Origin of the sequence: Sphingomonas sp. (assembly GCF_003248515.1) — a bacterium.
GTDB lineage: Bacteria > Pseudomonadota > Alphaproteobacteria > Sphingomonadales > Sphingomonadaceae > Sphingomonas_I.
In genome coordinates this window covers 57,672-172,606 of sequence record NZ_QFOB01000004.1, presented here as the reverse complement: position 1 = coordinate 172,606, position 114,935 = coordinate 57,672, and the positions used below count along the sequence as shown (strand labels likewise).

Sequence of the window (114,935 nt, the reverse complement as noted above, 5' to 3'; positions counted from 1 at the left end):
CGTCTCCCGTCGCGCCCCTCGGCGCGGTGGAATAGAGATAGGCGCGCCCGGCGCCGCCGGTGGCGAGGATCGTGGCGCGCGCGGTGAACAATTCCACGCGCCCCGTCTCGCGATCCAGCGCGTAGACACCCCACACATGGCCCTCGGCCGAATATTTCTCGCCATGGCGGCCTGTCACCAGATCCAGCGCGGCATGATTGGCGACAAGCGTGATGTTGGGATGGGCGGTGGCGGCCGCCTCCAGCGCATGCTGCACGGCGGCGCCCGTCGCATCGTCGACATGCACGATGCGACGATGACTGTGCCCGCCCTCGCGCGTGAGATGCAGCGCGCCATGATCCAGCGTGAAGGGCACGCCGATCTTCGCGAGCCGCTCGATCGCGAGCGGGGCATTCTCCACGACGAATTCCACGGTGCGGCGATCATTCAGGCCGGCGCCCGCGATCATCGTATCCTCGATATGGCTTTCGAACGTGTCGCCTTCCTCCAGCACGGCGGCGATGCCGCCCTGCGCCCAGGCGGTGGAGCCTTCGGAAAGCCCGCCCTTGGCAAGCACGCCCACCTTGAGCCTGTCCGCGAGATTGAGGGCGGCGGTGAGGCCGGCGGCGCCGGAACCGATGATGAGCACATCGAAGTCGTGGGGGAAATCGTGGGGAACGCTCAACCCTGGACCCTTCTTGTCCTTATCGGGAAGCGTGAGGCGCTAGGCCCGTGCGCGCCGGGAGGCAAGCGCGGAAGGCGGGGAACAACCGTCTCGTCGCGCGTTCCTCCCGTCGAGGCGCGGTTTCGTGGCGGATTAAGCGGACGTTCAAGCGCTTGCCACCCGATTGGCGCCATGAACAGTTCAGTGGGCGTGGCGATGGTGACGAACGGACCGGATCGGAGGCAGCATTACTGGGATGTGACGCGCGCATTCCTGATGCTGCTCGGCCTGCCTTATCATGTCGCGATGCTCTATCATCCCGGGGGCTGGATCGTCGCCGTCGATCAGGAATCGACGTGGCTGGGCTGGATCGCCGCCTTCATCCACCTGTTCCGCATGCCGGCCTTCTTCGTCGTCGCGGGTTATTTCGCGGCCCTGCTGCTTGCGCGGCGCCCAGCCGGGGCGTGGATCGGCTCGCGCATCTTCCGGCTGGGCATCCCGCTGCTCACAAGCCTCGTCTTTCTCGTGCCCGTGCTGAACATGCTGGGCGAGCTTTCCGGGCGGGGCGTGCACGCGGCCTTCCAGGAGTGGCGCTACCAGACGGCGACGTCGGGCGGCTATTGGGTGCGCCACCTGTGGTTCCTGATCGTGCTTCTCTATCTCAGCATGCTTTCGGCGGGCGTCGTGGCGCTGTTTCCCGCAGTGGCGCGCTGGCGGCTTGCCGGCGGATGGGATGCGCGCCTCGCACGCTGGTTGCCCGTGGCCCTGCTGGGCATCGGCGCGGCGATCGGGCTGTTCGAGGGCATTGCCATCGAGCTGTTCTACAAGGCGGGTCTCAACACGAACCTGATCCAGGAGATATTGCGGCTCGACGATCTGATCGGTTTTGCGCCCTATTTCCTGTTCGGCGCCTTTCTCCAGCGCAGCCCGCGTCTGACTGAGGCATTCGGGCGGCCATCGCCCACCATGATCGCGGCGACGCTGGGGCTGGTGGCGGCGGGCATCTTCTATGCGGATCGGGCCTGGCCGCCGGTTGGCCGGTTCATCGTCGCGCTGGCGGCGATCGCGCTGACGCAGGTCGTGATCTCGATCGCGCGCGCTCTTTTCGATCGGCCAAGCCGGATCGTGGAACGGCTGGTGGCGGGATCCTTCGTGATCTACCTGTTTCACTTGCCGATCCTGATCGCCATCTATGACGTGGTGAAGCGTGCCGGGCTGGCTCCGGGGATCGGCTTTACCGTCAATCTCGCGCTGACCTTCGCGTTCTCCTGGGGGGTCTGGCGGCTGGTGGAGCGCACGCCGGCGCTGAATCTGCTGTTTAACGGTATCGCCCCCGCGGCGCCGGCGCCGAGGCGGCGTGCGGCCGAACCGGAGAGCCGGGCCTGCTGAAAGCGCCTATCAAGTGGGAAGGCGGTCATGGTCATGCCGAAACTGGTTCGGCATGACGGCGCGCGGAAGGATCAGGCGGCCGGCGCGCGGGTGAGATTCAGGAAGATATCCTCCAGATCCGCCTCGTGGGTGGAAACATCGACCACGCCGAGACCCGCATCCTGCAGCGCTGTCAGCACCTCGCCGGCATTCACCTTATCCTTCGAATAGGTGATCTTGAGCGTGCGCTCGCCCGTAATCTGCGTGCGCTCGAAGCAGGCAGCCTGGGGCAGCTCGGTCAGATCGCGATCCACGATCACGGTGACGGCCTTTTCCTGCGCGAGCTGGAGGAGCTGGCGGGTCGGCTGGTTGGTGACGACGCGGCCGTGATTGATGATCGCGATGCGATCGCACAGCTCCTCCGCCTCCTCCAGATAATGGGTGGTCAGGACGACGGTGGTGCCCTGCTCGTTGAGCTGCTTCACATAGGCCCAGAGCTGCTGGCGAAGCTCGATGTCCACGCCGGCGGTGGGCTCGTCGAGTACGAGCACGGGCGGCGTGTGCACCAGCGCCTTGGCGACGAGCAGACGGCGCTTCATCCCGCCGGAAAGCGTGCGGGCATAGGCATTGGCCTTGTCTTCCAGATGGACCGCGCGGAGCAGCTCCATCGTCCGCCGCTTCTCCTTCGGCACGCCATAGAGGCCGGCATAGATTTCCAGCATCTCGAAGGGCGTGAAGAAGGGATCGAACACCACTTCCTGCGGCACGATGCCGATCGATGCCTTGGCGTTGCGCGGATGGGCATCGATGTCGAAGCCCCAGATGGCGGCGCTGCCCGCCGTCTTGGTGACGAGGCCGGCGAGGATGTTGATCGTCGTCGATTTGCCCGCGCCATTGGGGCCGAGCAGGCCGAAGATGCTGCCGCGCGGCACATCCAGCGTCACATCGGTCAGCGCCTCCTTGCCGCCCTTGTAGGTCTTGCTGAGGCCCTTGATGGAGATCGCCGCGTCGCTCATGATCGCGCACATAAGGGGGCGGCGAAGCGTGGGCAATTGCCCTCGGTTCAAGCCTTCGCTATCGAGCGCTTCCATGCTGCCCGCTCCCGAAACCACCAAGGTCAAAAGCCACCGCGTCGCCTGTGACGGCGCACGCGAGATTCCGGGCGGTGCCGCGCTCGGCCATCCGCGCGTCTTTCTCGAGATTGACGAGAAGGGCTATGTCGACTGTGGCTATTGCGACAGGCGCTTCATTCTCGAGCACGGCCCGGCCGACCATTGATCGGCGGCGGCCGCTGCGGCCGCCAGTCAGCCAGCATCTGACGAGGGTCGTTGCGGCGGCTTCTCCGAATTCATGCCGTACGTTCACCGTGAGTTGCCGGATCGTTTCTGGTGGCGGGCGTGGCTGTGCGCGGGTGGAGCCGAGCCGGCGACCCAGGCGATGATGCTGATGCGCATCAGCGCGATCGGCATCGGCATGAAAAGGGGGCGAAAGGGAGCATTGACCAGACCGTAATCGGGCATTGGGATGTAATTGGAAGGATTTTGGACTCCTTCAACATATGTTAACCATGTGTTTCCGGTGCTTTCGTGCCGGTTTCGTAGGTTGCTTTGGGGGTGTTCATGATGGTGTGGAAGGCATTGCCGCTGTTGGCGGCTTTCGTTGCGCTGTATCCGGCGGAAGCGACCGTCACTCTGGTTTCGATCGGGGCCAGATCGTTGACGGACGAGAAGATCGGTTCGACCGATACGGTGAAGCCCGGGCCGACACAGGTCTCCACGACCTTCGCGGATCCCTATCTGGTGTCCACTTCGGACCAGCGCGACGAATATCATTTCGCGCAAATCCGGTCGTCGGCGGCAGGAGCGGTGCGCCTCAATTCGCTCACCGACGTCGATTTCCTTGTTCGCGGATCCGTGAACGCCGATTCGTTACCTTTTCAGGTAGGCACGCACGCAATCGCCACGGCGACGGCCTATTACAGCTTTTCGATCGACACGGTCTCGACGCTGTCTCTGTCGATCTTCACCACCCCCGTCAGCGCGACGACCGCTTCCTATGTGACGGCGAACCTGTTCAGCGTGGATGCGTTCGGCGTTCCGGAAACCTATTATCGCCTGGGTGTGGCCGCCGGCCATATCAGCCCCGCATATGTGCTCGATCCGGGGCTCTACACCTTCGAGGTGAATGCGTTCGCCGAGGGGAGCACCCCCGATAATAGCCGTTTCAACGGATATGCCGCGATCAGCACGATCGCCACGGTCGATATGCTGATCGATTCGCCGGCGGCGCCCGTAACCGGTGTGCCCGAACCGGCGACGTGGGCGATGATGGTGATCGGTTTCGGGGCGATCGGGTTCGCCGGCCGACGGCGCAATATTCTCGCGCGGGCCGCTTAACCGGCGCGATAGTCCGGCCTATATCGGCGGGATGACCCATCCCGCCGATCCCCGCCGCTTCCTCTATCGCGATCTCGATCCCGAAACGGCGATCCGGCTGACGGGGGATGCGCTGCGCAATTGCGACGATGGCGAACTCTATCTCCAATATATCGCGAGCGAGAGCTTCGGCTTCGACGATGGCCGGCTGAAGACCGCGGACTTCAACACGCAGGGCGGCTTCGGCCTGCGCGGGCTTTCCGGTGAGACGACCGGCTTCGCCCACGCCAATGAGGTGAGCGAGGCGGCGATCCGCCGCGCGGCCGAGACGATGACCCTGCTCGATCCCGCGCAGGGAGGCCGCGCCGCACCACCGCGCCGGACCAACGCCGCGCTCTACACGGGCGAGGATCCGCTCTCGGCCATTCCCTTCGCGCGCAAGGTGGCCCTCTGTCAGCAGATCGATGCGGCTGCCCGCGCGCGCGATCCTCGCGTCGTGCAGGCTACGGTCGGCCTGTCGGGTTCGTGGAGCGTGGTGGAAATCGTGCGTCCGGATGGCTTCGTCGCAACGGACGTGCGCCCACTGGTGCGCCTCAACGTGAGTCTCGTTGTCGAGCAGAATGGGCGACGCGAGACGGGCTTCTTCGGGCTGGGCGGGCGCTATCTCTATGATCGGCTGTTCGAGCCGGCAACCTGGAATCGCGCGATCGACGAGGCGCTGCGCCAGGCGATCGTCAATCTCGACAGCGTGCCCGCGCCGGCCGGGGAGATGACGGTGGTGTGCGGGCCAGGCTGGCCGGGCGTGCTGCTGCACGAGGCCGTGGGCCATGGGCTGGAAGGCGATTTCAACCGCAAGGGATCCTCCGCCTTTGCCGGCCGCATCGGCGAGCGCGTGGCGGCGCCGGGCGTGACGGTGGTGGACGACGGATCGATCGCGGATCGGCGCGGCAGCCTCACGATCGACGACGAGGGGACGCCGACGCAGGCCAATGTCCTGATCGAGGACGGCATCCTGAAGGGGTATATCCAGGATCGGCTCAATGCCCGTCTGATGGGCGTCGCGCCCACCGGCAACGGCCGCCGCGAAAGCTTCGCGCATGCGCCGATGCCGCGCATGACCAACACCTTCATGCATGGTGGCAAGGACGATCCGGCCGAGATATTGTCGCGCGTGAAGAACGGCATCTACGCGCGCAGCTTTGGCGGCGGACAGGTGGATATCACCAGCGGCAAGTTCGTCTTCTCCTGCACCGAGGCCTATCGCATCGAGAATGGCAGGCTGGGTGCCCCCATCAAGGGTGCCACCCTGATCGGTGACGGGCCGACCGTGCTGACCAAGGTTTCGGCGATCGGCAACGATATGGCGCTGGACGAAGGGGTCGGCATCTGCGGCAAGGGCGGCCAGTCGGTGCCCGCCGGCGTCGGCCAGCCGACCCTGCTGATCGAGGGGCTGACCGTGGGCGGCACCGCCGCCTGACAGGTAGGCGGCGGCCATATGTGCCGCCGCGATGTTGCTGCGGCAGACGTGTCGGGGCGGGGAGTCGTCCGGGCTGGGCAGATCCGTCCGGCAGTATCTGCTCCGATCTCCTCCTCGCTCGTTCTTCCGGGGTGCGGACAGCCCAATTTCGCGCCGTCGCCGGATCGAAATTGGCCGGCGACGCGTTGAGCCCCGACATTGCGCGACGCGGTCAGTTGCGTGACATCCCCGTGATGCGTTGCACATTTTTTGTGCATTCCTTCAAACCTGCCTAAGGTTCGAGCGGGTTCGGCGCGGATTCCTGCGTAGAAACCCGGCCGATGCGGTCGTAGCCCCTCTGGATTGTGGCTGGCACGCTTTTTGCGTCGCAGCATTCCACAATAGGCAGGGAGGCCCAATGAAACTCGTCATTGCCATCATAAAGCCGTTCAAGCTCGACGAGGTGCGCGAGGCTCTGTCCGCGCTCGGCGTTCAGGGCATGACGGTCACGGAGGTCAAGGGGTTTGGCCGTCAGAAGGGCCAGACCGAGATCTATCGTGGTGCCGAGTACAGCACCAACATGGTGCCGAAGATCAAGGTGGAGGTGGCCTGCGCGGCCGATCTCGCGCCCCGGGTCGTGGAATCGATCCAGCAGGCGGCCAACACCGGCGCCATCGGCGACGGCAAGATCTTCGTGCTCGATCTCGGCCAGGTGGTGCGCATCCGCACCGGCGAGACCGACGAGACGGCTCTCTGAGATAGAAGGGGGACACATGAAGCTTCTCAACAAGATCGGCGGCATGGCCGCGGCAGGCGGGATCGCCGCCCTCGCCGCGATGCCCGCCTGGGCGCAGGACGCCGCCGCGGCCGCACCCACCGTCAACAAGGGCGACACCGCCTGGATGATGGTTTCCACCCTGCTCGTTCTCATGATGATCGTGCCGGGCCTGGCCCTGTTCTATGGCGGCCTCACCCGTTCCAAGAACATGCTTTCCACGATGACGCAGGTGGGCGCGGTCGCCTGCTTCGCGATGCTCATCTGGGTGATGTGGGGTTATACGGAAGCCTTCGGTGACGGCGGCAACGGCTTCATCGCCGGCTTCGGCAAGCTCTTCCTGAAGGGCATCACCCCGGATTCCACCGCCGCTACCTTCACGGCCGGCGTCGCCATTCCCGAATATGTGTTCATCTGCTTCCAGATGACCTTCGCCGCGATCACCGTGGCGCTGGTGCTGGGTTCGGTGGTCGAGCGCATGAAGTTCTCGGCGGTGATGGTGTTCGCGCTCGTGTGGCTCACGATCGTCTATTTCCCGATCGCGCACATGGTGTGGGCGTCGAACGGCATCTTCTTCGGCCTCGGCGCGCTGGATTTTGCCGGCGGCACCGTGGTGCACATCAATGCCGGCGTTTCGGCGCTGGTGGCATCGATCATCCTCGGCAAGCGCATGGGCTACCCCACCACGCCGATGCCGCCGCACAGCCTGACGCTCACGGGTGTCGGCACCGGCCTGCTGTGGGTGGGCTGGTTCGGCTTCAACGCGGGTTCCGCGCTGGAAGCAAACGGCTCGGCCGGCCTCGCCATGATCAACACCTTCGTCGCCACGGCCTCGGCCGGCCTGTTCTGGATGCTCGCCGAGCGTCTGGTCGGCCACAAGCCTTCGGCCCTGGGCTTCTGCTCGGGCATCGTCGCCGGCCTCGTCGCCGTGACGCCGGCCGCCGGCAACAGCGGCCCGTTCGGCGCGATCGTGCTGGGCGCCGTCGCCTCGGTGATCTGCTTCTTCGCGGTCTCCAAGCTGAAGCCAGCCCTCGGCTATGACGATGCGCTGGATGCCTTCGGTGTCCATGGCATCGGCGGCATGATCGGCGCGATCGGCACCGGCATCGTCTATGCGCCGTCGCTCGGCGGCCCCGGCAAGCCGGATTTCGACATGGCGCACCAGCTGATCGTGCAGGTCGAAGCCGTCGCGACCACGATCGTGTGGGCGTCGATCGGCACGGTCATCGCGATCTTCATCGCCAAGGCCCTGACCGGCCTGCGCGTCTCCCCCGAAGTCGAGCAGGAAGGCCTCGACCTCGGCGAGCATGGCGAGCGCGCCTACAACTGATGACGGAGACGGGGCGGCCCGGAGAAGGCCGCCCCGGTCCAGAGGTTTCGGGATGGTCTTGCCATCCCAGGCTAAAGTTTCGGGATGGCGTTGCCATCCCTCCAGGGGTTCCTCCTGCGAACGACTGGCCGGCGAGGCAACTCGCCGGCCATTTTTTTGCGCAGGGCGGGCGGAGTGGGGGCCTGTGCGGGGCCGGGCCTTCCGAACAGGCAAGTCGCCCATCCCGGATGTGCGCCTTTCGCGCTTTTCCGCCTGCCTCTTCCTTCGAGGGGGAGGGCCGCGAGGGGATGCGGGTTGGCCTGATGTGCCGGCCGCTTCGCGGGCGCGGCGCGGGGCAGGGCTTCGCGGATCAAGCCTTCGGTTGCCACGTGGCTTCCCGCCCGCTAGAGGCGCGCCACTTTCCCAACCGCAAGCACGGAGACCGCTCGGCCATGGCGACCGAACGCACCTTTTCGATCATCAAGCCCGATGCCACCCGCCGCAACCTGACCGGCGCCGTCACCAAGATGCTGGAGGAAGCCGGCCTGCGCGTCGTCGCATCCAAGCGCATCCACATGACGAAGGAGCAGGCAGAGGGCTTCTACGGCGTCCACAAGGAGCGCCCCTTCTTCAACGATCTCGTCAGCTTCATGATCTCCGGCCCGGTGGTCGTGCAGGTTCTGGAAGGCGAGGATGCCGTGGCCGCCAACCGCAAGGTGATGGGCGCGACCAACCCGGCCAATGCCGATGCCGGCACGATCCGCAAGGAACTGGCCGAGTCGATCGAAGCCAATTCGGTCCATGGTTCGGACAGCCTTGAGAATGCGGGCGTGGAGATCGCCTTCTTCTTCAAGCCGGAAGAAATCGTCGGCTGATCACCGATAAGGTGATGCGTTCGCGCTGAGCCTGTCGCGGCATGCATCCGGCGCCTGTCCTGATGGCAGGCTGCCGCTTTCTCTTCCCGGTGAACGAGGAAGGTGCCGCGACAGGCTCGGAACGAACGTCAGGCGATATTCCGGATCGCATCCGGATCGCCCGACGACCGTCTCTCCCGCGCCGATGCGGGGAGCTCCCGGCACAAACGGCCGGGCGAATATTCGTTTAGCCGAATATCTTCTTCGCCGCCGCTTCCAGCGTGGCGTCGCCCGGAGCGCCAGGGGCGGCCGGGCCATTGCGCGAAAGGCCGCGCAACTTGATCGTCGTGCCGGACAGGAAGGCATGGCCCAGCGTATAGCCCACCGAATAGATGGCGCTGTCCTCATGCTCGACCCCGCCGACCAGAAAGCGCGTGGTGATGTGCACGGGCAGGCGCGCGTCGCCAGGCGTGCGCCTGGCGGACCTGGCCTTTTCCAGCGCGTCCGTGAGTTCGCGTTCGAACCATGTCCGCTCGATCCGGGCATCGCCGTTCGTCTCGACGGGCGCCAGATCCAGCGCGGCCGGGAAACGGATCGTCTGCGACTGGATCGTCTGCGCATCGTCGCGCGGGGCCAAGGTCAGGACATTGCCGTCCTTTTCCACCGTCGCCTTGAGCACGAGCAATTCGGCCTCGCGCTGGCTGCGCGCCTCGCTGGTCGCATGTTCGACCTCCGCATTGGTGCGCTCGCGATAGCTGTTCCACAGCGCCGCGCCGGAAATGACGACGCCCGCAATCGCCAGCAATTCGCCAAGATTGAGCCAGCGACGGCGGACGCGCGCGGCTTCCTTCTTTTCTTCCGTGACGTCGTTCATTCCGGACCCATCCCCACCAGCCGCGCCGGCGCGGCCAGATGCCAACTCATACGCACGCGATCGGCGATATGATCCCAATCGGCGTGCGACCGGTCGGTCCTTATCGCGATCCAGCCTGAATGGCCGATGTAGGCGGGCCGATAATAGAGATCGGGATCGGCTTCGACGAGCATGGCCTGTTCCTCCGGCCCGCTCGTCTTCACCATCACGGCGCTGCGGCCATCGCGATGATGATCGTGCCAATATTGGGCGAAGACCTTGCCCTTCTCGATGTAGAAATTCGGCTGGCCGTGGCTCAGCTTTTCGGCCGCGCGGGGCAGCGCCATCGCGATCGCCCGGAGCCTCGCGAGATCGGCGGCCGGATCCGGGCTCATGAGGGGAGGGGCTGGCCCCTGACGAGCGCCGCCAGCGCGGCGGGATAAAGCCTGTGTTCCTCGATCAGCACGCGGGTGGCGAGTGCTGCGGCATCGTCGCCGGGCAGGATCGGCACTTCCGCCTGGGCGAGGATCGGGCCGTCATCGAGCGCTTCCGTCACGATATGGACCGAGCAGCCGTGGCGCGCATCGCCCGCGTCCAGCGCGCGCTGATGCGTATCGAGGCCCTTGTAGAGCGGGAGCAGCGACGGGTGGATATTCACCATCCGGCCTGCCCAGCCCGCCACGAATTCCGGAGAGAGCAGGCGCATATAGCCCGCCAGCGCCACATATTCGACGTCCGCATCGCGCAGCGCCCCATCGACCAGCCGATCAAATTCGGCGCGCTTCATGCCCCGGTGGCTGGCGGCGAATGTGGGGATACCGTTCGCGGCGGCGAAGGCGAGGCCGGGCGCATCGGGCACGTTTGAGACGACCAGCACCACTTCATAGGGCGAATCGGGCGCGCGAGAGGCCTCGACCAGCGAGGCCATGTTCGATCCACGCCCGGAGATGAGAATGCCGACGCGGGCCTTCATCCCATGTTCCTCGTATCAGCCCGCCCGGCGCCGTGAACGTTTGTCAGCGCCCGTGGACGGAGATCCCAGTCCGCGTGGCAGCGGCGACGTCGGGCCACCGATGCTGAAACGGGTCCTGCATCACGGGTGAGGAGGACAAAGAGGCCCGCCCCCGGCCCCTCCCGCAGGCGGGAGGGGAGACTTTCGTCATGCCTCATGTGTCACCCGCCACGGTGCCCGCGCGCTCCAGGCATCGGCCGAGCCGAACACGGTGCAGCCGCGCGTGCCTTCCACCACGCGGCCGACGGTGAAGACCGTCTCGCCCGCCGATTCCAGATTGTGCAGCACGTCCGCAGCGACATCGGGGCGCACGGCGGCGATCATGCCGATGCCGCAATTGAAGGTGCGGGCCATCTCTTCGGGCTCGATCGCGCCCTGCGCCTGCAGGAAGGCCATCAGGCGGGGCTGGGGCCAGCTGTCCGCGTCGATCTCGGCATGGAGGCCTTCGGGCAGCACGCGGGGCACATTTTCCAGCAGTCCGCCGCCGGTGATGTGCGCCAGCGCGCCGATCTGGCACGCGCGCACCATCGGCAGCACACTCTTCACATAGATGCGCGTCGGCTCCATCAGCCAGTCGATCAGCAGGCGATCGGGATCGAACAGGGCCGGGCGATCGAGCTTCCAGCCCTTGTCGGCGGCGAGGCGGCGGACGAGCGAATAGCCGTTGGAATGGATGCCGGAGGAGGCGAGACCGATCAGAACATCGCCCGCCTGCACACGATCGCCCACCAGCACGTTGGCGCGCTCGACCGCGCCGACGGAAAAGCCGGCGAGATCATAATCGCCCTCCACATACATTCCCGGCATCTCGGCCGTCTCGCCGCCGATCAGCGCGCAGCCGGCGATGCGACAACCCTCTGCAATGCCGGCGATCACCCGTTCGGCAACACCGTTGTCGAGCTTTCCCGTCGCGAAATAATCGAGGAAGAACAGAGGCTCGGCGCCCTGCACGATCAGATCGTTCACGCACATGGCGACCAGATCGATGCCCACCGTATCATGGCGCCCGCTGTCGATCGCGAGCTTCAGCTTGGTGCCCACGCCATCATTGGCGGCGACGAGCAGGGGATCGTCATAGCCGGCGGCCTTCAGATCGAAGAAGCCGCCGAACCCTCCCAGCTCGGCATCGGCACCGGGGCGGCGCGTGGCGCGGGCGAGCGGGGCAATGGCCTTTACCAGCGCATTGCCGCCGGCGATCGAAACCCCGGCCTGGGCGTAGGTATAACTGTCTTCGGGCATCTGAATTCCGTTCGTTCCGGGCGAAATCGAGAAACCCGTGGCGCCGAGCCCTTTGGCTGCCCGTGGGGCAGACGCGCCGGGCCTGCGAGCCGGGGCGCGTGCCTCGGAACGCGGCGTTTCAGGGTTCGCATCTCGGCTTCGCTCGATGCTGTCCGCCCCTCAGCTTCGCTCGGGACGGACGGGTTGGTGCGGCCTTAGCCATCCACAGCGATTAACGCCATCGCCTCTTGGCAGGCGCACGGCAACTCGCCAGAAGGCGAAACGTGACGATCGTCCGCCGAAACCCTTTGCTCGCCGGTATGATCGCGGCCCTGCTTGTCGTCTCCCTCGGCATGGCAACGCTGTTGCGCGCCCAGATCGAGGGCAGCGACCGTGGCGTGCCGCCGATCGACAGTTCTGCCAATTACGAGGTTGGCGGCGTGCAGGTGGACGTGACGGCCAAGACATCCGAACAGGCGCGCAGCTATGGCTGGCGGCTGGCGCAGCGCAAGGCGTGGAAACTGCTGTGGGCGCGCGCCAACGGGCAATCCGCCGATGCCGCGCCCGGATTGCCGGATGGCACGCTCGATTCCATCACCGCCGGCATCGCCGTGGAAGATGAGGAGATCGGCGCCCACCGCTATATCGCGCGGCTGGGCGTGCTCTTCGATCGCGGGCGTGCGGGCGAATTGCTGGGCACGCGCGGGGGAGGCCCGCGTTCGGCGCCCATGCTGGTGATTCCCGTCATGTGGTCCGGCGGAGTGGCGCAGAGCTTCGAGAAGCGCACCGAATGGCAGAAGGCCTGGGCGCGTTTCCGCTCCGGCGGCAGCCCGATCGATTATGTGCGCCCTGTGGGCAACGGCATCGATCCGCTGGTGCTGAATGTCGCGCAGGCCGGACGGCCCGGCCGCGGCCAATGGCGGGCATTGCTGGAACAATATGGCGCGGCCGATGTGGTGGTGCCGGTCGTGCAGATCGTGCGCAGCTGGCCGGGTGGGCCGGTGCGCGCCAGGTTCAAGGCGATTCACGGCCCCGATGGCAGGGTGATCGCGCGTTTCGATCTGGCTGCGGCGGACAGCCGCGGGCTGCCGGTGATGCTGGACGAAGGCGTCCGCCGCATCGACGAAGCCTTGTCGGCGGCGTTGCGTTCCGGCGGCCTCATCAGCGATCCCAGCCTTGTCGCCGAGCCCGCCGAGATAGAGAGCCTGCCGGAGGATCAGGACGTGATGGAGGGCGACGCGCCGGCCGCTCCGCCGCCGACCGCGCTTGCCCCCGTGCAGAATCTGACATTGCAGGTGGATACGCCCGACGATGCGGCGCGCGCCGCTGTCGAGGCGCAATTGCGCGGCGTGCTCGGCGTGCGATCCGTGAGCATCACCAGCCTCGCGCTGGGAGGGGTATCGGTGATGCGGGTCGAATATGAAGGCGATGCGGCCGCGTTGCGGGCGGCGCTCGCGCCCAGGGGGCTCCTGCTGGACGAGGGCCTCCGGTTGCGACGGGCCGTCCCGTGAGCCAGATCGCGCTCCCGCTCGACTGGCCCGAAGGCAGCGAGGAGCGTGATTTCATCGTTACCCCCGCCAATGAAGGGGTGATCCGTCACTTCCAGCACTGGTCGCTCTGGCCGGTGATGGCGACGATCCTGACGGGGCCGCGCAAATCGGGCCGGTCGCTGCTGGGCCGGATCGTGGCCCAGCGCACCGGCGGCGAACTGATCGATCCGGGCGAGGAGGCGGACGAGGAGGCGATCTTCCACGCCTGGAACCGGGCGCAGGGGCGCAGACGGCCGCTGATCGTGGTGGTCGATGCGCCGCCGCCAACCTGGCGCATCGCGCTGCCGGACCTGCGATCGCGGATGATGGCGACGCCCGTGGTGACCATGCCGGAGCCCGACGAGGATCTGGCGGGGCTGCTGATCGAGAAACTGTGCCACACGCGAGGGCTGGCGGCATCGCCGGAACTGGTGCGTTATCTGGTGCCCCGGATCGAACGCAGCTTCATGGGCATTCACCGGACGATCGAGGCGCTGGACGAGCTTGCCCTTCAGCGTCGGCAGGCCCTGACCGTCCCACTTGCACGAATGGCGCTGATTTCCCTCGGTGTCATCGACGAGTCGCGGGCGGCCGGATAGGAAGGCCGGATGGAACAACCTGGAAGCCTCGTCAGTGCCAGCGCCAGCGAAGATCGCGGCGAAATGCCCCATGCCCCGATCGGGCTGAAGGATCGCTATTTCAATCGCGAGCTTTCGTGGATCGCCTTCAACGAGCGCGTTCTGGAGGAAAGCTGCAACCTCGCCCATCCGCTGCTGGAACGGCTGCGCTTCCTATCGATCTCGGGCAACAATCTCGACGAATTCTTCATGGTGCGCGTGGCGGGCCTCAAGGGGCAGCAATTGCAGGCGATCGAGGATCGCTCGCCCGACGGGCTGACGCCGGGCCAGCAGCTCGCCGCGGCGGCGGAGGCCGCCGACAAGCTGACCGACGTGCAGCAGACGGTGTGGATCGCGCTGCGCGAGGCGCTGGGCGAGGCGGGCATCCAGCTGCTGAACGTGGAGGATATCGAGGGCGACGTGGCGGAGGTGTGCGAGAAGCATTTCCGCGAGCAGGTCTTCCCGATCCTGACGCCGCAGGCGCTGGATCCCTCGCATCCCTTTCCGTTCGTGCCGAACAAGGGCTTCGTGCTGCTGTTCGATCTCAGGCGGCTTTCGGATGGCGAGCCGACGCGCGAACTGCTGATGCTGCCCTCCACGGTGAAGCGCTTCTTCCGTCTGCCCGGCGAGCCGGCGCGCTACGTGGCGGTGGAGACGCTGATCCGCCGCTTCACCGACGTGATCTTCCCGGGCTTCGAGATGCTGGGCGAGACCAGCTTCCGGGTGATCCGCGACAGCGACATCGAGGTGGAGGAAGAGGCCGAGGATCTCGTGCTGTTCTTCAAGACCGCGATCAAGCGGCGCAGGCGCGGCCGTGTGATCCGGCTGGAGCCCAATCCCGACATGCCGGAAGCGCTGGCGGGGCTCGTCCGCGAGGAATTCGGCGGTAGCGAGGACGTGATCGTCGACACGCAGGAATTTCTGGGCATCGCCGATCTGGCGGAGCTGGTGGAGGAAGACCGCCCCGACCTGAAATGGCCGCCCTTCACGCCCCGCTTTCCGGAGCGCGTGCGCGAGCATGGCGGCGATATCTTCGCGGCGATCCGATCCAAGGACCTTATCGTCCATCACCCCTATGAGACGTTCGATGTCGTTCTCGCCTTCCTCAAGCAGGCGGCGGCGGATCCGGACGTGGTGGCCATCAAGCAGACGCTCTATCGCGCGGGCAAGCAATCCGCAGTGATCCGCGCGCTGATCGACGCGGCCGAGGCGGGCAAATCCGTGACGGCGGTGGTGGAACTGAAGGCGCGCTTCGACGAGGAGCAGAATCTCGCCTGGGCCGATCAGCTGGAGCGCGCGGGCGTGCAGGTCGTCTACGGCTTCATTGACTGGAAGACCCACGCGAAGGTCTCGATGGTCGTGCGGCGCGAGGGCGAGGCCTTCCGCACCTACTGCCATTTCGGCACGGGCAATTACCATCCGATCACGGCCCGTATCTATACCGACCTGAGCTTCTTCACCGCCGATCCGCGCGCCGGCAAGGATGCGGCGCAGCTCTTCAATTACGTGACCGGCTATGTCGAGCCCGCCGCGCTCAAGATGCTCACGCTCTCGCCCCACGGCCTGCGCGACAAATTGTCCGCCCTGATCGACGACGAGATCGATCATGCGCGCGAGGGGCGGGATGGCGCCGTGTGGGCGAAGCTCAACAGCCTTGTCGATCCGGCGATCATCGAAAAGCTGTATCGGGCCAGCGCGGCCGGCGTGCAGGTGGATCTGGTGGTGCGGGGCATATGCTGCCTGCGCCCGGGCGTGCCCGGCCTTTCCGAGAATATCCGCGTGAAATCGGTCGTCGGCCGTTTTCTGGAGCACAGCCGGATCATGGCGTTCGGCAATGGCGCGGGCCTGCCCAATCCGAAGGCGAAGGTGTTCATCTCGTCGGCCGACTGGATGCCGCGCAATTTCGATCGGCGCGTGGAATTCCTGCTGCCGATCGAGAATGAGACGGTCCATGCCCAGATCCTGGATCAGGTGATGGTCGCCAATTTCATCGATGACGAGCAGAGCTGGAACCTGCTGCCCGACGGGCGCTACGAACGGGCGAAGAAGGGCGAGCGGCCGTTCAACCTGCATCGTTATTTCATGACCAATCCGTCGCTTTCCGGGCGCGGCGCCGCGCTCAAGCGATCGGGCAAGGTGCCGAAGCTCACGCTGCGCCGCCCCTGACAGGCGCCGTTTCGTGAGGTTCCAGCTTGCCGCACCCGGCAGAGGCGCTAGGGTTGCGCCCGCATGACGTCGATTCCGTTCTTCCGGGCCGCGACGTCGCGGGCGCAGGGGCCGGTCGGTATCATCGATATCGGCTCCAATTCCGTCCGTCTCGTCATCTATGAGGGGGCGAACCGGATCCCCTCCATCCTCTTCAACGAAAAGATCATGGCCGGGCTCGGCAAGGGCCTGGGCAAATCGGGCGCGCTCGATCCGCAGGCGGTGGAGCGCACGCTGGTGGCGCTGGCCCGCTTCAAGCGGCTTGCGGAGGATATGGGCGCGGCCTCGCTGCGCACCGTGGCCACCGCCGCCGTGCGCGATGCGAGCAACGGCCGCGATTTCATGGATCGGCTCGCCGCGATCGGCCTGCCGGTGGAATTGCTGCCCGGCCGCGAGGAGGCGGCATTGGCCGGTCATGGCGTGCTCGCGGCGATGCCGGATGCGAGCGGCATCGTGGGCGATCTCGGCGGCGGCAGCCTGGAACTGATACCGGTGGCGAATGGCGAGGTGGGCGAGGGCGTCTCCATACCCTTCGGCGTACTGCGCATCGCCGCGATGAAGGCGAAGACGGCGCGCGATCTGGAGCGCGCCGTCGCCACCGCGCTCAAGAAAGCGGGCTGGAACGGCCAGAGCGCGGGCCGCCCTTTCTATATGGTGGGTGGATCATGGCGCGCGCTCGCGCGGCTGCACATGTCGCTCTCGGCCTTTCCGCTGCCGATCATCCACCAATACAGGATGGAGCCGGCCGAGGCCGTGCGGCTGGTTCGCGCGCTGGGGCAGCTGGATCCCAAGCGTGTGAAATCCGTCGCCGGCATCTCCTCCTCGCGCGTGCCCGCGCTGCCGCATGGCGCGCAGTTGCTCGCGGTGCTGGTGCGGCTGCTGAAGCCCTCCTGCCTGATCGTCTCGGCCTATGGCCTGCGCGAGGGGCTGCTGCATCGCAGCCTGCCCGATGAGGTGCGCGCGCAGGATCCGCTCGTCTGCGCGGCGCGGGAGGAGGGGGTGCGCCAGGGGCGTTTCCCCGAGCATGGCGATCTGCTGGATCGCTGGATCGCTCCCCTGTTCGAAGGCGAGAAGCCCGGGCTCGCGCGGCTGCGCCATGCCGCCTGCCTGCTGGCGGACGTGGGCTGGCGCGCCCATCCCGAATTCCGCGCCGAACGCGGCCTGGAAACGGCGCTGCACGGCCATTGGGTCGCGATCGATGCGGGTGAGCGCGCCCTGCTGGGCCAGGCGCTGTTCACCCATTTCGGCGGGGAAGGCGTGCCCGAGATCATCAGCCGCCTGATCGGCGGCGACGCGATCGAGACGGCCCGCCGCTGGGGGCTGGCGATGCGGCTGGGGCAGCGCCTGTCCGGCGGCGTGGCCGGCCCGCTGGAGACGAGCCGGCTCGTGCTGGACGGCGCCCTGCTGCGGCTGGAACTGGCGGGCGGCGACGTCGCCCTTTACGGCGAGGCGGTCGAACGGCGCCACCGCCTGCTGGCGGAGGCGATGGGCCGGAAGACCGCGCTGACGACGAATTGAGGCGGGCAGCCTTGTCGGCTTTCGCCCCATCAACGGACGTTCGGTGCCACCGTTGGGGAGAGGCCATACCGTGATCGCGCCGACGTCCGAACCACATACCCTCCCGGGGTACGAACTAAGTCGCGTGCCAGTGGTATCGCTCCGGTCGGCATAATCGGAAGCGAGGTGGTATTTGGCCAACGCATGCGGACTTTCGGCATCAACTCGTTTTGAAAATCGCGAAAAGGTCGTGGCACCTCGCCCTTGTCAAACGTGAGCCAGATACGTCCAAGATGATCTTTGAAATCCATCGCAGATGCGACCACCTCCGCGTCATCGCCGCGCCAAACTGCCGCATGAAGCGTCATCGGAGAAACCTCTGACAGTTGTCGCAAATCGGCCGGTGATGCAGCGTCCAAATGATAGCCGTGCGTCTCAGCAACAGACCGGAGAAGGTTCAGGAAGCCTGTCTTATCCTCCGCTGTAGGCAACGGAACTTCAAACGCTGCGACCGTTTCCGGTTGGCGGGCCGGGCCGCAAGCAGCGAGGAGCAGTGCGAATAGGAGAGTAGCGCGACGCATCGCCCGATTATGCTCGCGGGCAAACGAGGATCAATGTCCGCCTTCCACCATTAGCGACCAGTCCAGCCCGCCATGATCAGAAAGCCGTAGAGCATCGGCAGGCCGAACAGCGTTAGCACCGCAACGACGGCGACAATCAGCAGAACGCTAGCCAGCCGCTTCGATCTTACCATGACCCAATGATAGCGCCGCCTGCCATCGAGACAATGTCCGCTTCCCACCAAATAGCCGCCAACCGCGCGGGCTCCTCCCTTGGATCAAGTTGACAATATATCATCGCGATGAGAGCCTTGCTCCCAGAGGCGCTCGTATCGAGGACGTTCTCGATATCGGATGGCGCCTCGGGAGACAGGCGCCATGGCATATTCGGACGACAGGAAAGGCTTCAGCCCCGCTTCCATCGGCACGGTCGTGGCGGTGCACGTCGCGATCGGCTATGCCTTCATCAGCGGTCTCGCCTATCAGGCGATCCATACCGGGCCGCTCGTCACCACCGCGCGGCTGATCCCCGCCGATCCGGTGCCGCCACCCAAGATGCCGCCGCCCGAAACACGGCCGGCGCCGGCTGCCCCCCGGCCGGTGATGGTGGATCGCATCGTCCATGTGCCGCTGACCCCGCTCGATCCGATGAGGCTGGATCCTCTGCCCCCGATTCCCCAGACCTTCCCGTCGCCGGAGGAAGCGCTGCCGACCCCGCAGCCGAAGCCCGCGCCTTTGCTGACGCGCAGTGCCACGCCGGACGGGGACCGGGCCGGCTGGGTGACGACCGACGATTATCCGCCTTCGGCCCTGCGCGAGGGCGTGGAGGGGATCGTGGGGATCGACGTGGCGATCGATGCGCGCGGGCGCGTGACGGCCTGCACCGTCACGGGCAGCAGCGGCAGCGACCTGCTGGATCAGGCGACCTGCCGGCTCTATGCGCGCCGCGCCCATTTCCGCCCGGCGCTGGACGAGGCGGGCCAGCCCACCGCCAGCCATCGCGCCGATCGGGTGCGCTGGCAGATTCCCGGCTAGGCTTGTTTACGATCAGCGATTTCTGATCCGTCGAACGGAGCCTGTCGAAGCGCGGCCCGCATGGCTGGCGGGCGGAAAGTGGGAGAAGGGCGTTTCGGCAGGCTCCGCGCGAAACGGGGCGACGAGCAGGCGTCTCAGGCGCCGGGCGACCGTGCGAGGTGCCGGATCGGGCTTCGGGATCAGCGTGGGCAGGGGGTGAACAGGCCCCGGCTGTCCGTGCAGAGCCGGAGCTTGCGCATCGGCCCGGTTGTCGCCTGCTTTGTCTTCGCAGACGCAGCCGAGGTGGCTGGCTCCTTTGCGGGGGACGTTGCGATCGCGCGCGCGGGCGCGCTGGCCAGAATGGCGCGGGCGGTGCGATTGGCTTCGTGCGGGCAGGGCGTGAAGAGACCCTTGTTGTCCCGGCACAGCGGCGTCGCGATCGCGCCCTGCGCAACGAGCAGGGCGGCCGCCACCGCCAGGGCGCCGGGCGCGCGTCCGATCAACCGGTAACCTCGCTCATCACCATCTTTCCACTCTTCACGCTGAAGCCCAGCCGCCCTTCCACCAGCGCCAGGGCATCCTTGCCGAACACATCGTTGCGCCAGCCTTCGAGAATCGCAAGCCCATCGCGCTGGCCTGCGGCGAGCGCGTCGATTTCGTCGGTCCGCGCGATCAGGCGCGGGGCAACATCGGCATCGCGCGCACGCACCTTGAGCAGCAGCTTGAGCAGATCCGCGACGAGCGCGCCATCCTTGCCCAGGCCCGGCCGGCGATCCTCGCGCGCGGGCATCTCGCTTTCGGGCATCACCGTCGCCGCCTCGATCGCCCCCATCAGGCGGGCGCCGATATCGTTGCCGGCCCAGCTCGCGGCCAGCCCGCGCACCTTGGCAAGATCGCCCTGCGAGCGCGGCGGATGCACGGCGAGATCGGCGATCGTCTCGTCCTTCACCAGGCGGCCGCGAGGCAGGTTCTTCTTGCGCGCCTCGCGCTCGCGGAAGGCGGCGATCGCCTTGAGGCGGCCCAGCACCTCCGGCTTGCGGCTGGGTACCTTGATCCGCTGCCAGGCGAGATCGGGATCGTTCACATAATTGGCGGGATCGGCGATGCGCTCCATCTCCTGATCCAGCCACGCGCCGCGCCCCGTCTTGCGGAGCTTGTCCAGCATGCGCGGGAAGATCTGGGAAAGGTAGGTCACGTCGCCGATCGCATAATCGATCTGGCGCTTGTCCAGCGGGCGGCGGCTCCAGTCCGTGAAGCGCGCGCCCTTGTCGAGCTTCACGCCCGTCATGCTCTCGACGAGATTCGAATAGCCGACCTGCTCGCCCATCCCCATCGCCATCGCCGCGATCTGCGTGTCGAACAGCGGATGGGGGCATTTGCCCGTCAGATTATGGACGATCTCGATATCCTGCCCGCCGGCATGGACCACCTTCAGCACGTCCTCATTTTCGACGAGCAGGTCCAGCAGGGGCTTCAGATCGATTCCCGGCGCCATCGGATCGATCGCGGCGGCCTCCTTCCGGTCCGCGATCTGCACGAGGCACAGTTCGGGCCAATAGGTATTTTCCCGCATGAATTCCGTGTCGACCGCGACGAAATCGCTTTTGGCGAGACGTTCGCAAAGCGCGGCGAGGGTGGCAGTGTCGGTAATCAGCGGATGAATCTGCATCGGCGGGCCTTATCGCAACCTTCCCGCAACACAAAGGGTAACAGGATTTGGCGATGCGCCTTTGCGGCGCGTTGCGGCCGCGACCCGCTCTCTCGCGCATTTCCGGAGGGGCTCCACAGGGGTGCCGTGGCTTGACAAGCGGGGGGGCGGCCGCAAAGCGCAGCCGCTTGCAATATCGCCAACTCGAAGGCCCGAACCATGCACGCCTACCGTACCCATAGCTGCGCCGAGCTCTTTGCCGAGCATGTCGGCGAAAGCGTCCGCCTCTCCGGCTGGGTCCACCGCAAGCGCGATCATGGCGGCGTGCTGTTCGTCGATCTGCGCGATCATTACGGCATCACCCAGGTGGTGGCCGATGCCGACAGCCCGGCATTGCCGATCCTGGAGAGCGTGCGCGTCGAATCGGTCGTGACGATCGATGGCGTGGTAAAAGCGCGCGCCGAAGGGACCACCAATGCCAATCTCGCGACCGGCGAGATCGAGGTGTTCGCCCGGAACGTGACCGTCCAGTCGATGGCGCAGGAACTGCCGCTGCCGGTGGCGGGCGAGGCCGATTATCCGGAGGAGATCCGCCTCCGCAACCGCTTCCTCGATCTGCGCCGCGAGACGCTGCACGCCAATATCGTGCTGCGTTCGGGCGTGATCGCCAGCCTGCGCCGCCGGATGATCGATCAGGGCTTCACCGAATTCCAGACGCCGATCCTGACGGCCTCCAGCCCCGAGGGCGCACGCGACTATCTGGTGCCGTCGCGTGTTCACCCCGGCAAGTTCTATGCGCTCCCGCAGGCGCCGCAGATGTTCAAGCAACTGCTGATGGTGGCGGGCTTCGATCGCTATTTCCAGATCGCGCCCTGCTTCCGTGACGAGGATGCGCGCGCCGATCGCTCGCCTGGCGAATTCTACCAGCTCGATTTCGAGATGAGCTTCGTCACGCAGGAAGACGTGTTTCACGCGATCGAGCCGGTGCTGCACGGCGTGTTCGAGGAATATGCCGACTGGCAGGGCAAAGGGCGCACGGTGAGCCCGCTGCCCTTCAGGCGCATCCCCTATCGCGAATCGATGCTGAAATACGGCAATGACAAGCCCGATCTGCGCAATCCGATCCTGATTTCGGACGTGTCGGAGGCCTTCAAGGGATCGGGCTTCGGCCGCTTCGCCTCGATCGTCGAGAGCGGTGACGTGGTGCGCGCGATCCCGGCGCCCAACACCGCCGAAAAGAGCCGCAAATTCTTCGACGACATGAATGGCTGGGCACAGGGCGAGGGCTTTGCCGGCCTCGGCTATGCCACGCGCAAGGGCGGCGAATGGGGTGGCCCGATCGCCAAGAATCATGGCGAGGACAAGATGACGGCGCTGGCCGACAGCCTCGGCCTCGGGCCGGACGACGGCCTGTTCTTCGCCGCCGGCAAGGAGGCACAGGCCACCAAGCTCGCCGGCCTCGCCCGTACCCGCGTGGGCGAGCAGCTGGGCCTGATCGACGAGAAGCGCTTCGAATTCTGCTGGATCGTCGATTTCCCGATGTTCGAATATGACGAGGACAACAAGAAGATCGACTTCAGCCACAATCCCTTCTCGATGCCGCAGGGCGAACTGGCGGCGCTGGAGAGCAAGGATCCGCTGGATATCCTCGCCTATCAGTATGATATCGTCTGCAATGGCGTGGAGCTGTCGTCGGGAGCGATCCGGAACCACAAGCCGGAGATCATGTACAAGGCGTTCGAAATCGCCGGCTACAGCCAGCAGGATGTCGATACCAATTTCGCGGGCATGATTAACGCGTTCAAATATGGCGCGCCGCCGCACGGCGGATCCGCGCCGGGCGTGGATCGCATCGTGATGCTGCTGGCCGATCAGCCGAACATTCGCGAGGTGATCGTCTTCCCGATGACGCAGAAGGCGGAGGATCTGATGATGGGCGCGCCGGCTCCGGCCACGCCCAAGCAACTGCGCGAACTGCATATCCGCACGATCGATACGGGCGGCACGAAGCCGGCGGCATAAGCCTTCCCCGTCGCCCGATCGCGGCGACGGGGCGGATTTCCGGGCCATTTCATGGCCTTTGGTTATGGTTAAAAATACGTTAGCTTTGAAGGCGGCGAGTCGTTCTCGCCGCCTTTTCTTGTTCTGGTGTTTTTGCGCAGGGGGTCTGTATGAAGAACTTCCGTAAAATCGGCGCTTTTGTTCTTGTCGGCATCATGGGACTGGGGGCGACCCAGGCATCGGCCGTTTCGCTTTCACTCACCAAACTTTCCGGGCTCACGGGAACCGTGCCCAATAATGGCACGGCCGTTTATCGCGCCGATCTCAGTGTGCTGAGCGGCGATTTCGCGGCGATCGCGATTTCCGATGCGAGCGGCAATTTCGGCGGATCGCCCGGCACTTTTTCGGGTTTCGATCTTGATGCGATCAAGCTTTCGACCACGAATTGTGCGACGGCGTCTTGCGCCGCATCGGCGGTCGGCCTCGACATCTTCGATTTCACCTCCGGCGTCGTCTTCACGCCCGGCACCCAGCGGGCGCCTGTCGATGCCAAATTGTTCGGCACGGACGCGAGCGGCATGAATGTCGACAATGCCGTCGCGACTCTGGGTGCGTTCGATGGCGTTTCCAGCACCGTGATCCCGTTCGGCTTTCTCAGCCTTGGCGATATGGGTTCGGTCGCCTTCAACCTCACGAGCCTGACGTCGGGCGCCGGTCTCTACCTCTATATCGGCGAGGTGGGCGACAATGGCGAGGTTGCCGGATCCAACATCAACGTGCTTTCGACGCCGGTATCGCGCGTGCCGGAGCCGGCGACATGGGCGATGTTCATAGGTGGCTTCGGCCTGGTGGGCGGCGCGATGCGCAGGCAACGGCGGACCGGCGTCCACTTCGCCTGACGAGCGGGGGCAGAAGATTCGCGTGGGGCGCGCTCCGCGCGGATCGCTCTCTCCCGAGGTTCGTTACGCCAGCATGACGATCGATCTTTCCGACTATGAGGCCGGCCACCCCTATAAGGGCCATTATCAGAGCGATCTTGCCGCCCTGCAGCAGCGGCTGGATCGCATCCTTGTCGCTCATATCCTCCACCGCCGTCGCGCGGTGATCATGTTCGAGGGGTGGGACGCGGCGGGCAAGGGCGGCATCATCCAGCGCCTTTCCGCCGAATGGGATCCGCGCCATTATGAGGTGTGGCCGATCGCGGCGCCCACCGCGCAGGAAAAGGCGCATCATTTTCTCTGGCGCTTCCGCGAACGTCTGCCCGATCTCGGCGAGATCGCGGTCTTCGATCGCAGCTGGTATGGCCGCGTGCTCGTGGAGCGGGTCGAAGGTTATGCCACCGAGGCGGAATGGCGCGCCGGCTATGGCGAGATCGAGGCGTTCGAGGATCAACTGGCCGAGGATGGCATCACGCTGGTGAAGCTGTTCGTCCATGTCACGCAGAAGACGCAGGACAAAAGGCTGCGCGATCGGGTGCGTGATCCGTGGAAGCGCTGGAAGACGGGCAAGGAGGATTTCCGCAATCGGGCCCGCCGCCCGGATTATCTGGCCGCCATGGCCGAGATGTTCGCGCGCACCGATCGGCCCGGCGCGCGCTGGCATGCGATCGACGGCAACGACAAGAAGGCGGCCCGCATCGCGGCGCTCCGCATCGTGGCGGACGAACTGGAACGCGCCGTGCCGATGACGCCTCCGGCCCTGGATCCGGATGTTGCGGCTCTGGCCAAGGAAGTTCTTGGAATGAAGGTTGCGAAATTGCTCTGAGATGGTTGAGTTTTCCGCCGATTGAATCCTGACATTGGTGGCCGTGCCCCAGTTGAGGGCGTCCGTTCCGGGAAGAAACGTCTCGACTCCCCCGAAAGCATTAACCATGATGCCGCCGGGGAGAGGGGAAATGACGGATACGGGTGCCGTTGCGTCGTCGACGGAAGATGTAGTGGCCACGCCATCGCCATCAGTACTTCCGATACTGGCTGCCGGAAAACCTTTGCGAGACAAGGTCGTCACCTGGCTCACGCCGCGACTTCGCCGCAGCAACGGCATGCTGGCCGGATTGTGGGGCGTCATTCTGCTGGCATGGATACTCGTCGTCGCGCTGGTGATCGTCGGCGGCTGGCTGGATCTCGTCATCTGGCGCTGGAGCATCAAGGCGCCCTGGCGGTTTCTCTTCTCGTGGGTGGGGCTGGTCCTCGTTTATTATCCGGCGATCGGGATCGCGCTGGGGGCGACGAACCTCACCGGCGTCGCCGTCGACGCGACCTTCGTGGACGACGCGACCGACCTGACGAAAGTGCGTCAGCGCGTGCGCCAGACCGAGCAGGAGGCGATCAACAAGCTTGCGTCCAGCGATCAGGCCGAACTGCTGCCCCTGCTGCGTTATAGCCGGGCGCAACTGGACGAATATTATGCGATCGGCCTCAAGCAGACGCGGCGCAGCTATTTGAGCGCGGTCGTCGCGATGTGGCTCGGCTTCGCGCTGCTGTTCGCCGGCGTCCTGCTCTACATCGCGCCGGTGGAGCAACTCGGCCTGAAGCGCCCGCCTGCCGATTTCCGGGCGGTGATCCTCAGCAGCGCCGCGATCGTGGAATTCATCGCCGCGCTGTTCCTGTGGGTCTATCGCAGCACCACCGGCCAGCTGACCTTCTATTATCGGCTACAGATGCAGAGCCACACCGCGATCCTGGCTTTCCGGATGGCGGGCACGATGAAGGAGCCGGACGATACCAAGCGGCATATCGTCGAGGCGATCCTCCATTCGACGATGACGCCCGAGCGCCCATCATTGATCGGTGGAAAGGGGCTGGCGGCCCTCGTGCCGGGGGCCTGATCCTCGACCGCCCGCGGCACGGGCCGAACCCGCCCGCGTTCAGCGCGGATAGGCGATCGCCATCACCTCATATTCCTTCGCCCCGGCGGGAAGCTGGACGGTGCGCAGATCCCCGATGGCGGCGCCGCGCAGCGCGCGGGCGAGCGGCGAGCGCCAGCTGATGCGGCCGATGGAGGCATCGGCCTCATCCTCCCCCACCAGCGTCAGCACGCGCTCATTATCGTCTTCGTCGGCTATCGTGACGGTGGCACCGAACCAGGCACGGCCGCGATCTTCCTGCTGGGCGGGATCGATCACGCGCACCGCCTTCATGCGCCGCGCGAGATGCGACAGCTCGCGATCAATCTCGCGCAGCTTCTTCCGGCCATAAATATAGTCGCCATTCTCCGATCGGTCGCCATTGCCCGCGGCCCAGGAAATAACCTCCACCAGCTTGGGGCGCTCATCCGAGAAGAGCAGGTGATAGCGCGCCTTGAGCGTCGCCATGCCGGCGGGCGTGATCGGCACTTCGTCGGCCATTCCTAGCCTGCGCTCTTCTTGCCGAGATAATAGCTCAGCCGATCCTTTTCGGGCGTGCGGGCGCGTTCGGGATTGAACAGATCGTAGACGACCGCATTCTCCAGCACCTTCTGCACATAGCCGCGCGTTTCGGTGAGCGGGATCGCCTCGATCCAGTCGATCACGTCGACGCCGGGCAGGCGCGGATCGCCATTGGCGCGGACGAACTTGTTCACGTTGCCGGGGCCGGCATTGTAGCTCGCCACGGCGAGCACATAGCTGCCGTGATAATAGGTCAGCATGCGATCGAAGAAGCTGGATCCCAGCATCACATTATAAGCGGGATCCTCGGTCAGCCGGCCCGGATCCCAGGGCATGCCGAGCTTCCCGGCCTGCTCCTTCGCCGTGGGATTCATCAGCTGCATCAGGCCCTTGGCATTGGCGCCGCTCAGCGCCTCACGGTCGAACTGGCTCTCCTGACGGGAGATGGCGTGGATCATCGTCCAGTGGCTCTCCATCGTCGGCGGCACGGCGATGGTCGGGAAGCCGATGCGGATCGGATCGCGCGAACCGGAGGCGCGCGCGGCCCGGCTGACGATCACGCCCAGATCCGGCCGGCTGATCTCGCGCGCCAATTCGCCCGCCAGCACATGATCCTGATCGGTCTTCGCATTCTGGGCGATGGCACGCACGAACTGGGTCTGATCCTGCCAGCGGCGCTGCTGGCCCAGCAGGCGCGCGGCGCGGACCAGCTCGCTCTGGCGGAAGGCGGTGCGGGCCGTGGCGGCCACCGTCAGCGGCGCCGGATCGGCGGGAACGGCGATGGGCCGACCGAGGCGTTCCGTGGCAAGCTGGCCGTAAAACTGATCCACGTTGCGCGCGGCATTGGCATAATGGGCCTGCGCGCCCGGCTTGTCGCCAGCGGCATCGGCGGCGCGGCCCGCCCAATATTCGCCCTTTGCCTGGCTGCCGGGGGTCTGCGAGGCGGCGGCGTAGCGCATGAACATCGCCTCGGCGTCACGCGGGCGAGAGAGCTTCTTGAGCGCGATCTGCCCGCCCAGCCAGACCAGGCTGGTATAGGGATCGCGTTCCGAAAGCGGCCGATCGCGAATGAGCGTGCCGGTGGCGAAGGCGGCATCGGCGTTGCCCGCTATGTCATAGGCGAGCGTCGACTGATTGTCGGTCGCGGCGCCCTGGGCGGCGGTGAGCAGGGTCTTCAGATAGACTTCCGCATCGAAGGGCGTGCCGTCCCAGTTTGCGCGGCGCGCGAGCCAGGCGCGCATCGTCGGGCTCTGGGCGGTGTTGCGCAGCCAGTTGGCGCGATCGATCGCATAGCCGGGATCGCGATCGGCGCCCGAGACCGCCGTATCCGCATTCGCCGCGCGCGTCTGGAAGGCCAGGCGTGCGCCATAAAGCGGCTGGCGTGCCGGGCTCACCAGCGCGAGCTGGCGCTGCGCGCTGGATGTGGCGCCGCTCCACAGCAGGCGCTCCATCCGTCGGTCCTGATCGGCGGGCGTGAAGCCCGCACCGAATTTCGCGCTCAGCCGCGCCTCGTCATCGGGCGAGAGCGCGCCACTCACCCAGGCAGCGGTGGCGGCGGTCTGCGCCTCGGCCGCGCGGCCGGTTGCGGCGAGCGCCTCGGCGAGACGGGCCTTGCCCGCGCCTGTTTGCGGCGGGAAGGCGGTGAGGAAGGAGACGACCATCGCCGGATCGGTCGCGTCGGGCTGTATCGCCCGTTCCGCCGCGCGGCGCAGGCCCGCTTCACCCGGCCAGCCGCGATGCGCGAGCAGGAAGGCCGCATAATCGCCGAAGGGCAGGCGATCGCTCTGGCGCAGAGTGTTCCAGCTGTTGATCGCCGGCCACAGGGGATCATTCTCGGCCGGCAGCGGCGGGATGACCGAAACGGGCCTGGGCGGGGGCGTGCCGAGCCCTTCGGGCGCCACCACCGGCTGTTGCATCGTCAGCGCCGTCGCGGCGGTCGCGACGGAGGCCAGCAGCGCCCACGGGACGAGATAGCGGCCCGCCACGCTGGACAGGGTGCCCCGGACATCCCTATCTGGCGGCGAGTGATCGTGCTCGGGAGAGCGGTGGTCGCGGTTCGGCTCCATTGCCCCCATATGGGCCAGCCGATCAGCGAGGTGAAGGGAGCCAGATGTTCAGCGGGTCGATTCCTGCGCTTGTCACGCCGATCCGCGAAGGGCGGATCGATGAGGCCGCGTTTCGTTCATTCGTCGATTGGCAGATCGAAAACGGCTCTTCCGCGCTCGTGCCCTGCGGCACGACGGGGGAAAGCGCGACCATGTCGATCGAGGAGCATGATCGAGTCGTGGCGATCTGCGTGGAGCAGGCGGCGGGCCGGGTGCCCGTGATCGCGGGCTGCGGATCGAACCAGACGACGGTCGCGGCTTCGCACATGGATCGGGCCAAGGCGGCCGGTGCCGATGCGGCGCTGGTGGTGCTGCCTTATTATAACCGGCCCAATCAGGACGGGATCGAGGCGCATTTCCGCTATCTGGCCGCGCATAACGATCTGCCGATCATCATCTATAACGTGCCCGGGCGCACCGTGACCGATATTTCAGTCGAGACGATGGCCAGGCTCGCCACGCTTCCGACGATCGTGGGTGTGAAGGATGCGAGCGGGAAGGCCGAACGGGTGACGGCCCAGCGCCTCGCCTGCGGGGCAGATTTCTGCCAGCTTTCCGGTAATGACGACATGGCGCTGGGCTTCATGGCGATGGGCGGCAAGGGCTGCATTTCGGTGACGGCCAATGTTGCGCCGCGCCTGTGCGCCGATTTCCAGTCCGCCTGCGCGGAGGGCCGGTGGGACGATGCGCTGCTGTTGCAGGATCGTCTCTTCCCGCTCCACGCCGCGCTGTTCAGCGATGCTTCGCCCGGACCCACCAAATATGCACTGACGAAGGTGCGTCCGGGCTTTCCCGAGGAGCTGCGCCTGCCGATGACATGGCCGGGCGAGGCAAGCCGCAAGGCGGTGGACGCCGCGCTTGCTCATGCGGGGCTGATCTGAGCCCTCATGGCCCGCCCCCATCCTCCTGAATTCGAAAAGACGAAGGTCGTCGCCGAAAATCGGCGCGCGCGCTTCGAATATTTCCTCGAGGAATTTTTCGAGGCCGGCATCGCGCTGACCGGAACCGAGGTGAAGTCGCTGCGCTTCGGCGAGGGGACGATCGCGGAAGCCTATGCCGAGATCAAGAATGGCGAGGTCAATCTGATCAACGCCAACATCCCCGAATATAATTTCGGCAATCGCTTCAATCATGAGCCCAAGCGGCCGCGCAAATTGCTGCTGCGCGCGCGCCAGATCGAGAAGATGGAGAAATCGATCGGCCGCGAGGGGATGACCCTGATCCCCATGTCGGTCTATTTCAACGGTCGCGGCCGGGCCAAGGTGGAACTGGCCCTCGCCAAGGGCAAGAAATTGCACGACAAGCGCGAGACGGTGAAGGCGCGGGACTGGAAGCGGGACCAGCAGCGCCTGATGCGCGAACGGGGCTGAGAAAGGACGTCGATCGGGTCATGGCATCGCTGAGCCCGATCGCGCCCCGCGCGCCGCGCCTTTCCCGCCCCGGCATCGCGATCGTGGCCGCGCTTGTGATCGGGCTGGCCGTGTCGCTGCTGTTCGGCTGGGAATATCTCGGCGGGATGCAGTTCCTGCTCTATGCCGGAGCGCTGGCAGCGGGCTTCGCCCTGGCCTTCTTGCTCTGGCGGCTGGATGTGGCGGGAGCCGGGCGATCCGCTTCCCACCCTACCGACTGGGGCCTGATGCGGGCCGCCTTCATCGATGCGCTGGATGCCGTGGCGATCACCAACCGCGCCGGCAAGATGGTATGCGCCAGCCCGCTCTACGAAGGCCTTGCCGGTCACCTGATGATGCCGCGCGAACTGCCTTTCGAGGCGCCCGGCCCCGAATTGCTGACCAAGGCGTGCCGTGCGGCCTGGCGCGATGGCGAGGCCCGCGTGGCGGAACTCGTGCTCGGTCAGCGGCGCTTCTCCGCTTTGCTGCGGCGCTGCGGCCAGCAGGAGGATCATATCGTCTGGCGCTTCCGCGTCGTGAAGGCGGAGACGCCGCTGGATCGCACGCGCGCGCTGGCGATGGGCCATGGCGGGCAGAGGCTGGGCGAAGCGGGCGTGATGATGGTCGTCGTCGACGGCAGCGGCATCCTGCTGGCCGCCAACGAGGTATTCCATCGGCGCGCGCTGGGCGACGAAGGAGGCCTGGTGGACGGCATGCCGCTGATCGATCTGCTGCGCACGGACGCGGACGGATCGATCCGGCTGGCGCGCGACGGCGACGAAGCGCCGTCGCTGCGCATCATCCCCATCCCGCTCACGCCGGATCGGGGCGATGAGGAGGGGCCGACCGCTTTCCTGATCCTGGACGAGGATCCCGACGCGATCACCGCGGCCGCCGCGCGGGGCGCCGCGACCCACCATCTCCACGGCCTGCTCGCCATGCTGCCGCTGGGCCTTGCGCTCGTGGAGCGGGACGGGCGCTTCCTCTTCCTGAACGAGGCCTTCGCGCGCGCGGCGGGCATCAGCCAGAGCGATCAGATCGTCTATCCCAGCGATCTTGTCGTCGAGGAAGACAAGGGCACCGTTTCCGATGCCGTGCGCCGCTTCGCGGGCGGGCGCGCCCTACCGGGCGACCTTGCCGTGCGGCTCAAGAGCCGGTCGGAGGAGCCGGTGGCGCTCACCATCGCCAATGCCAAGGGACTGGGCGATGCGGCGGTGCTGTTGAGCCTGAAGGACGATAGCGAGCAATCGACGCTCAAGCGCCAGATCGCGCAGGCCACGAAGATGCAGGCCGTGGGCCAGCTTGCCGGCGGTGTTGCCCACGATTTCAATAATATATTGACCGCCATCATCGGCCATTGCGATCTGATGGCGATGCGCCACACGCCCGGCGACATCGATTATGACGATATCCAGCAGATCAAGCACAACAGCAATCGCGCGGCCGCGCTGACCCGGCAATTGCTCGCTTTCTCGCGCCAGCAGACGCTGCGCCCGCAGGTGCTGCAGCTGCCGGAGGTCATCTCCGAAATCTCACAGCTCATCCGTCGCCTGATCGGCGAGACGATCAAGCTGGAGGTGAAGCATGGCCGCAATCTGGGAATGATTCGCGCCGATCCGGGCCAGCTGGAGCAGGTGATCGTCAATCTCTGCGTGAATGCGCGCGATGCCATGCCCGATGGCGGCAGGCTGACCCTGCAGACCTATGCGGTCTCCGCCTCTGAGGTCCGCAGGATGCGCAGCGATATCATGCCGATCGCCGAATATGTCGCGCTCAAGGTTTCGGATACGGGCGTGGGCATTCCGCAGGAAAATCTCAGCAAGATCTTCGAACCCTTCTTCACCACCAAGGAAGTGGGCAAGGGCACCGGGCTGGGCCTTTCCACAGTCTACGGCATCGTCAAGCAGACGGACGGCTTCATCTTCGCCAATTCGGAAATGGGGCATGGCACCAGCTTCGTCATCTATCTGCCCGTCACCCAGGCGCCCGCGCCGGTCGAGCAGGCGCCGGTGCGCGTGGATACGGGTGGCGAATTGTGGGGCACGGGCACGATCCTGCTGGTGGAGGATGAGGCGATGGTGCGCGCGGTGGCCGAGCGCGCGCTGACGCGGCAGGGCTATAAGGTGCTCGTCGCCGGCAATGGCGAGGAAGCGCTGGAGGTGCTGGAGCGCGACGACGTCTCGATCGATCTGTTGATTTCCGACGTGGTGATGCCGGCGATGGACGGGCCGACACTCGTGCGCCATGCGCGCGAAAGCTATCCCGATCTGAAGGTGCTCTTCATGTCCGGTTATGCCGAGGAGCAGCTGCGCAAATCGATCGCGATCGATCGAGTGAGCTTCCTGTCGAAGCCTTTCTCCGTCCAGCAACTCGGCCAGGCTGCGCGCGATACGCTGGCGGACGGCTGATCCTGTTCCGATGCGGATCGGAAAGCGATTTGCACCGCGCCGCAACAAACCTATAGAAAGTCGTGATGGCTGACAGTCTTTCCGTGTTCGTAATCGAAGACGAGCCGTTGATCTCGATGATGATCGAGGATTTCGTTGATCTGCTGGGGCATGAAATCGCGGGGACGGCCGATAGCATCGCCGGCGCGCTGCCGCAGATTGCGGACGTCGCGTTCGACGTCGCCATCCTCGACGTGCATCTGCGCGATGGCGTCTGCTGGCCCGTGGCGGATGCGCTGGTGGCGGCGGGCAAGCCCTTCCTGATCGCGACCGGGGGCTTCGTCGAGGCGCCACCCGCCCGGCATGCGCAGGCGCGCCTTCTCTCCAAGCCATTCACGCTGGATGGCGTTCGCGTCGCGCTGGAGGAATTCACCAGCGCCTGAAGGCGGCGTCGCGGCGATCTGGCGCCTTTCGTTCGCCCCTTGTTCTCATGGAACATTCTGTGTACATCGTGCTCACGCGCAGAACGAGCGGTGGACACAGGCAGAGCGAAAGGGCATCGACATGGCGGCTTCCCTGAAGGTGATTGACGGCAACATGGCGAGTGCGAACGAACGGCAGAAGGCGCTGGATGCGGCGCTGGCGCAGATAGACCGGGCTTTCGGCAAGGGCTCGGCGATGAAGCTGGGCAGCCGCGAGAAGATCGAGATCGAGGCGATCTCCACGGGTTCGCTCGGGCTGGATATCGCGCTGGGCATCGGTGGTCTGCCGCGCGGGCGCATCGTGGAAATCTACGGCCCTGAATCGTCGGGCAAGACGACGCTTGCGCTCCACGCGATTGCCGAAGCGCAGAAGGCGGGCGGCACGGCGGCCTTCGTGGATGCCGAACATGCGCTGGATCCGGTCTATGCCAAGAAGCTGGGCGTGGATGTGGACGAACTGATCGTGTCGCAGCCCGACACGGGCGAGCAGGCGCTGGAGATCACCGATACGCTGATCCGCTCCAATGCGATCGACGTGCTGGTGGTCGATTCGGTCGCGGCGCTTGTGCCGAGGGCGGAGATCGAGGGCGAGATGGGCGACAGCCATGTCGGCCTGCAGGCCCGCCTGATGAGCCAGGCTTTGCGCAAGATCACGGGCTCCATCTCGCGCAGCCGCACTCTCGTGATCTTCATCAACCAGATCCGCATGAAGATCGGCGTGATGTATGGCAATCCGGAGACGACGACGGGTGGCAACGCCCTGAAATTCTACGCGTCCGTGCGGCTCGACATCCGCCGCACCGGCCAGATCAAGGACCGCGACGATATCGTCGGCAATACGACGCGCGTGAAGGTCGTGAAGAACAAGGTCGCGCCGCCGTTCAAGCAGGTCGAGTTCGACATCATGTATGGCGAGGGCGTCAGCAAGGTGGGCGAGATCCTCGATCTTGGCGTGAAGGCCGGGCTCGTCGAGAAATCGGGCGCCTGGTTCAGCTATGACAGTATCCGCATCGGCCAGGGCCGGGAGAATGCGAAGACCTATCTGCGCGAAAATCCCGAGGTGACCGCCAGGCTGGAGCGGGCGATCCGGGGCAATGCCGCCGATGTCGCCGATACGATGATGAGCGGACCCGAGCCCGACGACGATCAGTAAGGGCCTTGTCGGGCCGCAAGGCCGGATCGGACGGGGCGTTTTTCTCTCGGCCGCGAGGGCGGAAACCATGGGTGGGTCGGCGTAAGGCGGCGCTTGCCGTCCGGCCACGGGATTTGATCGGCCCGGAAATCAGGAGAAAAGGCCTCGTCCGTGCCGGCTCACGGCCCGCGCGAAGGGATGGCGGCGCTTCGTGGCGAGAGCCGTCGTGATGCTCCGTTTCGTGCAGCATATGAGGTGGGTTACAGATCTCATTCGCACTCTATCGGATTTTCGGTTCAACCCGCCGCTTGCTTACCGCCTTGCGCCCGGCCAAGAGCGCGGAGGGAAAATGGCGGGCGAATAACGATGACGACACAGAGCGCGGCCTCCACGCGCCGGATCCTGGCGGCAAGCCTGGTGGGTACGGGGATCGAATTCTACGATTTCTACGTCTATACGACGGCGGCAGCGCTCGTCTTCGGCCAGCTCTTCTTTCCAAGCTCCGATCCAGCCGCATCGCAGCTTCTGTCCTTCGCCACGATCGCCGTGGCCTTCGTAGCGCGGCCGCTGGGATCGATCTTCTTCGGCCATTTCGGCGATCGGATCGGGCGGAAGTCCACGCTGGTCGCCTCGCTGCTTACGATGGGCCTGTCCACCACGCTGGTCGCCTTCCTCCCCACTTATGGCAGCATTGGCTGGCCCGCCGCGCTCATCCTGTGCATCCTGCGTTTCGGCCAGGGCTTCGGCCTTGGCGGGGAATGGGGCGGAGCAGCCCTGCTCGCGGTGGAAAATGCCCCGCCCGGCTATCGCGCGCGTTACGGCATGTTCCCGCAACTGGGAGCGCCGGTCGGTTTCGTCGCGGCGAACGGGCTGTTCCTGATCCTCGGTATCCTGCTCACGCCGGCGCAATTCCTTGCCTGGGGCTGGCGCATCCCGTTCGCGATCAGCGCCGCGCTGGTCGGCGTCGGCATGTGGATCCGCCTGCGGCTGCACGAAACGCCCGCCTTCGCGCGCGTGCTGGAAGAAGGGCCGCCGCCTTCCGTGCCGCTGATGGAATTGTTCGCCAGCCATGGCAGCCGGGTCGTGATCGGCACGCTCGGCGCCGTCGCCTGCTTCGTCGCTTATTATATCGGGACGGCGTTCGCGCTCGGTTATGGCGTGAAGACGCTTGGTTATTCGATGCAGACTTTCCTGAGCATCCAGCTCGGCGCGATCCTGTTCATGGCGATCGGCATCGTGCTTGCCGCCTATGCGGCCGATCGCCACTGGGATGAGCGCCGCGTGCTGGCGGGTGGCTGCGTCGCCGCGATGGGGCTGGGCTTCCTGACCGCGCCGCTGCTGGGCGGGGGCACGCTGCTCGGCGTGTTCGTCTATCTGAGCGCGCTGCTCTTCATCATGGGCTTCGTCTATGGCCCGCTCGGTGGCTGGCTGCCGCACATGTTTCCCACCCGCGTGCGCTATACCGGCGCGAGCATCACCTTCAACGTGGCGGGCGTGCTGGGCGGCGGGCTCACGCCGCTGGCGGCGCAATCGCTCGCCGCGCATGGCGGCCTCACCTATGTCGGCTATTATGTGACGGGGTTGACCGCGATCAGCCTTCTGGCTCTGACGACGCGCGCCGCAAGAGCGTAAGCTGCGCCTTGCCGTGGCGGCGGACGGCATCCACCGTCCAGCCCCCGGCCGATACATCCTCGCCCACTGCTGTCTCGATGCTGGCCCAGGCGGCCTCGCCGGCCCAGCCGAGCCTGGTCAGTCGCTCGATCAGCGCGCCGGCGCCACCGGTGCCGTAAGGCGGATCGAAGAAGAGAATGTCGTGTGCCGTCCGCGCCGGGCCCAGCGCGGCCACGCTGGCCGGCACCACGTCTGCCGTCGCCTCCATCTTGGCGATGTTGGCCCGGAGCGCCGTCAGCGCCTTCTTGTCCATTTCCACGAACGTGGCCTTCGCGGCCCCGCGCGAAAGCGCCTCCAGGCCGAGCGCGCCGGTGCCTGCGAAGATATCGGCCACGGTCAGCCCCTCGAAGCTGCCGATCCGGCTTTGCAGCATCGAGAAGAGCCCCTCGCGCGTACGGTCGGCCGTCGGCCGCGTTGCATCGCCCTGCGGCGCAACCAGCGCCCGCCCGCGCCATTGTCCCGCGATGATCCTCATGGGCGCTTTCCTGGCCGGGGCGCGCGTGGCGGCTGCGGCGAGGGAGGGCCGTCACCCGCCGGCTGACCGCGTCCGCGCCGGCCGGCAGGAGGCGCCGGGCGCGGCGCGCGGGTGGCGGGATCCGCCTGATAATCCTCACGCGCGTCCGTCATCGGCCGGTCGGCGCGCTTCGGGCGACCGGCACCGATGCCGACGCGCTTGATGGACTTCGATGCTTTCGCCCAGCCCTTGCCCTTGACGGTCTTCGCCGGGCGCGGGGCTTCCCCGTGTCCGGCGGGTATGTCCGTCTCGCGCGGGGGAGTGGAGGGAAGAGCCTTTGCCTTGTGCGGATTGGCGCCGCTGCGGCGTGGAACCGTACGCTCGTCCGGTCGCGCCGATGCGGTGCGCGGGGGCCGTGCATCGGCACGGGCAGCGGTTTGGCGTCTGTCCGCCGATGGAGCGCCCGGCGCCACGCGGACCGGGCGTGGCCCGGCGTTTACCCGCGTCGGGCCGGCCGATCGCGCGGGGCGGGGAGCTTCGGCGCGGACTGTCGCCCCATCGCCCACCGGCGCGGTGCGGGGGGCCGGGCCGTCCGTCGTCTGCCGCATCCGCGGATCATTTTTCAGATCCTTGAGAAAGGCGACCAGATCGTGCTGAAGCACCTCCACCACGCCTGCGCTCGGCAGATCCGCCAGCACGAACGGGCCGTAGGAGACGCGGATCAGCCGGTTCACCTCCAGTCCCAGATATTCCAGCACGCGCCGCACCTCGCGATTCTTGCCCTCGCGCAGGCGCAGTTCGATCCATTGGTTGGCGCCGGTGCGGCGCTCCATATTGGCGTCGATCGATCCGTAGCGGATGCCGTCTATCTCGATACCTTCGCTCAGGCTTTCCAGCTGCGCCTGCGTGATCGCGCCATAGCAGCGCGCGCGATAGGTGCGTTCCACGCCGGTGGAGGGCAATTCCAGCTGACGCTTGAGGCCGCCATCGGTGGTGAGCAGCAGCAACCCCTCGGTATTGAGATCGAGCCGCCCGACCGGCACCACGCGCGGCAGCCCTTCCGGCATGCGATCATAGATGGTCTTGCGCCCCATCGGATCGTTCGCGGCGGTCAGCACGCCCACGGGCTTGTGATAGAGGAACAGGCGCGCATGATCCGGCTCGGCCACGGGCCTGCCATCCACCATGACGCCCGCGAGCGAGCGGACGATCGTGGCGGGCGTTTCGATCGCCACGCCATCGATCGCGATGCGGCGCGCCTCGATCATCCGCTCGATCTCCCGGCGGCTGGCGACGCCCGCGCGGGCGAGCAGTTTGGCGATGCGTTGCGGCTCGGCCATCAGTCGATCCGGGCGAAGCGCACATCGAAAGCGCGGGAAATGGACAAGGCGAGCCCCTCGATCTTGCCCGCCGGATTGCGGCGGAAGCGCACCATTGCGCCCCGCGCCTCGAACAGGTCCGCGCCGACGGGCCGCGCGCGAAGCTCGATCTGCGGGCGATTCTCCAGGCGGAGCCGCAGCTCGCCTTCACCCGCGATCACGCGATAGGTAGCGCCCACCTCCTCGCTCGTATAGCGGCCCGCATAATCGGCGATCGCCATGCCCGTGATCGGCGGGATGCGGCGGAAGCGTGTCCTGCCATCCGGCGTGGTGATGCTGAACTCGCCCGGCGCGGAAAGCGTGAGCTCGCTGTCGTCGCCCATGCGGAAGCGATCGGTGGAGAGCGGAAAGAGCGCACCGCCGCCGGCGATGCGCAGCCTGCCCTTGTCGTCCACGATCGTGAGCGGCTGATCGTGCGCGTTCAGATAGAGGCCCGCGACCTGCCCGGCCGTGGTGGGCACGCCCACATCGGCGGGCCTGGGCGGGGCGGGCGTTGGCCCCAGCACGATCGAGGCGACGGCGCGGCCCAGATCGGGCGCGTTGGCATCGCTGGTGCTGCACAGGAGCGCGACGGATATCTTGCGCGTCGGATAGAGGGCCAGCCACGCACGATATCCGGCGGTGGAGCCGGAATGGGAGATTTCGGGCAGGCCGGCGAAGCGCGTGATGAAGACGCCGCGCGCATATTGGATCGGCACGCCATCATTCAATATGCCCCGCACCTGCAGGTCCGCCGCCACGTTGCGACCGATCCGCCCCGACATCAGCGCTTCGGACCAGCGCGAAAGATCGCCTACCGTGGTAATCAGCCCGCCATTCCCATAGGCGCTTTCGAACGGCATATCCTGTTCGTAGAGCACGCCGCGCGCCGAATAGGCGACGGCGCGACCCGGGATCACGCGGCGAAAATCGTCACGCCAGCCGGTGCGCCCCATGCCGAGCGGCTTGAAGATCCTTTCGGCCGTATAACGCGGAAAGCTCATGCCGGAGACGCGCGAGACGATCAGCGCCGCCAGCGTATAGCCGCTGTTGGAATAGCTATATTCGGAGCCGGGCGCGAAATTGAGCTGCTTCTGTCGGGCGATGATCGCCAGCGCATCGTCCATCGTATAGGCGGCGGTGCCGCGCGGCCAGCCGGCCAGTTCCGCCACGGATCCCCAGTCGCGCAGGCCGCTTGTGTGATTCAGCAGATGGCGGATCAGGATCGGCTCGTCCCGCGCGGGAAGCTCCGGCACATATTTGCGGACATCGTCGTCCAGGCTGAGCTTGCCCTCTTCGGCCAGCAGCAGGATCGCGGCGGCCGTGAACTGCTTGGAGACGGATCCAGCCTCGAACTGCGTATCGCCGTGGATCGGCTGGACATGCTCGAGATCGGTGGAGCCATAGCCGCGGATCGTGACCGGCATGCCCGCTTCCATCACCTCCAGCGCGCAGCCGGGCGTGGTCGGGCGGTTCCAGCGCGCGAACAGGCCATCGATCCGGGCGAATTGCTGGGCTACCGGCACGCCCGTCGGCATCGGCACGGGCTTGGGCCGGCTGGTGGTCGGCTGCGGCTTCGCCACCGGCTTTGCGGCCGGCATTTTCGGCGGAGGGGGCGGGGCAGCCGTCGCGCCGATAATCAGCGACGCGAGCGGCGGCAGAAGAAGGCGGCGCATCAGCGGTTGGGATCGAGATCCAGGCCGGCCTTGCCGCCATGGGGCGTGTGGGATGGCGTGGGGAGCGGCTCCATCTCGTCGCTCTCGATCACCTCGAACGCGCCTTCCCATTTCGTGACGAGCACGGTGGCCACCGCATTGCCCAGCACGTTGGTGGCCGTGCGCCCCATGTCGAGGAAATGATCGACGGCGAGGATCAGCAGCAGGCCCGCTTCGGGAATGTCGAAGAAAGACAGGGTGGAGGCAATCACGACGAGGCTGGCGCGCGGAACGCTGGCAATGCCCTTCGACGTGACCATCAGCAGCATCATCATGATGATCTGCTGCCCGACGCCGATATGGATGCCATAGGCCTGCGCGATGAACATCGTTGCGAAGCTGCAATACATCATCGAGCCATCGAGATTGAACGAATAGCCCAGCGGCAGCACGAAGCTGGCGATGCGCTTGGGCACGCCGAACTTGTCCAGCGCTTCCAGCAGGCGGGGGAAGGCCGCTTCCGAGGATGCCGTGGAGAAAGCGATCATGAAGGGTTCGCGCACGTAGCGGATCAGCGTGCCGGTCTGCTTTCCGATCAGCGCATAGCTGACGGCGTAGAGGAAGCTCCACAGCACCAGCAGCGACAGGAAGAAGCCGCCCATGAACCAGCCGTAGGTGACGAGGATCGCGATCCCCTGATGCGCGACGGCATTGGCGACCGCGCCGAATACCGCGAAGGGCGCGGCCTTCATCACATAATCCGTCACCTGCAGCATGACGTGGACGAGCGATTCCAGCCCGCGCACGATCGGCTTGCCCTTGTCTCCGACGGCGGTAAGGCCGATGCCGAAGAAGACCGAGAAGATCACGATCGGCAACACGTCATTCTTGGCCATCGCATCGATGATCGACGTCGGCACGAGATGGACGAAGAAATCGTGGAGCGAGAATTCCGGTTTGGCGATGCCGCTGGCCTCGTTCACCGGCGGCAGGGGCAGGCCGAGGCCCACGCCCGGCTGGAAGAGATTGACGAAGATCAGGCCCAGCGAAAGCGAGACGAGACTGGCCAGGACGAACCAGCCGACCGACCGCGCCCCAATTCTTCCCAGCGCCGATGAATCCCCCATATGCGCGATGCCGGCAACGAGCGTGCCGAAGATCAGCGGCGCGATGATCATCTTGATCAGACGCAGAAAAATATCCGTGAGGATAGAAAATCCGGTCGTTATCGTTGCGAGGTCCGCCGGATCGGATACGGTCTGGTTCAGGACGAATCCGGTCAGGATGCCGAGGAGCATCGCAAGGAGGATGTAGAGGGTCAGGCGCCGGGCCATGCATGTTCCGTTCAAGTGGAACATGTCTGGTCGGGCGAAAGCGGTGGGGCGTCAAGTCCGAGTGCTCGGACAAGGCGGGTGAGCGTCAGGGAGCGATCGGCGTGGCGTTGTTCGGCAAGCGTGAGAAAGTGGTGTCCCGGATCAACCGGATCCTCATCGTGGAGGATGAGCCGCTCGTCGCGTTCGACAACGAATATGTGTTGCAGGATGCGGGTTATCTGGTCGTGGGATCGGTGGATACCGTGGAGGTCGCGATCGAGACGATCCATGCCGGGCAGCCCCATCTCGTCCTCTCCGATATACGCCTTTCGGCGGGCGGCACGGGGCTGGATGTCGCGCAGGCAGCCCGCGAGGCCGGGGTGCCGGTGATCTTCGTCACCGGCCATTGCCCGACGGAGGCCAAGGCGCTGGCCGTCGGCTGCCTCGCCAAGCCCTATACGCAGCGTGATCTGCTCGCCGCGATCGACGCGGTGGATGCCAAGATCGGCGGCCGCAACCCGAAGCGGATGCCGCGCGGCTTCACGCTGTTCTGAGCCGTTTCCGCCGGATGCGAAAGGGCGAGGCGCGCCATCTCGACACCCGCCCCGATCCGGTTACACCAGCGGCATGACCGCCGTGACAGACGAACCCAGCCGCGCCTTTCTTTCCGGGCTCAAGCCCTATTTCGAAAAGGCCCCGCTGGCCTCGCTCTTCCTCGGCATGTCGTCCGGCTTTCCCTATGCGATGATCGCCGCGACGCTCACGACGCGGCTTGCCCAATCGGGGATCGACAAGAAATCGGTCACGGCCTTCACGCTGGCCTTCCTCGTCTACAACCTGAAATTCCTGTGGGCATGGATCATCGATGGGGTGCGCCTGCCCGTGCTGGGCCGGCTGGGCCAGCGCGTTTCCTGGATGATCGTGGCCGGGCTGCTGGTGATCGCGGCGGTCGCCAATCTCGCGATCGTCGATCCCGCCGCCAGCCTGTGGTGGACGGGAGTAGCGGCCGTTCTCGTCGCCGTCGCCGGCTCCACCTACGATATCGTGATCGATGCCTATCGCATCGAATTGCTGGAGCCGCGCCAGCTCGGTCCCGGATCGGGCATGACCCAATATGGCTGGCGCATCGGATCGCAGCTTGCGGCGGCCACCGCGCTGGTGATGGCGGCGCGGATCGGGTGGACGGGCGCCTATCTGCTCTGCACGGTCTTCGCCCTGCCGGCGATGCTCACCGCGATCCTGATCGGGGAGCCGCCGCGCCATCGCGATCCGGTGGGCCGGCGCGGCATCGGTGAGGCGCTGGCCTCGATCACCGGGCCGTTCGTGGAGTTTTTCAGCCGGCAGGGGGCGGCGCTCGTGCTGGCCTTCATCCTGCTCCACAAGATCGGCGATACGCTTGCCAACCTCACCTTCCGCCTGCTGTTCGACAGCCTCGGCTACACGAATGACGAGATCGCCGTTTATGACGTGGGCACCGGTTTCTGGGCCTATCTGATCGGGATCTTCATCGGCGGCTTTCTCTATGCGCGCCTCGGGATGAAGCGATCGGTGCTGCTCAGCCTGTGGCTGATGGCGGTTTCCAACCTGAGCTTCGCGGGGCTTGCCGCCTCGGGCCACTCCAATCTGGCGATGGCCGGGGCGATGACGTTCGAGAATGTCGCGAGCGGCATCGGCGGGGTCACCGTCACCGCTTATTTCTCGGCGCTGTGCGATCTGCGCTTCACGGCTTCGCAATATGCCCTGATCTCGGCGGCGGCCAGCGTCGTCGGGCGCCTGCTGACGGGAACGACGGCGGGCGCGCTGATCGAGACGATGGGCTATGTGAATTTCTATCTGCTGACGACGGTGATCGCGCTGCCCGGCATCCTGCTTTTCTGGCTGATGCTACGCGCCGGGCTGGTGGATCAATCGATCGGCAGCGCCGGGAAGCAGCCCTCCGAAGGGGGCGCCAACACCCCCACGTGATGGTTGTTTACAATTTGTAAGGTGGCGATCCGGGCGGGGAGGGCGCAAGGTGCCGGTCCACCAACCGTATCAGTTGCTTGCGAGTTATTCCGTTCATGCCTTCCGTCGATATCGATCGCTGCCTCCTGCTCTTGCGGGAAGCCGAATTGCTGCTGCTCCGGAATGGCGAAAGCGTGCTCGCCTCCCAGGTTTCCATCGTCACCGGCCGGCTGATGCTGCGCTATCCGCGCGATAATCAGCCGACGCATTAAGGCTGCGTCGCAGCCGGCGGCATCACCGGCCGGCCTGGAAGACACGCCAAGGCACTGGTCTGAAGCGCCGGATCCGGTGCAGCGAAATCGAAAGCCGCCCGGGGAGGCCGCGCCCCGCCTCGTGGCGGGCGCGCGGCGGGGGATCAGCTTCGCCCGAAGACGCGGGCGAAGATCGTGTTGACATGCTTGTAATGATAGCCGAGGTCGAACTCGGCCTCGAGCGCCTCGTCCGACAGCGTGACCTCCGGATCGGCCTTGAGCAGATCAAGTAGCGAAAGCGTGCCGTCGCTCTCCCACACCTTCATCGCGTTGCGCTGGACGAGCGCATAGGCGGCCTCGCGGCTGAAGCCGGCCTGCGTGAGCGCGAGCAGCACGCGCTGCGAATGAACGAGGCCCCCCATCCGATCGAGATTCTTCTGCATCCGCTCCGGATAGACGAGGAGCTTGTCGACCACGCCGGTCAGCCGCGCGAGCGCGAAATCCAGCGTGATGGTCGCATCCGGGCCGATATAGCGCTCCACCGACGAATGGCTGATGTCGCGCTCGTGCCAGAGCGCTACATTCTCCAGCGCGGGCGTCACATAGCCGCGCACCATGCGGGCAAGGCCCGTGAGATTTTCGGTCAGCACCGGATTGCGCTTGTGCGGCATGGCCGACGAGCCCTTCTGGCCCGGCGAGAAATATTCCTCGGCCTCCAGCACTTCGGTGCGCTGGAGATGGCGCACCTCGACCGCGAGCCGCTCGATCGACGAGGCGATCACGCCCAGGGTGGCGAAATACATGGCGTGGCGATCGCGCGGGATCACCTGCGTGGAGACGGGCTCGACCGCGAGGCCCATCTTGGCCGCGACATGCTCCTCCACGCGCGGATCGATGTTGGCGAAGGTGCCGACCGCGCCGGAAATGGCGCAGGTGGCGATGTCCGCGCGGGCCGCCAGCAGCCGCACCTTGCAGCGCTGGAATTCGGCATGGGCCTCGGCCAGCTTGAGGCCGAACGTGACCGGCTCGGCATGGATGCCGTGGCTGCGGCCGATCGTGGGGGTCAGCTTGTGTTCGAAGGCGCGGCGCTCGATCGCGGCCAACAACGCATCGAGATCGGCGAGCAGCAGATCGGTCGCCTCGGCGAGCTGGACGGACAGGCAGGTGTCCAGCACGTCCGACGAGGTCATGCCCTGGTGCATGAAGCGTGCCTGCTCGCCAACCTGTTCGGAGACCCAGGTGAGGAAGGCGATCACGTCATGCTTGGTGACGGCCTCGATCGCATCGATCGCGGCAACGTCGATGACCGGCTTCGTTGCCCACCAGTCCCACAGCGCCTTGGCGGCGGAGGCCGGGACGACGCCCAGTTCGCCCAGCTTCTCGGTGGCGTGCGCCTCGATCTCGAACCAGATGCGGAACTTGTTCTCGGGCGTCCAGATGGCCGTCATCTGCGGCCGCGAATAGCGGGGGATCATGGGTGGCTCGCTCGCGCTGGGGGAATGTCGCGGGGCGGGTAGCAGGGGAGAAAGCGGGGTTCAATCGGCCTTGCCCGATCGAAGCGCGGTGAGGGGGGGCGGCCTGAAAGTCAGGCGAAAGCCAGACCTCATATATGCGAGGGGCCGTACACGCGGAGGCATGGCGTGGTGATGCGTGCTCGCGGCCGGGGGCCTTGCCCGCGACGAGAACCCGCCGCCGATCGCGCTATTTCTTCGTGCGCCGGAAGGTTTCGATATAGGATTTGGAGGTGCCGTCGGCGGCGGCGCGGGCGACGACGCCGTGACGGACCCATTCGTCGCCCTCGGCCGTGTAGCGCCAGAATTCGCCGACCACGAGATCGCCGTTGCGATACTTCTCGATCATGAACTCGTCCGGGCCGGTCTTCATCAGCGCCATGTGATCGAAATAGCCGCCGTCGAAGGCGTAACGCTTGCCATCCAGCTTGCCGGACCAGGTGGCGACATGGGGATGATCCCTGTCCGTGCTGTTCACGCCCCGATAGCTGACCGTGTCGCCATCCACCGTCATCGTGATCGTCAGATGGAAGGTCGCGGGCAGTTGCCCGTTGCTCCAATAGGCATGCGACTCCTCGAAATCGCCGCTGGACTTGCCGGGCGCGGCCAGCGCCGGCGCGGCGGCCAGAAGGGAGAACATGCCGAGCCCGGCCGCGGCGAGATGGCGCATGGGATCGATCACTCCTTATTCGGCCGCATGATGGAACGGCATGGATCGCGGCCTTTTCTTGCGATTGCGGAGCAATCACGCTGATATTTGCCTGTTTCCGAGAGTATCAAGCCGATCCTTGGTGACAAGCGCGCCCGCGCGCGCCACAAGAAAAACCGGATTCCGCCACGGATATCGCCATTGCGCGCCCTTTGTGGCAGTTGGCGGCGTCCTTCGATCAAAAGGCTCTGCGATGCGTATCAGTCCGATCTTCTCCGCTGCGTCTCTCGCGCTCGCGATGCTGGGGGCCGCCCCGGCCATGGCGCAGGATGTGGGGGCCGATGTTCGCTGCCTGCTCGTGAGCAATGCCTTCGCCGCTACCGAAAAGGATCAGGCGAAGAAGCAGTTCGCGATCGAGGCATCCCATTTCTTCTTCGGGCGCGTGGACGTGCGTGTGACGCAGCCGCAGCTGAAGGCGCAGATCGTCGCCGTCAGCAAGACGCTGCGGCCGCAGGACATGGCGCCGACGATGAATGCCTGCGTGAAGCGACTGCAGGATCGGCAGCGCGTGATGCAGGTGATCGGCCGCGAGATCGCCGCCGCCAATCCGCGGCCGCCTGTACCGGTTAAAAAATAAGGGAGGCCATTCCCGGCACGGCGGCCGGGAAGGCCGCCCCTCAACCGGGATCGCGCCGCTACATCAGGCCCAGCGATCGCAGGCTCGCCTGCCCCTTGCTGCCCACGATCACATGATCGTGCACGACGATCCCGAGCGGGCGACAGGCGGCGACGATTTCGCGCGTGATGGCGATATCCTGTTTCGACGGGGCGGGATCGCCGCTCGGATGATTGTGGACGAGGATGATCGCGGAGGAATGCAGCTCCAGCGCGCGGCGGACGACCTCGCGCACATGGATCGCGGCCTGATCGACGCTCCCTTCGGAAACCAGTTCGTCGCGGATCAGCACGTTACGGACGTTCAGATGCAACACGCGGGCGGATTCGGTTGCGCGATGCGCCATCGCCGCATGGAGATAATCGGACAGGGCCTGCCAGCTTCCGAGCACGGGCCGCTCCGCCACAGCGCTTTTCAACAGGCGCAGCGCGGCCGCCTGCGCGATCTGGAGCGCGGCGGCGGCCGCTTCGCTGACGCCGGCATTGGCCAGCGTTTCGGGCGCGGCGCTCAGCAACGGGCCGATGCCGCCAAATTCATCCAGCAGGCGCCGCGCGATCGGCTTGGTATCGATCCGGGGAATCGTGAGCGCCAGCAGATATTCGACGAGTTCGTGATCCAGCAGTGCTTCCCCGCCGCCTTCCGCCAGGCGCCGGCGCAGGCGGGCGCGATGTCCGCGTGTATCGTGGCCGGGATCGGCATCCTTCATGGGGAGGAGGCTAGAGGCGGAACGGGCGGAGGGAAAGCGGCGCGATTTTCCGCGATCGGATGTCTCCGGGGAAGGGCCGATTCGGTTGCAATGGCCGCCGCCGGCAGGGCGCGCGCCGAATAAGTTCGTCCTTTCTTGTCCTTAAGGACAGCGCCCGGACGGCCCGCCTTGGTTGACTCGGGAGAACCCCTTTTCTAGAGGGTGCGCGCCTGACGGGATCGCCCGCCGGTGCGGCGGACCTTCCCGATACAAAGAGGAGAGGGAAAACCGTGGCGGAGGACGGGACCGGGCAGGATCCGATCGGTCAGGATGTCCGGCTGACGTCGCTGGATCAGCGACTGAAGGCGGCGACGGACGCCGAGAAGATCAGGACCGGAACGACGCAGCGCAAGCCAGGCAAGGGCTATAGCCAGGGCAGCCGCGTGTTGACGGAATTGATCGCGGGTCCGGCCGGCGGTGCATTGCTGGGCTGGCTGTTCGATCGCTGGCTGGGCACGTCGCCCTGGCTTCTGTTGGTGCTTCTGGTCCTCGGGATCGTGGTGGCCTTCAGGAATATCATGCGAATTTCGGGCCAGCGGCCGGAGTGATCCGGCGGCGGCCGCATAACGGGGGTTGAGAGAGTGGCCGCTGAGGGCTCCGGCATCGATCCGATGCATCAGTTCAAGGTCGAGCCGCTGTTCGGCGCCGACTGGTCCATTGCGGGCCACAATATCGCTTTCACCAATTCCGCGCTGTTCATGGTCATCACGCTGGCCGGCCTCTGGCTGTTCATGCTCGGCGGGATGAAGCGTCAGCTGGTGCCAGGGCGCTGGCAGGCGGCCGTGGAGGGGATGACGAGCTTCATCTCCAACATGATGGATGCGAATATCGGGCCGAAGGGCCGGGCCTTCACGCCCTACGTCTTCTCGCTCTTCATGTTCATCCTGTTCGCCAACCTGATCGGGCTGATCCCGCTGGGCGTGGTGCCGGGGATGCACCCCTTCACCGTGACGAGCCACATCACGCTGACGGCGGTACTGGCCTTCTTCAGCTTCGCGATCGTGCTGATCGTCGGCTTCCTGAAGCACGGCTTCCACTTCTTCTCGCTGTTCGTTCCGCACGGCACGCCGAAGGTGATGATCCCGCTGATCTTCGTGATCGAGCTGGCGAGCTTCCTCGTGCGTCCGTTCAGCCTGGGGCTGCGACTGTTCGTGGCCATGACGGCCGGGCATATCCTGCTCGACGTGTTCGCCAGCTTCGTGGTGCAGGGGCTCAATGCCGGCGGCATCGGCTACGGCGTCAGCTTCCTCTCCTTCATCATGATCATCGGCGTCTCGGCGCTGGAACTGCTGGTTTCGGCGATCCAGGCCTACGTCTTTGCGCTGCTCACGTCGCTCTATCTGAACGACGCGATCAATCTTCACTGATTTCAACAAGCTACAAATCACAGTTCACAGAAGGGAAGACATTATGGATCTCGCATCTGCCAAGGTGATCGGCGCCGGTCTCGCCGCGATCGGCGTCGGCATGGCCGCGCTGGGCGTGGGCAACGTGTTCGGTTCGTTCCTCGAGGGCGCGCTGCGCAATCCGGGTGCCGCCGATGGCCAGCAGGGCCGCCTGTTCATCGGCTTCGCCGCCGCCGAACTTCTGGGCCTGATCGCGTTCGTCATCGCGATCCTGATCCTGTTCGTCGTCAAGTAAGGTCTTCGCCGGGGCAACCCGGCGAGCCACCTGTCGTCCTCCTTTCGTAAGGCCCTTCCAAGCCGATGCCCCAGATAGACCAGATCGCCGAAATCTACGCGTCCCAGCTTTTCTGGCTCGTGATCGTTTTCGCGCTCCTCTATTTCGGCATCGGCAAGGCGATGCTGCCAAAGATCGAGAAGACGATCGAGGATCGCGACGCGCGCATCCAGGGTGATCTCGCCGCTGCGGAGGCTGCGCGCGCGCAGGCCGATGCGGCCGAGGAAGCCTATCTCGCCAAGCTCAACGAGAGCCGCGCCGCCGCACAGGCGGAAATGGCCGCCGCCAAGCATAAGGCGACGCTGGATGCCGAAGCGAAGGTGAAGGCGGCGGATGCCGAGGTTCAGGCCAGGGCGGCCGAGGCCGAGGCGAGGCTCGCGGCCCAGCTGGCGGAAGCGTCGGCCGGGATCGAAGGCGTAGCCGCCGATGCCGCGCAGGAAATCGTCGCCCGCGTCTCCGGTCTGAACGTGGATCGCGCCGAGGCCGCTCGCGCGGTCAAGTCCGCGCTGGCGGCTTAAGGATAAGAATATGGCCGAGATCGCCGGCACCCAGCTCAACGCCACCACGCTGGCCGATCCCGAGATGATCGAGCATGGCGAGATGACCGCGCTCGGCCTGCCGCCGGGCGGCTGGGTCGCGCTGTCGATGATCGTGGTGATCGCGATCATCCTGTGGAAGAAGGTGCCGGCCGCGATCGCCGCGTCGCTCGACAAGAAGATCGCCGGTATCCGCACTCAGCTGGACGAAGCCTCCAGGCTCCGCGCCGAGGCCGAGGCGCTGAAGGCCGAATATGAGAGCAAGGCATCCGCCGCTGCGGGCGAGGCCGCCTCGATCGTGAGCCACGCCTATGCCGAGGCCGCCGCGATCGTGGATAAGGCCAAGGCCGATGCGGAGACGCTGATCGCGCGTCGCGGCAAGATGGCCGAGGACAAGATCGCCGCCGCCGAGCGCGGGGCCGTGGCCGAACTGCGCGCGAAGGCCGCTTCCGCCGCCGCCGCCGCTGCCGCGCAGATCATCGGCGAGAAGCTGGATGCGGGAAGCGACAAGGCGCTGGTGGATCGTACGATCGCCTCGCTGGGCCAGCGCCCGAACTGATTTCCAAAAGTGCAGCAGCGCATCGCTCCCGTCGATGCCCTGCGCGGAGTGGCATCGATCGGCGTCGCGCTGATCTTCCACCTTCGCTATCTTTCCGGCGACCTTTCGATCGATCATCCCGAGCTTATGCCGCTCGGATGGTTCCTTCCGATCGAGCGGATATACCGCCACGGCGATATGCTGGTGGAACTGTTCTTCGTTCTGTCCGGCTTCATATTCCACCACATCTACCGGCAGGATGACGGCCCCACCCGCGCCAGCGCGGCCGATTTCGCCTCGGCCCGTTTCGCGCGGCTATATCCGCTGATGGCGCTTTCGACGGTGCTGGCCGGGCTCGCCGTCTATCTCGGCATAGGGCTGACCGGGCATGCCTATGAGGATTGGGGGCACGCGCCGGCGGACTGGATCCGCAATCTGCTCGGCCTGCAATTCCTGCGCGTGGAGCCCGCGAGCCTCAACGCGCCGACATGGTCCGTCTCGGTCGAGCTTATCTGCTATGCCGCATTCTATGTCCTCGCCCGCCAACGGTCCCCGCTTTTCTACGCCGGCAGCGCCATGCTTCTGCTGTGCGGCCTCTATTCGCTGGCCTGGGTGCTGGGGCCGAAGCTGCCATGGTTCATCGCGCGCGGCGTGCTGGGCTTCTTTACGGGCGTATTGCTCTATGGGGTGAAGGAGTGGTTCGCACGGTTGCCGCTCGTCGCGCTGGCTGCCCTGCTGATCGCTGCCGGTACGCTCGTCTGGATCGATCCCTGGCCGCTTTCGCGCTTTGCCAGCAATGCGCTCATGACCGTGATGATATGGCCGCTGGTGCTGCTGGTCGCCTTGCGGGCTCCGGTTGCTCGCTGGCTGGATAATCGCGTCATGATGCTTTTGGGCGATCTTTCCTATTCAATCTACCTTCTGCACATGCCGATCATCCTCGCGATTCTCGCGCTGCACGCCAACCAGCCCTTTTCGCCGCAGCAGATTGCATGGTTGTGGCCGCCGCTCGTGATCGCGACGCTTCTGCTGGCGTGGCTGAGCCTTCACTATATCGAAATGCCATTGCGGCGGCGCCTGCGCATCCGTCGGCCCGTGGTGAAAATGACCGAACTGGGATGAGTGTCGGGTTTCGTGGCGCTCGCATCCGGCCCGCCTTCTCCATGCCATCCGGATCGATCGTGGACGCGAGCGCCCGTTTCTCCGGGGCACTCCCGCGTGGAGCGCATTCGTTCGTTTCGTATCCGCAAGAACTTGCGATGCGCCGGGGAGCCGCCTAGCCTCGCGGGACAACGCAGGGGATTGCTTATGAAACGGCCGCTCCTTCTGATGACGGCGATGCTCGTCATCCTTCCCGATATCGCCATGGCGCAGCTCGGCCAGTCACGCGCGCCGCAGCATGGCGGCGGGGCGCACCCTCCGCAACAGGGGGGCGGATCCGGACGCCCGGGCGCGGGCGGTGGCGGCAATCAGGGCATGCGGCCGTCGCCCGGCGGCCCATCCACCGGAAGGCCGGACTCGGGCCGACCCGGAGGCGGCGCCGGCCGCCCCGATCGCCCCGGCGGTCCTTCTGTCCAGCCTTCGCGACCTGGTCGCCCGGGGGTGACGCCGCTTCCGCGGCCGACACCGGGCCGTCCGGGTGCGGGCCGGCCCGTCCATCGCCCCGGCATCGGCCGCCCGCCGGGCTTCCGCCCGATGCCCGGTCGCCCGTTCCGCTATCCGCCGGGCTATCGCTATCGCCGCTGGTCGATCGGGCTGCTGCTGCCGAGCCTGTTTTTCTCCTCGTCTTATTATTTCGACGATTATGCGCCGCTGGGCGTCGGGCCGCCGCCGCCGGGCTATCGCTGGGTGCGCTATGGGCCGGATCTGCTGCTGGTGCAGATCGGCACGCGCCGCATCGTCGACGTGATCTACGGGGCGTTTTACTGAGGCGCGGATCCCCGATCGGGCGGGGAGCCCGGGAGGCAAAGGGGGGCGCTCGCGGATCCGGGCGCCCGGCTCGGAAGACGCCGGGGCCACGGCGATGGCTGGCGCCCGGCGCCGTCGCCCCCTAAATCGCGCGGGTGAGCGAACGTCCCGACAGCCCCGATCGTTTTTCCGAAGAGAAGCAGACCTATGCCGTGCGCGGCGAGGGCGCGGCGCCGGATATCGAGGCGGGCGTGGCCGCGATCCGCAACGTGCTGAAGACGCTGCCGCAGCGGCCCGGCGTGTATCGCATGACGGATGTGCGCGGCGACGTGCTGTATGTCGGCAAGGCGCGATCACTGAAGAATCGCGTGACCAATTACACGCAGGTTCCGCGTCTTCCGAAGCGGCTCAGCCGGATGGTGGCGCAGACGCGCGGCATGACCATCGTCACCACTAATACGGAGGCGGAGGCGCTGCTGCTGGAGGCGCAGCTCATCAAGCGCTTCCGCCCGCCCTACAACGTGCTGCTGCGCGACGACAAAAGCTTCCCCTTCATCCTGCTGCGCGAGGATCATGCCTTTCCGCGCGTGCAGCTTCATCGCGGCGCGCGGCGTGCGAAGGGGCAATATTTCGGCCCGTTCGCGGGGGCGGGGGCGGTGCGCAAGACGCTGACGGCGCTGCAGAAGCTGTTCCTGCTGCGCTCCTGCACGGACAGTTTCTTCGCCAATCGCACGCGGCCCTGCCTGCTCTATCAGATCAAGCGCTGCTCGGGGCCGTGCGTCGACCGGATCAGCGCGGAAGATTATGCCGAACTGGTGGGGGACGCGGCCGATTTCCTGGCGGGCAAATCCACCAGGGTGCAGCAGAAGCTGGGGCAGCAGATGGCCGTGGCCGCCGAGGCGATGGATTATGAGCTGGCCGCCGTCTATCGCGACCGCCTGAAATCGCTGACATTCATCCAGGGCACCCAGGCGATCAATGCCGAGGGCGTGGAGGATGCGGACGTGTTCGCGCTGGCGGCCAAGCAGGGGCATATCGGCATCCAGGCCTTCTTCATTCGCGGCGGGCAGAATTGGGGGCATCGCGCCTTCTTCCCCACGCATGTCGCCGAGGTGCCCGAGGAGGAGGTGCTGACCGCCTTCGTGATGCAATTCTATGAGGAAGTGCCGCCGCCACGGCTTGTGCTGATCGATCGCGCGCTGCCCGAAGTCGAGCTGATCGTGGAGGCGCTGAGCGAAAAGGCCGGGCGCAAGGTGGTGCTGAAGACGCCGCAGCGGGGCGAGCAGAAAAGGCTGCTGGCGCAGGCGACGCGCAATGCGGAAGAAGCGCTCGACCGTCGGCTTGCCGAGGGCGCGACGCAGAACCGGCTGCTGCGCGAAGTGGGCGAATTGTTCGAGCTGGACGGGCCTCCCAACCGGATCGAGATTTACGACAACAGCCACATCATGGGCACGAACATGGTGGGGGCGATGGTGGTGGCGGGCCCCGAGGGCTTCCGCACAGGCCAGTATCGCAAGTTCAACATCAGGCGGCCCGAGACGGCACCCGGCGACGATTTCGCGATGATGCGTGAAGTGCTGGAGCGCCGATTCGCGCGGCTGGAGCAGGAGGATCCCGATCGTAAATCGGGCGAGTGGCCCGATCTGCTGTTGATCGACGGCGGCAAGGGGCAGGTTTCGGCGGTCTTTCGCGTGATGGAGGAGATGGGCGTGCAGGACGTGCCGATCGTGGGCATCTCCAAGGGGCCGGACCGCAATGCCGGGCGCGAGCATTTCCATCTGCCGGACGGGCGCGAATCGATGCTGCCGCCGGGATCCCCCGTGCTCTTCTATCTCCAGCGCCTGCGCGACGAGGCGCACCGCTTCGCGATTGGCGCACACCGGGCCAAGCGCGCCGCCTCCACGATCAAGAGCACGCTGGATGACGTGCCCGGCATCGGCCCCGCGCGGAAGAAGGCGCTGCTGATGCATTTCGGCACGGCCAAATCCGTGCGCGGAGCGGGGCTGGAGGATCTGATGCGTGCCCCCGGAATATCCGAGGCGATGGCGCGGCAGATCTACGACCATTTTCACCCGAGCGGCTGAGCGGGCGGGGCCGGCTGGGAAAAACGTGGCTTTCGCGATTTTAACCTTGGCTCTTTGCCGTCCGGTCATCGACGCGGCCTAGAGAAGGGCCTGCGATCTGATCGCACGTGTGAGTTGCTTGTCGCATCCGCGTATCGACGTCGTCCCGGGCCCGGTCACCCGACCGTCCCCCCGCTTGATGGGAAGGGTTCCGCCCGGGACGACGTATCGTTCGATCACTCCGAAACGGCATGTCGGCGCTGGTGGGCGCCGGGCGCTTCCCCGGCGGCGGATCACCCCCTAGATCATCCCGATGCATATCGAGGCGGAGGCAATCGTCTGCGCGGTGCGCGGCCATGGCGAGCATGGCGCCATCGTCCGCGCGTTGACGCCGGATGACGGGCTGATCGCCGGCTATGTGCGGGGCGGGCGCTCGCGCCGGCTCCGGCCCGTGCTGATCGCGGGCAATCGCATTCGCGGCGACTGGCGCGCGCGCTCCGACGATCAATTGCCCGCGCTGGTGGCCGAACTGGCCGAAAGCCGCGCGGGGCTCCTGGGCGAGCCGCTGGCGGCGGCGGCGATTGATTGGGTGACGGCGCTTACCGCCGCCGTGTTGCCCGAAGGCCAGCCCTATCCGCGCCTGCATGTCGCGCTGGAGGGCGTGCTCGCCGCGATCGCGGCGGCGCCCTCCGCGCGCGGCTGGGCGGCGGCGCTCGCCCGCTATGAACTGCTGCTGCTGGCCGAGCTGGGCTTCGGCCTCGATCTTTCGGAATGCGTGGCGACCGGCGTGCGCGACGATCTGATATTCGTCAGCCCGAAGAGCGGCGGCGCCGTCTCGCGCGCGGCGGGCGAGGCCTATCGTGATCGGCTGCTGCCACTGCCGCTCTTTCTGGTGGAAGGCGGGGCGGGCGCGTGGCCCGATCTGATCGATGCGCTCGCGCTGACCGGCCATTTCCTGATTCGCGATCTGCTGACCGGGCCGGTCGCAGCCATAACCCCCGCGCGCGAACGCCTGATCGAAAGACTGCGCCGGATCGCCTGATTTGGTCCGGATCGGACAAAAAGAAGATCCGGAGCTCCAACGAGCGGGGATGGCAACGGATTGTTTGCGATTCGTCGTTACGCCCCGTCATCAGCAAATCACCGCCTCACGGATGGAGGTCATAAATATGTTGGCGCGCCGCGTAATCAGCTCCCCGAGCACCGCGACCGCTGTGGTGGCAGAGGATGTCGGGCCGAACGTCCTTTCCTTCCTGTCGCGGCAATCTTTGCCCGCGACACCGCAGAATTATACTTTGGGCTACCTTGTCGTCACGAACGGCGATGGCCTGGCCGCGCGTGCCGTGGATGCCGTCATCATGAACGGTGATCGGCTGAGCGCGGCCGATGTTTCCCGCATCCTGGCCGTTCATGGGCCGAAGGAGGAGGAACCGCAGGGCGAGAGCGAGGATGCGGCCAAGGTGCGCCGCCACACGCTGCGCCTGGCCGAATTGACGCAGACGGCCGTGAACGAGACGGGCGAATTCGGTCGGGCTCTGGAGGCCGAGCAGACGCTGCTCGCCGGCACCGTCGCCATCGCGGAACTCGTCGCGACGATGATCGAGCGTTCCACCCGCACGGAATCGCAGCTCGCCAAGGCGGCCAAGCAGATCGAGGATCTGAGGCAGGAAGTGGAGACGGCCAAGGGCGATGCGCATCATGACTCGCTGACCGGCCTGCACAATCGCCGCGGCGTGCTCGCCCGCCTGCAAGGGCTGCAGCCCGTGCAGCGCCCGCTGCTCGCCATGTGCGACATCGACAATTTCAAGTCGGTCAACGATCGCTACGGCCATGTCGTGGGCGATCGCGTGCTGAAGCTGGTCGCTAATTCCCTGCAGGAAAGCTGCGGGCAGAATTTCCTGGCGCGATGGGGCGGCGAGGAATTCGTTATCATCTTCAACGGTGCGATCACACCCGACGAGGCGTTCACCATCCTGAACCGGGCGCGCGAGGACCTGGCCGCGCGCAAGGTGAAGCTGCGCGCCACCGATCAGCCACTGGGCCTGCTCAGCTTTTCGGCGGGCATCGCCGCCTTCGGCGAGAAGTCGCTGGATCAGGCGATCGCGGCTGCCGATGCACTGATGTATCAGGCGAAGGCGAATGGCCGGAATCAGGTGCTGATCGAGGGCTGATCGGCGGAAAAGCCGCGCTTTCGCGGCAACAGTCGAGATATATATTCCTCCCGGTACAAAAATCGTTTGACCCTGCAGAGGGGGCGGCCTATCGGCTGCTCCCGCAGGAGCGGATGCCGCGCGCGGCGCCGCTTTCCAGATCCCGATCGGTGATCCGTGTCAGTCTCCGCCATGTCCGCCGCGCGCGACATGCTGCGTTAACCTGACTCACGCGAAAGGGGGCGGAACGGCAACGTTCTGCGTGAGGGAGACCAGGCGTGGGATATCTCGATCTGAACGCGGCTTATGCGCAATCCGCTCCGCTGGAAGCCTTCACCGGCCACGCCAATGCGCGCGGCGAGGTGGCGGAATTCTCGCCCCTCGAATGGACCACCATCCTCTTCTCGCGTCGCGACAGCCTTTCCAGCTTGGGCGAGCCCGGCCGGATCGCGCGCTTTCTCGGCCGGCTGTTCGGCATCGATCCCAAGCCCCGCCTCGCCGATGCGCGGCTGGAAGCGCTGCGGCGCTTCGCCGTCCTCTCCTGGCATCACGGCTATAACGTGCCCAAGTCCGAACTCGGGGCGTTCAAGCAGGCGGGTTATTCGGTCTCGCAGGCGGAAACGCTTCTCGCCAGCATCGCGATCGCACGGTCGGATCGTCGGGGCTGAGGCTCCGGCGCGTTTTCAGCCCCGGTGGCGGCGGATGCCGTGGGGCATCGCGGCGAATGACGGCCCCGGATCGACCATGACGGACTGATCCCCGGCGCATCCCGGCGGTTTTTTTGGCCGGGCGGGCTACCCGAAGGTCGCATCGCGTCCTAACCGTGCCGGCGGTATGGGACTGGGTCGAAACGAAGACGCGCAACCGGATCGCGGTGAGGGGAAGAGCTTGAGGCAGGCAATCATCGCCCTGGTGGCGACCACGGGACTTTCATGCGGATTCCCGGCCGCCGCGATCGCGGCAGACGCGGCGGGCGCCGACGCGGATGCGGCCGGATCGGAGATCATCGTGCTGGGCTCGGCCCTGTCACGCCCGGATTCCGATCGCGCTTATGATACCACGGTGATCGATCGGGCGCGGTTGACGGGCGATGCCTCCGGCCGGGTGGAAAATGTGCTGTCGGATGTGGCCGGGCTCCAGCAGTTCCGCCGTTCGGACAGCCGCTCGGCCAATCCTTCCGCGCAGGGCATCACGCTGCGCGCGCTGGGCGGCAACGCATCCAGCCGCACCCTCGTCCTGCTCGATGGCGTGCCGATCGCCGATCCCTTCTTCGGCTATATTCCGTTTAACGCCCTCTCGCCGGATCGCCTGTCCGAAGTACGCGTCACGCGCGGCGGTGGCAGCGGAGCCTTTGGTGTGGGCGCTCTTTCGGGCACGATCGAACTGGTCAGCGCCGGACGCGCGGATCTGCCGCCGCTCACCGCCAGCGCCTCCTATGGCAGCTTCGATTCCGTGCAGCTCGCCGCGACCGCCGCGCCGGACGTGGGCGCGGGCTACGTCGCCGTTTCGGGCCGTTACGATCGCAGCGACGGTTTCTACACGACGCCGGTGTCCCAGCGCGTCGCCGCCACGGCCCGGGCGCGCTATCGCGACTGGTCGACATCGATCCGCGCCGTCGCGCCAATCGACGAACTCACCGAATTGCAGACGAACATATTGGTGCTGCGCGACAATCGCACGCTGCGCTTTCAGGGGGCGGACAGCAGCACGAGCGGCGAGGATGCGAGCGTGCGCCTGATCCACCGGGGCGACTGGGCGGTGGATGCGGTTGGCTATGTGCAGGTGCGCAACTTCACCAACAAGGTGGTGAGCGCGACGACCTTCCGCGTCACGCTCGACCAGCGCGACACGCCGGCGCTGGGCGTGGGCGGCAAGATCGAACTGCGCCCGCCGGTGGGCGATCGCCACATGCTGCGCATCGGCGGCGATTTCCGCCGCGCATCGGGCGAATTGTTCGAGGATGGCTATAACGCCACGACCGGCGCGCTCACGCTGCGCCGCAATGCGGGCGGCAACCAGACCACCGCCGGCCTGTTCGTGGAAGACGAATGGAAGCTGGGCGATCTGATCCTCACCGGCGGCGGCCGCGTCGATCGCTGGAGTATCGACGATGGCTTCCTGCGTGTACGCAGCCCCACCGGCGCGCTCACCACGAACAACGTCTATGCCGATCGCGACGGCACCCGCGCGACCGGGCGCGCGGGGGCGCGCTGGCAGATCGCGCCCGTGATCGCGGTGCGCGCCGCCGCCTATACGGGCTTCCGCCTGCCGACGCCGAACGAACTCTATCGTCCCTTCGTGGTCCAGCCGATCACGACCGAGGCCAATGCCCAACTGAAGATGGAGCGGCTGCGCGGCGTCGAGGCGGGGATCGACCTGACGCCCGTCGAGGGCGTGTCGTTGAACGTGACCGCCTTCACCAATCGGCTGGAGGATGCGATCGCCAACGTGACGATCGCCACCAACACGCGCCGCCGCATGAATGTGGATGCGATCGTGGCGAAGGGGATCGAGGCCTCCGCCGCCGTGCGGCACGGGCCTTTCTCGATCACGGCGAGCTATGCCTTCAATGCCTCGCGCGTTCACGCTTCGGGCGTCGCGGCCGGATTGAACGGCTTCATTCCCGCGCAGAGCCCGCGCCACAATGCCGCGGCGACGGTGGCCTGGGCGCCGACCGGTGGTCCCTCGCTTTCCGCCACCGTGCGCCGGGTGGGCAAGCAATATGAGGATGATCTGCAGACGGACGTGCTGCCGGCCGTCACCACGGTGGATGGTGTCGCCACGCTTCCGCTGGGACACAAGCTGGCGCTGGTGGCGCGGGCGGAGAATATCTTCGACGTGAATATCGTGACGCGCAACGCCGGCGGATCGATCGACTATGGCACGCCGCGCACCCTGTGGATCGGCGTGAAGTTCGGAGGGTAGGAAAGCGCGCCGATCTCATCCCGATCGCCGGGCGCGAACGGGATGAGGGAACCGGTCCGTGCGCCCACGCGGGCGCACGGCGGAGACGATCAGGGGCGTGCCGGTATTTCCAGGCCGCGCTGCACGGCAGGCCTCGCCAGCGCGCGCTGGAGCCAGGCATCGACCGCGCCGAACTGATCGTAGCCCGTAATCTCGCGCGCTTCGTAAAAGCCGATCAGATTGCGGACCCAGCCCAGAATGGCCATGTCGGCGATCGTATATTCATCGCCCATGATCCACTGGCGATCCTTCAGGCGGCCTTCCAGAACACCGAGCAAGCGCTTGGTTTCGTTCAGATATCGATCGCGCGGCCGCTTGTCCTCATAATCCTTGCCGGCGAATTTGTGGAAGAAGCCGAGCTGGCCGAACATCGGGCCGATCGCGCCCATCTGGAACATGATCCACTGGATCGTCTCATAGCGGAGCGCGGGATCGGCGGCGAGGAACCTGCCGCTCTTCTCGGCCAGGTAGATCAGGATCGCGCCGGATTCCCACAGGGCGAACGGCTTGCCGCCGGGACCATCCGGATCGAGGATCGCGGGAATCTTGCCGTTGGGGTTCAGCGAGAGATATTCGGGCGTCCAGGTTTCGTTCGCGCCGATGTTGATCGTGTGCGGCTCATAGGCGAGACCCATCTCCTCCAGCGCGATCGATACCTTCACGCCATTCGGCGTGGGCAGCGAATAGAGCTGGATGCGATCGGGATGCTGCGCGGGCCAGCGGGTGGTGATCGGAAAAGAAGATAGGTCGGCCATGGTTGCTCCTGTGGACGCAACCGCCATCTAGGTATCGGCCCCGAGCGGCGCCAGACGGCAGGAGATTTCCAGGATCGTGACCGACACCCGCACCGAAACCGACAGCTTCGGACCGATCGAGGTTCCGGCCGATGCCTATTGGGGCGCGCAGACCCAGCGGTCGATCGCCAATTTCCCGTTCGGTGAACGCGAACGCATGCCGATCGGCATCGTGCACGCGCTGGCGATCGTGAAGCAGGCCGCCGCACGGGTGAACCGGGCGCACGGGCTGGCGGGCGAGAAGGCGGACGCGATCGAGGCGGCGGCGGCCGAAGTGGCGGCGGGCGAGCATGACGACCAGTTCCCGCTCGTCATCTGGCAGACGGGCTCGGGCACGCAGAGCAACATGAACGTGAACGAGGTGATCGCCGGGCGCGCCAACGAGATGCTGACCGGCCAGCGCGGCGGCAAGGCGCCCGTCCACCCCAATGACGACGTGAATCGCGGCCAATCCTCGAACGACAGCTTTCCCACCGCCATGCATGTCGCGGCGGCGCTGGCGGCGCGCGACAGGCTGCTGCCCGCGATGGAGCGCCTGGAAGCTGGGCTGCTCGAAAAGGCGAGGGCCTGGGACGATATCGTGAAGATCGGCCGTACCCACTTGCAGGATGCGACGCCGCTGACGCTGGGCGACGAGTTTTCCGGCTATTACGCCCAGATCCGCCTTGCCCGCACGCGCACCGCGCCGCTGGTGGAGCATGGCCTCGCCAGGCTGGCGCAGGGCGGGACGGCGGTGGGCACCGGGCTGAACGCGCCCAGGGGCTTTGCGGAAGATATCGCGCGCGAGATCAGTGCGATCACCGGCTTCGCCTTCGAAACCGCGCCCAACAAGTTCGAGGCGTTGGCGACGCATGACACGCTCGTCGATTTTTCGGGCCGGCTGAACAGCCTCGCCGTCTCGCTCACCAAGATTGCCAACGACATCCGCCTGCTGGGGTCCGGCCCGCGTTGTGGCCTGGGCGAGCTTTCGCTGCCGGAAAACGAGCCCGGCAGCTCGATCATGCCCGGCAAGGTGAACCCCACGCAGTGCGAGATGCTGACGATGGTGGCCGCGCAGGTGATGGGCAATCATGTCGCCGTCACGGTGGGCGGCATGCAGGGCCATATGGAACTCAATGTGTTCAAGCCGCTGATCGGCGCGGCCGTGCTGCGTTCGATCGATCTTCTGAGCGTGGGCATGGACAGCTTCCGCGAGCGTGCGCTGGACGGGCTGGAGCCCAATCGTGCGCGCATCGCCGAACTGCTGGAGCGATCGCTGATGCTCGTCACCGCGCTGGCGCCCGAGATCGGCTATGACAATGCCGCGAAGATCGCCAAGCACGCCCACCATGAAGGGCTGACGCTGCGCGAGGCAGGCAAAGCGCTGGGGCTGGTGGACGATGCGACGTTCGACCGGCTCGTCGTGCCGGAAACGATGCTGGGGCGGTAACGCGCGGCTTCCCTTCCGTTTGAGGGAGAGAGCCGTCAGAACTCGTCACGGAGGCGGAACCGATTGCGGGTTCGCGCGCTCCTTTCGGGCAGACATTCGGGAGATTTTCGGCGTGGGTGCGACGACGGTTGGAGCGCTGGTGGGTGGCGCGATCGATGCGATGAGCGGCGATGACAGCGCGGCCGATGGTGCGCTGGTGGGCGCGATCACGGCCAATGTGCTGAAGGTCGCGATCCCGGTGGTGATCACCTATGCGGTGGGCTGGGCGGTGCTGCGTGGCCTGGGGGCCGCGAAGGACAGGGTTTTCGGTGAGAAGAAGGACGTGAAGGCATGATCGGCAAGCTTATCGGCGCACTCGTCGGCCGCGAGATCGATCGCCGCGATGGCGACAGCGGCATCAAGGGCGCCGTGATCGGTGCAGCCGCGCCGGGCGTGCTGCGGCGGCTGGGGCCGCTCGGGATCGTGCTGGGCGGTGCCTATGTCGCCAAGAAGGTCTATGATCGGCGTCGCGCCCGGAAATCCGGGCCGGCGGCCTGAGTCTCTCCGGTCAGGTTGGCGGGACGGCGGTGACGTATGTCGTCACGCCGCCCGCGCGGTGCTCTTCAGGATGGCGACGAGGCGATCCCGCTCCCACAGCTCGACATCGCCGTCGCGCATGTGATCGGCCAGCATCATCAGGGCATCGCGGTCCTCGCCGCATTCGCCCAGCACATGGCTGTCGATGATGCGGCCGGAAGCGGCGTCCCGGTAGAAAAGTCGGTAACAGGGCATGGTGGCGCTCCTTGGTGCCCGGCCCTTGTGGTTAATCGCCGTGGCGCCCCGATTGCCGCTCTTTTGCGGCGCGGAAATATGCGACGAACGGTTTCTCGGCGGGGACGCCACGCCTTGCGTGCGCTGGTGCGGGCGCGAAATGACGGCGACGGCTTTTAGCCCAGCCCTGCCTGCCAGGTGCGTATCGCCTCGACCGGCCAGAGCAGCATCAGCACGTTGAGGATCAAAAACAGGCTCGGGAAAACGTATATTTCTCATCGCTGTAAGGCTGATTTTGGGGGTCGTTTTCCCATCGACCCACCTACCACCTAGAGTGGGCCGACTTCGTGTGAACGCCGCGATCCTAACGAACGCACATTGGTTCGATCGCGTCTTGGAAACGCGACCTATCATTCTCCGACCAAGCGCAGGTAGGCCACCCGCCGATCCTCCGATTCCAAGCCTGGGGGACGATCGGCGAGTGGCCCTCGTCGTTACGCAGCGGCCTGTGCTGACGAGGCTTCATCCGCCTTGGAGGGCCAGACCCCCATCACGTCGGCAGCAGCATCGACCGCAGCCAGCAGGGTGTCCTGCGAGAGATGAGCGTACCGTTGCGTGGTCGATTGCTGGGCATGGCCGAGCACCTTCGACACGACGTAGAGGGACTGGCCTGAGTTCACGAGATTGCTGGCGGCGGTGTGCCTTAGGTCGTGCATCCTGACTTCTGGAAGGCCGGCTTCCTTCCGGGCCGTATCCCAGCCGTGGAAGATCGAGTTGAATGGCTTGCGCGTGTTTGGATTGGGCACGAGGTACGGACACCCCTTCCATCGCGGAAGCTGATCCAGAACAGCCAGCGCCGCGCCAGACAGGGGCACGAAGCGAGCCTTGCCGGATTTGGAGAGCGGAATGCGCCACACGCGCCTGTCCGAGTCGAAGTCCTCCCATTTGGCGTCGAGCAATTCACGCTTCCGCGCGCCCGTCAGGAGCAGCAACGCCACGATGTGCTTCAACTGCTTGTTGCGGCTTCCCTCAATCGCGACCTTCAACCGATCGGCCTCATCCGCGCTGAGGAAGCGCTCCCGCTCATTGTTCATCTGCAGCTTGGTCAGGCCCTCGGTCGGGCTCTTCTCGGCCCCTACGATGCCCCACCGCTTCGCCAGCTTGTAGAGGTGGTTGATGATGACGTGGAACCGATTAACCGTCGCGGGAGCATAGCCGTCGTTCAACTTCGCCTTCAGGAACGCGCTCACATCGGTCTGGTGAATCTCGTCGATGCGGCGCCGACCAAACTTCGGCAGTATGTGGAGACGGAGATATCGTTCATCCACGTCGGGTGCCCGCTTGTATCCCGAGACATGCTCCAAGAAGCGTTTCGCCACCTCGGCGAAGGTCGGGACCGATCGCTTGGCCGCGCGCTCCTGAGAAGGATCCTCGCCAACGGTAACACGCGAGCGAACACGTTGGGCGACCTTCCGGGCGTGATCGCAGGTGACGTCGGAGGCCGCACCGATGCGATACTGCTTCTGCCGATTGTAGGCGTCCCGGTAACGCAGCGCGTACGTCTTCCCGCCGGTCTTGCGGACCTCCAGCACGAAGCCGGTGATGGCGGTGTCGAAATAGTCGATCTTGGTTTTGCCCGCCGGGCAGGAGGCGGTGAGCACAAAGGTGGAAGTGAGCTTAACGTTGGGCATGATGGTCCTCATGTGATTGGGGTAAAGGAGGGCCGTTCCCGGAACCGCATCGCTACGGCTCCGGGTGGCTTGTTCAGTGAGTTGAAGGGCGGCCTAGATGGCCGGGATCAGGGCTGGCGGGGTCTTGCCCTCAGCGAGCATTCCATCGAGCCATACACGCTCGATTGGCGCCTCTGGCTGCTCGGGTTCGATTGAGGAAGGCTTGTCGAACCGCAAGGCGACCGGGATCACGGACCACGCGCGTCGTTCAGTGCAATCGGCCTCGACGAGCTGGAGCCCGCGCACGATCCGGTTCTTGTTGCGCGCGAGGTATCGGCCAAACTTGGACTGGCTGACATGTCCCCGCTCGACGAACGGCAGCTCCATGACCGCGTCGCAAAGGTCGCCCTGCTTTTGCTCGTCGATGTGCCTGAGGATCTTACGCACCATCGTAGCGCGCTGTCCGAAGGTCTCCTTCCACGCGGAAAGCAGGTTGCCCAACGTCTCGGCATCGGGATCGTGCGCGATCTGCTCGATAAGGCTCTTCGCCGGATCGGGAAGGCCGAGCCAGATCAGGCTGTGCCGGCACAGGTCCGACCACTGTCCGAACCCCGGAACGCTGGGCACGTCCGCCTTCGGAGACCCGGCCGCTTTCCAGGCGCCGATGATCGTCAGGGCATCGCTGACATAGCTTTCCCGATGACGACGAACCTCACCCGCCGGATCGCCTGTGAATTCGCGGTCCGCCGGAAGGATGTACATCGACGCCACGCGCCGGGCCATATCTCTTAAGGGTCTAATATTATTCCCGGTTCCCATGACGAAACTGTTCGCCCGCGCGGTGATCGTGCTGTTCGTGCCGAGCCTGCGCTCGCTGATCCATCCGTTCGTGAGCATCCGATTGAGCGCCCCGTGCGGCAACCAGTCGGTCGGCATGTCGTCGAAGCATACTACCGCCGGCTGCTCGATTGCGATCGCGAGGACGACCTTCGTCGCCTCCTCGTTGGTCATGGGGTAGCTCATCGCGCGAGGCTCACCGGGACCGGCGAACGGTGCGATGACAGACGCGAGGTAGCTCTTCCCGCTTCCAGGCGAGGAGGCTGTGATGTTGAAGCCGGGCGCGAGATCGAGATAGTCCCGTATTGTCGCGGTCAGCATGGCACTGACTGCGGTGGTACGATCGGCGGGGTTCTCGAACACGAACTCGGTCAGCAACGTCTGCATCCGGCCCATTGCCGACAGCGCGTTGTCACGCGTGAGAGCTGGGATGTCGAACGCGTTGGCATCGAACGCAGCGAACGTGCCGGACGCAGCGTCATAGCCGGGGGTGGTTACAAGCTCACCGGCATCATTGAGGTACGGTTGCCGAGCGAGGCGCTTGAGCACCGGCAAGGCGCCGCATCCCTCGCTCTTGAGCAGAGCGACCACGATGTTGGTCGGCACGTCGCAGCGCCGCCAATCCTCGCTCCGTCCATCGAACTTCTCGAAATAGGCAGCCGCCGACAATGCCATGCCGAGCGCCTGCTCCGTTACCGGCTCGGTCCGGAAGTCTCCGGTCGCGGGATCGGTCTTCAGCGTGACGATCATGCCGTTGAACCGATAGAAGCCACCCCGCGCCGCGAGGATCTTCTCCGCACCGATCACCGAACGGTGCAAGTGGCCGCTCTTGATCCGAACGATAGGGAGGCAGAACGCATCCCGCCGTTCGACGTCGAGGTGATCGAGGAGAGCGCCGATCCTGCGCTTCTCCGCATGCCGACAAGGGCAATGGAAAGCCCCCATCGGCACCTCGTCGGACGGCGCATAGTAGCGCGCCTCCTGTGCCTCACCGGGAGCGTGTTCGCCCGCGAAGGGACAGGTGATGCGGTGCTCGTTTCCGCCCACCCAGCGGCCATACAGGCCTTTTCTCGTCAACGCCGCGACGACGGGGTTGGTCTCGGGCGCGGGACGGTACACATCGTCGGCGACGATCGCCTCTGCCGGCACGGAGTCATCTAGTGCGATCGACGGCAGCGTAGAGGGTAATGAGGGGGCTTCCCCGCCTTCACCCCCTAAGAGGCTGCCGCTCGGCGCGGATTGATACGTCTCGGCGGGGTCCGCTGGAACGGGGGCCGGGAACGGGATGATCGTCGCGGGTGCGCGATCTTGACCGGCAACAACGTCGTGGTCGATCTGCGAAGCAAGCGCATGCTCGCAGATTTCATCGTTCACAGGCGCAATAGCTGCCTGCGGCTCAGAGAAAATGTCTATCATTTACATAGCTTTCGATTGGATAGCCGGATGCTGTCCGGCCGCCAGTCGAGCGCGCCATTCGGTGCCTGCCAAAACGAATAGGGTCCTCCGGGGAAGGGCCAGCACGGAATGGAATATATGGTTCATACGGTCCCGGCTCGAACAGGATCGTCTGGGCGTTTTCTGGCATTGGCTGTCCGTCGGGGCATGTCTCTTCCCGTTCGCGCTTCGGCCGAATGTCCCGCTGTCCGTGCGGCCGCCAGCGCACACGGGGACATCTTCACGAGAGCAAGAAGCTCCCGTGGTACTCAACTCACACCAACGATGAGAAAGAACTTGGCCGTTACTTTCCGGCCACTGCCCGTCCGCTCGATCCGCCTTCATCTGAAGGTTCGGCAACTTGTCCCGGCACTTGGCGCCTTGTCGGCACCGTCCCCGCCGAAGCGGGACCGGGCTCCTATGAAGCTGTGGATAACTCGTCAACTGATTCGCCGGGCAGAAACGATCTTCGCGCCGAAGTGGCATTTGCCAGCGCCGAACTGTTGATCACGTAGGTTCACCCCTTGCGGAGCATGCCAGCGACGACCAAGAGCGCGATGAGGAAAATGAAGGCGAGCGGCTGTGCCTGCATCAGCAGGCCGACAAGTCCGATCCCGATCAAGCCGAACAGCTCGCGCGGGCACTCGAACAGGGCGACCACCAAGCCGATCAGGATTGCGATGCCCAGCACGACCGCCACGGCCTGCCCGGCCGCGATGATCGCTCCTGCGGCGAGGAAAATGCCAAGCCACTTCATCCGGCCTGCTCCCGGCAGATGGCGACCAGGACAGGATCGGCGTCATCGGCAATAATAAGTTCGAAGGCATGGCCCGCGTTGCCGACGAGCTGGACCGCGATGTGGTAGCTCCGGCTTGCGCGGTAGATGTAGTCGAACGATTGAACGAAGCAGGGATCGTCGTGCCGGCGTCCATCGGGATCAATGAGGGGCGCCCAGCCAATTGCTTCGATGAGGTCGGCCTCCGTCGTGTCGGCGGTACCGTTGCCGGCTGGACATGCGCGCATGCCACCCGGCCTCCGATGGATCGGCGACCGAGGTGCTGTACAAAGAGGTTTACAGACAGGTCTGACGTCAAGAAGGCTTCCCAGTTATTGCGCAAGCCCCCCAGAGTTAGATTGCCTGAACCTGTCAGGCACTGTCCGCCGTTCGTGCTTTTGAAGAACATTGTTTTGGGATGAAAAAGAACGCCACCTTTGGGGTTGTAGAATAGGGATACGGAAGCGTTCGGGAGGGCTGCCTTCGCTGTCTTCAACGCAGCCACGGCTGCTGTGTCGGTGATCGCATCGAGACCGACTACCAGTTGGAAATTGCCTGTACCGAGCAGTTTGCGTACCGCCGGCTCGGCCAAAGCGGTGTCGATCCCGGTAGACGTTGCGAACGCAAAAGCCGCAAAGCCGCCCACTGCGCTCGAAGCGGCAGCAACCAAAGCAGAATGAAGCGTGTCCCCTTCGTCGGGAACCTGAAGAGTGAGGGTCACCGGCTGGTTCCTGCAGCAGTGCTGTTTCTGCCCCCCTGCTGTAAACAAATTCGTTCTACGACTTGCCCGTCCACTCTGATCCTGCCCCCAAGCTCCGACTCAGTGGCAAGCTACTCGACGAAACAAACCGCCGTCCACGGCAAACCACCGTTCAAAGGCTCCCATCGGCGCCCCACCGGGAGCTCTTCAAGGCACAAGCAGCGACGCATCGCGGTAAGAGCAGGAGCGGTAGCCTGCTCGATGGCATAAGTGTAAGCTACCTTCATCCGGTCTAACCCCACCACGCCAAGATAAGCATGAACAACGGAGTTCGCGCTCAACTGTGTTTATGGCTCCCCTATAGCCAAGCTGTTGACATCGCTAACGAACGATCGTTGGCTCGATGTGGATTGGCGACCAAGGCTAAGCGCTCTCCGTTTGATGGGCAGCGGACAACCTCGCGAAAACTCCTTTCGCAAGGCTTTCCTCCCTTTACCTAACAACGGCACTTTCACGGCAGAAGCAGGCTGGCATCGCCGTAAGAGTAGAAACGGTAGTCGTTTTCTATCGCATAAGCGTAAGCTTCTTTCATCCGGTCGAGCCCCATCAGTGCCGACACTAACATGAACAATGCTGACCCACCGCCAACCTACCAAATGGGCGCTCAGCAGGGCCCCGAATCGCAAGGCCGTGAAAGCAGCTTCCCGGCCGGGCGGGAGCGTTTCCTAGTTTACGTTCAATACCTTCGGTGCCGAACGCGATCCTAGACCCGCATCGGCATCAGCACGTTGAGCGTCAGATTGTCGCGGATCACCAGCAGCGTGAGCAATTCGAAGCCGAGGGCGAGGGCGATCGATGCCGCCACGGGCAGTCGCCGCGCCAGCCAGAAGCCGAGCGACATGAAGCCGATGTCGCACAGCGAATTGAGCACGCTATCGCCTTCATAGCCCAGCGCGATCGTCGCGGTGCGATAGCGATCGATCACCATCGGGCTGTTCTCGACGATTTCCCACGCCGCCTCGATCGCCAGCGCGGGCAGATAGCGCAGGCCGACCGGCCAGCGCCGCAGCAGCGCCCAGGCCACGCCATAGAAGATCAGCCCGTGGATCAGGTGGCTCGGTGAGTACCAGTCGGCGATATGCTGGCTGTTCCCCGCATCGATCGCGCCATGCCACAGCGCGACATGGCCGCAGGTGCAGATGGGCGGCCTGCCCATGGCAAGCAGGATAGCGGCCGTGGCGGCGAGGATCAGCAGGGCCGGGACCAGGAAGGGGGAGATCCGCATGTTGCGGCCGCGAATGGCGGGCTTTCGGCGGTCTGGCATCGCATGCCATGTTGACGTGGGCGGCGCGGGGCGACAAGAGCGCGCATGCCTCGTCACGGCCTCGATCATCGCGGCGTCCTCTTCGTCCTTTCCTCGCCGTCGGGCGCGGGCAAATCCACGATCGCGCGGATGCTGCTCGCCAGCGATCCGGATATCGCCATGTCCGTGTCCGTCACCACCCGGCCGCCGCGCCCGGGCGAGGTGGACGGCAAGGACTATCATTTCGTCGACGTGCCCCGCTTCAAGGAGATGGTGGCCGAGGGCGAACTGATCGAATGGGCGCATGTCTTCGACAATCGTTACGGCACACCGGAAAAGCCCGTGCTGGAGATGCTCGCCGCCGGACGGGATGTGCTGTTCGACATAGACTGGCAGGGCGCGCAGCAGCTTTTCCAGAAGGCGGGCGGCGATGTGGTGCGCGTCTTCATCCTGCCGCCTTCCGTGGAGGAGCTGGGCCAGCGTCTCGCCCGGCGGGGCACGGACGATGCGGAGGTGATCGCCGCGCGGATGCAGCGGGCGGCCTCCGAGATCAGCCACTGGGATGGCTATGATTATGTCCTCATCAACGATGATGTGGAGCAATGCTTCCAGGAAGTGCGAACGATCCTGCATGCGGAGCGTTTGCGTCGTTCGCGACAGACCGGCCTGATCGGTTTCGCGCGCAAATTGATGAGCGCGGCGGGCTGAGCTAGCCTTTCGCCTCACAAGCCAGGGAGGCGAAGATCATGATCCGGGTTCTCATCGGTGCCATAGCCGGCGGCTTGGCGATGTTCATCGTGGGCTTTCTCTTCTGGGCCACGCCGCTCAACCGGATCGGCATTTCCAGCGCGACGGAGGCTCAGGGTGCTGCGGTGCAGCTGTCGCTGGCGCAGAATCTTCCCGCGACCGGCTATTATCTGATCCCCAATCCGGAAACGCCGAACGGTGCCGTCCTTTCCGGGCGCGGCCCGACGGCACTTGTCAATTTCAACACGACCGGTTTTTCCTCCGCCGATCCCGGCGCGATGATCGCGGGGTTCGTGCAGGAGGTGATCGTTTCGCTGCTGATCGGGATCAGTCTGTTCGTGGTGGCCGGGCGCGTCACCGATTTCGCATCGCGTGCGCGGCTGGTGGTGGGCTTTTCGGCGGCGGCGGTGCTGATGATCACCACGAGCGATCCGATCTGGATGCATGGCGACTGGCGCTATGCGCTCTACGGCCTTGTCGCCGATCTCGCGATGCTGTGCGCCGCGGGCCTCGTCATCGCGCGCTGGTTCGTGCCCGTGCGCACGGCATAGCGAAAGACCCCGGACAGGGAGGGATCCGGGGCCTTTCACCTTTCGGGGCGTCTCAGAAGGCGACGATGCGCGCCGGCTGCCGCTTCTGCCGGCGAAGCGCGCCGCCGATCGCGCCGAAGCCGACGATCATCATCGCCCAGGTCGCGGTTTCGGGCACCGCCGACGAGACGGAGACCTGGCTCTGGCCGACGATGATGTCGCCCGAGAGCAGGCCGCCGCTCACCGCGAAATTATCGTAGATGATGTGCAGGGCGTTGGTCGTCAGCGATCGGGTGTTGAGATTGCCGATCGTCTGATCGCCGGTGACCTGTTCGTTGAGGATCACCTTGAGCCCCAGCACATCGATCAGCGTGCGGTTGGCCGCCGAAGAAGCGACGACGGCGGCGTTGATCGGGACCGAGACCAGCAGGCTGCTGAGCGTGAGATTGGCGATGCTGCTGACGCCGGTGAAGTTCGCACCGTCGAAGTTCGTCGTCGAGGTGATAGCCGAGGATCCCAGCGACAAGGCGTTGAGCGATCCCAGGAAGCCGAGATCGACCGCGAGGCCGAGGCCGAGATTGTTGATCGTGGCGCTCGCGCTGCCGGTGGGGCTCACCGGGAAGGCCGACTGGGCCGCGGCCGTCATGATGCCGGTGGAGATGTCCTGGCTGAGCGATCCGCCGATCACATTGCCCAGCGACAGGGATTGATTGGCCGCCGCGAACTGATTGCTCACATTATAAGCCGGGGCGGCCGTGCCGCTGGCCGTCCCCGTCGTCACGCCGGCCGAGAGCCCGGCGATGTTGAGCGCGACCTTGAGATCGGTCGCGTTGCTGGAGATGGAGGAAACCGCCCAGGCGGAACCGGTGGTGGCCAGGGCGAAGGCGGCGGTGATGGCGGCGCGCGTGCCGCCGCGTGCGATCGAACCAAAGATATTACGCATACGAACCCCTCATACGTAGACTTGGTTGCTCGTCAGGATCTACCGAATGCAAATCCCGGTTTTTGCGGAAAACCGGAATACATTGAATGAAAGTCCAGATCCCAAGGTAGTATTACTACCTTGTTAACATGCGGCCCAAATAGATTGGTGGTTAACGAATTTGTGTTAACTATAGTATCGGATGGATATGCTTCGACTTCAGTCGAATACGCGGCCGAAACGAAAATATATCGGTGCTATGCGCGCCGAAAATAGGCCGGTTTTTAAGGATTGAGGCGCAGAGAGCGCGCGTCAGCCCAGCAGGTAGAGGAAGCGCGCGGCGGCGACGAAATCGATGCGCCGCGCCTCGCGCGTCTGGGCGGCCAGGGCATCCTCGCCCCACATGCGCGCCTGCCAGAGTTCGTCGAGATGCGTCGCGGCGAAGGCCGCTTCGGTATCGATCGCGCGTTCCGCCAGCGCCAGCGCCGCGACGAGCGAACCGCCGATCGTGATGAGCTTCGACAAAGCGGCGAGCGCGAAGGGCGATTGCGCCGAAAGCGCCTCCACCAGACGGGTCACGGTCGCGGCGGGCTGAGCGACGTGAAGGATGCCGCTCGCCAGCGCGAAATGCACGTCATAACGGCGGCGCGCCCAATCGAGCAGCGGATCCCACGACAGGGCCTCCTCCTCCACCAGTTCGGATGGGCCATCGGCGCGATAGCAGAGCAGGTCCGTCTCGGCATAAGCGGCCAGCGGCGCCACGAAGGCGGCGATATCGGGCGTGACGATATCAATCGCGGCATTGGCGATGCCGGTGAACGGCATGGCGCGCGGATCGATCACCTCGCCCTGCCCGCGCCATTCCTCCGCGATCGCCGCCGCCAGCGCGGGGGAGGGAAGGGCCAGCACGGCGCGTGCGGGGGTCTTCACGCCCCGGCCATCCAGAAGGAGCGCGCCGTCCACGATCGAGACGTCCTTGTAGAAGCGCTTCACGGCAGCGCTTCGAGCAGGGCGATCAACTGTGACGCGTGCGTGGCGACCACGTCCGCGCCGGCCTCACGCAGCAGATCGGCCGAATGATAGCCCCACGCCACGCCGATCGCGGCGACGCCGGCGGCCTTGGCCATTTCCATGTCGTAGCTGGTATCACCGATCATCGCGGTCGTCCCCGGCCCGGCGCCGGCATCGGCCATGGCCTGCCACAGCATCGAGGGATGTGGCTTGGAAGGATGGCGATCGGCCGTCTGCAATGTCACGAAGCGCGGATGCAGGCCATGCTTTTCCAGCACATGGCCCAGACCGCGATCGGATTTGCCCGTCGCCACGCCCAGCAGCCAGCCGCGCGCCTCCAGCCCCTCGATCGCCTCGTATATGCCTTCGTACAGCGGCTCATCGGCCAGACCCTGCCGGCGCAATCCGGCGAAGTTCGTCTTGTAGGCGGTGCCGAGCGCCTCATGCTCGTCGGCCGAGCCCTCGGGATGGAGCACGGCCATCGCCTGCGTCACCGAAAGGCCGATGATCGATCGCGACGCATCCCGCCCCGGCGCCGCCATGCCATGGCCGGCAAAGGCGAGCTCGATCGCGGTGCAGATCACGGCCTGCGAATCCACGAGCGTCCCGTCGCAATCGAAAACGGCGAGGCGGTTCATCGGGCGGTCTCCATTTCCGCAGCCAGCGCGTGCCGGCCCAGCGCGCGTAGCCCGGCGATCGCCCCGGCCGCCTCCGCCGCGCTCTTGTTCTGGCCCAGCTTCGCCGTGCCGCGAATGGTGGCGGCCTCGATGGCGAAGCCGGTGATGGCCCTCGTCATCGCGCCGAAGCGGGCCGGGGCCATCTTCTCGCGCGTCCACGCTGTCTTGGGCGCCAGAAGCGCTTCCTGCGTGGCGCTGAGGCGATCGAGCTGATCGATCAGCCCCGCCTCGTCCAGCCTCCGCGCGACGCCTTCGATCTCCACCAGCCGATAATTCCAGGTGGGAACCTGATCGGCGGTGCCATACCAGTCAGGGCTGATATAGCCATGCTCGCCCAGGATCGTGGCGAGCACCGGGCCGCCATCCAGATGCGGCACGACCGGATTGGCGCGGGCGAGATGGAAGGCGGGATTGCCCTCTGCATCGAAGACGAGCGGAGCCTGCGCCGTCATAACGCGGCCTTCCACCACGATCGCGATGATCGCGAAGGAGGCATTCGAGATGAAGGCGCGCAGCGCCGGATCGTCGATCCAGCGGAAGGCGGGGTTGGGGTGCATCGGCCGTGCCTCAGGCTATCCGCTGAAACGGGTTCGGCAGGCCGGCAAGGCGGCTCACCGCCCGCTCCCGCGCGACCGCCTCTCGCCCTTGCGTTCCTTGCGGCGGGTCTTGGCGGCGGCGCTGACGGCCTTCTTCTTGCCTTCGGCCGTATCGCTGAACTTCGGCTCGTCGATCGGCAGCGCGTCGCCCAGCGACATGTCGAAGCCCAGATGCTGGAGGCTTTCGAGAAAATGCTTCGGCGGTTCGGCCGTCACGTCCAGCTTGCCGCCATCGGGATGATCGATGCGGATGCGGCGCGCATGCAGGTGCAGCTTGCGGCTGACTCCGCCGGTGAGGAAGGCATCCTGCCCACCATATTTGCCGTCGCCCACGATCGGGTGGCCGATCGCGGCCATATGGACGCGCAACTGATGCGTGCGGCCGGTGAAGGGCTGCAATTCCACCCAGGCGGCGGCATTGCCGGCGCGCTCGACGACGCGATAGCGCGTGCGGGAAGGCAGGCCCTCCTTCTCGTCGACATACATCTTCTCGCCGCCCGTGCCCGGCTGCTTGCCGATGGGAAGCTCGATCATGCCATCCTCGATCGAGGGCACGCCTACGATCAGCGCCCAGTAGAGCTTCTTGGCGGTGCGGCTGGAAAAAGCCTTGGCGAAATGCGCGGCGGAGCCGGCCGAGCGCGCCAGCAGCAGCGCGCCGCTCGTATCCTTGTCGAGCCGGTGGACCAGCTTGGGCCGGCCCTCCGCCTCGAAGCGCAGCCCATCGAGCAGGCCATCGACATGGCGATCCGTCTTGGTGCCGCCCTGCGTGGCGAGGCCGGGCGGCTTGTCGATCACGATCGCCGCGCGATCCTTGTGGAGGACGAAGCTCTGGATGAATTCCAGATCCTCTGGCGGAAGCGGCGGGCGCTCATTCTTCGCGCGTGGGGCCGGCGCGGGGGCGGCCTCCAGCGGCGGCACGCGCAGCACCTGGCCCGCCTCGATCCGGTCGCCTGGCGCGATCCGCTTGCCATCCAGCCGCAACTGGCCGGTGCGCGCCCAGCGCGAGACGATGTTGAAGCTCGCATCCGGCATGTGCCGCTTGAACCAGCGATCCAGCCGGATGCCGTGATCGTCCTCCGCGATCGTGAAGCTGCGCGCCTCGCCGGCGGGCAGGGCCGCCTCGCCGCTCACGCCATGCCCCGCGTAAGGAGCAGGCCCACGAACAGCATCAGCACCGATCCCGCCACCGACGATACGGCATAGGCCGCCGCCTGCACATGCTGGCCGCGGATCAGCATGTTCGCCGTTTCCAGGCTGAAGGCCGAAAAGGTGGTGAAGCCGCCCAGCACGCCCACGCCCAGGAACAGGCGCAGCGGCTCGCCCTGGAGCGCCGGGCCCTTGGCGAGCGTGCCCGCAAGGATGCCCATGAGGAAGCCGCCCAGCAGATTGATCATCCACGTGCCCCACGGGAATTGCGGCCCGAGATTGCGGAGCGCGACATTGCCGATGTGGAAGCGGAAGCCGGCGCCGATGGCGCCGCCGATCATGACGAGGAGCAGGGGAGGCATCGGCCATCGTCTAGAGCCTGATCGCCCGAAGTGGAAGCGCCCGGCACGTTCGCTTCCGAATTGTATCCGGCGGCGTGATTTCGGGCATGGCGCCGCGCGATCAAGGCTCCGCGCGATCGATGCCCCCATCGCGCCCCGGCGAGGCTATCAGCCGATGAGGAGCGCCCAGAGAATCAGCACGAGCCCCAGCACGGAGGCCATCCACACCAGCGAGCGGACGACCGGGATGCCCGCCGCATAAAGCGGCACATAGAGGACACGGCCGCCGAAATAGAGGCTCGCGCCGATTTCCGTGAGCGTGCCCAGCCGGTTCGCATAAGCCGCGCCCAGCAGCGCGCCGATGAAAAGCGGCAGCGTTTCGAACAGATTGTGCTGCGCGCGCAGCAGCCGGCCGGCCAGCGCGTTGAGCGGCGGCATTTCGGCATCACGCGCGCCCATATTCCATTTGGTGCCATATTGCTGCGTGCGCGCCTGCGCCGTCAGCATGATCTGGACAAGCGCGAGCAGGATGGTCGCGCCCAGCAACGTCATTTCGATCCGCATCGCATCTCTCCCGCCGCATCGGGTGATTCCGTTCTGCTATCGTAACGATACACCGGCTGTGTTAGGTATGCAATACGCTATCATGCGACGTTCGGCCGCTGGACAAAGCGCGAAATCCCGCCGATGCGCCTGCGTGATGACCGATCAGCCTCGCACATCGCGGACATGGTTGCGCCGGCTGGGCACCATCCTGCTGTGGATGCTGATCCTGGCCCTGCTGGCGCCGGTGGTGGTGCCGCCCTTCCTCGACCGCATTTATTATCGCGGACCCGTGACCGATCATTTCGACGGCGCGCATTTCTTCAATCCCGATGGCGAATTCGGCACGGGGGGCACGCAGAAGCGTGTTCCGGCCGTGATGCTGGCCCGCTTCCTCACCGGTCAGGATCGCAGCGCGTGGCCCGATCATGTCGCGATCAGGCCCGGCTATCCCGCTGCCGAGGGCACCGCCTGCCCGAACGGGCGCGTGGTGGAGAGCTGGGCGCGCTGCGTGGCGAAGGTGGATCCCCGGCGGATGTTCGTCACCTGGATCGGCCATGCCACCGTGCTGGTGCAGGCGGGCGGCATCAATATCCTGACCGATCCGATCTATGCCGCGAAATCCGGCCCATGGGGCGTGACGGGCCCTTCACGGGTGCGTGATCCAGGCATCCGTTTCGAGGATCTGCCGAAGATCGATCTCGTTCTGGTCAGCCACGATCATTACGATCACATGGATCTGGCGACGTTGCGGCGGCTGTGGGAGCGGGATCATCCGCTGATCGTGACGAGCCTGGGCAATGATACGGTGATCGCGCAATCCGGGGCGAAGGCGATCGCGAGGGATTGGGGGCAGCGCGTGGCGGTGAGGCCCGCCCGAACGCTGGCCGACGGGAGTGTGGTCGGCCCCATCGAGGTCATCGTCGAGCGCGTCCATCACTGGGGCTCGCGCTGGATGAGCGATCGCAACCGCGCGCTCTGGTCCGGTTTCACCGTCACCTTGCCGGGCGGCAATCTCTTCTTTGCCGGCGATACGGGGTGGGGCGATGGCAGCTGGCCCGCGCAGGCGGCGCATGACGGGCCCTATCGGCTCGCGATCCTGCCGATCGGCGCGTATCAGCCGCGCGAACTGATGTCCGGCAACCATATCGGCCCGGTGGAGGCGGTCGCGGCGTTCCGCGCGCTGGGCGCAGGCCATGCGCTCGCTATCCACTGGGGCACGTTCCGTCTGGCTGGCGAGGGCGTGGACGAGCCGCCGGCCCTGCTCGCCAGAACATTGGCGGAAAAGGGAATCGCGCCCGATCGTTTCCGCGCGCTGGAAGTGGGGCGGAACTGGGAAATTCCCCAGCTGTGGTGACTCCGAGGTCGGGCAGGCGACACGCCCCGATCCGCCGCCGAAACGATCCGCCACGCCGGATTTCGGCATCCACAGGAATAAGCGCACTTCCGATTCCTTGCGCACCATTTCGCTTGAACGCTTGAGTCGATTGTGATTCTGTCTTTTTTCGAATGTCGCGTCGCTCCGCCCTTTCCCTGATGAAGTCCGCCGCGCTGCCGGCCCTGGCGCTGTTCGTCATCGCGCATTTTGCGGGCTTCGCGGTTTTCGGCGAAAACGGGCTGCTGCAACTGGCCGGCTATCGCCGCCAGACAGCCGAACATCTCGCCACGCTGGAAAGGCTGAAGGCGGAGCGGGACCGGCTGCAGCATCACGCCAATCTGCTCGATCCGCGCCACGTGGATCCCGATTATGCGGATGAGCTGGTCCGCCGCCAGACCGGACAGGTCCGGCCCGACGAAGTGATCATCACGCGCAACTGAGTGCCAATTTCGGCATCATGGTTGCATTTTTGTAAATCGCAGGGCCGCGGTGGAGCCATCAGCCGCTCTTTGCCGCGAGGAATCCGCGATCCTGCGGAAACGGCTGGGAAACAGACGAACTTCGCCGGAAAAGGGATCTGAAGAGGTCATTGCCGTCCAGCGGTGGCAGCGCTTATACGGGCGCACCATCGTCCCCCCGACAGGAGCCGCTATCCTTGGCGAAGGCAGCAACACCACGAAGCCCGCGCGCGAAGGCCGCCGCGCCCGCAGCAACCGCGACCAAGGTCGCCACGCCCGCCGGCATCGGCAATCGCGAACGCCCCGATGAACCCAAGCCTTATGCCGCCTCCAAGGAGGAAATGCTTGAATTCTATCGGCAAATGCTTCTCATTCGCCGCTTCGAGGAAAAGGCGGGCCAGCTTTATGGTCTCGGCCTGATCGGCGGTTTCTGCCACCTCTACATCGGCCAGGAGGCTGTCGCTGTAGGACTTCAGTCCGCCTTGACGGTGGGCCGCGATTCGGTGGTAACCGGTTACCGTGACCATGGCCACATGCTGGCTTACGGCATCGATCCCAACGTCATCATGGCCGAACTCACCGGCCGAGCCGCCGGCATCTCCCGCGGCAAGGGCGGATCGATGCACATGTTCTCGGTCGAGCATGGTTTCTACGGCGGCCACGGCATCGTCGGCGCGCAGGTCTCGATCGGCGCCGGTCTTGGCTTCAAGCACAAATATGCCGAAGATGGGGGCCTCGCGCTCGTCTATTTCGGCGATGGCGCGGCCAATCAGGGCCAGGTCTACGAAAGCTTCAACATGGCGGAGCTGTGGAAGCTCCCCGTGATCTTCGTGATCGAGAACAACCAGTATGCGATGGGCACCTCGGTGAACCGCGCATCGGCCGAGGACCAGCTGTATCGCCGCGGCGAGAGCTTCCGCATCCCGGGTATCCAGGTGGATGGCATGGACGTGCTCGCCGTGCGTGGCGCCGCCGAGGAAGCCAAGGCCTGGGTGCAGGCCGGCAAGGGCCCGATCCTGCTGGAGCTGAAGACCTATCGCTATCGCGGCCACTCCATGTCCGATCCGGCCAAGTATCGCAGCCGCGAAGAAGTGCAGTCGGTGCGGGACAAGAGCGATCCGATCGATCACCTCGCCAAGATCCTGGAAGGTGCCGGCGTTTCCGCCGACGACCTGAAGGCGCTCGACAAGGACATTCGCAAGATCGTCGCGGACAGCGCGGCCTTCGCCGAAGAGAGCCCCGAGCCGGAGCTGTCCGAGCTCTACACCGACGTTCTCGTCGACACCTATTGAGATAGGGTCCAGATGCCGATCGAACTGAAGATGCCCGCCCTTTCTCCCACGATGGAGGAAGGCACGCTCGCCAAATGGCTCGTCAAGGAAGGCGATACCGTCAAGTCCGGCGATGTCCTCGCCGAGATCGAGACCGACAAGGCCACGATGGAATTCGAGGCCGTCGACGAAGGCACTGTCTCCCAGATCCTCGTCGCCGAAGGGACGGACGGGGTGAAGGTGGGCACCGTGATCGCGATGATCGCCGGTGAGGACGAGGATGCCTCCGCCGCGCCCGCACCCAAGGCCGAGGCGCCCAAGGCGGCTGCCCCCGCGCCAGAAGGCGGCGAGGCGCCCAAGCAGATGGAAACCGCCGCGCGCGATCTGGTCGCCGCCGTGGCCGATACGGTGGACGATCCCGAGGTTCCCGAGGGCACCGAACTCGTGAAGACGACGGTGCGCGAGGCGCTGCGTGACGCGATGGCCGAGGAAATGCGCGCCGACGAGCGCATCTTCGTGATGGGTGAGGAAGTCGCCGAATATCAGGGCGCCTACAAGGTGACCCAGGGGCTGTTGCAGGAATTCGGGGCGAAGCGCGTTATCGATACGCCGATCACCGAATATGGCTTTGCCGGCATCGGCACGGGCGCCGCGATGGCGGGCCTCCGGCCGATCGTGGAATTCATGACGTTCAATTTCGCCATGCAGGCGATCGATCACATCATCAATTCGGCGGCCAAGACCAATTACATGTCCGGCGGCCAGATGCGCTGCCCGATCGTGTTCCGTGGTCCGAACGGTTCGGCCGCGCGCGTCGGCGCGCAGCACAGCCAGAATTATGCGCCCTGGTATGCGGCGGTGCCGGGCCTGATCGTGATCGCGCCTTATTCGGCGGCCGATGCGAAGGGCCTGCTGAAGGCGGCGATCCGTTCGAACGATCCGGTCGTCTTCCTCGAGAACGAACTGCTTTACGGCCAGTCGTTCGAGGTGCCGAAGCTTGACGATTATGTTCTGCCGATCGGCAAGGCCCGCGTCGCGAAGGAAGGCAAGGACGTCACGCTCGTCAGCTATTCGATCGGCGTGGGCGTCAGCCTCGAAGCCGCCAAGCAGCTGGCCGAGGTGGGGATCGATGCCGAGGTGATCGATCTGCGCACGATCCGCCCGCTCGACAAGCAGACGGTGCTGAAGAGCCTCGCCAAGACGAATCGCATGGTCGTGGTGGAAGAGGGCTGGCCGACCTGCTCGGTCGCGTCCGAAATCATGGCGATCGCGATGGAAGAGGGTTTCGACGATCTCGACGCCCCCGTGCTTCGCGTCACCAATGTCGATGTGCCGCTGCCTTATGCCGCCAATCTGGAGACGGCGGCGATGATCAAGGTGAGCGACGTCGTCGAGTCGGCCAAGAAGGTCTGCTACAAGTAAGCGGCCGTCCTTCTCAGCGGTGCTGCCGTGAAAGCGGGAGCCCGGGGCTCTGCGGGCGTGGCTCGCGGCTCCGGACTCCTGCATGCACCGGAGCATCGCAGGGGCCGATATGACAGCGAAAATGCCAGCGGGGGGCACTGTCCTCCCGCCCCTTGCCGATCCCGAGCGCGCGCTGGCCGTGACCTATGCGCCCGCGTCTCTCCGCCCCGGCCTCGCCGCGATTTTCGCGCTGGACGAGCGGCTGGGAAACATCGTCGGCACCACCACAGAACCAATGATCGGCCTGATGCGCCTCGCCTGGTGGCGGGAGGCGCTGGAGCGGCTGGATCGCGAAGCGGCGCCGGCCGAGCCTTTGCTGGCCCTGCTGGCGGAACAGGCGTTGCCACACGGCATCACCGGGCGGATGCTGTCGGACATAGAGGGTGGCTGGGCGGCGCTGATCGATGGCGAGGAGGATGTCGCCGCGCGCCATGGCCGTGAGCGCGGCGCTTCCCTGTTTCTTGCCGCTGCCCGCCTGCTCGGGGCTTCGGACGATCGGCTGGCGCGGGCGGGGGAGGGCTGGGCGCTCGCCGATCTCGCGCATCGCCATTCGGACGAGGCGATTCGGGTGGCGGCGCGCGCGCGCGCGATCGACGCGGCCGGCGAGATCAGGGGCGGCGGATGGTCTCGCCCGTCGCGCCCGCTGGCGGCGCTGGCCGCGCTGGTGCCGCGCGACGCGGCCGATCCGGGGCCACGCAGGCAGGGCGCGCCCGGCCGCCTTGCGCGGATGCTGGTGCGCAGCCTCACCGGACGATAGTCTCGCCCCCGTCACTCCGGGGGGAGACGAGCAATGTGGCGCTATCTGGTGGGCGCGGCGGCGGCACTGCTGCTGGCGGGCGGGGGTGTGTTGATCTGGCGCGGCAATGCCGATGCGCAATCCGGGAGCATCGCACCGCCCCCGGCGGCGCGCGCCTCCGGGGAGGAAGGCGAGGCGACCCCGGAGCCGCCCGTGGCCAGCGAGAAGACCCGCGAGGAGCGTCGCTTCGCCCGTTATGACAGGGACAAGGACGGCGCGGTCGCGCGCGAGGAATATCTCGCTTCGCGGCGCAAGGCCTTCGCCAGGCTGGATGCCAACGGCGATGGCCGGCTGAGCTTCGACGAATGGGCGATCAAGACCACCACCAAATTCGCGACCGCCGATGCCGATCATGATGCGACGCTGACGCCGGTGGAATTCGCCACGACGCGCGTGGTGCGCAAGGCGGCGGCGAGGGTGGTGTGTCCGCCCGCAGGGGCGAAGGAAGAGGAAGAGAGCTGAGCCCTCTTCGCGGGTGATCGTCATCCCGGGTCGCGTTCGGGATGATCGGGGGCGAAGCGAGCGGGCGGCTCAGGCGTCCAGCGTGCGGGCCAGCGCGACGTAATCCGCGACGGCCAGCGTTTCCGCCCGTCGTGTCGGCTCGATGCCCAGCGCCTCCAGCGCCTCCAGCGCGCCGGGCACGCCCTTAAGGCTCTGGCGCAGCATCTTGCGCCGCTGGCCGAAGGCGGCGGCGGTGATCCGCTCCAGCGTCGCCAGCCGGACGCCCTCCGGCGCTTCGGATGGCACGATATGCACCACAGCGGACATCACCTTGGGCGGCGGCACGAAGGCGGCGCGATTGACGGTGAAGGCGATGCGCGGCCTTGATCGCCATTGGGCGAGCACGGCGAGCCGCCCGTAATGATCCGTATCCGGCCTCGCGACGATCCGCTCGGCCACTTCCTTCTGAAACATCAGCGTGAGCGAAGCCCACCACGGCGCCCAATCGGCGGCGCTCAGCCAGCGCACGAGCAGGGGGGTGCCCACATTATAGGGCAGGTTCGCCACGATATGGGCACCGCGCCCGGCGAGCGCGGCCTCATCCTGATCCAGCGCGTCGCCCTCGATCACGGTGAGGCGGCCGTCATAGGCGTTGGTCAGTTCGATCAGCGGAACGAGGCAGCGGCGATCGCGCTCGACCGCCACGACATGCGCGCCCGCGCCCAGCAGCGCGCGCGTCAGACCGCCGGGGCCGGGGCCGACTTCATAGACGGAGGCATCCGCCAGATCGCCCGGAACGCGGGCGATGCGATCCAGCAGCTGGCCGTCGAGCAGGAAATTCTGCCCGAGCGCCTTCTCCGCGCTCAGCCCATATTTCGCGATCACCTCGCGAAGCGGCGGCAGGACCGGCGGGGGCATCACCGCGCCCGCTCCACGCCACCGCTCAGGGCGCGCTCATCCTTCCGATATGTCATCGTCCGCGCGGCTGCCGTTCACGCCGCGCGCAGGCGGTTCGCCGCGCAACTGCCGGCGAGCGCGATCGCCGCGATCATCGCGCCGGGATTGGCGAGATCCTGGCCGGCAATGTCGAAGGCGGTGCCGTGATCGGGGGCTGTACGGATGATCGGCAGCCCCAGCGTGACATTCACGCCTTCATCGAAATGGAGCGTCTTGATCGGGATCAGCGCCTGATCGTGATAGAGACAGAGTGCCGCATCATAGAGGGCGCGGGCGCGGGCATGGAACATCGTATCCGCCGGCATCGGGCCGACAATATCCATGCCGTCCGCGCGCAGCCGCTCCAGCGCCGGCTCGATCACATCGATCTCCTCGCGCCCGATCGCGCCGCCTTCGCCCGCATGCGGATTGAAGCCGGCAATGGCGAGGCGGGGGCGCGCAATCCCGAAATCGCGGATCAGCCCGCGCTCCACCGTCCGCGCGCGCGCCATGATAAGCTCGGCGGAGAGCATCTCCGCCACGTCCTTCAGCGGCATGTGGATCGTGACCGGCACCGTGCGCAGCGTCGGCCCCGCGAGCATCATGGCGACATTGCCGCGCGCCACGCCGCAGCGTTCGGCGATGAATTCGGTCTGGCCGGGATGGGTGAAGCCGATGCTGTAGAGCTGCGCCTTGGCAACCGGGCCGGTGACGACGCCGCCGACCGCGCCCGACCGCGCGAGCCCGACCGCGATTTCCAGCGAATCCAGTGAGCAGCGCGCGCCGGCCGGATTGGGCGCGCCGGGTTCGATCTCGCCCGGATCGTCCACCTGCAGCAGCGGCAGGGCGCCGGCGAAGCAATCATGGGCATCGGCCGGATCCGAGATGCGCTGGATCGGCCCCTGCCAGACGCTTTCGATCGATCGTGCGTCGCCGATCGCGAAAAAGGCGGGAAGCGCGTGCTCATGACGCGCATTCCATGCCTTGGCGACGATTTCGGGGCCGATCCCGGCCGGGTCGCCGATTGCGACCGCCAGCGGCGCCGGCACGCCGCCGGGGATCGGCTCAGCGATAATCGATCACCGCATCGCGCCGCAGATCGCGCAGATAGCGGCGGGCGCGCAGATTCACGCGCTGTTCCTCCATCTGGCTCTGCACCTGATCGAACGTGGGCAATGTCGCGTCCTGCGGCTCGTCGCGTCCGCATACGACGAGCGCGCGGATGATGCCGTCCTGGCTGGAGCCGAAAGGCGGGGTCGCTTCGCCCACGCGCAGGTTGAGCATCACTTCCTGGAGCTGCGGCGGCAGCTCGCGCACGCGCAGATTGTCATTGTCGATCACTTCGCCGCCGACCTTCGCGGCGAGGGCCGCCACGTCGCCGCAGCCGCGCAGCGTCTTCAGCTGATCGGCAAAGGCTGTGATCTTGGGCTGGGCCTGCTCCTTCGAGGAATCGGCGGGGACATGGATCGAAATCTGCTTCAGCGACAGCACGGTATCGCGCATGTCAGTCGTCAGCACCTGGCGCTTGTCGATCAAGGCGATGATCGAGACGCCGCCGGGCACCGCGATCGGATCGCTCACCGCGCTGGGGGGCATCTGTTGCACGGCGGCTGCCAGCGCATCGGGCAGCTGCTCGGCGCGGACCCAGCCGAGATCGCCGCCGACGGCCTTGGTGGAGGCCTCCGAATATTCGTGCGCATAGGCGACGAACGATCCGCCGCGCCGGATCTGATCGACGATGCGATTGGCGTTCGCCATCACCTGCGCCTCGGTGCCGATCGGCGCGCCGAGATAGATTTCGCCGACATGATATTCGGAGGCGCCCTTGGATGCCTTCAGCCGATCGATGACCTGTCGTACTTCGTCATCGCTCACGCTCACGAACGGCTCGACCTGCCGGCCGAGCAGGCGGCGCCAGGCGACCTCGCCCTCGATCTGCCGCTTCATCGAGGCTTCGGACGAGCCCTTTTCCTTCAGGAAAACGGCGAATTCGGCGGGCGTCTTGCGGAACTGGCCGGCCACGCGGAGATAGGTCTGCTGGATCTCGGCCTTTTCCACGGTGATCTTGTTGGCGGCGGCCTCCTGGATTTCCAGCGCCTCGTCGATCAGGTTGCTCAGCACCTGCAGGCGCAGCCGGGCGCGCTCCTCCGCCGAGATATTCTGCTGGCTGGCGGCGAGCACGAGGCCCAGGCGCTGATCGACATCCGTATCCGTGATGATCGCACCGTTGACGATCGCCGTCGCCTTGCGGACAGACGGATCGTTATGCGCGTAGAGCGCGACGTTCGCCGGCAGGTTCAGCGGATCATTGTCCGGCAGCTCGGCCTGCTCCTGCGCCGAAACCGGGCCCATCGCCAGCGGCATCGCACCCGCCATCAGCATGGCCATCATCGCGGCGGCCACGCGCCTTCCTGCACCTGTCACGCTTATCCGTCCGTCCAATTCTCGGGGAAGGCCGCCCATGCACCGGGGCGGCTGAACACCTGCTTAGCGACCGATGTTCTTCAACGCCAGACGCAAGCTGAACGTGCTGCCGCGTCGGCCATCGCCCGTGGGGTCATAATCGCGCTGCCACGTCAGACCGAGCGACAGGCACTCATCCTCATAGGAAAGGCCAAGGCGCTGACGCACCGGCTGATAGCCATCGGAGGTCGACTGGGGATCCTCGCTCTTGCCGGTGAGATCGACGACGGTGGAGCCGAAGACCGACCAGAAACGGGCAAGCTGCACGCGGCCGCCGAGACGGACCTCTTCCCGATCGCGCAGATCCTCGATCGAGGTATCGATATTCCGGTTCAGCCGCAGGTAGCCGACGAGCAGATAGGTGCGGCTGGATCCGATCGTCGCGTCCACCTCGTTGCGGCGGATCGAGAGACTGTCCTTGTCGAGCCGGAAGCGCTCCGTCAGCTCCAGCCACTTGCCATATTTCACGTTCACCCGCCCGACGATGTCGGAGAAGCGATCGGAAAGGCCGGTGCCGGACGGGAGGATCGTGGGCTCGCTGGTGAGCCGGTAGCTCTGGCCGGCGACGGCGCGCACCTCCAGCCGGGGGCGCTGATAATTCCACTCCGCGCCATAGGTGATGCGGCTGCCATCCTCCCACCGATCATAGCCGGCGAAGCGATTCAGCGCGAAGAGGTTGCTATCCTCCAGATCGATCGCGCGGGCATCCTCGTTGGGGATGACGATATTGCGCGTGGCGGGCGAGGTGACGAGCTGCACGCGCGGCGTGATCTGCTGGCTGCCGCCCAGCAGATTGCCGATGAACGGCCAGCGCATATCCACCGCGCCGGCGACGATCGCGCGCCCCTCCCAGCCTTCGCGGCCGCGATAGATGACGGTCGCGGTCTTGTCGTTATCCTGGCTGTGATAGGCGTCGAAGCGGCTATAGGCGGTGAAGGTGATCTGCTGGCCGAGCGGCGTCATCTTGCGCAGATCCCAGCGCGCGCCGGCGAAGGCGCGCTGCGTATCCTGGCCGGAGGTGCGGATCAGAGAGAGGCTGTTGGCCTGCAACTGGATCGTGCCGCCCAGCAGAGGATCGGTGAGGCGGCGGCGATAATCGATCGCGGGCAGGGCGATGGGCTGCTGCCCCTGGCTGTCCACGGCGCCGCCGCTGATCGTGGTGCGTACCGTCTGCACATACCAGCCGGCAATTTCGAGATAGGAATTGGCGTCGATCCGCTGCGCCTGCAGCGTCGATCGCAGGCGATCGTCGCTGTTGATGTTGTAGCGGCGCATGAAGGTGCGGTCCGTTTCCAGCCGCAGCTGGCCGAGCAGCGTCCAGTCCGGGCCGAGCTGGTAGCGGCCATTCGCATCGATGAAGCCGCGAATGCCCTTGTCCTTGTCCATATTCTGGACGTTCACGGCCGCCGGCAGGCGCGATCCATAGGTGACCATGCCGCGCACCTGATAGGCGCCCAGATCGTTCAGCCCGCGATACTGGGCCTCCAGCCCGGGGGCGACCTTTGAATAAAGATGCGGCGTTATGGTGAGATCGCGATTGGGCGCGAGCTGCAGATAATAAGGCAGCGAGAAATCGAGGCCGAGGACCTTCGACACCTCGAAATTGGGCAGCAGAAGCCCCGATCCGCCGCCCTGCTGATTCGATCCGTCGGGATGGCTGAAGCCCGGCAGCCACAGGACCGTGAGGCCCAGCAGGCTGATCCGCGCATCCTTGTAATAGATGCGGTGGCGATCCTCGTCATGGATGATGCGGATCGCCGTGATCTTCCAGGAGGGCTCCTTGGCGCAACCGTCCGATCCCTCGACCGCGCAGGGCGTGTAGGCGGCGCGATCCAGCGTGGTGAGCGGGCCCTTGTTGGTGCCGTGATGCGCGGCGAGGCGACCGCCATTGGCCAGCACGATCAGCAGATTTTCGACGACGCCGTCCTTCATGTCGTCGGACAGGAGGGCGTCGTCGCTATAGGCGGTGTCGCCGCCGGGATTGATGATGGCCACGCTGCCCGTGGCATGGACTTCGCCCGTGCGGCGATTCCACACCACCTTGTCGGCGCGTAGGCGGCTGCCGGCGCGCAGCATGCGCACGTCGCCGGTCGCGGTCACGATATCGTCATTGTCGTTATAGTCGAGCGCGTCGGCGGCGAAGCTCACCTGATCGTCGGTCTCGGTGGCGGGCAGGGTGGAGGCGTCGGGCGGGGGCGGACCCGCTCGATCCTGCAGCACCTGCGCCTGCGCGGGCCAGGCGGCCGAAAGAGCCAGAAGTGCCAGCGGCGCAAGCGCACGTCCCCCGAAACTTCTCGCGCCCCGCTTCATCGGGCGCGCCCTATCGCACGACTCTCCCGCCTGCAATCGGCACGCGACCGATCGGTGTCGATACGTTGCCGGCGGGCGACTCCCGCCTCTTCCGTCATGACCGGAAGGGCGCGCGGGGCTTTGACAGCGCTGGGCGCGTGCCTAGATAAGCCCCTAGCTTCTGAAAGGCCCCCACGTTGATCACCGTTTCCATTTCCGCCGCGCGGCCGGCCGAGCCGCATGTTCTCGTCATTCCGGTCGCGAGCGGGGAAGGGCTGGAGACGCGGCTGCCGGCAGATCTGGCCGCCGCAGGCGCGGTGGCGAAGGCCGCCGCCGCCGCCGCCCGTTTCGAGGGCAAGGCCGGCACGCTCGCGGAATTTTACGCGCCCGAGGGTGAAGCCGTGCGCCGCGTGCTGTTCGTGGGCCTCGCTGGAAGCGCCGATGGCGAGCGCGCGGGCAGCGCCCTGATCGCGCGGCTGCTCGTTTCCGGCGAGACGCGGGTGGCGGTGGATCTCTCTGGCTATCCCGCTGCCGATCGCCCGGCGATCGCGGCCACCATCGCCGAAGGCGCGGTGCTGCGCAGCTGGCGCCACGACATCTATCGCACCAAGCTGCCCGCCAAGCAGCGCCCCACCCTGGAAAAGCTCGTGATCGTCGCGGGCGAGGCGGCTGAGGCCGCGCAAGCCGCGTGGGTCCCGCGCGCCGCCGTGACGGAAGGTGTTGCCTTCACGCGCACGCTCGTCGCGGAGCCCGCCAACATCGTCTATCCCGAGACGTTCGTGGAGCGCGCGGGGGCGCTGGCCGATCTCGGCGTGGAGATCGAGGTGCTGGGCGAGGCGGAGATGCGCGCGGCCGGCATGGGCGCGCTGCTGGGCGTGTCGCAAGGCTCGGATCGCGAGGCGAAGCTGCTCGTGATGCGCTGGGACGGCACGAACGGCGCCGTCGAGAAGCCCACGGCCTTCGTGGGCAAGGGCGTGACCTTCGATACCGGCGGCATCAGCCTGAAGCCGCCCGCCGGCATGGAGGACATGAAGTGGGACATGGGCGGCGCGGGCGCGGTCGCCGGCCTGATGAAGGCCCTGGCGGGGCGCAAGGCGAAGGCGCATGTCGTCGGCATCTGCGGCCTCGTCGAGAATATGCCCGACGGAAAGGCGCAGCGCCCGGGCGATGTCGTCACCTCCATGTCTGGCCAGACGATCGAGGTCATCAACACCGATGCCGAGGGGCGGCTCGTCCTGTGCGACGCGCTGACCTGGGTCCAGCAGCGCTTCAACCCCGGAACGATCGTGGACCTCGCCACGCTGACCGGCGCGATGATCGTGAGCCTCGGCTACGAATATGGCGGCATGTTCGCCAATGACGACGCGCTGGCGGAAGGGCTGACGGCGGCCGGCAAGGCGACGGGCGAGAAATTGTGGCGGATGCCGCTGGGCGATGCCTATGACAAGCTGATCGACTCGCCGATCGCGGACATGAAGAATGTCGGCCCGCGCGAGGGTGGCTCGATCACGGCCGCGCAATTCCTCGCCCGCTACATCAATGATGGAGTCGCCTGGGCGCATCTCGACATTGCCGGCATGGTCTGGTCGTCCAAGCCCGGCACCCTGCACGAAAAGGGCGCGACCGGCTTCGGCGTGCGCCTGCTCGATCGCTTCGTCAGCGATACGCTGGAAAAATAAGGGGGGTCAGCGATGCGCCTTGCCGGCGCATCGCGACGCCGGCCCGCTCTTCCCGTGCGGGAAGGGCGGGAGTCGTCTCAGCCGGTGATGCGCGCGAGCATGATCGAGACAGGCGCGGCCACGGCGATCAGCACCACCGCGAGAGCCGCCATCCACAGACGGCCATGCGCGGGCTGATCCTCCAGCAGGCGCAGCATATCGGCTGTGCGATCGTCCACATCGGGCGTGCGCGGCGCATTCTTCGGATTCTTCCGCGCGAACGGATGGAGCTGCACGACCGGCGATCCCTGAAAGGCCTGGGCGGCATCGTCATTGCTCAATGGCTTGTCGAACTGGCAGCCATATTCGTTGCCGCGCCGCCAGACGATCCGCGCGCGGGTGGCGCCGGCGCCGGCCAGGCCCACCGTGATCTCATCGCCGATCGCGAGATCGGCACGGCATTCGATGCGCATGCCCGTGCTGGAGACATCATGCACCCAGCTATCCTGCGGCTGGCTGTCGCCCGTGCCGCGCAGCGTGCTCGGCTGATCCGCCTGTCGCCGGCTGGCCCGCGGTGTCTCTTGCGCTTGCGTCTTCATCGCCGTCCTCTTCGCTCCGCCCATAGCGCGCAATCCGTTGCCAGAGCGTTGACGGCCGGCCGCCGATCGCGTTCGGTGCCTTATGGGCGGAAATTGGGGGTAATATGAAGCGGTGGATCCTGGCGTGCGCGGCCCTGCTGCTCGCTTTCATGACGGGCGTTGCCGGCGCCGGGGCGGCGGCGCCTGGGGCCGAGCGGCGCAAGATCATCATCGATCAGGATGCGTTCGAGGGGCCGGGGCTCCAGCCGATCCTGATGCTGCTCAACGATCCCTCGGTCGAGGTGCTCGGCATCACCATCGTGAGTGGAGACGGCTGGCAGCCCGAGGAGACGGCGGCCACGCTGCGCATGCTGGAGCTGGTGAAGCGGACGGACATTCCCGTGGTGGCCGGCGCCACCTTCCCACTCGTCAATTCCAAGGAACGGAACAAGCGGCGCGAAGCGCTTTACGGCGCGCTTCCCTACAAGGGCGCGTGGATGGAAAGCTGGCCCGCCTACAATACGATCGCCCGGCGCGAGCCCCACGCGCCGGACGTGATCGCGCCGATGGCGGAAGGCATGCCGACCACCAGGCCCGCGCCCATCAGCGCGGCCGAATTCCTGCTGGCGATGTCGCGCAAATATCCGGGGCAGGTGACGATCATCGCCATGGGGCCGCTGACCAATCTGGCGCTGGCGCAACGGATCGATGACGGTTTCGCCGGGCGGATCCGCGAACTCGTGACGGAGGGCGGCAATTTCGTCGGCCGCGATCTGACGAAGGCGCAGGATGAATTCGCGATGCAGGTGGCGTTCAATCCGCGCATGTCTTTCAATCATTTCTGGGATCCGGAAGCGGCGCACATCGTGTTCACCAGCCCGTGGCCGAAGCTCACGCTTGTCACCGGCGATGCGAGCGACCCCGCCATCGGCACGGCCGCGCTGCTCGCCCGCGCGACGGCGAGCGACCGGCCCACCGCCGCTTATGTGAAGCGCATCGCCCAGCCCAATTATCCGCTGTGGGACGAAGTGCAGGCCGCCGTCTGGCTGGACCCCAAGATCGTCACCGCCAGGGGGCGGCTGGCGATGGATGTCGATCTGATGCCCGGCGCCAATTATGGCGCGCTGCTCACCTGGCCGGCAGGGAAGGGGCCGGGCCTGGGCGAACGCGACGTGGATCTCGTCTATGCCGTGGACGTGCCCCGGGTGGAGGCGATGTTCGTGGATCTGATCGGGCGGTGAGACGGGCGCCCGCCCCGCGCCCCGCCTCGCGAACGCCGGGATGACGGATGCCAATCGGCGCGCTAGCAAAGGGGCATGAAGCGCCTCGCCCTGATCCTCGCTCCGCTCCTCCTGTCCACCTCAGCTTTCGCACAGGCGCCCGATCCGTGGGTGGCGCGCGGGCGAACGATGCTGGAGCATGCGATCAACATCCCCACCGTGGCGGGCCGGGAGAAGGTGCCCGAGCTTGCCACGTATCTGGCGGGAGAATTCCGCAAGGCCGGCTGGGCGGACGCGGACATCCACATCATCCCCTATGTGGGCGAGGCTGATAACAAGACCGCCGCGCTGATCCTGCGCTGGCCCGCCGCGGGCGCGCCCAAATCCAAGCCGATCCTGCTGATGGGGCACCTGGATGTCGTGGAGGCCAAGCGCGAGGACTGGACGATCGATCCGTTTGTCTTCGCGGAGAAGGATGGCTATTATTACGGGCGCGGCACGGCGGACATCAAGGGGCCGACCGTGGCGATGCTGACGGCGCTGCTGAAGCTGAAGGCGGCCGGTTTCAAGCCGAAGCGCGACATCGTGGTGCTGCTGACCGGCGACGAGGAAACCGCCGAGATCGGCGCGAAGCTGGCCGCGACCGAATGGCGCAAGTGGACCGACGCAGAATATGGCCTCAACGCCGATGCCGGCGGTGGCGCCTTCACGGCGGATGGCCGCCCGCTGGGCTTCGGCCTGCAGACGGCGGAGAAGACCTTCGCCGATTATACGCTGACGGTGCGCAACAAGGGTGGCCATTCGTCGCGCCCCCGGCCCGACAATGCGATCTATGAGCTTGCCCACGCGCTGGAGCGGATCGAGGCCTATCGCTTCGAGCCGGCGATGAACGAGACGACGCGCGCTTATTATCAGGTGCGCCAGCAGGACGAGAAGGGGCCGCTCGGCGATGCGATGCGCGCGTGGCTCAAGGATCCGAAGGACGGGAAGGCGGCCGACCTGATCGAGGCCGATCCGCTGGAAGTGGGATCGACGCGCACGCGCTGCGTTGCAACATTATTGGCGGGCGGCCATGCCGACAATGCGCTGCCGCAGCTTGCCACCGCGAATATCAACTGCCGCATCCTGCCCGGCGTTTCGCCCGATGCGATCCGGGACGAACTGGAAAAGGTGGTTGCCGATCCCGGCGTCGTCGTCACCCGCCGGGACGATAATGTGAGCACCGCCGCATCGCCGCTGCGCCCGGATGTCGTGGGTGCATTCACGGATGCCGTCCATGCACGCTTCCCCTCCGCGAAAATCGTTCCGCAAATGTCGGCGGGCGCGACGGACGGGGCCAAATTCCGGGCGGTGGGCATTCCCATCTATGGAGTCGATGGCGCCTGGATCATATCGCCGGAGGACGAGCGCGCACACGGACGTGACGAAAGATTGCCCGTGAAGGCTTTCGCCGACGATATCGATCATTGGCACAGAATGCTGTCGCGGCTGGCCGCGCAATAATCTGTCACAATAAGCTTCTCGCAATTGCACCAAAGGCGGTTGCCCCGCGCCTGAGTCGGGTCTAAGCCGCCCCCGCTGATCCGCGGCCGCGTCCTCGTGGTCGCATCCTGGCAGCGCCTCAATGGCTGGCAAGCGGGAAAGGGAGCTTAAGTGGCTCGTAAGAAGATTGCGCTGATCGGCGCGGGTAATATCGGCGGAACGCTGGCGCATCTCGCCGCGCTCAAGGGCCTTGGCGATATCGTCCTGTTCGACGTGGTCGAGGGCGTGCCGCAGGGCAAGGCGCTGGATCTGTCGCAGTGCGGCCCAGTCGAGGGTTTCGACGCCAAGATCACCGGCACCAACGATTATGCCGATATTGCGGGCGCCGATGTCATCATCGTGACCGCCGGTGTTGCGCGCAAGCCCGGCATGAGCCGCGACGATCTGCTCGGCATCAACCTGAAGGTGATGAAGGCCGTGGGCGAGGGCATCAAGGCCAACGCGCCGGACGCCTTCGTGATCTGCATCACCAACCCGCTCGATGCGATGGTCTGGGCGCTGCGCGAATTCTCCGGCCTCCCGGCCGAGAAGGTCGTCGGCATGGCAGGCGTGCTCGACTCGGCGCGCTTCAGCCACTTCATCGCCGATGAATTCAACGTTTCGGTGAAGGACGTGAACACGTTCGTGCTCGGCGGCCACGGCGATACGATGGTCCCCGTGCTCGAATATTCGACCGTCTCGGGCATCCCCGTTTCGGATCTGATCGCGATGGGCCTCTCCACCAAGGAGAAGATCGACGCGATCATCAAGCGTACGCGTGGCGGCGGCGGCGAGATCGTTGCCCTCCTCAAGACCGGTTCGGCTTTCTATGCGCCTGCCACCTCGGCGATCGCGATGGCTGAAGCTTATCTGTTCGATCAGAAGCGCATCCTGCCGGCGGCCGCGAACCTCACCGGTCAGTATGGCGTCGACAATCTCTATGTCGGCGTGCCGGTGCTGTTCGGTGCGGGCGGCGTCGAGAAGATCATCGAAGTCAGCCTCTCGGATGAGGCCAAGGCCAACCTTCAGGTCTCGGTCGATGCGGTCAAGGAGCTTCTGGTCGCCTGCAAGGGCATCGACGAGACGCTGGCGTAGTTGATCGGCATGCGAGGGATTTTTGCCGGGATGGTGGGTGCAGTGCTGGCCGCATGGCCGGCTCATGCCGCATTGCCTGTCGAATATCCCTCGCTGGTCGCCGCATTCTCCAAGGCGTGCCTCGAAGGCCCGTTGACCGTCGACGCCCGGGATGCGGCGATCGCAGCCAGCGGATGGCGGACCGATACGGCTAGCGATGTTGACGTTTCCGGTCTCGCCAAGTCGCAGGCGATCGAGGTCAATTTCGACTATTCGAAGCCCGAGAGCGTGAAGCAATGGTCGCAAACCATCGATGGCGCTCGGGTCCGTCTCGTTCTGGCGACGTTTCCGCCTAAGCGACGCTATCCGGTTATTTGCGCCGTGGTTGTGCCGGGGGTGCGGGGGGCGATGCCCTATTTCGATGAATTTCGGACGGCCGTACGCGCGACCGGGCTGAAACCCAAAAGCACGGACATGCCGCATTACCTCGAATTTTCGGGCAAAGTGGACGGCACGCATCCTGTGCGTGCAGAAATTTTCTCACGGTCGCGGTCCGTTCCCGACAAGGACGGCATGCACCTCTATGTGGCTTTCTAACCCCGTGTCGGTCCTAATCGAGCAGGAGACCCGATGAGCATTCTCGTCGACAAGAACACCAAGGTCATCACCCAGGGAATGACTGGCAATACGGGCACGTTCCATACGGAGCAGGCGCTCGCCTATGGCACGCAGATGGTCGGCGGCGTGACGCCGGGCAAGGGCGGGACGACGCATATCGGCCTGCCGAATTTCAACACGGTGCACGAAGCCGTCGCCGCTACGGGTGCCACCGCATCCGTCGTGTACGTGCCGCCGCCCTTCGCGGCCGACTCCATCCTCGAGGCGATCGATGCCGAGGTTCCGCTGATCGTGGCGATCACCGAAGGCATTCCGGTGCTGGACATGGTGCGCGTGAAGCGTGCGCTCTCTGGCTCGAAGTCGCGTCTGATTGGGCCGAACTGCCCGGGCGTGCTGACGCCCAACGAGTGCAAGATCGGCATCATGCCTGGCTCCATCTTCAAGAAGGGTTCGGTCGGCGTCGTCTCGCGTTCGGGCACGCTCACCTATGAGGCCGTGTTCCAGACCTCGAATGCGGGCCTGGGCCAGACCACGGCTGTCGGCATCGGCGGCGATCCGGTGAACGGCACCAACTTCATCGACGTGCTGGAACTCTTCCTGGCCGACGACGAGACCAAGTCGATCATCATGATCGGCGAGATCGGCGGCGATGCGGAGGAGCAGGCCGCTCAGTTCCTGATCGACGAGGCGAAGAAGGGCCGCAAGAAGCCGATGGCCGGCTTCATCGCGGGTCGCACGGCGCCTCCGGGCCGTCGCATGGGCCATGCCGGCGCGATCGTTTCCGGTGGCAAGGGCGATGCCGAGAGCAAGATCGCGGCGATGGAAGCGGCCGGCATCCGCGTCGCGGCAAGCCCCTCCGAACTCGGCACCACGCTGGTCGAGGTGCTGAAGGGCTGATCGATACAGTCCCCGGATCGGTCGATCCGGGGATTGAAACTGGTTTTGGTTGCGCTCACTTCTATGAAGAGTGCGACGAGGCGGTGGAAATGGCCGCCAGAATGATGACAGGCGGTGCAAGATGGGCTTCGAGGGATCGAACTTCGACGAGCTGGAAGGGGTAAGCCCCAGCTTTGCGGAGGCGCTTTACAAGAAGTATCGTCAGGATCCCGGCAGCGTCGACGAAAATTGGCGCGCTTATTTCGGTGCGCTTGAGACGAGCATCGCCGGCCCCAGCTGGGCGAATCCGCGCTGGCCGCTGAGCGAGACGGACGCGCTGACGGCGGGTCTCGATCCCACCCAGATGGAGCCGGCGCCCAAGCCGGCCAAGGGCGGTAAGCCCGCTCCCGTCGCGGCCCCCGCCGCCGCGCCGAGCCAGGCCGAGATCGAATCGGCCGCGCGCGATTCGATCCGCGCCTCCATCCTCATCCGCACCTATCGGGTGCGCGGGCACCTGCTGGCCCAGCTCGATCCGCTCGGTCTCTGGCATCAGGAGATGCCAGAGGATCTGAAGCCCGAATTCCACAACTTCACCGAAGCCGACATGGATCGGCCGATCTTCCTTGGCGGCCTGCTCGGCTTTCAGCATGCCACGCTGCGCGAGATGATCGCCACGCTCCGCAAGAATTACTGCGGTAAGGTCGGCCTCGAATATATGCACATCCAGGATACGGAGGAGCGCCGCTTCCTCCAGGACCGGATGGAAGGCAAGGACAAGGAGATCAGCTTCACGCCGGAAGGCAAGAAGGCGATCCTCCAGAAGGTGATCGAGGGCGAGCAGTGGGAGAAATTCCTCGCCCGCAAATATGTCGGCACCAAGCGCTTCGGCCTCGATGGCGGCGAGAGCATGATCCCGGCGCTGGAAGCCGTGCTGAAATATGCGGGCGCGGCCGGCGTGCAGGAAGTGGTGCTCGGCATGGCGCATCGCGGCCGCCTCAACGTTCTCACGAACGTGATGAAGAAGCCCTATCGAATCCTCTTCCATGAATTTGCGGGCGGATCGGCCAACCCCGAGGATGTCGGTGGTTCGGGCGACGTGAAATATCACCTCGGCACGTCGGCGGACCGCGAGTTCGACGGCAACATGATCCACCTGAGCCTCGCGCCCAACCCGTCGCACCTCGAGTGCGTCGATCCGGTTGTGCTCGGCAAGGCGCGTGCCAAGCAGACCAAGCTGGACGATCTGGAGCGCGCCAAGGTGTTGCCGATCCTGATCCATGGCGACGCGGCCTTCGCCGGCCAGGGCGTCATCATGGAGTGCTTCGGCTTCTCCGGCCTGATCGGCTATAATACGGGTGGCACCGTCCATTTCGTGATCAACAATCAGGTGGGCTTCACCACCTCGCCGCAGTTCGCACGCTCCTCGCCCTATCCCAGCGACATCGCGAAGATGGTGCAGGCGCCGATCCTGCATGTGAACGGCGACGATCCCGAGGCTGTCACCTTCGCCTGCAAGCTGGCGACCGAATATCGCGCGAAATTCCGTCGCGATGTTGTGATCGACATGTGGTGCTATCGCCGCTTCGGCCACAATGAGGGCGACGAGCCGGGCTTCACGCAGCCGCTGATGTATGAGGAGATCCGCAAGCATCCGCCGGTTTCCAAGCTCTACAGCGATCGTCTGGTCGCCGAGGGGCAGATCGACGGCGAATGGCTCGGCGCGCAGGAGGCCAAGTTCGTCTCGCTGCTGGACGACGAATTCGAGGCAGGCAAGAGCTACAAGGCCAACAGCGCCGACTGGTTCGGCGGCGAATGGGAAGGCTTCGCGCTGCCCCGCGAGCCGATTACCGAACGTCGCGCGGCGGCGAGCGGCGTCTCCAAGGATCTCTTCGCGGAGATCGGCGCGCAGCTGACGACCGTTCCGGACAGCATCGTCGTCCACAAGACCCTTACGCGCATCCTGGATGCCAAGAAGTCGATGTTCGAGAGCGGCGAGGGCTTCGACTGGGCGACGGCCGAGGCGCTGGCTTTCGGCACGCTGCTGAAGGAGAATTATGGCGTCCGCCTGTCCGGGCAGGATGTGGGCCGCGGCACGTTCAGCCAGCGGCATGCCGTCTGGGTCGATCAGAAAGACGGCCACAAATATATCCCGCTTTCGGCAATGGACCGGCGCTTCCAGGTGCTGGATTCCCCGCTTTCCGAATTCGGCGTGCTGGGCTTCGAATATGGCTATGCCGGCCAGGCGCCGAACACGCTGGTGATGTGGGAAGCGCAGTTCGGCGATTTCGCCAACGGCGCGCAGGTCATCATCGATCAGTTCATCGCCGCGGGCGAGGCCAAGTGGCTGCGCGCCAACGGCCTCGTGATGCTGCTGCCCCACGGCTATGAAGGGCAGGGGCCGGAGCATAGCTCGGCCCGTCTGGAGCGTTATCTCCAGCTCTGCGCCGAGGATAATATGCAGGTGGCGAACTGCACGACGCCGGCCAATTATTTCCACATCCTGCGTCGCCAGATGCTGCGCAAGTTCCGCAAGCCGCTCATCATCATGACGCCCAAGTCGCTGCTGCGCCACAAGGCGGCGGTGTCGAAGGCGGAGGATTTCCTCGGCGACAGCTTCTTCCACCGCGTCCTGTGGGATAACCGGCCGGTCGTGCCGGAAAAGGTGAAGCGCGTCGTGCTCTGCTCGGGCAAGGTCTATTATGATCTGGCCGATGCGCGCGATGCGGCGGACGACGACAGCGTGGAGATCATCCGCGTCGAGCAGATCTATCCGTTCCCGGCGGATGCGATCGTCGAAATCCTCAAGGACCGGCCGAACCTCGAGACGGTCGTCTGGGCTCAGGAGGAGCCGAAGAACAACGGTGCGTGGTTCTTCGTCGAGCCGCTGATCGAGGAGGTGCTGGCGACCGCTGGGACCAAGCCGACCCGTCCTCTCTACGCCGGCCGCAAGGCCTCTGCGGCGACCGCCACCGGCCTCGCCAAGAACCACACCAAGCAGCAGGCGACTCTCGTCGCCGAAGCTCTTGGTTATCAAGCCTAATAGGAAGACCAATGGCGACCGATGTTATCGTACCGACGCTCGGCGAATCCATCACCGAGGCTACCCTCGGCCAGTGGCTGAAGAAGCCCGGCGAGACGGTGAAGGCCGATGAGCCCATCGCGAGCCTGGAAACCGACAAGGTCGCGGTGGAAGTGCCCGCGCCCGTCGCCGGCGTGATCGGCGAGCTGGTGGTGGCCGAGGGCGATACCGTCTCGGTCGGCGCGGTGATCGCCCGCATCACCGAGGGCGCGTCCGCGCCGACGAGCGCCACGCCCGCCGTCGAGGATCGCACCGCCGTGGGCAAGGCCGAAGCCGCCGCTCCGCCGGAGCCCGCCGCTGCCCCCGCGGACGACGCCTCGGGTGATCCGCTCACGCTTTCGCCGGCCGTGCGTCGCGCCGTGCTGGAGCTGCATGTCGATCCCTCGAAGATCAAGGGCACCGGCAAGGATGGCCGCCTCACCAAGGAGGACGTGCTGCTCGCCGCCAAGTCCGGTGCTGCCGCCGCTTCGGTGCCGGCCGCCGCCGCTCCGGCCGCTATCGCCGCCCCGGCTTCGGGTGGCCGCAAGGAAGAGCGCGTCAAGATGACGCGCCTGCGCCAGACGGTCGCCAAGCGCCTGAAGGAAGCGCAGAACACCGCCGCGATGCTCACCACGTTCAACGACGTGGACATGACCGCCGTGATCGAGGCGCGCGCCAAGTACAAGGATCTGTTCGAGAAGAAGCACGGCGTCCGCCTCGGCTTCATGGGCTTCTTCGTGAAGGCCGCCTGCATGGCGCTGAAGGATATTCCGGGCGTCAACGGGTCGATCGAGGGCGACGAGATCGTCTATCATGATTATTGCGACATCTCGGTCGCGGTTTCTGCCCCGAATGGCCTGGTCGTGCCGGTGATCCGCGATGCCGAGACGCTCTCGGTGGCCGGTATTGAGAAGACGATCGGCGATTTCGGCAAGCGCGCCAAGGATGGCACGCTGAAGATGGATGAGATGAAGGGCGGCACCTTCACCATCTCCAACGGCGGCGTGTTCGGCTCGCTCATGTCGACCCCGATCATCAATCCGCCGCAGTCGGCCGTGTTGGGCCTGCACCGCATCGAGGATCGCCCGGTCGTCCGTGACGGCCAGGTCGTCGTCCGCCCGATGATGTATCTGGCGCTCAGCTACGATCATCGCCTGATCGATGGCCGCGAGGCCGTGACCTTCCTCGTCGCGCTGAAGAACGCGATCGAGGATCCGACGCGGCTTCTGATCGACCTGTAAGAGCAGGCGGGAAACCCCATATTCCGTTCGGGCTGAGCCTGTCGAAGCCCTGTCCTTCTTGAACGGTAAAGAAGTGCAGCCCTTCGACAGGCTCAGGGCGAACGGAGTGTGTGATGGCAGACTATGATTTCGACGTCCTGGTGATCGGTGCCGGCCCCGGCGGCTATGTCGCGGCGATCCGCGCGGCGCAGCTGGGCCTGAAGACGGCGTGCGCCGAGGGCCGCGCCACGCTGGGCGGCACCTGCCTCAACGTCGGCTGCATCCCTTCCAAGGCGCTGCTGCACGCTTCCGAACTGTATGAGGAGGCCGCCTCCGGCGCGCTGGCCAAGCTGGGCGTGAAGATCGATGCGATGAGCCTCGATATCGATGCTATGCAGGCGCAGCGCGTTGATGCCGTGAAGGGGCTGACCGGCGGCGTGGAATTCCTGTTCAAGAAGAACAAGGTGGAATGGCTGAAGGGCTATGCCGCGTTCGAGAGCAAGGACACGGTGAAGGTTGGCGATCGCACCGTGCGGGCCAAGAACATCATCATCGCGACCGGCTCCTCGGTCACCCCGCTGCCGGGCGTGACGGTGGATAACGAGGCGATCGTCGACAGCACGTCCGCGCTGGAGCTGACAAAGGTTCCGGGGCACCTCGTCGTGATCGGCGGCGGCGTGATCGGCCTCGAGCTGGGATCGGTGTGGCGGCGCGTCGGCGCGAAGGTGACGGTCGTCGAATATCTCGACCAGATCCTGCCGGGCATGGATGGCGAGGTCCGCAAGGAAGCCAACAAGATCTTCAAGAAGCAGGGCTTCGAATTCAAGCTTTCGACGAAGGTGACGAAGGCCGAGCGCAAGGGCGCGGGCGTGGTGCTCACGGTGGAGCCCGCCGCCGGCGGCGCCGCCGAGACGATCGAGGCCGATGTCGTGCTCGTCGCGATCGGTCGCAAGCCGAACACCGATGGCCTCGCGCTCGACAAGGCTGGCCTCACCGTCAACAAGCGCGGCCAGATCGAGACCGATCATGATTTCGCGACGGGCGTTCCGGGCGTCTGGGCGATCGGCGACGTGATTCCCGGCCCCATGCTCGCGCACAAGGCCGAGGACGAGGGCATTGCCGTGGCCGAGAATATTGCGGGCCTCACCGGCATCGTGAACCACGATGTGATCCCGTCCGTCGTCTACACGATGCCCGAGATTGCCGGCGTCGGCCTCACCGAGGAAGCGGCGAAGGAAAAGGGCGAGATCAAGGTTGGCAAGTTCCCGATGCTCGCCAACAGCCGCGCCAAGACCAACCACGAGCCCTGGGGCTTCGTGAAGGTCATCACCGATGCCAAGACGGATCGCGTCGTCGGCGTGTGGATGATCGCGTCGGTGGCCGGCACGATGATCGCGCAGGCGGCGCAGGCGATGGAATTCGGCGCCACCAGCGAGGATATCGCCTACACCTGCCACGCCCATCCGACCCATGCCGAAGCTTTCAAGGAAGCGGCGATGGCGGTGCTCGGCAAGCCGATCCACGTCTGATTTCCCCACTCCCGCACGCGGGAGGGAAAGGGGCGCGTGAATGCCCCCGATGGGACAAACCAAGCCCCTCCCGATCGCGGGAGGGGCTTTTTTGTTGCCTCCGATATTGCCCGGAGCCCGTTCGCCGGTGCCGGCGCGGGCGGCCCACGCACCTCCAGCGTTCGCACATGAGCGGGGAGGGCGAGGGTCATCCTGCGACGTTCCCGTTGCCCGAGAAATGGGGGCGGATGGCAACCCAAGCGCGCCCCACGCGTAGTTTCCGCATCGGTAACGATGTTGTGAGGTCGCGATGCGTTCGGTTCTGGTGGCTTCGGTGGGATTGGCCCTGCTTCTTCCGGCATGCGGGGAGAAGATGCCAACGCTGCCCGAGGATGCCGTGGATCGCGCGGCGACATGCGGTGTCGTGGCGGCCGCGCTCCAGCGGGAAAAAGCGGGCGTGAAGGGCGAGCTTCCGGCCGAGGCGCAGGAAGGCATCTTCCATTATGCCCTGCTCGCCGGTTCGGAAGGGGCAGAGTTCGATTCCGGGCGCGCCAATGCCGTGTTCCAGCGCATGCCCGGCCTGTTCGACAGCACGATCAAGGGCAAGTGGCAGGTGCTGCGGCCCGCCTGCGCCACTGCCTATTCGGCTACGGTGAACAGCGCGCCGAAGCTGCCGGCAGGCCGGCTGGATCACGCGCTGCAATGCTATGTGCTCGTCGATTTCCTGCGCAAGGCGTTTGGCAGCCAGGGCGGGTCCTATGCCGAAGCCTCGATGAAGCTGGGTGTGCTGGGGACGAAGCTGGACGCGAAGGTTTCGCCTATGCTGAAGGCCGCAGGCGTCGGCAATGGCGATGCGCTCCAGAAAAAGCGCAACGAGGCGCTTGCCGCCGTCGCCAGGCTTGGCCAGCCCCAGGCGGTGATCAAGGCATGCGCCGCCGATTATGGCTGATCGGGTGGCGGATCCCGCCCCCGCACCGCATCAACTGGCGCCGTGCTTGTCCGCGAGGAACGATACGATCTCGCCCGCCTCATCGTCGGAAACCGTCAGGCCGTTGCCGCGCATGCGCGCCACGATCTCGCGCCATTCGTCCGCCGTATGGCTTTGCGTCTCCGCCACATCGAGGCCGTGGCAGGTGGAGCATTTCTGCTGGAACAGTTCGTGCTTTCCGTCTGCCGGCGCCGAACCGGGAGGGGGCGAGGCGGGCTTCTGCTGATCGACCGGTGCCGGATCCGTCGCGGGCGCGGGTACTTCGATTTGCAGGGACAGGCCGGCAACAACCAGCATCAGACCACGTATCATTCACTCTTGCTCCGAGCGCGGTCCTCGGCCGGCGCGCCGTATGGACGGGCGCGCGCCAGGAACCGCGACAATAAACATGCTATTTCGATGGCGCGGGCGCGGTGCCGCCCGCGAGCGCGAGACGAAGGGTTTGCAGATCCTTCGCCATATTCCGGAAGATGGTCTCCTGCGGAAGCGTGAGGTCGCTCGCCTTCGAGACGCCGCGATCCGCGCCGCCGTTGGGGAATTCCGGCTGCAATTCGATCGGACCGTCGAAGCCGATCTCGCCGAGGATCTGCACCATGCGGGGCAGATCCAGCATGCCTTCGCCCAAGGGCACGAAGGCGGGGCGCCAGCGCCCGCTGACCGGTGGGCCGCCCTCGCCGGCGGCGGCCGGCTTGTCGGTGAGCAGCACATCCTTGAAGGAGATGCCGCCAAGATAGGGGCCGATGGCCTTCAATCCGAGCGGCCACGTTCCGTTCGCGCCGGCCTCGACGCCATGGGCCGTATCGTAATGGAAGCTCACATAGCGGGGATCGAAATCCTGAAGGATATCGAGCAGATCGAAGATCATCGAGCCGACCTGCTGGGCGCCCGAGAAATTATGATACATCGCCTTCATGCCATATTTCTCGCCGAGCCTGGCGATGCCGGCGATGCGGGGCGCCAGAGCCTTGCGCTGGGGGGCGATGGGGCTGGAGAGATCGTAGCGCAGGCCACCCCACCAATAATGGTGGATGCCGAGCGAGGCGGCGGTTTCCAATATCGCCTCGGCATGGGGCGACGCGGCATCCGCGATCGGGGCGGTGATCGTCCGCACGCCGACATTGGCGGCGCGCAGCGCCTTCACAAGCGGCGGAAGATCCTGCGCCACCCTGGCCGGATCGACATGGCCGGGGAAGGGGCGGACGGTGATATCCAGCCCGTCAAACCCCATCGCATGGCAGGCGACCGCCAGTTCCTCCGCCGAGCGGAGCCACTGGAGATGGCGGGAAAAGAGATCCACGGGCCGCGCCGCCGTGGCGGCGACCGCCCGCGACGAGAGGGAGGGGAGGGCGCCGGCGGCGATGACCGCCGCGCCCCCTGCAATGATGTCCCGGCGATGGAAAGGCATATCGTCGTCCTCTGAGGAGATCGGCTCGTCGAGCCCGTTAATAGACGACGACCTTCCCGGTCGTGCCGGCATTGGCGCAATCGTTGTAGAAATATTCGCCCTTCTTCCTGAACGTGTATTTGAAGCTCTGCCCGGGCTTCAGCGGCTTGGAATCGAACAGGCCCTCGAAGAACTGGGTCGCGCAATGATCCTTCAGATTGTCCGAGGGATTGGTGAACGTAACCGTCGTGCCCGCCGGCACGCGGAGAGCCTGCGGAGACATGGCGTTCTGCGCATCGGATTCGCCATTGGCACCCGTCGTCGGCCGGGAGCGGGCGCCGCCCGGCATGAAACCGGCATCGGGCGGCCCTTCGCCGCTCGGCGGGGTGGCGGATCCGTTGCCGATGCGGCCGAGGATCACCGTATTGCCGATGGTGCTGCCTTCCACTTCCTTCGCCGTGATCGGTTGGCGATGGGGCGGGGGCGGGGGGGGATCCGCAGGCGCCACCGTACCGCCGATCTTGAAGGCCCAGAGGTGATCGCCCTTGGGCGAATTGTAGGGCAGGCCGTTTCCACCTGCGAGCACGGCGACATATTGCTGCCCGCCGGCCTCATAGGCGACCGGGCTGGTATGGACGCCGGCGCCCGTCTGGAAACGCCAGAGTTCACGCCCGTCGGCGGCGGACAGGGCGACGATGAACCCGTCCGGATAGCCCATGAACAGCACGCCGCTCGATGTGGAGAGAATGCCGTTGCCGTGGGCGAGCGACCATTGATTGTCGCGGCTCCACACGATCTTGTGGCGCGCCGGATCATAGGCGATCACCTTGCCTGACCGGTTTTCGCCGAGCGGGCGGAAGCCGATATAGGATCCCTTGCGCGCCTGCGCGATGCCGACGATGCCGACGCCGACATAGAGCAATTTGCTTTTCTGGCTGTAGGAATAGGCACTCGTATCGGCGCCGCCGCCCGTGCCGGGGAAGACGATCACCGGATCATCGAGATGCGGCGTGAAGATGCAGCCGGTCTTGTAGTGCGGCGGGGTGATGCTCGCGCCCTTTCCGGTGGGGCAGAGATCGACCAGCGAATCCCCGCGCGGAAAGGGCTGGGTGGGCCAGGTGTGCTGTTCCGGCTCCTGCGGCACCGGCTTTTCGTCGATCGGGGTCAGCGGCTTGCCGGTCTCGCGATCGAGCACATACAGCATCGCCGTCTTGCTGCCGTAGATCACGGCCTTGCGGGCTTTGCCCCCGATGGTCAGATCCGCCAGGACGGGCGCCATCACATTGTCCATGTCCCAGATGTCGTGATGGACGGATTGGTAATACCAGCGTTTCGCGCCGGTCTTCAGATCCATCGCGACAATGGAATTGGCGTACAGATTCTGGCCAGCGCGGGTTGCTCCGTCGAGCGGCGTGCCGCCTCTCGCATTGCCGAACGTCCAGTAGAGCAGCCCCAGTTCGGGATCGATCGCGGGATGCGCCCAGGGCGCAGCGCCGCCGCCGCGCCAGCTTTCGCCATCCCAGGTCTTGTTCGCTTCGGGATCGTCGGGGCCGGCCGCACCATAGACGGTCCACACCGTCTTGCCCGTCTTCGCATCGAGCGCGAAGGCTGCGCCGCGCGTGCCGTTGGCGGAGCCGAAATAGATCAGCCCGTCATAATAGACGATCGCCGTGGGGAAGGAGCCGGCTCCGCGATCGGCCGTCGGCGTGACATCCCACACGACCGTGCCGGTCTGCTTGTCGAGCGCGATGACGTGGCCTGCGCCCTTGATCGTGAAGACCATATTGTCGCCGACGGCGACGCCGCGACGCAGGGTGGAGCCGTAGCTGCTCTTGTAGTGCCATTTCTCCGTGCCGGTCGCGCCGTCCACCGCGACGACGCTGCCCTGCGTCGTCTCGGCATAGACGATCCCGCCCTCGGCGATCACATTGCCCTGCTGGAAGGCGGAATCGCTCCCGCCCTCCAGCCGGACATGCCATGCGCCGCCGAGCCTGGCGGCGTTGGCCGGCGTGATCTGGCCGAGCGCCGAATAGCTCTGGTTGCCGTAATTCCCGCCCACCTTCGGATAGTCGGCGCCCGGAGCGCTGCAGCAATCCGGCGCCGCCACGGCCGCCGTGGAACCAAGCGCGGCAAGAAGGATCGCCAGACGGGAATAGGGCATCATCGAAATCAATCTCCGATCAGAACTTCTTCGAAACTTCAAATGTCCAGATCCGGCCGAACGGATTGGCGTTCGCCGCGTCGAACGCGTTGCTTCCGCTCAGCACCACCGGAGCCCGGTTGTTGGTGAGATTCTGGATGCCCAGCGCGAAACGGACACCCTTGAGCCCCCAGAATGACGTGTCGTCGCCAAAGCGATACGAGAATTGCGCGTCATAGGTGATCCACGCGGGGATCGTGGTGCTCGGCAGCTTGGTGCCGTTGACGGTAATGGTCGCGTTGTTGAGATAGGAACCGGTGTAATTGACGTAGCTGTTGGCGGTGAAGCCACCCGAGGAGAAGCCGATATTGCCCCGGCCGCGCGCAGACACCTGATAGCCATAGGTATCCAGCGCATCGAAGAAGTCGCCGCCCTGGACGAGGCTCTTCTTCAGATGCAGCACCTTCGAGAAGGTGGCGCTGGCGTTGATCTGGCCGAAGCTGGTCGGGCGGCGGTAATTGACGGTGAAATCGAGGCCATCCTGCTTCACGGTGCCCAGATTGCGGGTGCCGCCGCGAATGATGCCGACCAGCGAACAATCGTTGATCGTCGTCGCGATGAAGTTCGCGCCCTGCTCCGCATAATAAGCCGCGTAGAGCGGATTATAGGTGGAGACATTGCCGTTCACGCAGGTTGAAGGCTGCGGCGCGGTGATGAAATAATCCCGGAAGAGCGCGAGGTTTTGCGGGCTGTTGAGGATGAGCGTGGGATTGGGCAGCGCCTCGATCCGATCCCGGTAAACCACGTTGTAATAGGTGACCCCGATCTTCAGGCCCTTCACGAAGGACACGTCATAATCGCCGCCCAGCGACCAGACGTGCGCCTTTTCCGGCCCCAGGCCGAGCGAATTGCCCACCCGCTGCAGCACGGCGCTCTGGCCGGTGGCGGCATTGGTGACCGGGATGGCGGGATCGCCGGCATTGTTGGCGACGTAGATCCGGTTGTAGATCAGCACCGACTGGGGATTGCCTTCCACCAGGGTCGGCGCGCGGAATGCCGTGCCCCAGCTTCCCCGGAAGGTGAGCGACGTATCGGGCTTCCACGTCACGCCGATCTTCGGATTGGTCGTGTTGCCGAAATCGGAATAATGATCGTAGCGGACCGCCGCGCTGAGATCGAGTTTCTGGACGAACGGACGGCTGTTGTCCGGCCCGACGATCGGCACGAAAAGCTCCGCAAAGCCGGATTTCACCATGCGATCGCTGCTCGCGTCACGCTTTACGACGCGCTGCTGATCGAGGCGCAGCGACGCATAATAGAGCAGGTGATAGGTGGATTTGGTGAATTCGGTGCCCGCCGCGATGCGGACATCGCCGCCGGGCAGGTGGAAGAGCGGGCCATCGATCTTGGCGACACCATCCCAGAGCTTGTAGGTCGCAATCTGGCGGACACGCTCGGTGAGCAGGCTCGCCAGCGCCTGCGGCCCCTGGAGATACGGGTTGAAGCCGGGCTGCAGCTGCGCGATGTTCGCGGCCCAGACTGTGTTGACCTGATTCTGACAGGCGCCGCAATCCTTGTCCTCGCCGAACGTGCCGTAAGCGCTGAGCCGGAACTGGCTCGGCAGGTCGACGCGGACATCGACCGTGTGGTTCATCGATTTGGAATAGCTGTCCTGGCTGAGCTTCAGGTTCGGGTTGTTCAGGGCGAGATTGTAGACGACCGACTGGTTCGCGCCCGTAGTCGACAGGCCGGGGACGTAATAGGGGCTGGCCGACGTGACGGTCAGCGCGATATTGTTGAAGCCCTGATCGGATGCGTCCGAATGCGTTTCGCGCCGGTTGCCGAGGCCGGTATAGGTGATCTCGATATTGTCGCCGATTTCCTGGCGCGCCCGGACAAGCACGCTGTACCGGCGGCGTGCCGCGTAGAAATTCTGATAGTCGGACAGATCCGCGAGGCTGGGGTTGCCGGCGAGTGCCCTGACCTGCGCGGCGGTGGGCACGGCGCCCGATGTGGCGGGCGTTCCGTAGACGGCATTTCCGACAAGGATGGCAGGCGTCGCGCCGGCATAGACGGAGGTGCCGATGAAGCGATTGTCATTGCCCCCGAACGAGCGAAGATCCTGACGAAGATAATCGACTTCGCCCCGCCGGAAGCTCGTGCCGCGCTCTACGCTGAAGCCGAGCATGATGCCGCCGCTGCCCCAGGAGGTGCCGCCGACGCCTTCGGCCGTCCACCGGTTATAGCGGGTCGCCTCGTCGCGAAACGTCAGTTCGAGGCCGTTGAAATCCTTGCGCAGGATATAGTTGACCACGCCGGCCACGGCATCCGAACCATAGATGGCCGAGGCGCCATCCGTCACCACCTCGACGCGTTCCAGCGCCGCGAAGGGGATCTGGTTGGGATCGGCGATCTGCGTGACGGCGCCCTGCGGGACGACGCGATGGCCATCGAACAGAACGAGCGTGGCATTATTGCCCAGGCCGCGCAGGTTGACGCCGGCCGCGCGCCCGCCCGAATTCGTCAGCGTCGTGCCGAGGCCGGAGCCCTGCGGCAGTGCCGAGACGATGGCGGCGGCATCACGCACGCCGGTTTCCAGCAGCTGGGCGCGCCCGACGTTCACCGTGGCCGATCCGACCGGCGCGACACCGCGAATGGCGGTGCCCGTCACCACGATATCGGCAACCTGTTCCGGCGTGGGAGGGGCGTTCGCGGTCTGCAAGCTCGACGCGCCCTCCTCCGTGGCGGGGGACGGGCTGGCCGTCGTTCCCGATGCGCTTTGTGATCCCGATGGGGCGGTATCGACGGCGCCTGACGATGCGGCGCCCTCCGATGATGCCACGGTCTGTGCAATTGCAGCATGTGCTGCGGTCACACCGGCAAGCAACGAACAGGCGCTGAAAAGCGCGCGACGATAACGACGCATGGGTCCCCTCCCTTTTTTGTGGCGTGGCGCCTGTTGCGCCCGCACATTATTTCAATTGGTATCTGGGAGGTTACATATCGGCATCGCCATTCCGCCGCCTTTAGACAAACGTGTAAGGTCTGTTCGAAACGATATTGCGACACACCGGTTTGACCGGTTCTTCATCACGAGATACGCATCGTGACGTCGGCGGCGCGGAGACGCGGCCGACCAGAGGAGGAAGGGCCGAGGTGGACGTCACCGATAGCGCGCAGGCCAGCCGGCTCGATTCCGCAGGCTCTCCCGATGGCTGGACGGCATCGTCGCGCGCCGGGAATCCACAGGGCCTCCGCCTCATCATCGCCGACGATCATCCGCTGTTTCGGCGCGGGCTTCGCGAGGCGGCCGCGATGGTGTGCGGCGATCTGCGGATCGACGAGGTGGAAACGCTCGCGGAACTGCATGACGTGCTGGCGCGATCGGACGATATCGCGCTCGTTCTCCTGGATCTGCGCCTTCCGGATTGCAGCGGCTTCGGTGGACTGCGGCAGACGCGCGAGCGCTTTCCGATCGTGCCCGTCGCGATCGTTTCGGCGCTTGAGGATCAGCTGACGATCAGGTCCGCGCTCGAATTCGGGGCGATGGGCTTCATTCCGAAGTCGACGCGTCTTGAAGAGCTGGTCGACGGGATCGCCGCGATCCTGGCGGGAGAGATCTGGACGCCGCCGATGCGGGACGAGGCGCCCGCCTCCCCCTCTCGCCTGCTGAGCGCCGGGCTGACGCCGGCGCAGATGCGGATCGTGGCCTGCCTTCAGCGCGGTATGCTGAACAAGCAGATCGCCCACGAACTGGGTGTGACCGAATATACGGTGAAGGCGCACATGACGGCGGCCTTCCGCAAGCTGGGTGTGTTCAATCGCACACAGGCACTTGTGCTGTTGCGTGACGAGATGCGATCGCCGGCCTAATCGGAACCGCGCGGGCGATCGCCTGCCGCGTCCATCGCAAAATATCGCTCCCGCACGGCCGGCGGCCCGCTTCAGGCGGCGTTTGAAGACGTCTGCGCCTCACGCCGTCTGGCCGCGGCATGGATCAGGAGCGATCGCAGCGCGGGCGGCGGAACCGGCTTGCGCAGCAGCATGACGCCTTCGGCCGCCGCTTCATCCCGAAGCATGTCCGATGCGTTTGCGGTCAGCAGCGCCCGCACGGTCGCGCGGGGGGCGAGCGCCCGCAGCAGATCCAGCCCGGTGTCGCGATGGCCGAGATGATAATCGGCGGTAACGAGATCGAATGCCCCCTCCAGCGTGCGCAGGCCTTCCACGTCGCGCACTTCGCTGACGAGGGCACCCCATTGCCGCAGCAGCGTCGATTGCGCGTGCAGGACATCCGGCTGGTCTTCGATGCACAGCACCCGCAGGCCGACAATCTCGCCGGCGGCCGCCATGGCCGGCGTGATCGAACGATCGGGCGTGGCGATGCCCAGCGCGACCGCGAAGACGCTGCCCTGGCCCGGCCGGGATCGAAGCACGAGCCGATGATCGAGCGCGCGGCACACGCGCTCCACGATCGCAAGCCCGAGGCCCGTGCCGGCGGGCACGCCTTCGCCTTCGTCGAGTCGCGTGAATTCCCGGAAGACCAGCGCCTGCGCATCCGCCGCGATGCCGCGCCCGCTATCGCGCACCTCGATCCGCAGGCCCGCGCCATCAGGCCGCACGCAAACCAGCACGCGGCCCCGCTCCGTATAGCGGATGGCATTGCCGACCAGATTCTGGAGCACCGACCTCAGAAGATCCGCATTTGAGGTGACCCATGCGTTGGTGCGGGTGACGTGAAGCTCGATGCCCTTCTGTTCGGCCACCGGCCGATATTCGCCGCGCAGGGCATCCAGCAATCCGCCGAGATCGACCGGGCCGATCTCCGGCCGATTGCCGCCGACCTCGATGCGCGAAAGATTGAGGAGTGCGCGCAGCAGGCGATCGGCGGTCTCGATCGAAATGTCGGCCTGTTCCAGCAGAGGGCGGGTGGGGGAGCTTTTGGGAAGCGATCCGCGTGCAGTGGCGATGAAGAGGCGCCCGGCATGGAGCGGCTGCAACAGATCGTGGCTGGCGAAGGCCACGAAGCGATTCTGCGCGTTGGTGACACGGGTGGCGACGGCATTGGCGGCCGCGAGCGCAGCGTTCACGTCCGTCAGCTCCTGCGTTCGCAGCGCCACCCGCTGTTCCAGCTCCTCGTTCATGCGACCGAGCGCGCGCGTGGCCGCGCGCACCTGGGTCACCTCGGAAAAGCTGGTCACATATTCGCCGCCGCTCAAGGGGCGGCCGACCACCTTGATAATCGTGCCGTCGGACCATTCCAGCTCGGCCATGCGCGGCTCGCGACGGCCGGTCGGACCCATCTCCTCCGCCAGCGCGCGGCCCCGCTGCCGGGCATCCTCGTCCGCCCGGATGGAGAGGATATGGACAAGCTCCGCCAGCGGCTTTCCGACATAGATGTCGCCGGGGGCGAGATGGAATATCTCCAGATAGCGCGGGTTCCATGCCACGATCCGGAGCCCGTCGTCGACGACGCTGACGCCCTGATCCAGCCCGTTGAGTGCCGCGTGAACGATCTCCCGGTTGAACTGCACCGCGTTCGCCGCCTCATCGAGCGCGAGGCCGACCTCGGATGCGTCGCGCTCCGCGCCGGCGAGGGCGAGGGCGATCACGTTGCGCGCGGATGAAGCGCCGATCGCGCCGGCGAGCATGCGCTCGGCCGCTCTCGCCACGGCGGGCGTGACGGATTCGTCGTCGGCGAGGAGGCGGCCGTGATCGCGGGCGATATCGCGCAGGCCGAGCGCGGTATCCACCGGGCCGAGGAAGCGCTGCAGCAGCGCGCGCAGTTCGGCGATCGTGCAATAAAGCTCGCCGTCCTTCCGGCCCGAAACGGTCATGCGGCTTTCGACGAACGCATTGGCCTGGATGCGATCGACGAGGCGATGTTCGGACCGGAGGGAAACGACGATATAGATGAACGTGTTCAGCAGGAGGCTGCCGCAGATCCCGATCGCGAACACACCCGAAATGTCGGATCGCGAAGCCGAAATCAGGAATCGTCCCAGTTCCAGCTGGGGGGAGGCGAGGAGGAAGAACCACACCACCATCCCGCAGATGATTCCCCAGAAGGCGCCGCGCGCATGGCCGCCCCTCCAGAAGATTCCCCCGATGATCGCGGGGACGAGCTGGGCGGAGGCCGTGAGCGAGGTGAAGCCGAGATGGGCAAGATCGGTGGTCGAGCGAAGGCTGACGAAGAAGAGATAGGAGAGGATCAGAATCGCGACGATCGCGATCCGGCGAACCTTGATGATGAGCCTGGAAACATCGCTTTCCGCCTCGACGATCCAGCGCTTGCGCGCGAGCCAGGGCAGGATGAGCTCGTTCGAAATCATCGCCGAAAGCGCGATCGTTTCCACCATCACCATCGCGGCACCCGCCGAAAATCCGCCGAGAAACGCGAATTCGGTGACGAGCCGGCCGCTCATGTGCATCGGGATGGCGAGGACGACGAGATCGGCATCGCGGGGCGAGATGGTAAGGCCGACGGCCGCGATCGGCGCGATCGCGAGAGCCCATATCGCCATGTAGAGCGGAAAGAGCCGCCGTCCGATGCGAACGTCGCTCGTCTCGCTCAGGGTGACGAAGCCGAGATGGAATACGCGCGGGAGGCTGAACATGGTGACCGTGCACAGCATCGTGGCGATGATGAACTGACTGTCTATGCGCGGCGGCGTGCCCAATTTGCCCAGATCGATGGTGTCGAGCAGCGATCGGGACGAAAGCGCGCCGATTGCCGTGGCGGCGACCAGCAGGAGCGCCAGCAGCTTCACGCTGGCTTCGATCGAGACGATCTGGGAGAGGCCCCGGTTATGCTGGGTCAGTGTCGGCCTGCGGGCACCGAACAGGATGGCCAGGATCGCGAACACCCCGATCAGCGCCGGCGCGACGAAGAAAGGCGGATCCGTCCGCCCCGCGATGAACGCGGTCGCCTTGGTGAGCGACAGGATCTGGAGCGCGATATAGGGCAGCGCGCCGATGGTGGCGACGATTGCGATGAGCGCGCCGAGCACCCGGCTCTTGCCATAACGCGAGGCCAGGAAATCCGCGACGGAGCTGATATTCTCCCGTTTCGAGGCGATCGCGATCCTAGACCAGACAGGCCCCAGCAGGGTGAGCGCGATGATCGGCCCCAGGAAATTCGGCAGGTATCGCCATCCATCGCGCATCGCGATGCCGACGGCGCCGAAATAGGTCCACGACGTGCACAGCACCGAAAGCGAAAGAGCGTAGCTGAGGCCCCGTTTCAGGCTGCCGCCGGGGCGAGCGGCTTTACTATCGGCCCGGTGCGCAACACCGAGCAGCAAGACGATATAGATCAATACGACCGCAAACGTCATGAAAGCCGTCATGATTGCTGTGATGATCCGGCGCAAGACCGATCATCGCCCGTAAAAGAGCTTTCCACCTTTGTCTAAGGTGCTCGCGTTGGCGGAGCCTATATAGCTCCGCGGCAGGAGGGCTGCGGCCAGATATGCCCCTGTATGGAAGGAGTCTAAGGTGATGAGGGAGGCCTCCGTGGCCGCCGCTGCCAGGTCGTTCGATGTCGGTGCCGCCCTCGATGATGGCCGCTGGATGGGATGGCAAAAGCTGGTTGTCGCGCTGGTCGCCTTCGCCATCGTGCTCGATGGTTTCGACAATCAGGTTCTCGGCTTCGCGGTGCCGCTGCTCCTCAAGGAATGGAGCGTCTCCCGCGAGATGTTCGCGCCCGTCTTCGCCCTCGGCTTCGTCGGCATGGTGCTGGGTACGATCGTCGGCGGTGCGCTGGGCGATCGCGTGGGCCGGCGGCCGATGCTGATCGCGAGCGTTCTGATTTTCGGCGTCGCGACGGGGTGTACCGCATGGGCGGGAAGCCTGACGGCTCTGGCCGCCTTCCGGACGATCGCGGGTTTCGGCCTTGGCGGGGCCATGCCCAACGCGGCGACGCTGCTGGCCGAGTTCGCACCCCGGCGCAAGCGCAGCCTCGCTGTCACGCTCGGCATCGTCTGCATCCCGCTCGGCGGCGTCGGCGGCGGCATGATCGCGGCCTATATCCTTCCCGTCTTCGGCTGGCGCGCCTTGTTCGCGATCGGCGGGATCCTGCCGCTCATCGTGGCGGCCGTGCTGATCCTGGCCCTGCCGGAATCGCCACGCTATCTGGTTACCCGCCCGTCGCGGCGTGACGAGCTGGTGCGGCTTCTCGCGCGCCTGGGCCATGAGATCGGACCCGATCAATATCCGGTCGATCCGGGATCGGGCCAGGGCGAGCGCGCGTCGATCGGCTCGCTGTTCCGGAGCGAATTCTGCCGCGACACCTCGGCCTTGTGGATCGCCTTCTTCGCCTGCCTGCTGACGACCTATGTGGTGTTCAGCTGGGCGCCGACCTTGCTGTCGCAATCGGGCTTCGGGCTGTCGCTCGCCAGCCTCAGCGTCGCGACTTTCAATGTCGGTGGCGTCGTCGGCGCCCTGCTTGCGGCGGTCCTCACGCCGCGGCTGGGCTCGCGCCCGATCATGATGATGACGGCGGCTGGAGGTGTGCTGGTGGCGATCATCATCGCCCTGGTTCCGCCCGGTGGCGATCACCGGCTTCAGATCGCGCTGCTCGCGATCGAGGGGGCGTTCATCAATGCCGTGCAGACGAGCCTCTATGCCCTGGCCGCGCAGGTCTATCCCACGCGCTTGCGATCCACGGGCGTGGGATCTGCCGCTGGCTTCGGCCGGATCGGCGCGATCGTAAGCTCGATCGTGGGGGCGGCGATCATTGCCGGTGGATGGAATTTCTATTTCTATTGCCTGGCGATCGGCATGGCGGTGACGTTCGTGGCGCTTGCGATGATCGTCCGCCACACGGAGCCGGAAAAGCCGGCACCGGCTCTTTCGTGAACAATCCTCGGTCTTTTCGACGGAGACTCTGAATGCGCATCAGGAAGAAGTTCGCCCTGCCGCTGCTGGCCACGCTGCTCGCCGGCCCGGCGGTCACCGATTTCGCCAAATCGCAGGTGCGCATGCCGGGCGGCCCGATGAACCAGAATCTGGGCTATATGGATTATGGCGTCTGCCGGGGAACCGATCCCGCCTGCTACCATGATTGGCCGCGCGCCCCGACGACCAAATATCGCATCCTGATCTACAGCCGCACCGGCGCCTCGCGACATGCCAATCTGGGCAAGGTCCTGCCGCCCGGCCTCAATCCGCCGCTCGGCGAAGACAATGTCGCCCAGCGCGAAATGCTGCGCATCGCCGCCGAGAATGGCTGGGATGCCGACTATACCGAAGATGTGACGCAGATGACGAGCCTGACCGGCTATAATGCGGTAATCTTCCTTTCCACCTCGCGCGATATTCTGGACGATACCGCCAAGACGGCGCTGCGCCAGTATATGCGCGCGGGCGGCGGCTTCGTCGCAATCCACAATGCATTCGGCACGATGTATAACTGGCCTTATTATGAAGGGCTGATCGGCGGCACGAACTTCTACGATCATGGCCCGGCGCGCGAGGGCGATGTGGTGGTGATCGACCGGAAGGACGAATCCACCAGGGCGCTTCCACCGCGCTTCCACTTCCATGACGAGTGGTACAATCTCGTGCCCTTCCCGTCGAACGTGCGCTTCCTGGCGACGGTGGACGAGAAATCCCTGCCCGCCGCCTCGATGCCGCGCACGCCGGAGGCGGTGACGGCGCAGATGGGCGCGCCCGGCGCCAGATTGCCTCCGGAGCTTGTGCGCCCCCGCTACCCCTCGGTCGTCGGGCGCAGCCCGGGGCACGGGACGTTCCATCCTGTGGCATGGTGCCAATATTATGATGGCGGCAAGGTGTGGGCGACGACGCTCGGCCACGATGCGAACGCCTTCCGCAAGGATGGTGAGCCCGGCGCGAACGAATTTCAGGCGATGATCGTGGGCGGCATCAAATCGGTGATGGGGCAGGCGCCCTTCTGCCGCTAGGCGTGATCGTCGCCTCGGAAGGCGTCGCATCGAAAGTTCTGGCCGGTGCCGCGTGCAAAACGTGGCGCCGGCTTTCGTGCGCCGCGCGGACCAGCGCGGCGCCCCCCCGGGCGGGTGAAGGATCTTATGGTGCCGGTTGCAGGGATCGAACCCGCGACCTTCGGTTTACAAAACCGCTGCTCTACCAGCTGAGCTAAACCGGCACACAAACAAGAACCGCTTTCTGTCGGCCGCTGCCCATCGAAATCCCGCGAGGGGAGATCGGGGGGAGAGCCGCCGGCTGGCTCGCGTGATGCCGGCCGGTGCGCGGCGCCTTAGCCCTGTTTGCCGAAGCCCGACAAGCCCAAGCCGCATGTTCGGACGCCCGAAGCGACCGAAGCTAGCCGGGAGACGGCTTCGACGTATCGAAGGTCAGTTCGATCCGGATGCCGTTGAGGTCGGTGAAAAAGATCTGCTCCAGCGTCGGCACGCGCGAGACGGCATGGACATGGGGCACGCCGAGCGCATCGAGGCGCGCGCGCATCGCGGCCACGTCACGGCATTCGAAGGCGACATGATCGAGGCGGGCCGGGCTGGCGGCGGTCGGCGCGGCGCCTATGGCGGTGTTGACGTGGATGACGGCGTGGCCGTCTGCTGTGGCGAGCCAGGCGTTGATCCGCTGATCCGCCATCGTGAGCGCCGGCACGCGGCGGAGATCGAACAGCGCTTCGTAAAAGGCGCAGGTTTCCTCGAAGGCCGGCGTCTTGATGTTGATATGGCCGATACGCTCGATCATGCGGCCTTCATCCTCGCAATGGCTTCGCTGCGCAACGGTCCGTTCGCGAGCAGGGCGGTGTGGAGCCCCCGGAGCGCTGCGCCGCGAAGATCGCGGCTGCGATCCGCGATGGCGAGCCATGTCATCGCCTCGGCGGTGCGGATGGCCGGATCGCGCGCCGTGCGCTCCAGATCGGGATCGAACAGCGCGAAATAAGCGGGCTCGCCCATCCAGCCGACCAGCCTGGACCTGGCCTCGGCGGCGGACCATCCGCCCTGGCGGATGCCGAGATCGACGAGGCCGCGAGTCACGCGGAACAGCAGCCAGTGGATATGGCCGAGTTCGTGGCGCGGATCGGCGAAGGTGCCCAGCCGGCCGGCCAGTTCCTCCGCATGGATCGCCCAGCCCTCGGCATAAGCAGGCGTATAGCGCAGGCGCAGGGGGTGTGGACGGGCGGCCTCGGCGAGCGGCAGCTGGATCATGTGGCCGGGCAGCAATTCGTGTGCGACGGCGCTGGGCAAGGTCCAGGATGGACGGCGGCCTATTTCCTTGAGATCCACGACATAGAAGCCGGGCCGGCCCGCTTCCGGCAGGATCCGGTAGCCGCCCTTGCCGGCGGCAATCTCCTCCGGCGTGAGCGCGCGGACGCTCACGTTGAGGCAGGTGGGCGGCAGCGGCGCGAAGGCCGCCGGCAGCATCGCCCGGAAGCGGCCGAGCGTCGCATTCATGTCCGCGACGGCGCGCGCCCTGCCGGGCTCGCTGTCAGGATAAAGATAGCGCCCGTCCCGCCAGAGCCGGCTGTAGCGCGCGCCGATGCCGTCTTGCGTATCGCCCAGGCGGCGAAAGAGCCGGTCGGCGC

107 protein-coding genes, 1 tRNA gene and 1 pseudogene (2 of these 109 cut by a window edge) are annotated in these 114,935 nt (G+C 65.8%); 62 read left to right on the top strand and 47 right to left on the bottom strand.

From position 1 onward, the window contains the following. Positions 1-664, bottom strand: partial view of an L-aspartate oxidase gene (nadB, locus tag DI605_RS08275; RefSeq protein ID WP_293971823.1) — the 5' end (the start) only. It extends 947 nt beyond the left edge of the window; the window shows 664 of its 1,611 coding nt (coding positions 1-664); it begins with the start codon at positions 662-664; its stop codon lies beyond the left edge, outside the window. Between the two features lie 171 nt (positions 665-835). On the opposite strand from nadB, the gene DI605_RS08270 reads away from it, so the two are divergent. Beyond that, the gene (locus tag DI605_RS08270; RefSeq protein ID WP_293971821.1) at positions 836-2,032 is read left to right on the top strand and encodes an acyltransferase family protein; all 1,197 of its coding nucleotides are present in this window, start codon (positions 836-838) and stop codon (positions 2,030-2,032) included. Between the two features lie 71 nt (positions 2,033-2,103). Here the strand turns inward: DI605_RS08270 and DI605_RS08265 are convergent, their stop codons facing one another. Then, a complete protein-coding gene (locus tag DI605_RS08265; RefSeq protein ID WP_293971819.1) occupies positions 2,104-3,027 on the bottom strand; it encodes an ABC transporter ATP-binding protein in 924 nt (307 codons plus the stop codon). 73 nt (positions 3,028-3,100) lie between these two features. Between DI605_RS08265 and DI605_RS08260 the strand changes: the two genes are divergently transcribed. The 6 genes from DI605_RS08260 (at position 3,101) to ndk (ending at position 8,801) form a co-directional block, all read left to right on the top strand. Beyond that, positions 3,101-3,289: a zinc-finger domain-containing protein gene (locus tag DI605_RS08260; protein ID WP_293971816.1), complete on the top strand. Its 189-nt coding sequence runs from the start codon at positions 3,101-3,103 to the stop codon at positions 3,287-3,289. A 341-nt stretch (positions 3,290-3,630) separates the two neighbouring features. Beyond that, positions 3,631-4,407 carry a PEPxxWA-CTERM sorting domain-containing protein gene (locus tag DI605_RS08255; protein ID WP_293971813.1) on the top strand — a complete coding sequence of 259 codons (777 nt, stop codon included), beginning with the start codon at positions 3,631-3,633 and terminating at the stop codon, positions 4,405-4,407. A 31-nt stretch (positions 4,408-4,438) separates the two neighbouring features. Continuing rightward, positions 4,439-5,863, top strand: coding sequence for a metalloprotease TldD (gene tldD, locus DI605_RS08250; protein ID WP_293971810.1), 1,425 nt, complete (start codon positions 4,439-4,441; stop codon positions 5,861-5,863). Between the two features lie 397 nt (positions 5,864-6,260). After that, on the top strand, positions 6,261-6,599 hold the full coding sequence (locus DI605_RS08245) for a P-II family nitrogen regulator (protein ID WP_293971807.1): 339 nt from the start codon (positions 6,261-6,263) through the stop codon (positions 6,597-6,599). A 16-nt stretch (positions 6,600-6,615) separates the two neighbouring features. Next, positions 6,616-7,947 (top strand): ammonium transporter, encoded by a 1,332-nt coding sequence (locus DI605_RS08240; RefSeq protein ID WP_293971804.1) that lies wholly within the window; start codon positions 6,616-6,618, stop codon positions 7,945-7,947. Positions 7,948-8,378: 431 nt separating this feature from the next. Next, the gene (ndk, locus tag DI605_RS08235; RefSeq protein WP_293971801.1) at positions 8,379-8,801 is read left to right on the top strand and encodes a nucleoside-diphosphate kinase; all 423 of its coding nucleotides are present in this window, start codon (positions 8,379-8,381) and stop codon (positions 8,799-8,801) included. Between the two features lie 226 nt (positions 8,802-9,027). Here the strand turns inward: ndk and DI605_RS08230 are convergent, their stop codons facing one another. The 4 genes from DI605_RS08230 to purM form a co-directional block, all read right to left on the bottom strand. Then, positions 9,028-9,654: a hypothetical protein gene (locus DI605_RS08230; RefSeq protein WP_293971798.1), complete on the bottom strand. Its 627-nt coding sequence runs from the start codon at positions 9,652-9,654 to the stop codon at positions 9,028-9,030. Further along, the gene (locus DI605_RS08225; protein ID WP_293971796.1) at positions 9,651-9,980 is read right to left on the bottom strand and encodes an MmcQ/YjbR family DNA-binding protein; all 330 of its coding nucleotides are present in this window, start codon (positions 9,978-9,980) and stop codon (positions 9,651-9,653) included. The genes DI605_RS08230 and DI605_RS08225 overlap by 4 nt, the downstream gene beginning before the upstream one ends. 44 nt (positions 9,981-10,024) lie before the next feature. Further along, complete coding sequence (gene purN / locus DI605_RS08220; RefSeq protein WP_293971793.1) at positions 10,025-10,606, bottom strand: phosphoribosylglycinamide formyltransferase; 582 nt, start codon at positions 10,604-10,606, stop codon at positions 10,025-10,027. Positions 10,607-10,792: 186 nt separating this feature from the next. Beyond that, positions 10,793-11,884 carry a phosphoribosylformylglycinamidine cyclo-ligase gene (gene purM, locus DI605_RS08215; protein ID WP_293971790.1) on the bottom strand — a complete coding sequence of 364 codons (1,092 nt, stop codon included), beginning with the start codon at positions 11,882-11,884 and terminating at the stop codon, positions 10,793-10,795. A gap of 263 nt (positions 11,885-12,147) precedes the next feature. Between purM and DI605_RS08210 the strand changes: the two genes are divergently transcribed. The 4 genes from DI605_RS08210 to DI605_RS08195 all read left to right on the top strand — a co-directional run bounded on the left by DI605_RS08210 (position 12,148) and on the right by DI605_RS08195 (position 17,732). Further along, positions 12,148-13,374 carry a heavy-metal-associated domain-containing protein gene (locus DI605_RS08210; RefSeq protein WP_293971787.1) on the top strand — a complete coding sequence of 409 codons (1,227 nt, stop codon included), beginning with the start codon at positions 12,148-12,150 and terminating at the stop codon, positions 13,372-13,374. After that, complete coding sequence (locus DI605_RS08205) at positions 13,371-13,991, top strand: chromosomal replication initiator DnaA (RefSeq protein WP_293971785.1); 621 nt, start codon at positions 13,371-13,373, stop codon at positions 13,989-13,991. The genes DI605_RS08210 and DI605_RS08205 overlap by 4 nt, the downstream gene beginning before the upstream one ends. A 63-nt stretch (positions 13,992-14,054) precedes the next feature. Next, complete coding sequence (locus tag DI605_RS08200; protein WP_293972573.1) at positions 14,055-16,175, top strand: RNA degradosome polyphosphate kinase; 2,121 nt, start codon at positions 14,055-14,057, stop codon at positions 16,173-16,175. 63 nt (positions 16,176-16,238) lie between these two features. Then, positions 16,239-17,732 carry a Ppx/GppA family phosphatase gene (locus tag DI605_RS08195; protein WP_293971783.1) on the top strand — a complete coding sequence of 498 codons (1,494 nt, stop codon included), beginning with the start codon at positions 16,239-16,241 and terminating at the stop codon, positions 17,730-17,732. A 610-nt stretch (positions 17,733-18,342) separates the two neighbouring features. Here the strand turns inward: DI605_RS08195 and DI605_RS08190 are convergent. Further along, positions 18,343-18,465 (bottom strand): hypothetical protein, encoded by a 123-nt coding sequence (locus DI605_RS08190; RefSeq protein WP_293971780.1) that lies wholly within the window; start codon positions 18,463-18,465, stop codon positions 18,343-18,345. Positions 18,466-18,649: 184 nt separating this feature from the next. Between DI605_RS08190 and DI605_RS08185 the strand changes: the two genes are divergently transcribed. Then, entirely contained in the window at positions 18,650-19,306 is a 657-nt protein-coding gene (locus DI605_RS08185) for an energy transducer TonB (protein ID WP_293971777.1), read from the top strand. Positions 19,307-19,485: 179 nt separating this feature from the next. On the opposite strand, the gene DI605_RS08180 is transcribed toward DI605_RS08185, so the two are convergent. Continuing rightward, positions 19,486-19,788: a hypothetical protein gene (locus DI605_RS08180; protein ID WP_293971774.1), complete on the bottom strand. Its 303-nt coding sequence runs from the start codon at positions 19,786-19,788 to the stop codon at positions 19,486-19,488. Continuing rightward, on the bottom strand, positions 19,785-20,954 hold the full coding sequence (gene rnd, locus DI605_RS08175) for a ribonuclease D (RefSeq protein WP_293971771.1): 1,170 nt from the start codon (positions 20,952-20,954) through the stop codon (positions 19,785-19,787). Before rnd ends, DI605_RS08180 begins: the two co-directional genes overlap by 4 nt. 198 nt (positions 20,955-21,152) lie before the next feature. On the opposite strand from rnd, the gene aspS reads away from it, so the two are divergent. The 4 genes from aspS to DI605_RS08155 all read left to right on the top strand — a co-directional run bounded on the left by aspS (position 21,153) and on the right by DI605_RS08155 (position 25,761). Continuing rightward, positions 21,153-22,955: an aspartate--tRNA ligase gene (aspS, locus tag DI605_RS08170; protein ID WP_293971768.1), complete on the top strand. Its 1,803-nt coding sequence runs from the start codon at positions 21,153-21,155 to the stop codon at positions 22,953-22,955. A gap of 149 nt (positions 22,956-23,104) precedes the next feature. Continuing rightward, a complete protein-coding gene (locus DI605_RS08165) occupies positions 23,105-23,833 on the top strand; it encodes a PEPxxWA-CTERM sorting domain-containing protein (RefSeq protein ID WP_293971765.1) in 729 nt (242 codons plus the stop codon). Between the two features lie 73 nt (positions 23,834-23,906). Next, positions 23,907-24,698, top strand: a complete 792-nt coding sequence (locus DI605_RS08160; protein ID WP_293972570.1) for a polyphosphate kinase — start codon at positions 23,907-23,909, stop codon at positions 24,696-24,698. 130 nt (positions 24,699-24,828) lie between these two features. Next, positions 24,829-25,761: a hypothetical protein gene (locus DI605_RS08155; protein WP_293971762.1), complete on the top strand. Its 933-nt coding sequence runs from the start codon at positions 24,829-24,831 to the stop codon at positions 25,759-25,761. A 39-nt stretch (positions 25,762-25,800) separates the two neighbouring features. Here DI605_RS08155 and DI605_RS08150 read toward each other — a convergent pair whose 3' ends face one another. Beyond that, positions 25,801-26,280, bottom strand: coding sequence for a GreA/GreB family elongation factor (locus DI605_RS08150; RefSeq protein ID WP_293971760.1), 480 nt, complete (start codon positions 26,278-26,280; stop codon positions 25,801-25,803). Positions 26,281-26,282: 2 nt separating this feature from the next. After that, positions 26,283-28,286 carry a lytic transglycosylase domain-containing protein gene (locus DI605_RS08145; RefSeq protein WP_367120032.1) on the bottom strand — a complete coding sequence of 668 codons (2,004 nt, stop codon included), beginning with the start codon at positions 28,284-28,286 and terminating at the stop codon, positions 26,283-26,285. 125 nt (positions 28,287-28,411) lie between these two features. Between DI605_RS08145 and dapA the strand changes: the two genes are divergently transcribed. The 6 genes from dapA (at position 28,412) to DI605_RS08115 (ending at position 35,427) form a co-directional block, all read left to right on the top strand. Then, a complete protein-coding gene (dapA, locus tag DI605_RS08140; protein ID WP_293971757.1) occupies positions 28,412-29,287 on the top strand; it encodes a 4-hydroxy-tetrahydrodipicolinate synthase in 876 nt (291 codons plus the stop codon). A 6-nt stretch (positions 29,288-29,293) separates the two neighbouring features. After that, positions 29,294-29,776, top strand: a complete 483-nt coding sequence (gene smpB, locus DI605_RS08135; protein ID WP_293971754.1) for an SsrA-binding protein SmpB — start codon at positions 29,294-29,296, stop codon at positions 29,774-29,776. Positions 29,777-29,796: 20 nt separating this feature from the next. Beyond that, the gene (locus DI605_RS08130) at positions 29,797-32,202 is read left to right on the top strand and encodes a PAS domain-containing sensor histidine kinase (protein ID WP_293971751.1); all 2,406 of its coding nucleotides are present in this window, start codon (positions 29,797-29,799) and stop codon (positions 32,200-32,202) included. Positions 32,203-32,267: 65 nt separating this feature from the next. Next, positions 32,268-32,624 (top strand): response regulator, encoded by a 357-nt coding sequence (locus DI605_RS08125; protein ID WP_293971748.1) that lies wholly within the window; start codon positions 32,268-32,270, stop codon positions 32,622-32,624. A 121-nt stretch (positions 32,625-32,745) separates the two neighbouring features. Next, the gene (gene recA, locus DI605_RS08120) at positions 32,746-33,816 is read left to right on the top strand and encodes a recombinase RecA (protein WP_293971745.1); all 1,071 of its coding nucleotides are present in this window, start codon (positions 32,746-32,748) and stop codon (positions 33,814-33,816) included. Positions 33,817-34,161: 345 nt separating this feature from the next. Continuing rightward, on the top strand, positions 34,162-35,427 hold the full coding sequence (locus DI605_RS08115; protein WP_293971742.1) for an MFS transporter: 1,266 nt from the start codon (positions 34,162-34,164) through the stop codon (positions 35,425-35,427). Here DI605_RS08115 and rsmD read toward each other — a convergent pair. Genes rsmD through DI605_RS08095 form a run of 4 tightly spaced genes read right to left on the bottom strand, consistent with a single transcriptional unit; the run spans position 35,387 to position 40,267 of the window. Beyond that, complete coding sequence (rsmD, locus tag DI605_RS08110) at positions 35,387-35,941, bottom strand: 16S rRNA (guanine(966)-N(2))-methyltransferase RsmD (protein ID WP_293971739.1); 555 nt, start codon at positions 35,939-35,941, stop codon at positions 35,387-35,389. The genes DI605_RS08115 and rsmD overlap by 41 nt on opposite strands. Then, positions 35,938-37,260, bottom strand: a complete 1,323-nt coding sequence (locus tag DI605_RS08105) for a pseudouridine synthase (RefSeq protein ID WP_293971736.1) — start codon at positions 37,258-37,260, stop codon at positions 35,938-35,940. The genes rsmD and DI605_RS08105 overlap by 4 nt, the downstream gene beginning before the upstream one ends. Further along, a complete protein-coding gene (locus DI605_RS08100) occupies positions 37,260-38,954 on the bottom strand; it encodes a serine hydrolase (RefSeq protein WP_293971733.1) in 1,695 nt (564 codons plus the stop codon). The genes DI605_RS08105 and DI605_RS08100 overlap by 1 nt, the downstream gene beginning before the upstream one ends. Further along, positions 38,954-40,267, bottom strand: coding sequence for a dicarboxylate/amino acid:cation symporter (locus tag DI605_RS08095; RefSeq protein ID WP_293971730.1), 1,314 nt, complete (start codon positions 40,265-40,267; stop codon positions 38,954-38,956). Before DI605_RS08095 ends, DI605_RS08100 begins: the two co-directional genes overlap by 1 nt. A gap of 101 nt (positions 40,268-40,368) precedes the next feature. On the opposite strand from DI605_RS08095, the gene DI605_RS08090 reads away from it, so the two are divergent. The 3 genes from DI605_RS08090 to DI605_RS08080 all read left to right on the top strand — a co-directional run bounded on the left by DI605_RS08090 (position 40,369) and on the right by DI605_RS08080 (position 42,462). Next, positions 40,369-40,800 carry a response regulator gene (locus tag DI605_RS08090; protein WP_293971727.1) on the top strand — a complete coding sequence of 144 codons (432 nt, stop codon included), beginning with the start codon at positions 40,369-40,371 and terminating at the stop codon, positions 40,798-40,800. Between the two features lie 82 nt (positions 40,801-40,882). Beyond that, complete coding sequence (locus DI605_RS08085) at positions 40,883-42,211, top strand: MFS transporter (RefSeq protein WP_293971724.1); 1,329 nt, start codon at positions 40,883-40,885, stop codon at positions 42,209-42,211. 95 nt (positions 42,212-42,306) lie between these two features. Beyond that, positions 42,307-42,462 carry a hypothetical protein gene (locus DI605_RS08080; RefSeq protein ID WP_293971721.1) on the top strand — a complete coding sequence of 52 codons (156 nt, stop codon included), beginning with the start codon at positions 42,307-42,309 and terminating at the stop codon, positions 42,460-42,462. Between the two features lie 143 nt (positions 42,463-42,605). On the opposite strand, the gene purB is transcribed toward DI605_RS08080, so the two are convergent. Continuing rightward, positions 42,606-43,916: an adenylosuccinate lyase gene (purB, locus tag DI605_RS08075; RefSeq protein ID WP_293971718.1), complete on the bottom strand. Its 1,311-nt coding sequence runs from the start codon at positions 43,914-43,916 to the stop codon at positions 42,606-42,608. A gap of 226 nt (positions 43,917-44,142) precedes the next feature. Next, positions 44,143-44,622 (bottom strand): hypothetical protein, encoded by a 480-nt coding sequence (locus DI605_RS08070; RefSeq protein WP_293971715.1) that lies wholly within the window; start codon positions 44,620-44,622, stop codon positions 44,143-44,145. 232 nt (positions 44,623-44,854) lie between these two features. Here DI605_RS08070 and DI605_RS08065 point away from each other — a divergent pair, with 232 nt between their 5' ends. Continuing rightward, a complete protein-coding gene (locus tag DI605_RS08065; RefSeq protein WP_293971713.1) occupies positions 44,855-45,238 on the top strand; it encodes a hypothetical protein in 384 nt (127 codons plus the stop codon). 58 nt (positions 45,239-45,296) lie between these two features. On the opposite strand, the gene radC is transcribed toward DI605_RS08065, so the two are convergent. After that, complete coding sequence (radC, locus tag DI605_RS08060; protein ID WP_293971711.1) at positions 45,297-45,983, bottom strand: DNA repair protein RadC; 687 nt, start codon at positions 45,981-45,983, stop codon at positions 45,297-45,299. Between the two features lie 269 nt (positions 45,984-46,252). Here radC and DI605_RS08055 point away from each other — a divergent pair, with 269 nt between their 5' ends. The 12 genes from DI605_RS08055 (at position 46,253) to DI605_RS08000 (ending at position 57,822) form a co-directional block, all read left to right on the top strand. Beyond that, on the top strand, positions 46,253-46,570 hold the full coding sequence (locus tag DI605_RS08055; RefSeq protein WP_293971708.1) for an AtpZ/AtpI family protein: 318 nt from the start codon (positions 46,253-46,255) through the stop codon (positions 46,568-46,570). 33 nt (positions 46,571-46,603) lie between these two features. After that, complete coding sequence (locus DI605_RS08050; protein WP_293971705.1) at positions 46,604-47,389, top strand: F0F1 ATP synthase subunit A; 786 nt, start codon at positions 46,604-46,606, stop codon at positions 47,387-47,389. A 43-nt stretch (positions 47,390-47,432) separates the two neighbouring features. After that, positions 47,433-47,663 carry a F0F1 ATP synthase subunit C gene (locus DI605_RS08045; RefSeq protein WP_171745022.1) on the top strand — a complete coding sequence of 77 codons (231 nt, stop codon included), beginning with the start codon at positions 47,433-47,435 and terminating at the stop codon, positions 47,661-47,663. A gap of 65 nt (positions 47,664-47,728) precedes the next feature. Further along, a complete protein-coding gene (locus DI605_RS08040) occupies positions 47,729-48,220 on the top strand; it encodes an ATPase (protein WP_293971698.1) in 492 nt (163 codons plus the stop codon). Positions 48,221-48,284: 64 nt separating this feature from the next. Beyond that, on the top strand, positions 48,285-48,797 hold the full coding sequence (locus tag DI605_RS08035; RefSeq protein ID WP_293972564.1) for a hypothetical protein: 513 nt from the start codon (positions 48,285-48,287) through the stop codon (positions 48,795-48,797). Positions 48,798-48,806: 9 nt separating this feature from the next. After that, entirely contained in the window at positions 48,807-49,898 is a 1,092-nt protein-coding gene (locus DI605_RS08030) for an acyltransferase (RefSeq protein ID WP_293971696.1), read from the top strand. A gap of 186 nt (positions 49,899-50,084) precedes the next feature. Continuing rightward, positions 50,085-50,705, top strand: a complete 621-nt coding sequence (locus DI605_RS08025) for an RcnB family protein (protein WP_293971693.1) — start codon at positions 50,085-50,087, stop codon at positions 50,703-50,705. A 134-nt stretch (positions 50,706-50,839) separates the two neighbouring features. Further along, on the top strand, positions 50,840-52,768 hold the full coding sequence (uvrC, locus tag DI605_RS08020) for an excinuclease ABC subunit UvrC (RefSeq protein ID WP_293971691.1): 1,929 nt from the start codon (positions 50,840-50,842) through the stop codon (positions 52,766-52,768). Between the two features lie 292 nt (positions 52,769-53,060). Then, positions 53,061-53,789 (top strand): DNA repair protein RecO, encoded by a 729-nt coding sequence (gene recO, locus DI605_RS08015; protein ID WP_293971688.1) that lies wholly within the window; start codon positions 53,061-53,063, stop codon positions 53,787-53,789. A 127-nt stretch (positions 53,790-53,916) separates the two neighbouring features. Beyond that, the gene (locus tag DI605_RS08010; RefSeq protein ID WP_293971685.1) at positions 53,917-54,918 is read left to right on the top strand and encodes a GGDEF domain-containing protein; all 1,002 of its coding nucleotides are present in this window, start codon (positions 53,917-53,919) and stop codon (positions 54,916-54,918) included. A 257-nt stretch (positions 54,919-55,175) separates the two neighbouring features. Further along, positions 55,176-55,565, top strand: coding sequence for a hypothetical protein (locus tag DI605_RS08005; RefSeq protein WP_293971681.1), 390 nt, complete (start codon positions 55,176-55,178; stop codon positions 55,563-55,565). Between the two features lie 166 nt (positions 55,566-55,731). Continuing rightward, the gene (locus tag DI605_RS08000) at positions 55,732-57,822 is read left to right on the top strand and encodes a TonB-dependent receptor (RefSeq protein WP_293971678.1); all 2,091 of its coding nucleotides are present in this window, start codon (positions 55,732-55,734) and stop codon (positions 57,820-57,822) included. A gap of 89 nt (positions 57,823-57,911) precedes the next feature. Here the strand turns inward: DI605_RS08000 and DI605_RS07995 are convergent, their stop codons facing one another. Then, a complete protein-coding gene (locus DI605_RS07995; protein ID WP_293971676.1) occupies positions 57,912-58,616 on the bottom strand; it encodes a glutathione binding-like protein in 705 nt (234 codons plus the stop codon). Between the two features lie 76 nt (positions 58,617-58,692). Between DI605_RS07995 and fumC the strand changes: the two genes are divergently transcribed. The 3 genes from fumC to DI605_RS07980 all read left to right on the top strand — a co-directional run bounded on the left by fumC (position 58,693) and on the right by DI605_RS07980 (position 60,621). Continuing rightward, the gene (gene fumC, locus DI605_RS07990; protein ID WP_293971673.1) at positions 58,693-60,084 is read left to right on the top strand and encodes a class II fumarate hydratase; all 1,392 of its coding nucleotides are present in this window, start codon (positions 58,693-58,695) and stop codon (positions 60,082-60,084) included. Positions 60,085-60,196: 112 nt separating this feature from the next. Beyond that, positions 60,197-60,418 (top strand): hypothetical protein, encoded by a 222-nt coding sequence (locus DI605_RS07985; RefSeq protein ID WP_293971670.1) that lies wholly within the window; start codon positions 60,197-60,199, stop codon positions 60,416-60,418. After that, on the top strand, positions 60,415-60,621 hold the full coding sequence (locus tag DI605_RS07980) for a hypothetical protein (protein WP_293971668.1): 207 nt from the start codon (positions 60,415-60,417) through the stop codon (positions 60,619-60,621). Before DI605_RS07985 ends, DI605_RS07980 begins: the two co-directional genes overlap by 4 nt. 42 nt (positions 60,622-60,663) lie before the next feature. Here DI605_RS07980 and DI605_RS07975 read toward each other — a convergent pair whose 3' ends face one another. From DI605_RS07975 to DI605_RS07945, 8 genes and pseudogenes are all read right to left on the bottom strand, one after another. Further along, entirely contained in the window at positions 60,664-60,855 is a 192-nt protein-coding gene (locus DI605_RS07975) for a hypothetical protein (RefSeq protein ID WP_293971665.1), read from the bottom strand. A 155-nt stretch (positions 60,856-61,010) separates the two neighbouring features. Further along, a complete protein-coding gene (locus tag DI605_RS21485; RefSeq protein ID WP_367120039.1) occupies positions 61,011-61,082 on the bottom strand; it encodes a DUF2585 family protein in 72 nt (23 codons plus the stop codon). 246 nt (positions 61,083-61,328) lie between these two features. Beyond that, positions 61,329-62,525: a site-specific integrase gene (locus tag DI605_RS07970; RefSeq protein WP_293971662.1), complete on the bottom strand. Its 1,197-nt coding sequence runs from the start codon at positions 62,523-62,525 to the stop codon at positions 61,329-61,331. 93 nt (positions 62,526-62,618) lie between these two features. Next, positions 62,619-64,757 carry a hypothetical protein gene (locus DI605_RS07965; protein ID WP_293971659.1) on the bottom strand — a complete coding sequence of 713 codons (2,139 nt, stop codon included), beginning with the start codon at positions 64,755-64,757 and terminating at the stop codon, positions 62,619-62,621. Between the two features lie 535 nt (positions 64,758-65,292). Then, complete coding sequence (locus tag DI605_RS07960) at positions 65,293-65,532, bottom strand: hypothetical protein (RefSeq protein WP_293971656.1); 240 nt, start codon at positions 65,530-65,532, stop codon at positions 65,293-65,295. After that, on the bottom strand, positions 65,529-65,798 hold the full coding sequence (locus tag DI605_RS07955) for a hypothetical protein (protein ID WP_293971653.1): 270 nt from the start codon (positions 65,796-65,798) through the stop codon (positions 65,529-65,531). The genes DI605_RS07960 and DI605_RS07955 overlap by 4 nt, the downstream gene beginning before the upstream one ends. 963 nt (positions 65,799-66,761) lie before the next feature. Next, a pseudogene (locus DI605_RS07950) lies at positions 66,762-66,887 on the bottom strand (S-adenosylmethionine:tRNA ribosyltransferase-isomerase); the annotation flags it as partial. A gap of 126 nt (positions 66,888-67,013) precedes the next feature. After that, positions 67,014-67,535: a DUF2585 family protein gene (locus DI605_RS07945; RefSeq protein ID WP_293972561.1), complete on the bottom strand. Its 522-nt coding sequence runs from the start codon at positions 67,533-67,535 to the stop codon at positions 67,014-67,016. An 84-nt stretch (positions 67,536-67,619) separates the two neighbouring features. Between DI605_RS07945 and gmk the strand changes: the two genes are divergently transcribed. After that, a complete protein-coding gene (gene gmk, locus DI605_RS07940; RefSeq protein WP_293971650.1) occupies positions 67,620-68,261 on the top strand; it encodes a guanylate kinase in 642 nt (213 codons plus the stop codon). Positions 68,262-68,299: 38 nt separating this feature from the next. Next, a complete protein-coding gene (locus tag DI605_RS07935; RefSeq protein ID WP_293971647.1) occupies positions 68,300-68,851 on the top strand; it encodes a hypothetical protein in 552 nt (183 codons plus the stop codon). Positions 68,852-68,903: 52 nt separating this feature from the next. On the opposite strand, the gene DI605_RS07930 is transcribed toward DI605_RS07935, so the two are convergent. From DI605_RS07930 to DI605_RS07900, 7 genes are all read right to left on the bottom strand, one after another. Then, positions 68,904-69,773 (bottom strand): PEPxxWA-CTERM sorting domain-containing protein, encoded by an 870-nt coding sequence (locus tag DI605_RS07930; protein WP_293971644.1) that lies wholly within the window; start codon positions 69,771-69,773, stop codon positions 68,904-68,906. A 291-nt stretch (positions 69,774-70,064) separates the two neighbouring features. Then, complete coding sequence (locus DI605_RS07925; protein WP_293971640.1) at positions 70,065-70,745, bottom strand: ATP12 family chaperone protein; 681 nt, start codon at positions 70,743-70,745, stop codon at positions 70,065-70,067. Beyond that, positions 70,742-71,401, bottom strand: coding sequence for an HAD-IA family hydrolase (locus tag DI605_RS07920; RefSeq protein ID WP_293971637.1), 660 nt, complete (start codon positions 71,399-71,401; stop codon positions 70,742-70,744). Before DI605_RS07920 ends, DI605_RS07925 begins: the two co-directional genes overlap by 4 nt. Further along, positions 71,398-71,997, bottom strand: coding sequence for an FMN-binding negative transcriptional regulator (locus DI605_RS07915; RefSeq protein ID WP_293971634.1), 600 nt, complete (start codon positions 71,995-71,997; stop codon positions 71,398-71,400). The genes DI605_RS07920 and DI605_RS07915 overlap by 4 nt, the downstream gene beginning before the upstream one ends. Positions 71,998-72,051: 54 nt before the next feature. Next, positions 72,052-73,167, bottom strand: coding sequence for an RluA family pseudouridine synthase (locus DI605_RS07910; RefSeq protein ID WP_293971631.1), 1,116 nt, complete (start codon positions 73,165-73,167; stop codon positions 72,052-72,054). Beyond that, positions 73,164-73,544, bottom strand: coding sequence for a fluoride efflux transporter CrcB (crcB, locus tag DI605_RS07905; protein WP_293971628.1), 381 nt, complete (start codon positions 73,542-73,544; stop codon positions 73,164-73,166). The genes DI605_RS07910 and crcB overlap by 4 nt, the downstream gene beginning before the upstream one ends. A 147-nt stretch (positions 73,545-73,691) precedes the next feature. Beyond that, entirely contained in the window at positions 73,692-74,087 is a 396-nt protein-coding gene (locus DI605_RS07900; RefSeq protein WP_293971625.1) for an MAPEG family protein, read from the bottom strand. Between the two features lie 136 nt (positions 74,088-74,223). On the opposite strand from DI605_RS07900, the gene DI605_RS07895 reads away from it, so the two are divergent. The 6 genes from DI605_RS07895 to DI605_RS07870 all read left to right on the top strand — a co-directional run bounded on the left by DI605_RS07895 (position 74,224) and on the right by DI605_RS07870 (position 79,892). Continuing rightward, positions 74,224-75,423, top strand: coding sequence for an MBL fold metallo-hydrolase (locus DI605_RS07895; protein ID WP_293971622.1), 1,200 nt, complete (start codon positions 74,224-74,226; stop codon positions 75,421-75,423). Between the two features lie 179 nt (positions 75,424-75,602). Beyond that, entirely contained in the window at positions 75,603-75,884 is a 282-nt protein-coding gene (locus DI605_RS07890; RefSeq protein WP_293971619.1) for a septum formation initiator family protein, read from the top strand. A gap of 215 nt (positions 75,885-76,099) precedes the next feature. Beyond that, positions 76,100-77,194 carry a pyruvate dehydrogenase (acetyl-transferring) E1 component subunit alpha gene (gene pdhA / locus DI605_RS07885; protein ID WP_293971616.1) on the top strand — a complete coding sequence of 365 codons (1,095 nt, stop codon included), beginning with the start codon at positions 76,100-76,102 and terminating at the stop codon, positions 77,192-77,194. A gap of 12 nt (positions 77,195-77,206) precedes the next feature. Then, positions 77,207-78,595 (top strand): pyruvate dehydrogenase complex E1 component subunit beta, encoded by a 1,389-nt coding sequence (locus tag DI605_RS07880; RefSeq protein ID WP_293971613.1) that lies wholly within the window; start codon positions 77,207-77,209, stop codon positions 78,593-78,595. 109 nt (positions 78,596-78,704) lie between these two features. Further along, complete coding sequence (locus DI605_RS07875; protein WP_293971610.1) at positions 78,705-79,391, top strand: squalene/phytoene synthase family protein; 687 nt, start codon at positions 78,705-78,707, stop codon at positions 79,389-79,391. 33 nt (positions 79,392-79,424) lie between these two features. Then, a complete protein-coding gene (locus tag DI605_RS07870) occupies positions 79,425-79,892 on the top strand; it encodes an EF-hand domain-containing protein (protein WP_293971607.1) in 468 nt (155 codons plus the stop codon). Between the two features lie 69 nt (positions 79,893-79,961). Here DI605_RS07870 and rsmA read toward each other — a convergent pair whose 3' ends face one another. The 4 genes from rsmA to DI605_RS07850 form a co-directional block, all read right to left on the bottom strand. Beyond that, positions 79,962-80,789 (bottom strand): 16S rRNA (adenine(1518)-N(6)/adenine(1519)-N(6))-dimethyltransferase RsmA, encoded by an 828-nt coding sequence (gene rsmA, locus DI605_RS07865; RefSeq protein WP_293971604.1) that lies wholly within the window; start codon positions 80,787-80,789, stop codon positions 79,962-79,964. 74 nt (positions 80,790-80,863) lie between these two features. Continuing rightward, the gene (gene pdxA / locus DI605_RS07860) at positions 80,864-81,856 is read right to left on the bottom strand and encodes a 4-hydroxythreonine-4-phosphate dehydrogenase PdxA (RefSeq protein ID WP_293971601.1); all 993 of its coding nucleotides are present in this window, start codon (positions 81,854-81,856) and stop codon (positions 80,864-80,866) included. 16 nt (positions 81,857-81,872) lie between these two features. Next, entirely contained in the window at positions 81,873-83,210 is a 1,338-nt protein-coding gene (locus DI605_RS07855) for a peptidylprolyl isomerase (protein WP_293971599.1), read from the bottom strand. 84 nt (positions 83,211-83,294) lie between these two features. Next, positions 83,295-85,580, bottom strand: coding sequence for an LPS assembly protein LptD (locus DI605_RS07850; protein WP_293971596.1), 2,286 nt, complete (start codon positions 85,578-85,580; stop codon positions 83,295-83,297). Positions 85,581-85,759: 179 nt separating this feature from the next. Here DI605_RS07850 and DI605_RS07845 point away from each other — a divergent pair, with 179 nt between their 5' ends. Beyond that, positions 85,760-87,238: a leucyl aminopeptidase gene (locus tag DI605_RS07845; protein ID WP_293972559.1), complete on the top strand. Its 1,479-nt coding sequence runs from the start codon at positions 85,760-85,762 to the stop codon at positions 87,236-87,238. Positions 87,239-87,315: 77 nt separating this feature from the next. Here the strand turns inward: DI605_RS07845 and DI605_RS07840 are convergent, their stop codons facing one another. Then, the gene (locus DI605_RS07840) at positions 87,316-87,816 is read right to left on the bottom strand and encodes a PilZ domain-containing protein (RefSeq protein ID WP_293971593.1); all 501 of its coding nucleotides are present in this window, start codon (positions 87,814-87,816) and stop codon (positions 87,316-87,318) included. A gap of 104 nt (positions 87,817-87,920) precedes the next feature. Here DI605_RS07840 and DI605_RS07835 point away from each other — a divergent pair, with 104 nt between their 5' ends. The 9 genes from DI605_RS07835 to DI605_RS07795 all read left to right on the top strand — a co-directional run bounded on the left by DI605_RS07835 (position 87,921) and on the right by DI605_RS07795 (position 99,839). Then, positions 87,921-89,036: a nucleoside hydrolase gene (locus DI605_RS07835; protein WP_293971590.1), complete on the top strand. Its 1,116-nt coding sequence runs from the start codon at positions 87,921-87,923 to the stop codon at positions 89,034-89,036. A gap of 75 nt (positions 89,037-89,111) precedes the next feature. Next, positions 89,112-90,518, top strand: a complete 1,407-nt coding sequence (locus tag DI605_RS07830; RefSeq protein WP_293971588.1) for a M20/M25/M40 family metallo-hydrolase — start codon at positions 89,112-89,114, stop codon at positions 90,516-90,518. A 150-nt stretch (positions 90,519-90,668) separates the two neighbouring features. After that, positions 90,669-91,631, top strand: coding sequence for a malate dehydrogenase (gene mdh / locus DI605_RS07825; protein ID WP_293971585.1), 963 nt, complete (start codon positions 90,669-90,671; stop codon positions 91,629-91,631). 30 nt (positions 91,632-91,661) lie between these two features. Beyond that, positions 91,662-92,207, top strand: a complete 546-nt coding sequence (locus DI605_RS07820) for a hypothetical protein (protein ID WP_293971582.1) — start codon at positions 91,662-91,664, stop codon at positions 92,205-92,207. Between the two features lie 33 nt (positions 92,208-92,240). Continuing rightward, complete coding sequence (gene sucD, locus DI605_RS07815; protein ID WP_293971579.1) at positions 92,241-93,125, top strand: succinate--CoA ligase subunit alpha; 885 nt, start codon at positions 92,241-92,243, stop codon at positions 93,123-93,125. A gap of 121 nt (positions 93,126-93,246) precedes the next feature. After that, positions 93,247-96,144 carry a 2-oxoglutarate dehydrogenase E1 component gene (locus tag DI605_RS07810; protein ID WP_293971576.1) on the top strand — a complete coding sequence of 966 codons (2,898 nt, stop codon included), beginning with the start codon at positions 93,247-93,249 and terminating at the stop codon, positions 96,142-96,144. A gap of 11 nt (positions 96,145-96,155) precedes the next feature. Then, the gene (gene odhB, locus DI605_RS07805) at positions 96,156-97,403 is read left to right on the top strand and encodes a 2-oxoglutarate dehydrogenase complex dihydrolipoyllysine-residue succinyltransferase (RefSeq protein WP_293971573.1); all 1,248 of its coding nucleotides are present in this window, start codon (positions 96,156-96,158) and stop codon (positions 97,401-97,403) included. 113 nt (positions 97,404-97,516) lie between these two features. Further along, the gene (lpdA, locus tag DI605_RS07800) at positions 97,517-98,911 is read left to right on the top strand and encodes a dihydrolipoyl dehydrogenase (protein ID WP_293971570.1); all 1,395 of its coding nucleotides are present in this window, start codon (positions 97,517-97,519) and stop codon (positions 98,909-98,911) included. A gap of 289 nt (positions 98,912-99,200) precedes the next feature. Next, positions 99,201-99,839 carry a hypothetical protein gene (locus DI605_RS07795; RefSeq protein WP_293971568.1) on the top strand — a complete coding sequence of 213 codons (639 nt, stop codon included), beginning with the start codon at positions 99,201-99,203 and terminating at the stop codon, positions 99,837-99,839. Between the two features lie 30 nt (positions 99,840-99,869). On the opposite strand, the gene DI605_RS07790 is transcribed toward DI605_RS07795, so the two are convergent. From DI605_RS07790 to DI605_RS07775, 4 genes are all read right to left on the bottom strand, one after another. Continuing rightward, positions 99,870-100,190, bottom strand: a complete 321-nt coding sequence (locus tag DI605_RS07790) for a hypothetical protein (RefSeq protein ID WP_293971565.1) — start codon at positions 100,188-100,190, stop codon at positions 99,870-99,872. 79 nt (positions 100,191-100,269) lie between these two features. Beyond that, positions 100,270-101,283: a sugar phosphate isomerase/epimerase gene (locus tag DI605_RS07785; RefSeq protein ID WP_293971562.1), complete on the bottom strand. Its 1,014-nt coding sequence runs from the start codon at positions 101,281-101,283 to the stop codon at positions 100,270-100,272. 37 nt (positions 101,284-101,320) lie between these two features. Continuing rightward, positions 101,321-103,423 (bottom strand): PQQ-binding-like beta-propeller repeat protein, encoded by a 2,103-nt coding sequence (locus tag DI605_RS07780; RefSeq protein WP_293971559.1) that lies wholly within the window; start codon positions 103,421-103,423, stop codon positions 101,321-101,323. A 19-nt stretch (positions 103,424-103,442) separates the two neighbouring features. Then, positions 103,443-106,124: a TonB-dependent siderophore receptor gene (locus tag DI605_RS07775; protein ID WP_293971556.1), complete on the bottom strand. Its 2,682-nt coding sequence runs from the start codon at positions 106,122-106,124 to the stop codon at positions 103,443-103,445. A 434-nt stretch (positions 106,125-106,558) separates the two neighbouring features. On the opposite strand from DI605_RS07775, the gene DI605_RS07770 reads away from it, so the two are divergent. After that, positions 106,559-107,275 (top strand): response regulator transcription factor, encoded by a 717-nt coding sequence (locus tag DI605_RS07770; protein ID WP_293971553.1) that lies wholly within the window; start codon positions 106,559-106,561, stop codon positions 107,273-107,275. 71 nt (positions 107,276-107,346) lie between these two features. Here DI605_RS07770 and DI605_RS07765 read toward each other — a convergent pair whose 3' ends face one another. Continuing rightward, positions 107,347-110,736: an ATP-binding protein gene (locus DI605_RS07765; protein WP_293971550.1), complete on the bottom strand. Its 3,390-nt coding sequence runs from the start codon at positions 110,734-110,736 to the stop codon at positions 107,347-107,349. A 163-nt stretch (positions 110,737-110,899) separates the two neighbouring features. On the opposite strand from DI605_RS07765, the gene DI605_RS07760 reads away from it, so the two are divergent. Further along, entirely contained in the window at positions 110,900-112,258 is a 1,359-nt protein-coding gene (locus tag DI605_RS07760; RefSeq protein ID WP_293971547.1) for an MFS transporter, read from the top strand. Between the two features lie 32 nt (positions 112,259-112,290). Next, positions 112,291-113,322: a ThuA domain-containing protein gene (locus DI605_RS07755; protein WP_293971545.1), complete on the top strand. Its 1,032-nt coding sequence runs from the start codon at positions 112,291-112,293 to the stop codon at positions 113,320-113,322. Positions 113,323-113,449: 127 nt separating this feature from the next. On the opposite strand, the gene DI605_RS07750 is transcribed toward DI605_RS07755, so the two are convergent. From DI605_RS07750 to DI605_RS07740, 3 genes are all read right to left on the bottom strand, one after another. Next, positions 113,450-113,525: transfer RNA gene (locus tag DI605_RS07750), tRNA-Thr, on the bottom strand. Between the two features lie 176 nt (positions 113,526-113,701). After that, the gene (locus DI605_RS07745; RefSeq protein ID WP_293971543.1) at positions 113,702-114,097 is read right to left on the bottom strand and encodes a VOC family protein; all 396 of its coding nucleotides are present in this window, start codon (positions 114,095-114,097) and stop codon (positions 113,702-113,704) included. Continuing rightward, positions 114,094-114,935 carry the 3' portion of a DUF885 family protein gene (locus DI605_RS07740; protein ID WP_293971541.1) on the bottom strand. 349 nt of this gene lie beyond the right edge of the window, so only the last 842 of its 1,191 coding nucleotides appear in the window; its start codon lies off the right edge, out of view — the gene reads right to left on this strand; it ends in the stop codon at positions 114,094-114,096. The genes DI605_RS07745 and DI605_RS07740 overlap by 4 nt, the downstream gene beginning before the upstream one ends.

Coding starts and splice junctions, on each gene's coding strand:
- DI605_RS08185 (WP_293971777.1), top strand. CDS start 18,650: ATGGCATATTCGGACGACAGGAAAGGCTTCAGCCCCGCTTCCATCGGC.
- DI605_RS07970 (WP_293971662.1), bottom strand. CDS start 62,525: ATGCCCAACGTTAAGCTCACTTCCACCTTTGTGCTCACCGCCTCCTGC.
- DI605_RS07795 (WP_293971568.1), top strand. CDS start 99,201: ATGCGTTCGGTTCTGGTGGCTTCGGTGGGATTGGCCCTGCTTCTTCCG.
- DI605_RS07935 (WP_293971647.1), top strand. CDS start 68,300: ATGATCCGGGTTCTCATCGGTGCCATAGCCGGCGGCTTGGCGATGTTC.
- DI605_RS07850 (WP_293971596.1), bottom strand. CDS start 85,580: ATGAAGCGGGGCGCGAGAAGTTTCGGGGGACGTGCGCTTGCGCCGCTG.
- smpB (WP_293971754.1), top strand. CDS start 29,294: ATGGCCCGCCCCCATCCTCCTGAATTCGAAAAGACGAAGGTCGTCGCC.
- DI605_RS08035 (WP_293972564.1), top strand. CDS start 48,285: ATGATCGAGCATGGCGAGATGACCGCGCTCGGCCTGCCGCCGGGCGGC.
- rnd (WP_293971771.1), bottom strand. CDS start 20,954: ATGCAGATTCATCCGCTGATTACCGACACTGCCACCCTCGCCGCGCTT.
- crcB (WP_293971628.1), bottom strand. CDS start 73,544: ATGCCTCCCCTGCTCCTCGTCATGATCGGCGGCGCCATCGGCGCCGGC.
- recO (WP_293971688.1), top strand. CDS start 53,061: ATGCATATCGAGGCGGAGGCAATCGTCTGCGCGGTGCGCGGCCATGGC.
- DI605_RS08240 (WP_293971804.1), top strand. CDS start 6,616: ATGAAGCTTCTCAACAAGATCGGCGGCATGGCCGCGGCAGGCGGGATC.
- gmk (WP_293971650.1), top strand. CDS start 67,620: ATGCCTCGTCACGGCCTCGATCATCGCGGCGTCCTCTTCGTCCTTTCC.
- aspS (WP_293971768.1), top strand. CDS start 21,153: ATGCACGCCTACCGTACCCATAGCTGCGCCGAGCTCTTTGCCGAGCAT.
- DI605_RS08225 (WP_293971796.1), bottom strand. CDS start 9,980: ATGGCGCTGCCCCGCGCGGCCGAAAAGCTGAGCCACGGCCAGCCGAAT.
- DI605_RS07785 (WP_293971562.1), bottom strand. CDS start 101,283: ATGCCTTTCCATCGCCGGGACATCATTGCAGGGGGCGCGGCGGTCATC.
- purM (WP_293971790.1), bottom strand. CDS start 11,884: ATGCCCGAAGACAGTTATACCTACGCCCAGGCCGGGGTTTCGATCGCC.
- DI605_RS07810 (WP_293971576.1), top strand. CDS start 93,247: ATGGGCTTCGAGGGATCGAACTTCGACGAGCTGGAAGGGGTAAGCCCC.
- DI605_RS08025 (WP_293971693.1), top strand. CDS start 50,085: ATGAAACGGCCGCTCCTTCTGATGACGGCGATGCTCGTCATCCTTCCC.
- lpdA (WP_293971570.1), top strand. CDS start 97,517: ATGGCAGACTATGATTTCGACGTCCTGGTGATCGGTGCCGGCCCCGGC.
- DI605_RS08255 (WP_293971813.1), top strand. CDS start 3,631: ATGATGGTGTGGAAGGCATTGCCGCTGTTGGCGGCTTTCGTTGCGCTG.
- DI605_RS07930 (WP_293971644.1), bottom strand. CDS start 69,773: ATGCGTAATATCTTTGGTTCGATCGCACGCGGCGGCACGCGCGCCGCC.
- DI605_RS07920 (WP_293971637.1), bottom strand. CDS start 71,401: ATGAACCGCCTCGCCGTTTTCGATTGCGACGGGACGCTCGTGGATTCG.
- DI605_RS08195 (WP_293971783.1), top strand. CDS start 16,239: ATGACGTCGATTCCGTTCTTCCGGGCCGCGACGTCGCGGGCGCAGGGG.
- DI605_RS07760 (WP_293971547.1), top strand. CDS start 110,900: ATGAGGGAGGCCTCCGTGGCCGCCGCTGCCAGGTCGTTCGATGTCGGT.
- DI605_RS08190 (WP_293971780.1), bottom strand. CDS start 18,465: ATGGTAAGATCGAAGCGGCTGGCTAGCGTTCTGCTGATTGTCGCCGTC.
- DI605_RS08230 (WP_293971798.1), bottom strand. CDS start 9,654: ATGAACGACGTCACGGAAGAAAAGAAGGAAGCCGCGCGCGTCCGCCGT.
- DI605_RS08125 (WP_293971748.1), top strand. CDS start 32,268: ATGGCTGACAGTCTTTCCGTGTTCGTAATCGAAGACGAGCCGTTGATC.
- recA (WP_293971745.1), top strand. CDS start 32,746: ATGGCGGCTTCCCTGAAGGTGATTGACGGCAACATGGCGAGTGCGAAC.
- DI605_RS07840 (WP_293971593.1), bottom strand. CDS start 87,816: ATGAAGACGCAAGCGCAAGAGACACCGCGGGCCAGCCGGCGACAGGCG.
- DI605_RS07875 (WP_293971610.1), top strand. CDS start 78,705: ATGACAGCGAAAATGCCAGCGGGGGGCACTGTCCTCCCGCCCCTTGCC.
- DI605_RS07975 (WP_293971665.1), bottom strand. CDS start 60,855: ATGCCCTGTTACCGACTTTTCTACCGGGACGCCGCTTCCGGCCGCATC.
- DI605_RS07995 (WP_293971676.1), bottom strand. CDS start 58,616: ATGGCCGACCTATCTTCTTTTCCGATCACCACCCGCTGGCCCGCGCAG.
- DI605_RS08070 (WP_293971715.1), bottom strand. CDS start 44,622: ATGCGCCATCTCGCCGCGGCCGGGCTCGGCATGTTCTCCCTTCTGGCC.
- DI605_RS07960 (WP_293971656.1), bottom strand. CDS start 65,532: ATGAAGTGGCTTGGCATTTTCCTCGCCGCAGGAGCGATCATCGCGGCC.
- DI605_RS07965 (WP_293971659.1), bottom strand. CDS start 64,757: ATGATAGACATTTTCTCTGAGCCGCAGGCAGCTATTGCGCCTGTGAAC.
- DI605_RS08260 (WP_293971816.1), top strand. CDS start 3,101: ATGCTGCCCGCTCCCGAAACCACCAAGGTCAAAAGCCACCGCGTCGCC.
- DI605_RS08100 (WP_293971733.1), bottom strand. CDS start 38,954: ATGCGCCGCCTTCTTCTGCCGCCGCTCGCGTCGCTGATTATCGGCGCG.
- DI605_RS08270 (WP_293971821.1), top strand. CDS start 836: ATGAACAGTTCAGTGGGCGTGGCGATGGTGACGAACGGACCGGATCGG.
- DI605_RS08095 (WP_293971730.1), bottom strand. CDS start 40,267: ATGGCCCGGCGCCTGACCCTCTACATCCTCCTTGCGATGCTCCTCGGC.
- DI605_RS07835 (WP_293971590.1), top strand. CDS start 87,921: ATGAAGCGGTGGATCCTGGCGTGCGCGGCCCTGCTGCTCGCTTTCATG.
- radC (WP_293971711.1), bottom strand. CDS start 45,983: ATGAAGGATGCCGATCCCGGCCACGATACACGCGGACATCGCGCCCGC.
- ndk (WP_293971801.1), top strand. CDS start 8,379: ATGGCGACCGAACGCACCTTTTCGATCATCAAGCCCGATGCCACCCGC.
- DI605_RS07945 (WP_293972561.1), bottom strand. CDS start 67,535: ATGCGGATCTCCCCCTTCCTGGTCCCGGCCCTGCTGATCCTCGCCGCC.
- DI605_RS07820 (WP_293971582.1), top strand. CDS start 91,662: ATGGTGGGTGCAGTGCTGGCCGCATGGCCGGCTCATGCCGCATTGCCT.
- DI605_RS07790 (WP_293971565.1), bottom strand. CDS start 100,190: ATGATACGTGGTCTGATGCTGGTTGTTGCCGGCCTGTCCCTGCAAATC.
- DI605_RS08040 (WP_293971698.1), top strand. CDS start 47,729: ATGCCCCAGATAGACCAGATCGCCGAAATCTACGCGTCCCAGCTTTTC.
- DI605_RS07890 (WP_293971619.1), top strand. CDS start 75,603: ATGAAGTCCGCCGCGCTGCCGGCCCTGGCGCTGTTCGTCATCGCGCAT.
- DI605_RS07915 (WP_293971634.1), bottom strand. CDS start 71,997: ATGCACCCCAACCCCGCCTTCCGCTGGATCGACGATCCGGCGCTGCGC.
- DI605_RS08150 (WP_293971760.1), bottom strand. CDS start 26,280: ATGGCCGACGAAGTGCCGATCACGCCCGCCGGCATGGCGACGCTCAAG.
- DI605_RS07830 (WP_293971588.1), top strand. CDS start 89,112: ATGAAGCGCCTCGCCCTGATCCTCGCTCCGCTCCTCCTGTCCACCTCA.
- dapA (WP_293971757.1), top strand. CDS start 28,412: ATGTTCAGCGGGTCGATTCCTGCGCTTGTCACGCCGATCCGCGAAGGG.
- DI605_RS08130 (WP_293971751.1), top strand. CDS start 29,797: ATGGCATCGCTGAGCCCGATCGCGCCCCGCGCGCCGCGCCTTTCCCGC.
- tldD (WP_293971810.1), top strand. CDS start 4,439: ATGACCCATCCCGCCGATCCCCGCCGCTTCCTCTATCGCGATCTCGAT.
- DI605_RS07980 (WP_293971668.1), top strand. CDS start 60,415: ATGATCGGCAAGCTTATCGGCGCACTCGTCGGCCGCGAGATCGATCGC.
- odhB (WP_293971573.1), top strand. CDS start 96,156: ATGGCGACCGATGTTATCGTACCGACGCTCGGCGAATCCATCACCGAG.
- purB (WP_293971718.1), bottom strand. CDS start 43,916: ATGATCCCCCGCTATTCGCGGCCGCAGATGACGGCCATCTGGACGCCC.
- DI605_RS07895 (WP_293971622.1), top strand. CDS start 74,224: ATGACCGATCAGCCTCGCACATCGCGGACATGGTTGCGCCGGCTGGGC.
- DI605_RS08265 (WP_293971819.1), bottom strand. CDS start 3,027: ATGAGCGACGCGGCGATCTCCATCAAGGGCCTCAGCAAGACCTACAAG.
- sucD (WP_293971579.1), top strand. CDS start 92,241: ATGAGCATTCTCGTCGACAAGAACACCAAGGTCATCACCCAGGGAATG.
- DI605_RS08200 (WP_293972573.1), top strand. CDS start 14,055: ATGCCCCATGCCCCGATCGGGCTGAAGGATCGCTATTTCAATCGCGAG.
- DI605_RS07880 (WP_293971613.1), top strand. CDS start 77,207: ATGCCGATCGAACTGAAGATGCCCGCCCTTTCTCCCACGATGGAGGAA.
- DI605_RS08245 (WP_293971807.1), top strand. CDS start 6,261: ATGAAACTCGTCATTGCCATCATAAAGCCGTTCAAGCTCGACGAGGTG.
- DI605_RS07900 (WP_293971625.1), bottom strand. CDS start 74,087: ATGCGGATCGAAATGACGTTGCTGGGCGCGACCATCCTGCTCGCGCTT.
- DI605_RS07765 (WP_293971550.1), bottom strand. CDS start 110,736: ATGACGTTTGCGGTCGTATTGATCTATATCGTCTTGCTGCTCGGTGTT.
- DI605_RS08045 (WP_171745022.1), top strand. CDS start 47,433: ATGGATCTCGCATCTGCCAAGGTGATCGGCGCCGGTCTCGCCGCGATC.
- DI605_RS07755 (WP_293971545.1), top strand. CDS start 112,291: ATGCGCATCAGGAAGAAGTTCGCCCTGCCGCTGCTGGCCACGCTGCTC.
- DI605_RS08080 (WP_293971721.1), top strand. CDS start 42,307: ATGCCTTCCGTCGATATCGATCGCTGCCTCCTGCTCTTGCGGGAAGCC.
- DI605_RS07870 (WP_293971607.1), top strand. CDS start 79,425: ATGTGGCGCTATCTGGTGGGCGCGGCGGCGGCACTGCTGCTGGCGGGC.
- DI605_RS07780 (WP_293971559.1), bottom strand. CDS start 103,423: ATGCCCTATTCCCGTCTGGCGATCCTTCTTGCCGCGCTTGGTTCCACG.
- DI605_RS08065 (WP_293971713.1), top strand. CDS start 44,855: ATGCGTATCAGTCCGATCTTCTCCGCTGCGTCTCTCGCGCTCGCGATG.
- DI605_RS08010 (WP_293971685.1), top strand. CDS start 53,917: ATGTTGGCGCGCCGCGTAATCAGCTCCCCGAGCACCGCGACCGCTGTG.
- DI605_RS08115 (WP_293971742.1), top strand. CDS start 34,162: ATGACGACACAGAGCGCGGCCTCCACGCGCCGGATCCTGGCGGCAAGC.
- purN (WP_293971793.1), bottom strand. CDS start 10,606: ATGAAGGCCCGCGTCGGCATTCTCATCTCCGGGCGTGGATCGAACATG.
- DI605_RS08105 (WP_293971736.1), bottom strand. CDS start 37,260: ATGGCCGAGCCGCAACGCATCGCCAAACTGCTCGCCCGCGCGGGCGTC.
- DI605_RS07955 (WP_293971653.1), bottom strand. CDS start 65,798: ATGCGCGCATGTCCAGCCGGCAACGGTACCGCCGACACGACGGAGGCC.
- DI605_RS08160 (WP_293972570.1), top strand. CDS start 23,907: ATGACGATCGATCTTTCCGACTATGAGGCCGGCCACCCCTATAAGGGC.
- DI605_RS08000 (WP_293971678.1), top strand. CDS start 55,732: ATGGGACTGGGTCGAAACGAAGACGCGCAACCGGATCGCGGTGAGGGG.
- rsmD (WP_293971739.1), bottom strand. CDS start 35,941: ATGAGGATCATCGCGGGACAATGGCGCGGGCGGGCGCTGGTTGCGCCG.
- rsmA (WP_293971604.1), bottom strand. CDS start 80,789: ATGCCCCCGCCGGTCCTGCCGCCGCTTCGCGAGGTGATCGCGAAATAT.
- DI605_RS07745 (WP_293971543.1), bottom strand. CDS start 114,097: ATGATCGAGCGTATCGGCCATATCAACATCAAGACGCCGGCCTTCGAG.
- DI605_RS08155 (WP_293971762.1), top strand. CDS start 24,829: ATGACGGATACGGGTGCCGTTGCGTCGTCGACGGAAGATGTAGTGGCC.
- DI605_RS08165 (WP_293971765.1), top strand. CDS start 23,105: ATGAAGAACTTCCGTAAAATCGGCGCTTTTGTTCTTGTCGGCATCATG.